Source organism: Acetobacter fabarum (assembly GCF_011516925.1).
Lineage (GTDB): Bacteria > Pseudomonadota > Alphaproteobacteria > Acetobacterales > Acetobacteraceae > Acetobacter > Acetobacter fabarum.
Map to the genome: position 1 here is coordinate 455,649 of NZ_WOTG01000002.1, position 114,455 is coordinate 570,103.

Sequence of the window (114,455 nt, forward strand, 5' to 3'; positions counted from 1 at the left end):
GGACCCCATCCATGCCGTGGGGAATGGCCAGCAGCAGGTTGCCCGGTTTGTGTATGACCTGTCTGGCCCGCAGCCACAGGTGGAGGCTTCCGCCCGCTCGGTTTTCCTGCCTCTGGCGGTTGTACAGGCATGGATGCAGGTTGCGCCGGACATGCAGGGCACGGTCCAGCTTGTGGGTGCGCTCTCTGCGCAGGGTGATACGGCGGCTGCGCGCAGTAGTTCCCTTGCAGGGCATCTGGGTGCGTCCGTGGTGGACGGGAGCGTGGGCGGCGGGCTGATACGCCGTTTGCTGGGGCCGCAGGTGCCGGTCAAGGGGCAGATGCCTGTGCGCTGTTTTGGCGTGCATACACAGTTTGCCAACGGCGTGGCCCATATTGATCAGGTCGGGCTGGAAAGCGCCTTTTTGCACCTGCGCGGGCAGGGAACGGTTACTCTGGATACGCATGAGCTCAACATGGAGCTGGCACCGCAGGTGCTGCTGGGTGGGGCTTCGGCGTCGTCCTCCCTGCGTGTCACGGGGCCATGGAATAACCCGCAGGTGAGCATGGCTGCCGCGCAGGATGGGCGCGTTGGCATTACCATTGGTGGGGAAGGGGAGGAGGCTACCTCCTGCGCGCCACTTCTGGCGACTGCGCGTGAAGGAGCCGATGGTCCAAGCCCGACCGTGGTGACAAAAAAAGCCAGCAAGGAGGAAAAGATCATGAACATGCTGCATGGTCTGGGGCTGTTCCGGTGAGCGCGAACGCAACGGGTCTGCCCGGGCGTACCCCGGCAGGGCGCAAACGGTTCTGGAAGCAGGTCCAGCTTGTCCCGCATGATGGGGGATTTGCTGTTCATCTGGACGGGCGCAGCGTACGTCTACCGGGTAAAACGGTCTTGTGTGTGCCATCCCGCGCGCTGGCCGAGGCACTGGTGGCCGAATGGCAGGCTGCCGGGCAAACCGCAGAGGGGTATTTTACCCCCGATGACCTGCCATTAACCGGCATTGCAGGCTCCATGCTTGAGCGCATTCCGCAGGCGCGGGACGGGGTAGTGCAAAGCCTTCTGGCTTATGCCAACAGCGACCTGATCTGTTACCGCGACGGCGCGGGCGGCAAGCTGGCGCAACAGCAGGCAACCCTGTGGGACCCGTGGCTGGCATGGCTTGATAAAACCTACGGTGCAACCTTCCGGACCACACTCGGGGTTATGCCTATCTGCCAGTCCGATCAGGCCTTGCAGGCGCTTGGTGCGGTTATGGAGAGCATGACAGACGCGCAGCTTGCCGTGCTGGGGGTAGCCGTTCCGGCACTGGGGAGTCTGGTGCTGGGGCTGGCCTTGCTTGGTGGCGCGCCGGTGGAGGAGCTGGTTGCCTGCGCTACGGTGGATGAGCGTCAGCAGATGGCGGTCTGGGGGCAGGATACAGAAGTTACGGACCGCATTGCCCGTATGCAGATGGAGCTGGAAACAGCCGCCCGGTTTGAAGCGTTAATGCATCAGGCCTGAGCGCTGGCTGCCCATGCTCCGCTAAGGCAGGGTGTGGGGTGTTTGCGCACGGGGCGTTTTGGTGTTTTTGTGGTCACTGTCAAACAGTGGCATCTGTTTTTGCAGGGGAGTATTTCAGGTCATGAAGATCAGCAACGGTGTCTTGGCTGCGGCAATGGTCGCGGGGCTTTCTCTCTCTGGTCTGTCGGCGCATGCGGCGGGGCCGGGTGGCTGGGGTGGTGGCATGGGTGTTGGCTCCACCTTTGGCGGTCCGGGCGGTAATGCGCTGGACGGGCTGGACCTGACCCGCAAGCAGCGCAACCAGATCACAACCATCCTCAAGGAAGCGCATGATCAGGATCAGGCGCAGGACACGCAGGAAGAGTTTGAAAACCTGCACGAGCAGATACAGGACCTGCTGAGTGTGCCCGGCCCGCTGGATCAGAACCAGATTGCGCAGGTACAGCAGAAAATGGCAGCCCTGCGTGCAGAGCGCGAGGCACGGCACCTCCAGACCGCCAGCCGGATTCATGACGTGCTGACGCCTGAGCAACTGACCCAGATGCGTGAGCGGCAGCGCAAGATCCATGACCTGCTGAGCCAGCTGAATGCCTTGCAGCATCCCGCCCAGCAGATTTCTTCCGATAACCAGAAGAAGTAAAAACCAGAAGTTCCTTGACTCAGGGCCCGGTCGTACCGTAAGCCCTGCAACAAATCAGGACCGCCACTCCGCGAGTGTTCGCGCAGTGGCGCGTCTCGTTATGGGGTGTGTTGCACTTGTTCGAAGCTCTTTCAGGCAAGCTTTCCGGGGTTTTTGATGGTCTCGCCAAACGTGGCGCGCTGTCTGAAGCCGATGTGATGGAGGCCATGCGCGAAGTCCGTCTGGCCATGCTGGATGCGGACGTCGCGCTGCCCGTTGTTAAGGACTTTGTTAACAAGGTTAAGGAACGCGCGGTTGGGCAGGAGGTGCTGGAAAGCATTTCTCCCGGTCAGGCCGTTGCAAAAATTGTTAACGATGCGCTGATCGACGCGCTCGGCGGTGCAGGTGTTGCCCCCCTTAACCTGAATGCCACCCCACCCGTGCCGGTGCTTATGGTCGGGCTTCAGGGTTCGGGTAAAACCACCACATCGGGCAAGCTGGCCCTGCGCCTTGCTGCGCGCGAGCGTAAAAAAGTGCTGCTGGCCTCGCTCGATACGCAGCGCCCGGCCGCCCAGTTGCAGTTGGCCCAGCTTGCCCAGCAGGCTGGTGTAACGTCCCTGCCCATTATTGCGGGGCAGACGCCAGTTGGGATTGCCCAGCGCGCGCTCGAAGTTGGGCGCAAGGAAGGGTATGACGTCGTTATCCTCGATACGGCGGGTCGTCTGTCCATTGACGAAGCGCTGATGGAGGAAGTCCGCCAGATCAGGGACGTAACACACCCGGCGGAAACGCTGCTGGTTGTGGACGCCATGACCGGGCAGGACGCGGTCAATACCGCCAAGGCGTTTAACGAGGCCGTGGGTGTGACCGGTGTTGTCATGACCCGTATGGATGGTGATGCGCGCGGTGGTGCGGCCCTGTCCATGAAGGCCATTACCGGCGCGCCCATCAAGCTGACAGGCTCGGGCGAAAAGCTGGACGCGCTGGATGAGTTCCATCCCGAGCGTGTGGCAGGCCGTATTCTGGGCCTGGGTGATATTGCCGGTCTTGTGGAAAAAGCAGCGGATACGCTGGACCACGAGGAAGGTGAGCGTCTGGCCCAGCGCATGATGGCTGGCAAGTTTGATCTGGATGACTATGCATCCCAGATCCGCCAGATCAACAAGCTTGGTTCCATTTCCGGTATTCTGGGAATGTTGCCGGGTATGGGTAAGGTCAAGGAAGCGCTGGGGGACAAGGACCTTGATACGTCCGTCCTTAAAAAGCACCTTGCCATTATCGGTTCCATGACCCGGGGCGAACGTCGTGCGCCGGGGATTATCAAGGCCTCGCGCAAAAAACGGATTGCCGCAGGGTCTGGAACAACAGTTCAGGACGTCAACAAGCTGCTCAAGCAGTTCGACATGATGTCCACCATGATGAAGCGTTTTAACAAACTGGGCGTGAAAGGTCTCATGCGCCAGGGAATGTCTGCGCTCATGCCTAAGGGAATGGGTGGAGGCCCGCCGGGTGGTCCTGGCGGTTCTCCCTTCCGCTGATGCGGCCTGTTTCTGCCTAAGTTTTCCGGGTTTTGTTTTTCGGTCTGGAGTATTCCGAATGAGTGTTAAAATTCGTCTTGCCCGCGCTGGTGCCAAGAAGCGTCCTTACTACCACATCGTTGTGGCAGACAGCCGCAGCCCGCGTGATGGCCGCTTTATTGAAAAAGTGGGTGCCTACAACCCGATGCTGCCTTCCGACCACGCTGAACGCGTGCGTCTGGTAAACGAACGCATCACGCACTGGCTTTCCCAGGGTGCGCAGCCGACCGATCGTGTTGCCCGCTTCCTGGGTAACGCCGGCCTGATCGCCAAGCCGAGCTTTAACGAGCAGCCCAAGCAGTCTGCTCCGAAGAAGAAGGCACAGGAACGTGCAGCCGCTGCCGCCAAAGCAGCAGAAGCCGCAGCCTGAGCTAAGCCGAGCCAGCTATGCAGCCTGACCTGATCCTTGTTGGTGTTGTGGGTAAACCGCATGGAGTGCGCGGCCTTGTGCGCGTGCATTCCTATGCGGCGGATGCCGCAACGCTGGAGGATTATGCGGTTCTGCAGGATGCGCAGGGGCGTAAATGGTCCTTGCGCTGGTGCGGTGCGGATAGCGTTGCCGAGCTTAAAGACGCAGATGGCAAGCCACTGGCGGATCGGACTGCGGCACAGGCGCTGGTGAATACCCGCCTGTATGTGCCGCGCTCCTGCCTGCCGGAGCCAGAGGAAGAAGAATTCTACCATGCTGACCTGATCGGCATGGAAGCGTTTGAAAAAGGTCTTTCTCTGGGGCGCGTCCTCATGGTTCACGATTACGGTGCCGGTGCCAGCCTTGAACTGGGTGATGGCTCGCTTGTTCCCTTTACCAAGGCCTGTGTGCCTGAGGTCAAGCTGGATGAGCGTACCATAACCATTGTTCGTCCCGACGAAGTTTCGGGGGAAGAAGGGCGTGGTGTTGGCAAGCGGCAGGCGGGGGCGCCAGCATGAGCTGGCAGGCCACCGTTGTAACACTCTTCCCGGAAATGTTTCCGGGGCCTTTGGGGCAGTCCCTTGCAGGGCGTGCGCTGGAGAACGGGGTGTGGTCCTGCCGTACCGAAGACCTGCGTGAGCATGGTCTTGGTCGCCATCGTGCTGTTGATGATACGCCGTTTGGTGGTGGCGCAGGCATGGTTATCCGCCCGGACGTGGCCGATGCGGCACTTGCCGCAACGCAGGCTGACGCCAATATTCCGTGTGTGTATCTTACGCCACGGGGGCGTCCGCTTACACAGGCGGATGTACGGCGTTACGCGGCAGGTCCAGGCGTTATGCTGCTGTGTGGCCGGTTTGAAGGGGTGGACGAGCGCTTTTTGCAGGCAAGGGGTGTCGAGCAGGTTTCCATCGGGGATTATGTTCTCTCGGGTGGGGAAACTGCAGCTCTGGTTCTGCTGGATGCGTGTGTTCGTCTGCTCCCCGGTGTAATGGGGAGTGAACAGAGCGGTGTGGAGGAAAGTTTTTCCGACGGGCTGCTCGAATACCCACATTATACCCGCCCGGCTGTATGGGATGGGCATGAGGTACCCGAGGTTCTGCTTTCGGGTAACCATGCTGCAATAGCGCAGTGGCGGCAGGCTAAGGCTGAAGAGACAACGCGGGAAAGAAGGCCGGATCTGTGGTCTGCCTGGCTGGCTCGCAAGAATGAAAACAGGACTGCAGCTGTGGGCGGGGCCGCACAGGCAGACCTTAGGGGTTTGAGAAGGATACCGACATGAACATTATCCAGCAGTACGAAGCTGCCGAAATTGAACGTCTGACCGCTGCGCGCGCAGTGCCCGTATTTGATGCCGGTGACACCGTGCGTGTTTCCGTGCAGGTCAAGGAAGGCGAGCGCGTTCGTCTTCAGGCGTTTGAAGGCGTTGTGATCGCCCGTTCCAACAAGGGCCTGAACAGCAACTTCACCGTGCGCAAGATCTCCAACGGTGAAGGCGTGGAACGTGTGTTCCCGCTGTATGCTCCGACTGTGGCCGAAATCAAGGTCGTGCGTCGTGGTAAGGTGCGTCGCGCAAAGCTGTATTACCTGCGTGGCCGTAGCGGCAAGTCTGCACGTATTGCAGAACGCCCGCGTGAAGTTGTTGCTCCGGCAGCAGCAGGCTAAAAGCCACAAGGCTTTTGGGCACGACGCCAGACATGGCTTGTGTGAACCCGACTGGCCTGTGGCCAGTCGGGTCTTTGTGATAAAACAGGGTGTGTGCAGCGCTCATTCAAGGCTGTTCACACGGATATAAAGGTAAGGAGGATGCGCATGGCTGCGCGTACGTTGTTCGACAAGATCTGGGATGATCATGTCGTGGAAACCCTTCCGGACGGCACCTCCATTCTTTATATCGACCGCCACCTCGTCCATGAGGTGACCAGTCCGCAGGCGTTCGAAGGCCTGCGTCTGGCCGGGCGCAAGCTGCGCCACCCGGAAAGAACCGTGGCTGTTGTGGACCATAACGTGCCCACATCCGACCGGAGCCAGCCGATCGAGGAAGCGGACAGCCGCAACCAGATTGAAACGCTCGAACGCAACGTCAAGGAATTTGGCGTTCCCTATTTTCCGCTTCTGTCTGCCAATCAGGGGATTGTGCATGTGGTTGGGCCGGAACAGGGGATTTCCCTGCCGGGCATGACCATTGTGTGCGGTGATTCGCATACCTCCACGCATGGAGCACTTGGCTCGCTGGCGTTTGGTATTGGCACGTCCGAAGTTGAACATGTCATGGCCACGCAGACCATTCTGCAACGCCCTGCCAAAAACATGCGTGTCAATGTGGAAGGGACCCCCGGAGCGGGTGTTTCCGCCAAGGACATCATGCTGGCCATTATCGGGCATATCGGCACCGCCGGTGGCACGGGGCATGTGATCGAATTTGCCGGGTCCGCCATTCGTGGGCTGGACATGGCTGGCCGCATGACCATCTGCAACATGGCGATCGAGGCCGGTGCCCGCGCAGGGCTTGTTGCCCCGGATGAGACCACGTTCGAGTACGTGCGCAACCGCCCGTTTGCCCCCAAGGGTGAAGGGTTTGAGCAGGCCGTTGCCTACTGGAAAACCCTTGCGTCGGACGACGGTGCGCATTTTGACCGCGAAGTAACCCTGCGCGCTGAGGACATTGGCCCGACCCTGACATGGGGCACAAGCCCCGAAACAGTTCTGGCCATTACCGATACCGTGCCCGACCCGGCACAGGAAACCGACGAGGCCGTAAAAGCCCAGTTGCAGCGCATGCTGGATTATATGGGCCTTGAAGCCGGGCAGAAAATTGCTGGTACCCCGGTGGATGTGGTCTTTATTGGCTCATGCACCAACAGCCGGATTGAAGACCTGCGTATGGCTGCTCAGGTTGCCGCCGGGCGTAAGGTTGCTCCGGGCGTGCGCGCCATGATTGTTCCCGGTTCGGGCAACGTCAAACGGCAGGCTGAGGAAGAAGGTCTGGACCGTATTTTTCTGGATGCCGGTTTTGAATGGCGTGAGGCCGGGTGCTCCATGTGCCTTGGCATGAACCCCGACCGCCTGACCCCCGGCCAGCGTTGCGCATCCACCTCCAACCGTAATTTTGAAGGGCGGCAGGGGCCGGGTGGGCGCACACATCTGCTTTCTCCCGCCATGGCTGCTGCTGCTGCGGTCACGGGCTGCCTGACTGATGTGAGGGAACTGGCATAATGGAAAAGTTCGTCACGCTGTCCGCCATTGCAGCGGCTCTGCCGCAGGCCAATATTGATACGGACAAGATTATTCCGGCGCGGTTTTTGAAAACCACTCAGCGTACCGGCCTTGGCAAGCACGCGTTTGATGCCATGCGCTACCTGCCCGATGGTGCCGAAAACCCGGATTTTGTGCTCAATCAGCAGCCCTGGCGCAAAGCCGAAATCCTGATCACGTATGACAATCTGGGTTGTGGTTCCTCGCGCGAGCATGCGCCGTGGGCTTTGCTGGATTTTGGTATCCGCTGCGTTATTGCGCCCTCTTTTGCCGATATTTTCTTCAACAACTGCTTCAAGAACGGCATTCTGCCCATCCGCCTCCCGCGTGAGGTGTGTGATGAGCTGATGGGGGACGCACAGATGGGCAGCAATGCCCGCCTGACGGTGGACCTGCCGCGTCAGGTTGTTATTCGCCCCAATGGGGAAGAAGTCCCGTTCGAGATTGATGCCTTCCGCAAGCATCTCCTGCTCGAAGGGCTGGATGACATCGGCCAGACTCTCAAGCACGAAGCAACAATTACAACATACGAAAAACGGCAGGACCGGGATAAATCCTGGCTGCCCACCATTCATTTTGACTGAACAGATCCCTACGGAGCACCGCGATGACAGACCCCAAGCAGCCCGTTAAACTTCTTGTCCTGCCCGGAGATGGGATCGGCCCCGAAGTTGTGCGCGAAGTCGGCCGGATTATTGCATGGCTGGAAAAAAAGCGCGGCCTGACATTTGAACTGACCGAAGACCTTGTGGGTGGTGCCTCTCTGGCGGAATACGGCGTGCCGATCCGTGATGAGGTGATCGAGAAGGCCTGGGCCGCCGATGCTGTTCTGTTCGGCTCGGTGGGGGACCCCAAATGGGGGCATGTCAGCTTTGACAAGCGGCCGGAAGTGGCCATTCTCAAGTTGCGGCAGGAACTGGGGCTGTTTGCCAACCTGCGTCCCGCCAAGGTGTTTGATGCGCTGGTCGATAGCAGTACGCTCAAGCCCGATGTCGTGCGTGGTCTGGATATCATGATCGTGCGTGAAACAGTGGGCGGCATTTATTTTGGTGACCCGCGCGGGATCGAAACCCTGCCCGATGGCTCCAAGCGCGGCATTAACACCGAGGTTTACACCACATCGGAAATCCAGCGCGTGGCACGCGTTGCGTTCGATCTGGCCCGCAAGCGCGATAACCGCGTGTGCTCGGTGGAAAAATGCAACGTGATGGAAAGCGGCCTGCTGTGGAAAGAGGTCGTGACCGATGTGCACGCCCGCGAGTTCCCCGATGTGACGCTGTCGCACATGCTGGCCGACAATTGCGCCATGCAGCTGGTGCGCAACCCGCGTCAGTTTGACGTGCTGGTAACCGGCAACCTGTTTGGCGATATTCTGTCCGACCTCGCCTCCATGCTGACAGGTAGCCTTGGCATGCTGCCATCTGCCACGCTGGGGGCGGAACAGGCCGATGGTCGTCGCCCGGCGCTGTATGAGCCCATCCATGGTAGCGCGCCTGACATTGCAGGGCAGGGTATTGCCAACCCGATTGCCCAGATTCTCTCGTTTGCCATGCTGCTGCGGTATTCGCTCAACCTCCAGACCGAAGCAGATATGATCGAGCAGGCGGTTTCCAACGTTCTGGCCAGTGGTCTGCGTACGGCGGATATTATGGCCGAAGGCATGGCCCGCGTTGGTACGTCCGTTATGGGCGAAGCCATTGTGCGCGAACTGGACAAGCTCCAGAACAGCTAAAGCTGGAGCATACGCTCACAAAAAAGCCGCCCACAGTATTGTGGGCGGCTTTTTTGTTTGTAGCTTCAAGCAGGCTCTGGCTTGCATCCGGGCAAACAAAAAGGCCGGAGCCCGTGGGGGCAACCGACCTTTAATGCCTGCAAAACAGGAGGAGGCTGGCTTAGAAGCCTTCGCGTTCCAGACGCTTCCGTTCCATTTTGCGTGCGCGACGTACGGCTTCTGCCGCTTCACGCGCTTTGCGTTCGGACGGCTTTTCAAAGTGCCGACGCAGTTTCATTTCACGGAAGATGCCTTCGCGCTGCATTTTTTTCTTGAGCGCTTTAAGAGCCTGATCGACATTGTTGTCACGGACTAGAACGTGCACTTGGTCACTAACCCCTGTTCAAAAAAATCCGGCAAACCGGTTTTTGGGAAGCCATTATGGAAGGAGATCTGCGTTACCCTTCCGGGCTGCCGATTCCACTGTTGGCGGTCTCTATAACACGGCCTTAAGACAAGATACAATTCGTTCTTGCGTATCAGACCCGCACTTCCGTGTGTTTTATTGTGGATGTGCAAAAAAACAGGACAACAAAAAGCATGTCGGTTCTTGCTATTGCCCGTATGGGCCACCCGGTTCTGCTGCAACGCGCGGTTGAGGTGGAAGATATCAGTGCTCCCCAGATCAGGGAACTGCTGCAGAATATGCGAGAAACCATGACCGAAAGTGGCGGTGTGGGTCTGGCGGCACCGCAGGTGCATGTACCGCTCCGGCTGTTCCTGTATTCGGTACCCCCAACGCGCAGCGAAGGGGAGGATGACCCGCCACGCCCGGTACAGGCCCTGATTAACCCGGTTATCGAACCGGATGGGCCGGATATGATGCCGCGGCTTGAAGGATGCCTGTCCATTCCCGGCTTCAGGGGGGAGGTGCCGCGTTACCGCCGTGTGCGCTATAGTGGTTGGGACGAGCACGGCGCGCGGGTGGAGGGCATAGCCTCGGGCTTTTGCGCCAATGTCATGCAGCATGAAATGGATCATCTGGACGGAATCCTCTATCCCATGCGTATGAAGGATATGGCCCGCTTTGGTTTTGAGGCGGAAATCACACGGTATGGGATACAGGCATGAGCATGCTGCCGGGAAAAATGGAACAGGCCTTGTCTTTGGCGGTGGCAACACTGGCTGCGGGCGTTATGCCCGCCCCCATGGAGCGGGATGCGGACCGGGATGCCGCCTTGCGCAAGCTGGCATCCGTTGCCGGGGAGCGCGGGTGGAGCATGGCCACACTCAGATCCGTGGCAGGGGCCGATGCAGACCTGCTTTTTCCCGCAGGGGTGGTGGAAATGGTGGAAGCTTGGTCCGACCTGTGTGACCGCGCCATGGTGGACGCCATGCAGGACACGCAGGAACCCCGGCTGAGCCAGCGGGTGCGTCAGGCTATTCTGCTACGTCTGCCGCCCGATGAGCAGCGCCGCACGGCTGCCCTGCGGGGGATGCGTGTCTTTTTATCCTGCGGGGGGCAAAAGGCTTTCCGCCGCGCATGGCTGCGCACGGTTAATGCCATATGGCAGGCTGCGCAGGACGATGCGACAGGCCTGACCTATGTGAGCAAACGGCTGACTCTGGGCGGGCTGTATGCCTCGGTCTTTCTGTTCTGGCTGAGCCGTGGGCAGGATGAAGCAGCATTCGAAGCGTTTGTAGACAGGCGTCTGGCCGATGTGCTGCGCATAGGCCGCTTTAAGGCCCGCTTTGGCGTACAGGCAGGCACCCCGGCACCAGCCGCAGGGTAAACACACGCATGGTCATGCCACCTCCCCATGAGCGCGCAGGCTCAGACCTGCTCTTTTTGCGTGAAGAAAGTTTAAGACTGGCACAGACTCTCATGTTTTTGGCCGCGCGGGACATGGCCGAGGCTGTGGCCCCCGTGCTGGAGGAGGATGGGCTGGGTCGCGCGCATTACCGTGTGCTGCAGGTGCTGGCGTTTAGTCCGGGTATTCCTGTTAGCCGGTTGCAGGACATTCTGGGTGTGACCAAGCAAAGCCTTGGCCGCACACTGCACGAGCTGGATGCGCGGGCATACCTGCAAAGCAAAGTCGGGCGGCAGGACAGGCGGCAGAAACTGCTGTTTTTAAGCCCGACTGGCAAAGCTGCTGAGGCCCGTCTGTTTGCCGTTATCCGGCAAAGGCTGGTTGCCGCCTACCGCGAGGCCGGGGGCGCTGCGGTGGAAGGTTTCCGCCGTGTTATCAATGGTATGCTGTCCGAGCATAGTCGTGCCTTGCTGAGCGAAGAGAGCGCAGGGCGAAGGGAAGGGCGTTAACATGTCTGAGCAGATAACAACAGCCGAAGGAGACGTGGCCGCCCACGTAATGGTGGTGGATGACGACCCGCGCCTGCGCCGTCTGTTGCAGCGTTACCTGTTTGAGCATGGGTTCCGCGTGAGTGTTGCCGCCAATGCGACCGAGGCACGGCACACGCTGGAAGGTATCCAGCCCGATGCGCTAGTGCTGGACGTGACCATGCCGGGGGAGAACGGGCTGGAATTAACCCGGTCCCTGCGAGATGCCGGGCAGGACTTGCCCATTCTGCTCCTGACCGCGCGCGGGGAGCCGGAGGACCGTATTACCGGCCTGGAAGCGGGAGCAGATGATTACCTGGGGAAACCTTTTGAACCGCGCGAGCTTTTGTTGCGGCTCAAGGCGCATCTCCGCCGGCATCAGCCCCCACCGCCAACAGACAACCTGCGGATTGTCCGACTGGGGGATAAGGAGTTCGATCCGGTCAGGCTTCTGCTCAGCGGGCCGGATGGCAATATCCACCTGACCGGGGGGGAGGCGGCCCTGCTGTGCGTTCTGGCCCGCAGACCCAATGAAACCTTCACGCGCGAGGACATCGCCAAGGCCATGGACATGACCGAAATTGGCGAGCGCGCGGTTGACGTGCAGGTAACACGCCTGCGTCGTTGCATAGAACCAGACCCGCGTGAGCCGCGCTTTTTGCATACGGTGCGCGGGCGCGGATATGTGCTTAAGCCGGGTTTATAGAGCGTATGATGGGCCGCAAGGGATTCCGCCTTTTCCCACGTGGGGGGTGGCCCGCGCTCAAGGTGGAAAAATCGGTCAGGCGCATGTTGCCGCGCTCCCTGCTGGGGCGTTCTTTGCTGATTGTTCTGTTCCCGCTGCTGATCACGCAGGGAATCGCGCTTGAACTTTATTACGGCAATTTTCTCAAGGTGGTATCCCGGCGGTTGACCGGGTCGGTCACGGCGGAAATTGTTTTGTCCCTTAACGCGCTGGAACGGCTTAAAAACCCGGCGGACAAGGAATGGTTTGTTGCGCAGGCGCGTGAGCAGCTCCAGCTCATAGAAATCTGGCGACCGGGGGAAAAACTCTCCCGCGTGGGGTCCACCCATGTTCTGGGCCCTATGGATGATGACCTTGTGCATGCGCTGCGGGAGGCCATTGATTACCCGTTCTTTGTCAAATGGCGGCATTTCCATCATGCTGTGCGTATTTACATCCAGCTTCCCGATGGCGTGCTGGAAATAGATACCCCGCGCAAACGGCTGGATATGGGGCAGATCTGGCTGTTTGTGGCATGGACCGTGGGCAGCACGTTTTTGCTGTTCATTATTGCGGGGCTGTTCATGCGCAATCAGGTGCGCGCCATCCGGCAACTGGCTCAGGCGGCGGAGCAGTTTGGCATGGGGCGCGATATTGGCCCTATTCGCCCCGCAGGCGCGCAGGAGGTGCGTAAGGCTGCCGTGGCCTTTAACCGCATGCAGGACAGGATAACCCGCTTTGTGGCGCAGCGTACGGGCGTTCTGGCCGGGGTTTCGCACGATCTGCGTACCCCACTGACCCGCCTGCGGCTGTCTCTGGCCATGATGCCGCGTGAAGGCAGCATATGCGCCAAGGCCATGACCGAAGATATTGATGAAATGATCGGCGACATTGCCGAAATGGAACACATGATCGACAGCTACCTTTCCTTTGCGCGGGGGGAAGGGTCGGAGAGTGTCCAGCAGGTCGAGATGCTGCCGTTTCTGGAGGATGTGGTGGCCGCTGCAAGGCGGGCAAGTGTGCATATTCGTGCACTTGTGGTGGAGCCGGGGTTGCGTGCGCATATGCGCCCCGATGCCATGCGCCGTGCCTTAGGTAACCTGTTTGATAACGCCCGCAGGCACGACGCAAGCGTGGTGCTGAGTGCGCGCCGCGTAGGCGGTGGGGTGAGTATTCTGGTGGATGATGACGGGCCGGGTATTCCGCCAGACCGCCGTGCCCAGGTGCTACGTGCGTTCGAGAGCGGGCAGGATGGTGGCACCGGGCTGGGCCTGACCATCGCGCGTGATATTATTCGTGCACATGGGGGGGAAATGGCGCTGGAACAGGCGCCAGAAGGCGGGCTGCGCGTCCGGCTGTATCTACCAAACTAGCAACGCGCTGCCGGGAAAAGGTATTTTACAGCGAGTTACCCGAACCGAAGTGACCGGGGCCGGAGCTGTTGTTGAACATTCCGCCCTGTCCGCCCGCAGCGCCTGAGCCCATCATGTTCTGCATGGGGTTATAACGGCCTACATTGCCCAGAATCTGCTGGAGTGCGTTAATCTTGGTGCCCGGCGTTGGCGTGATCTCGTTGATCATGGCCACGTGTTTGGCGTCCTTGATGTTGAGCGTGCGCATGCTTTCCAGCGTGCCTGCGCTGTTGAACTTGAGCACAACAAGGTCCTGCTTCATCACACCGGGGAAATCCATGGGCACCAGATGGGTGGTCATGGAAATGTAGATCCAGATATTATCGTCAAACGCGCCCTTGGTGGTGGGGGAGCCCATCAGGTCAATGGCGTCTGCGCGGGTGCTGGTGCCGGGTTCAAGCTGGCTGTATTCTTCAGGCTCAAGCAGGGAGCCTCTGGGCGTGGGGGTGGGGCCAAAAGCCTGACAGCCGGACAGCACAAGAACCGTGGCGAGTGCCCCACAGGCACTTTTAAGGCGCGATGTCTTGTTCTTGCGTGGCGGCGTCATCTGGTCAGGGTGTCCCAAGCGTAAGATTGTGATCCATGATCGTCATCCAACTGGCAACGGCCATGTCTGTCCGATGCCCCAACACTCGCGGGGCGTCAATTGCTGAATGGCAAAAAGAGCACGCTTTATGCGGCTCAGGCCCGGACATTACTCCATAAAGTTCCGCTTGTGTGGTAGATTGTTCAGGCGGTGGTCAGAAAGCTTTGTCCCGAGCGCATCCCGCCTGCTTGTTTCAGCGTTACTTCAGGAGACTTCCATGACCGAAAAGCCAGAATTCTATCGCCCTCTGGCCGTGCGCCGAATCGGAATGCTGGGAACGGATATGACCGTGGAAGCCACGCCGGATGAGTGTAAAAAAGTGGCCCGGCGTCTGGGCCTGCAGGATGTGGCCCTGCTGCGCTGCCGTTACCGGCTCAAGGATGACGGGCGCGGTGTTGTGACGGCCGAAGGCGCGCTGGCTGTCCGTTTTACGCAGACCTGTGTTGTGAGCATGGAGGCGTTTGAGGATATGATGGCGGGATCGTTCGTTGTCCGCTTTGTTCCGGCCAGCCAGTTTGTGGAAGGCGACGCGCCGGATATGGACGCGATTGATGAAATTCCGTATGAGGGGCAGGACGTTGATCTGGGCGAGGCTGTTGTTGAACAGTTTGCTCTGGATCTGGAGCCTTATCCGCATGCGCCGGATGTTGTTCTCCCTCCCGGCCTGATCATGGATGAGGATGAGGCTGAACAACACGGTCTTGAGGAAGAGCCTGAGAAAAAGGCCAGTCCTTTTGCTGGTCTGGCTCGCTGGCGGGGCGGAAACGCGTAATTGCCCAAGTGTGGGTGTGGGGTTTTCTTGTAGGATTGCTTGCGAAAACGCTTGCTGTCTGCTAGAGGCCGCGGCTCAGTGCTGGTGATAAACCTGTTTTGGCGTCTGGCTGCGTTAACGCGTGACCGGGCGTGTTGTTCTAACCATTTTTATGAGAAGGGGCTGGGCTTATGGCTGTACCCAAAAAGAAAACCTCGCCTTCACGTCGTGGCATGCGTCGCAGCCATGAAGCTCTGCGTGCAGAAGCTCATGCTGAATGCTCCAACTGTGGCGAACTGAAGCGTCCTCACAATGTCTGCAGTCACTGCGGTCATTACGACGGCCGTGAAGTGATTGCCGCAGGCAAGGCACTCAAGGTCGCCGTTCGCGCCTGATTTTTCAGGCGTGAAAACGCGTGCTGCATCCGTAGCACGCGGGGTAATGGGGGTAAGGCATCTGCGGCATGGCAGAGAAGCAGGCATGAGCAAGACCGAGATTCCAGAAAGTTTTCCTTCCGACCCTAACGAGGTGTTCAACCTCGCCGTGGACGGAATGGGGGGCGATGGGGCTCCAGAAGTGGTTGTTGCCGGGCTTGCCATTGCTGCCGAACGGCACCGCAATATCAAGGTGCTGCTGATCGGGGATGAGGCGCGCCTGCTGCCTTTGCTGGCGAAGTATCCCAAGGCTGCGTCCATATGCACGGTGTGGCATACGGATGTGTCTGTTTCTATGGACATGAAGCCAACATCCGCTTTGCGGATGCGTCAGTCCTCCATGCGGCTTGCCATGGACGCCGTAGCCAGTGGACGTGCCCAGGGGGTTGTGTCCGCCGGGAACAGTGGTGCCATGCTGGCTCTGGCCAAGATTGTGGTCAAAACCCTGCCGGGTATTTCCCGCCCGGCCATGGCGGCCATCAGTCCCACCATCAAAGGCGACGTGGTCATGCTTGACCTTGGCGCCAACGTTGCGTGCGACTGGCGTAATCTGGTCGAGTTCGCCGTTATGGGCGAAGCCTTTGCCAAATCTGTTCTGGGGTTGCCCGCACCAACCATTGGCCTGCTCAATATTGGCGCGGAAGAACTCAAAGGGGACGAAAAACTGCGCGTAGCGGCTGAAACCCTGCGTGAGAGTCCTCTGGCTGCCCAGTTCCACGGTTTTGTGGAAGGGCATGATATTACCGCGGGCACCACGGATGTGGTTGTAACTGACGGGTTTACCGGAAATGTTGCGCTTAAAACCGGCGAAGGTGTGCTTAAAATGGCCACCACCCTTTTGCGCCGTGTTTTCCAGCGTGGGATCATCTCCCGCCTTGGCTACCTGCTTGTTCGCCCCGGTCTGGAGCGGATGAAGGAGTGGCTGGACCCACGCCGTTATAATGGCGCTGTTTTTGTGGGCCTGAACGGTGTGGTGGTAAAATCCCATGGCGGCACAGATGCCGAGGGCTTTGCCGCCGCAGTCGATGTGGCCATGGATATGGTCACGCATGGTTTTAACGAAAGCATTCGTGAGCGTCTTTCTCATATGGGGGCGTTGTTAATGCGCCCGCAGACGGAGGAGGAATGTGAACCAGCCCTCCCGGTGACCTGAGTAAACGGGACGAATGTGTTGCGCGTGTAAGCCTTTGAGCTGCCTGCGCTGGCGGATAATGAAAGAACGGTCATGGCGAAACGTTCGCTTCTGGTAGGTTTTGGTGGATTTCTGCCAGAAAGAGTTGTCACGAACGAAGAGCTGGCAACCCGGCTTGCGACATCGGATGACTGGATCAGAACCCGCACCGGTATTACCCGCCGCCATATTGCTGGCCCCGATGACAGCGCAACCAGCATGGGGGCGGAAGCCGCACGCAGGGCGCTGGATTATGCGGGCCTGAGCGCTGATGATATTGATGTTGTTCTGGTCGCAACATCCACCCCTGATCAGGCTTTTCCCGCAACGGCAGTTCGGATTCAGGCTGCTTTGGGCATGACCCACGGGTTTGGCTTTGACGTTGCAGCAGCCTGTTCCGGTTTTATTTTTGCTCTGGCAACAGCGGATTCCTTTATCCGTTCCGGGCAGGTGCGTAATGCCCTGGTGATCGGGAGCGAGGTTTATTCCCGTATTGTGGACTGGGAAGACCGCGGTACATGCGTCCTGTTCGGGGATGGTGCCGGGGCTGTTGTCTTGTCTGCATCAGAGAGCGAATCCGATGCACGCGGTATTCTGTCCACCCATCTGCATTCCGATGGCACAACAGGCGACCTGCTGTATGTGGATGGCGCCGTGGGGCAGCCCGATAAAACCGGACATTTGAAAATGAGCGGGCGTGACGTGTTCCGCCATGCCGTGGCCAAGTTGTCGTCTTCTGTGGATGAAGCGCTGGAAGCCGAAGGGCTGACCTACGCGGATGTGGACTGGCTTGTGCCGCATCAGGCCAATATCCGGATTATTGAAGGTGTGGCCAAAAAGCTTGCACTTCCGGCTGATCGCGTAGTTGTGACCGTTGACCGGCACGCCAATACCTCTGCCGCTTCCATTCCTCTGGCACTGGATGAAGCCGTGCGGGATGGCCGGATTCAAAAAGGTGAACTGGTGCTGATGGAAGCACTGGGCGGCGGGCTGACATGGGGTTCGGTGCTGGTCCGTCTGTGATCGGGTGATAACAGACAAGTGACATCATTGTGAATGAATTGACGCGCCGCACAGGCGTGTTACCTTTCTGCGCATGGAAACTGTCACACGTGCATCTTTGATAGAGCAGATCTATCAGCAGGTAGGGTTGTCTCGTAAAGAGTCGTCTGTGCTCCTAGAAGATGTTCTGGAGACAGTCATGCAGGCGCTCGAACGAGGCGAAAGTGTCAAAATCAGCGGTTTTGGCACGTTCTCAGTCCGAAAAAAGGGGCAGCGCTGCGGGCGTAACCCCAAAACCGGGGAGGAAGTGCCTATTCTTCCCCGCTCCGTTCTGGTGTTCCGTTCCAGCCAGTTGCTGAGGGCGGAAGTCAACCATGAGGAGGCAGAGCCGGGAGTCGATTATGACGATTGATGGCACATTCCCCCACAATGACGCCGCGCCTGACGTGTCTGATGCCGATATGGATGTGTCGGAGTCGGGTTCTTTCGAAAAAGGCCCTCACGCTTTCCGCACAATTAGTGAAGTGGCGGATGAGCTGCATGTGCCCCAGCATACCCTGCGGTTGTGGGAGACTCAGTTCCATCAGGTCCGTCCCTTAAAAAGAGGTGGTGGGCGGCGGTATTACAGGCCGGAAGATGTGCTCCTCCTCGCCCGTATTGCGGACCTGCTCTATAATCAGGGTTATACTGTAAAAGGTGTGCAGCGCCTGTTGCAGGAAGGGGACGCATTACAGACAACCGCCCCCCAGTCCGTGGAAACTGTAAGGCCAGACGAAAACAGCGTGGCGGAAGCCGCGCTGGCGGAAGACGCTCAAACACAGGATGCACCATTGGTTGCAGACTACCAGCAGGTAGAAGCCGTTGTGGCCGAACTGCCCGCAGCGGTAGAGGCAGGGCTGGAACAGGCATTGGTGCAGGTTATGGGGCAAAACGTACGCCTGCGCTCGGATCTGGCCGATGTTCTGGTGGAGCTGGAAGCCATCCGGCGCAAGATTTTGGTCTGATTGAAAAAAAGATAAAAATAACGAGTAGAGTGGGTTGTGCTCTTCGCAAGGTATTGCTAAACACCACTCACACTTAACGGGCAGTAGCGCAGTCTGGTAGCGCATCAGTCTGGGGGACTGGGGGTCGTGGGTTCGAATCCCGCCTGCCCGATATTTTTTCCAAATGAAATTGCTAAATAACCCCACCCTCGGGGGGAAATGCAAAAGTCTTTTCAGACTTCTGCATTGTTTCCGTATGCCCAGCGCTGCCAGATCAGGTTGAGTGCGGCCATTGCGGCAGGCCCAATAAACAGGCCGATCAGCCCCCACATTTCTGCTCCACCCAGAATACCAAGCAGCACCCACAGGAAGGGGAGCTTTGTTGTGCCGCCAATCAGGGTCGGGCGTACAAAGTGGTCAGCCACAAAAATAACCGTGGCCCCAATGCAGAATGTGACAATGGCCGCTACCGACGCGCCTGAAACCAGAATCAGGAGCGAAACCAACCCAATTGCGATCATGGCGCAAAAAGGGATCATGGCTGCTACGGCAGTAATAACCCCAAACAGGGCGGGGTGTGGTGCATGGGCAAAAAGATAGACAAGCCCCATGAGCAGGCCTTCACCAATCCCCACCAGAACAAGCCCCTGCACGGAACCATGGATGGAGGCAACAATCTGGCGTGCAATGCTTTCCCCCCTGCGGCCGAAAGCCCGGCAGGATGCAACGCGGCACTGACGAATGACGGAAACCCCGTCCTTGTACAGAAAAAACAGGGTGAGAATGGAAAAGCAGAACAGTGTGCCCCTGTGTGCTATCTGGCTGCCAAGGGCACGTGTGACCATGACCCCCTTATTGTCCAGAGCACCCAGCAGGCCGGAAACATCGCGCGGGTTGGACAGGTGCGTTTCCCACAGATGCGCAATGCTTGCGGCGCCTACGGGTAATTGCTGGATAACATCAGGCACGGGAACGCCAAATTTACGGGCATGATCCAGCCATTCCAGCGCACTCTGGGCTTCTCCTATGGCTTCAAGCGTGATCAGTGTCAGCGGGATAACAAAGAGCAGCGCCATAACAACCGTAAACAGTAATGGTAACAGCGTGCCACGCGCCGCATTGGGCCACATACGGCATGCACGGCTGTAAAGGGGCCATGTGGCAATGGCAAACACGCCGCCCCAGGCCAGGGCGGGTAGAAAACCTTGTATGGTGTAAAGGGCTACGGCCACAATAAAGAGCGCAAGCAGACTGCGTGCCATTTCCTGTCCCCGCTTGGAGCGCTGGCTGGCCTTGATAAGGCCGCAACGCTGGTGAGCAGGCACTAACGAAGATGGAGGCGTATTGGGCATGCGCGAGGTGTCTTTCCAAAAGTTCTGCTTAATACAGGGCGCTCTTTCCGTGCTGTACACAGCATACTGTGTTGTGGGTGAATAATACAGCGCGCGAGGGGGCACGGAGTATGCACACAGCCCGGAATGGGGCGCATTGGCAGTATCTTTTTCTGAATTTATCTCTAGTGTTCCGCTGCCTGCCTGCACATTGAAGCGGATACCCCATGCTCAGAAATTTTCTGACGGTTGGTGGCTGGACCATGCTCAGCCGCATTCTTGGATTGATACGCGACCAGCTTCTGGCGGCCTTTATGGGGGCCGGGCCGTTACAGGATGCTTATCAGGTTGCGTTTCGCCTGCCCAACATGTTTCGCCGTCTGTTTGGGGAGGGTGCGTTTAATGCCGCCTTCGTGCCCATGTTCTCGAAAGTTATGGTGCAGGATGGGCGGGACGAAGCACGCCTGTTCGCCCGCCGTGCGCTTGGGGTTATGTTGGCATGGCTGGTGTTTTTGTGCGTGCTGGGCGAAGTGTTCATGCCGCAGGTGCTGCGCGTGATAGCGCCGGGTTTCCTGCAAAATGGGGACCGTTATGATCTGGCGGTCAGCCTGAGCCGCATTACCTTTCCCTATCTGGTCATGATTTGCGCTGCAGCATTGCTGGCTGGGGTGCTGAATGGCCTGCACCGCTTTGGTGTGGCGTCTGCTGCCTATCTGGCGTTCAACGTGGTGGGTATTCTGGCTATTGTTGGGGCTTCTCCCTTTTTCCCCAGTGTTGCCTATGCTGCGGCATGGGGGGTTACCGCCTCTGGCGTGGTGCAGTTGGGCTTGCTGGCATGGGCGTGCGAAAAAGCCGAGTTCGGGCTTATGCCGCTATGGCCTCAGTTAACGCCGCGCATCCGTCTTTTGCTGCGCCGCATGGTGCCGGGCCTGATTGGGAGCGGCGTTGGCCAGATCAATTTAACGGTGGATACCATTATTGGCACCCTGCTGCCCGCAGGCAGTGTGTCGCTCATGTATTTTGCAGACCGGATCAACCAGTTGCCGCTTGGTGTGCTGGGGGCAGCCGCCGGAACAACGCTACTGCCCGTGCTCACGAGGCATCTGAGTGCCGGGGATATACAGGGCGCGCACACGGCCCAGAACCGTTCTATTGAATATGTCGTGCTGCTGACCCTGCCTGCCGTTGCCGGGTTGCTGGTTCTGGCTGGCCCGATCATGATTGTGCTGTTCGGGCATGGCTCTTTTACCGAGCATGATGCGCTGTTATCCGCCCAGTCCTTACGGGCTTACGCGGTGGGGCTACCCGCTTTTATTCTGGTTAAAGTTCTCTCCCCTGCATTTTTTGCACGGGGCGATACCCGCACCCCCGTTTACGTTGGGGTTGGGGTGCTTGTACTCAATTTTATTCTCAACCTGCTGTTTATGAAGCCTCTGGCGCATATGGGGCCGCCGCTGGCCAGTAGCGTGACCGCCTGCGTGAATGTTGCTTTTCTGGTAGTGCTGCTGCTGCGTAAAAACGCGTTGCTCGTATACGGTTCAACCTTATCCCATATGGGGCGGGTTGGTGTTGCGGCCCTGCTTATGGGGCTGGGCCTGCTGGGGCTTGAAAGTTTTGTCTCTCTGCCCGCAATTTTTGTGACCCGGGCACTCTGGCTGGTTGGTATGGTTGTGGGGGGCGCTGTGTTTTATGCCGCGCTCCTGCATGCTCTTGGTGTGGTTAACCTGTCCGATGTGGTTGTGCGCATACGGGGGCGGCTGCGGCGCAAGATGGGGTAAGCAGGGGAGTGGCGCATGCCAGAGGTTGTTCTTGCGCATCAGGTCGATTTTGCAACTTGGCGGAAGGCGAGCAGCCATTTTGTGCGTGCTGGAGTGTTGCCGGAATCCATATTCTGGCAGGTAGCTCAGGCAGGGCAGGGGGCTGCGTGGTCTGCCGAGCCTGCGCAAAACCCACCAGAGCCCCCGCAAGGCCTTAACCTGTCCCGCCGTTTTGTGGGTGTGCTGGCCCAAGCATTGCAGGCGCATGATCCCGAACGGTTTACAATACTTTACCGTATTGTTTATCGCCTTGCGTATGCCGGACTGGCATTAACAGATACGACTGACCCGGACCTGCTGTGGCTCCGGCAGGCCTTGGCGGCTGTCAGGGCAGATACGCTGCATTTTCGTGAAGTTTTTTCCGCGTTTACGGCGCAGGGAACGAGTGACGTACTGCATTGCACGCCAGAGCATTATATTCTGGAAGCCAACTCCCATTACTGCATGGAGCGGAATGTAAGGCCGTGGCGGGTTGTAGCCCCGTACCGGCGGATGGAATGGGCCGGAGGCATACGCTTTGCTGCGGGAACAGATACGCAGGCGGATGATGCCGCAGTGCAATGGCAGGCCGATGGTACAGGCATCTGGCAGGGGTATGGCCTGAGCGTTTTGCCCCCGCAGCGTAAGGATGTGGAAGAAGCTTCCAACCTTGCCATGCTGGCAGCCCGTGCAATGGATTGCCGCGCCTGTGCGCTATGGCAGCCTGCTTCCCGCACGGTTTTTGGCGAAGGACCAGAGCATGCCCCCATTATGTTTGTGGGGGAACAGCCGGGGGATCAGGAGGACCTGCAGGGACGGCCTTTTGTGGGGCCAGCGGGCCAGCTTCTGGACCGCGCCTTGCAGGATGCCGGGTTGCACCGTGATCAGATTTACGTGACCAACGCCGTCAAACATTTCCATTTCACGTGGAACGGTACCCGCCGCCTGCATCATAAGCCCGAAGCCGAGCATGTAGCTGCCTGCCATGAGTGGCTGAATGCGGAGCGCCGGCTTGTTCGCCCGGCATTGCTGGTAATGTTGGGGGCAACGGCCGCGCAGAGCGTGCTGCAACAACCCGTTACAATTTCCCGCACCCGTTCACGCCTGTTCCCGCTGGAAGATCAGACACAGGGGCTGGTAACGGTTCACCCGTCCTATCTGCTACGGTTGCGTGATGAGGACAGCAAACAGCGCGAATATGCTCATTTTGTAGAAGATTTGCGACTGGCGGCCGACTATATGAGGCAGCACAGGAACGCAGAAGAAGGATAAAAAGGGGAGGGGTTAACCCGCATCCGCTTTATTCAGGCGTTGGTGAAGCTCTTTGCCTGTTTTGAAAAAAGGAACCAGCTTTTTGCTGACCTTGACCTGTTCCCCGGTCTTGGGGTTGCGGCCCAGGCGTGGCTCCCTTTCCTTGACGGAAAAAGCGCCAAACCCACGCAGCTCAACGCGGTTGCCTGCTGCCAGGCTGCTTGTAATGCCACCAAAAACCGTATTCACCAGCAGCGTAGCCTCTCTAAGCTGTAGGTGCGGGTTTTTCTCTATAAGAATGGCAATAAGTTCAGACCGCGTCATTGAGCCCCCTGCCGAATAGGGTAGAGAATTAAGGTCTGACTGAATCTGTGCCAGACAGATGCAAGCATTCCGTTCTCTATGGCTGAGCGTCAAGATAAAAAATGCGTGACGGCCAGGGCACAGGGCCAGACCGCCGTAGCATTCGGGATTATCTTAGGCGGTTGCTGCCTTTTTACCGCGCTTTGCACGGCCAGACGTATCGTCTTCATCACCAGCAGCGTGGATTTTGCGGCCAAGGCCGATTTCCCGTGCCAGCGTGGAACGACGTTCTGCATAGTTGGGGGCAACCATGGGGTAGTCCGCAGGCAGGTTCCAACGTTCACGGTACTGCTCGGGGGACATGCCATATGCGCTCTGAAGATGACGCTTGAGCATCTTCAGCTTTTTGCCGTCTTCGAGGCAAACGATATAGTCGGGGAAGACCGAGCGTTTGACAGGAACGGCTGGCTGCAGTTTTTCCGGTTCGCTCTGCGGCTGGTCAGCCGTTTTGAGAGCCTGAAAAACGTCCTTGATCAAAACCGGAATGACAGCAGGGTCCGTCGGGTTGTTGGAGACGTGTGCAGACACGATCTCGGATACAAGATCTAGGAGAGGCGAATAGTTCTGGATCTCACTCATGACAGGCCTAATTAAAAATTCAGTGTGAATAATAAGAACCATACTCAATTATTTAATCGTTGTGAACTACCAATATACAAAAAAGCAAAAATAAGGCCCGTCTGGTATAAAATGTTGGAATGTCCGATTGATTTTTTTAGTATTTGAAGGAATTCGTATAAATTATTCGTAATATTTTGTTTAATAATACTCAATGATTATACAGGTGTGCAGAGCGGCTTTGTCCTGTGCTCGGGTTCTGGTGGTTGTCTTGGTATTTTATGAAGTTTGATTGATAATATTATAATATTTCTGATAACGACCGCATTCGCAGGATGAGCGGACGGTAGAAAAGACAGTATTCCTATTTAGTATTGTCCTCTTGAGAATAAGGACTGCGTTTTTGGAATATCTGCAACGCTTTATAGGCGCGGTTGATTTTGGAACAAAAAAATCCCGGCTTTCCGTATGGAGGAAAGGCCGGGATTTTTAAAAACCGCGTATTCAGTCTTAACGAATACCGAGTTCGCTCATCAGAAAATCACGGAACACGGCAACACGCTTGGAACTGCGCAATTCCTCAGGATAGACAAAATAGGCGTCCACCGTTGGGGTCGTAATTTCCGGCAGGATCTGCACCAGATCAGGGAACTTGCTTGCGGCATAAGACGGAATGGACCCAATGCCCAGCCCGGCGGCAATGGCAGAGGCCATGGCGGCCATGCTGTTGACCTCCAGCCGCGCAGGACGAGCGTGGCTGCTGACCTGCCCGGCTTCGGCCAGCCAGTTGATATGGGCAACCGGGGGGTGGTGCTCACCGAACAGAACCAGCTGGTGGTTTTTAATGTCTTCCAGGCTGGAAGGCATGCCGTGGCGTTCAATATACTGTGGTGCGGCAAAAATGGGCAGGTTGAAGTCCGCCAGATGTCGCTGGATCAGATCCGGCTGGCGGGGGGCGTGCATTCGTACGGCCACATCCGCTTCACGCATGCCAAGGTCCAGATCGTTATCTTCCAGAATAAGGCAGATATCAATTTCGGGGTTGGCTTCCATAAACTTATGGAGTCGTGGCATAAGCCAGCAGTTACCAAAGCCTGTTGTGGTTGTAACCCGTAGGCGGCCTGCGGCTTTTTCCTTGCTCTCTGTCAGCAAGGTCTGTGTCATCTCCAGCTTGGAGAACACCTCCCGCACTGTTTTATGCAAGGTTTCCCCTTGCTCAGTCAGGATCAATCCACGCGCATGGCGGTGGAATAGGGGTACCTGAAGAACATCTTCCAGAGCAGAAATCTGTCTGGATACGGCAGACTGGCTTAGGTTAAGCACATCCCCCGCGTGGGTAAAGGAACCGGCTTCCGCTACGGCATGGAAAACCCGGAGTTTGTCCCAGTCCACGCACGCCTCCTGCTAAATTGACTGAAATTACAAAAGCACAATACCATGCTTTCAAAGTTACTACGTGCAGTAATTACTGCACGTGGTCAAGGTATGGGCAGCGTTACGTTTTGGGCAGTTCTGCCAAATACCGTTCCGCGTCCAGCGCCGCCATGCAGCCGGTGCCTGCGGCTGTAACAGCCTGACGGTATATTTTGTCCTGTACATCGCCCGCGGCAAATATACCGGGGACAGATGTGCGGGTCGTTCCGGGGGTGGTCTGAATATACCCTTCGGTATCGAGCGCGAGCTGGCCCTTGAAAATCCCGGTGGTGGGGGCATGGCCAATGGCAATGAACAGGCCATCAATTTCCAGCGTGGTTTCGCTCTGGTTCTTCAGGTTGCGCAGGCGCACAGCACTGACCACTTCTGGCGTTCCGGTGGAGAGAATATCTTCCACCTCGCTATCCCAGATGACCGAAATCTTGGGGTGGCTGAACAGCCGGTCCTGCAGGATTTTTTCAGCCCGCAGGGAGTCGCGGCGGTGGATCAGGGTCACGTGGGCTGCGTGGTGGGTCAGGTACAGCGCTTCTTCCACTGCGGTATTGCCACCACCAACCACAGCCACCTTTTTACCCCGGTAGAAAAAGCCATCGCAGGTGGCGCAGGCGGAAACACCACCGCCTTGCAGGCGTTTTTCGCTCGGCAGGCCAAGCCAGCGTGCCTGAGCACCTGTCGCAACAATAATGGCCTTGGCATTATAGATGGTGCCGGAATCCCCAACCAGCCGGAAGGGGGAACCCGTGCTGAAGTCCACCTCTGTAATAATGTCGTATTCAATGCGGGTGCCAACATTCAGGGCCTGCTCGGCCATCTGTTCCATCAGCCACGGGCCCTGCACGGCTTTGGCAAAGCCGGGGTAGTTTTCTACATCCGTTGTAATGGTCAGCTGCCCGCCGGGTTGCAGGCCAGCCACCAGAACGGGGGAGAGGTTGGCGCGGGCAGCGTAAATGGCCGCCGTGTAGCCTGCGGGGCCTGCGCCAATAACAAGCAGGTCGGTTGTGATGGTCTCAGTCATGCCAGAAGAGTTCCCCAAAGCAAGAAGTGCGGGTGCAGTTGTGCCGCGCAAGCATGGTCCAAAATGTGTTGGACAAAAGGATATGACGGGTGACTTGGCGTTGAGCAAGTGTTGAGAGATCAGTTTGCGGCATGGCGGGGAGCGTGGCATATACTCCCCACTCTTCATGGGAGTGGCATCTTGCACAGGATAGGTCGGATAAGGTGACGGATCTGGACGCTGTTGATCTTCGTATCGTAGCTGAATTGCAGGATGACGGTCGCATGACCAATGTCGAACTGGCGCGGCGTGTTGGTATTTCCGCTCCTCCCTGCCTCCGTCGTGTTCGGCGGCTGGAGGAGGAAGGCGTTATCCGTGGTTATCACGCCCAGCCGGATGCAACGGCCCTTGGCTGGCCAATCATCTTTTTTGCGCTGATCGGCCTGGATAGCCAGAAAGAAACCGTGCTCTCCGCCTTTGAACGCCAGCTTGCCGAATGGCCAGAAGTGCGTGAATGCCACATGATTCGCGGTGGGGGGGATTTTCTGGTCCGCCTGATCGCGCGTGACGCAGCACATGAAAATGCACTGACCCGGCAGTTGACCGAAGCCGCACACGTTATTCGGGTGCAGACATTGCAGACCATCCGCACCAGTCTGGAACGCAAGGGTGTGCCATTGCCCGGCCCGCGGGAAGGAACTGCGGAGTAATGCCAGCCACGGATGCGCCCGAGGGCGGTATGGCAGGTGGTCCCCAAATCAGCATTATTGTACCGTGTTATAATGAAGCCGCCAACGTGGCACCCCTTGTTGCCATGCTGGAATCCGTTATGGCCGGCCGCCGTTGGGAAGTGATTTTTGTCGATGACAATTCACCCGATGGCACAACAGCAACAATATGCACGCAGGCAAGGCACAAAAACTATGTGCGTGGCATCTGCCGTATTGGCCGCAGGGGGCTTTCCTCCGCGGTGATAGAAGGGGTTCTGTCCTCTTCCGCGCAGGTTGTCGCCATCATGGATGGTGACCTGCAGCATGATGAAAGCCGCCTGATCGCCCTGATAGACGCTGTATCCACGGGTGCGTGCGATATTGCCGTTGGCAGCCGCCATGTGGAAGGCGGTAGCAATGCGGGGCTTGCCAATGCGTGGCGGCATGCCTTGTCGGATAGCGGAATATGGCTGGCGCAGCGGTTTTTGCCGGTCAGGCTGACAGACCCCATGAGCGGCTTTTTTGCCTTGCGCCGGGATACGTTTGTGGCCATTGCGCCGTACCTGTCGGGGGCCGGGTTTAAAATCCTGCTTGATCTGCTGCTTTCATCCAAAAAGCCACTTACTGTGCGTGAGATAGATTGTGGCTTCAAACCCCGTGTGGCGGGGGAGAGTAAGCTGGATGCTCTGGTTATGCTCCAGTTTGCCGCTCTTCTGGTCGAAAAAGTCTCACGCGGGTTGGTGCCTTTGCGCTTTGTGGCCTTCTGCGCCGTGGGGCTGGCGGGGATTGTCGCCAATCTGGGGGTTATGCATCTGGTCTGGCTGTGCGGAGTGCATTTTTCCACCGCGCAGGCCATTGGTACCGTTGCCGCCATGGTTGTGAATTTTTCGCTGGATAATAACTTCACCTATCGGGACCGGCGTCTGCACGGCAGGCGCTGTGTGTGGGGGCTGGTCCTGTTTATGCTGGTCTGTTCCGTAGGAGCGCTGGCCGATGTGGGTGTGGCACATCTGATGTATGCGCAAAGCTACAGGGTGAATGAGGCCAGTCTGGCTGGGGCCGTGCTGGCCGTAGTCTGGAATTATGCCATGTCCTCCACAATTGTCTGGAGAACCCGGTAATCTTGCGCGGCGGTCTGGCACAGTACGGATACTGGGCGTGGGGGCTGGGTCTTGTTACCGTTTTGCGCCTTGTGCTGGCCGCGTACATCCCGCTTGCACCGGATGAGGCTTATTACCGCATATGGGCGCTGGCCCCAGCCGGGGGGTACCTGGACCACCCACCCATGGTGGCCGTTTGGGCGCGTGTGGGCATGTTCCTTGTAGGCGACACTCCCTTGGGTGTGCGCCTTATGGGGCCACTTTCCGCCTGTTTGGGCACGGTGCTGGTTGTTCAGGCCGCGTCCTGCTGGTTGCGCACCCAGCTTGCGCCGGAGCAGGCCCGCACGGGGGCTATTCGTGCAGGTGTTTTGCTGAATGGTACTCTGGGCATCGGGCTTGGCACTCTGGTCATGACCCCGGATACCCCTTTGCTTCTGTGCGTAGCGCTGATGCTCTGGGGTTTGGTGCATGCCTGTTTAGGGCGGCAGAACTGGATGTGGCTGGTTGTAGGGCTGGCAGCCGGGCTGGGGTTTGAGAGTAAATACACCATGCTGCTCCCGCTGGGCGGGCTTGTCGTGTGGCTGCTTGCTACCAAAGCGGGCAGGGCATGGCTGCGTACGCCGTGGCCGTTTGTGGGCGCGTGCGTGGCCGCTGTCTGCGTTGTTCCGGTAGTCTGGTGGAATGCGCAGCATGGCTGGGTCAGCTTTTTCAAGCAGGGCGGACGGCTGGGGGACTGGAACCCGACACGTGCGCTTGGCTTTATGGGCGAGTTGCTGGGCGGGCAGGTTGGGCTGGCAAGCCCACTGGTTTTTCTGTTTTTTGCAGGTGGTGTCTGGTTGCTCTGGCGACGGCGGGATAGTTTTTCCGTATTGCTGCTGTGCATGATCATGCTGCCCGTGGCCGTGTTTGTGCAGCATGCACTGGGTGCGCGGGTGCAGGCTAACTGGCCAGTCATGCTGTACCCTGCCTTGGCGCTTGCTGCTGCATGGGTGCTATGGCCGTGGTGGAAGGTGGCAGGTTTTCTGGGGCTGGGGCTTACGGGTATCGTTTGTGTGCAGGCGGCATTTATGCCACTACGCCTGTCTCCTCATCTGGATGTCACCTTGCGGCAGGTTGGGGGGTGGCCCGCTTTTGCGCGTGCTGTCTCGGCGCAGGTGCCGCAGGAGTTCCCGCTTGTTGCGGATGAATATGGTCTGGCGTCCGAGCTGGCATTTTATGCGCCGGAGCGGGTGGTTGCCGGGGTTGAACCGCGCTGGGCGCTATTTGCGCTCCCCCGGCCAGCATGTGGGGCGCAGGCCTACCTTGTTCTCAGCCACCGGCGGCAAGGGCCACCAGATACCCGTTTTTTTGAGGTGCTGGACGTATTACCAGAGCAGGTGCGCGCGCGCCGGGGTGTGGTGGCGGATATGTATTCCATCTTCCATGTAAGGCTGCGCTGTGCGGTGCCGGGTCTTATGCGTGATGCCGCTTTGCTTTCTGGCGGTGCGCGCTAGCAGGCGGCGTTTGCGTGTTGATGTGAAAAAAGGCAGGATGGCAGGCAATCGCTTCGCCAGCAGAAACAGGAACCCGAGTTTATGGCTTCTCCACGGCTTGTGGCGGTCCAGATGGACCCACTTGAGCATGTTAATATTGATGGGGATTCAACCTTTGCCCTGATGCTCGAAGCTCAGGCACGCGGGCATAGCCTGTTTGTGTACGAAGTGGGGTCCATGGCTCTGGATGAAGGTGTGCACGAAGCGCGTGGCGCAACCCGTACCGATGTCACGGCTCTAATGCGCCCAGTTACCGTGCGGCGGGAAAAAGGGCGGCACGCCACGTTTGGTGATGCCGAACGCCGCTCGCTGCGTACGATGGATGTGGTGCTCATGCGCCAGGACCCACCGTTTGACATGGCTTATATTACCGCCACGCATATGCTGGACCATATCCACGGCGTTGGTCCCGACCGCGCACTCGTGGTCAATGACCCGCGCTGGGTGCGTGACAGCCCGGAAAAACTGCTGGTCACGCATTTTCCCGAGCTGATGCCACCAACACTGGTGACATGGGACATCGAGCAGATTCGGGCATTTCGCGCCAAATGGAAGGACATAATTGTCAAACCCCTGTTTGGTAACGGCGGGAGTGGCGTTTTCCGGATTAAAGCGGATGACCAGAACCTGAACGCCCTGCTGGAAATGCACTTTGCCCGCTCGCGCGAACCTCTCATGATCCAGCGGTACGAACCCGCCGTAACCGCAGGGGACAAACGCATTATTCTGGTGGATGGTCAGCCGATTGGTGCGATCAACCGCGTGCCATCGGGGGATGACCACCGCTCCAACATGCATGTGGGGGGCGTGGCCTGCAAAGTGGAACTGAGTGCCCGTGATCGCGAGATTTGTGAGGCAATCGGACCGTTTCTTAAAGAACATGGCCTGATTTTTGTAGGCATTGATGTTATTGGGCAGTATCTGACGGAAATCAATGTGACATCCCCCACCGGTTTGCAGGAGCTGGAACGGTTTGATGGCACGAATGGTGCCGCCAGCATATGGGATTGTATTGAACGTAAGTTGTCTGTCCAATAAAAGCAGTCAGACCCTGTTGGGCGGTATCATGCCGGGCTGCCACACAAGGGTACTTTTGTGGTGTGTGCTGCAAGCAGGAAGGAAGAGAGTATAGTGGCTCTTGAAGAAATGTCCGCCAGCGGGCAGAGAGAGAACATGAGTGACGTTCTCCAAGAATACCCCTCCAGCGGAGGGGAAAGCCCCGTACCCCCTCCCTCGCGTTCTGCGCTTGATGCGGAGGCCGTCAAACAGGCCTATCGGCGTTGGGCCAATGTCTATGATCTGGGATTCGGCGGTATTTCGCGTTTCGGTCGCCTCAAGGCGGTCAATACGATCAATGCCCTGCCCGGCAAGGATGTGCTGGAAGTGGGTGTGGGGACCGGGCTTGCGCTCCCGCATTACAACCGCAGCAAGGTCATTACCGGCATCGACCTTTCAACCGACATGCTGGCCAAAGCGCGCGAACGCGTCAAACGCGATAACCTGAGCAATGTGACGGCCCTGCTGGAAATGGATGCAGAGGACACCACGTTCGAAGACAACTCGTTTGATGCAGCCGTTGCCATGTTTGTTGCATCCGTTGTGCCGCACCCGCGCAAGCTGCTGTGCGAGCTCAAGCGTGTTGTCCGTCCGGGCGGGCATATCCTGTTCATCAACCATTTTCTGGCCCCCGGTGGTATCCGCGGCGCAGTGGAACACGCTATGGCGCGCGCCTCCCACTCGCTTGGCTGGCACCCCGATTTTGCCATGGAATCGCTTCTCCCGCAGGCAGACATCGCGCGGGCGACTATTCAGCCAGTGCGGCCTTTTGGCCTTTTCACGCTGGTTACTCTGGAAAATCTGCCGGATTAATAAACATGTGCGCTCCAGTTTTGGCTGGGGCGCTAGACATGCGTGGCTTGGCAGAACGCTTTTGTGCCATAAAACACTAGAATATGGTCGTTTTTTGTCTAGCGGGTTTACTGTTCTCCATTACGGGCCTGCACAGAATATGGAACATGGAGCATGATCTCCGCTCACAGCCTGTCTCACCAGTATTCGGCTCCGGTGGGTAAAACTGCCAGCCAACGGCAGGATGCCGCCGCTGGAACAGCGTATCTGCTGCTTGCTGCTTCTGCCGCTCTTGTTGGGGGCGGTGTTTCCGTTCTGGCAGGTATGGGCATGTTGCCTGCAACGGGGCTGTGGGGCAGGCTTGCACAGGCCCATCCGGCCCTGATGCTCCTGTATGTTGTTGTTCCCGCACTGGTCAGTGGTTTTGGCACGCTCTGGCTGCCTCGTGCCCTTGGGCGGGGGAGCATGCTGCTGGGGCGGCTTAATCTGGCAGCCGTTGGTGTGTTTGCCCTGGCTGCGGTGCTGACCTGCACTCTGCCCGATGCACGTATTGCCCATATTCTGTGGTCACTGGGCGCGCTTATGTCCGCCATGGTCCTGTTGAGCACTATTTTTGACAGCTGCGCAGATAGTCTGGAGCAGACGTCTTTCTCCCCCTTCGTGTGGGGGGAAATGCTGTCTGCTGCCGTGCTGTTGCTGAGTGTTCCGGTTTTTGCGGCTTCTACGCTGCGGACATGGCTGTGGCCTGCGACCAACCCTGTGATCGGCGCTGAGTATTTTGCAGCCCCCATCGGGTTGATTGTCCTGCTGGCCGGGTTCGGGATCGTGTTTGAAATGGCCGCCCGCATCGGGCAGGTTAAAACACGCCCTGTTGCCTACATTATGGCGGCTACTGCGGCTTCGGGCGTTGTGGCATGGGCCAAAAGCAGTCTGGCGCATGGAGCCGATAGCCAGACGGCGCAAATGGTTGGCAACAGCCTGCTGGCGTTATGCTCCCTCTCCGCCGTGTGCCTTGCCGGTCTGTGGCTTGCGGGTACCTGGAAGGCACGGGTTTCATTGCGTACGCCGCTGCTGTGGGGCATGGGTTTTCTGGCTGTTGTGGCCGGTGGCTGGGTTGTCCAGCTTGTGCAGGGCACAGGCTTGCACCCGGCCTTGCAGCTTGGCGCGCTTTATGCCGTTTGCGGTGGTTTTTACCTCTGGCGGGGTGAGGCCTGTGGGTTCTGGTACCCACAAAAGCTGGCTCGCCTGCACTTTGTATTAACGGCGGCGGCAACGCTTTGCCTGTTTGTTTCTGGCATGCAGGTGCTGGGTTGTGCTCTGTTTGGCATGGCCGCACTGGTGTTTGTGCTGGCAGCAGTGATCAGCTTCCAGCGTGATATTCCAATGGTTACGGGTCATGCAAATGTGGCAGCCAGCGCTGCCGGAGGGTCTGCCCTATGAGCGAAGCCAGTCTTTCCCAGCCGCAGGCCAGACGGCCACGTTTTAAAACGGAGCAGGTTGGTACGCAGGCGCGTGACTGGCTGGCTCTGCTCAAGCCCCGGGTTATTTCACTGGTCGTGTTTACGGGTGCTGCGGGGATGTTCATGGCACCCGGGCACCTTGACCCGTTTGTGGGGCTGGTTACCATATTCTGCATCTGTCTGGCCTCGGGCGCTGCCGGGGCCATTAACATGTGGTACGACCGGGATATTGACGCGGTCATGCAGCGGACCATTACACGGCCAGTACCTTCAGGGCGTATTCCCCAGAACGAGGCTCTGGCTTACGGGGTAGGCCTTTCCTGCCTGTCCGTCTGCCTTATGTGGATTGCAACCAACACACTGGCTGCCGCTATTCTGGCGTTTTCCATCTTCTTCTATTCCGTTATTTACACCATGTGGCTCAAGCGCTCCACGCCGCAGAACATTGTTATTGGTGGGGCAGCGGGTGCCTTCCCCCCCATGATCGGCTGGGCGGCTGCTACGGGCCACATGGCACTTATGCCGGTGGTCATGTTCGGTATTGTGTTCTTCTGGACACCGCCGCATTTCTGGTCTTTGGCGCTCTACGCCTGCAAGGATTACGGGCGTGCGGGTATTCCCATGCTGCCGGTTGTGCGTGGCATGCGTCATACACGGTGGCAGATATTCTCCTACACACTGGTGCTGCTCGCTGTTTCGCTTATCCCGTCCTTTGTGGGGCAGAGCGGGCTGATCTACACGGTGACTGCCGTGGTGCTGGGGCTTGGGTTTGTTGCCTGTGCTGTGCGTGTACTTCTGGAACCGCAAGACGAAAACGGCGTCAGCCAGAAGGGGGATAAGGCTGCGCGGATCTCGTTCCGGTTTTCTCTGGCTTATCTGTTCTTTCTGTTCTGTGGCCTTCTTGGTGACCACTTCTTTCAGATATGGATGCACTCAGCATGACCACTCTCCCAATGGACCAGACCCCAGAACAGCTTGAACGGCAGAAGCGGCAGAGCCAGCGGGTACGGAGCATGCTTGTGTTCATGCTTGTTCTGGCTGGCATTATGTTTGGGCTGACATTGTTCCACCCGTAATGCCATGTCCGGTATGGGCCATTACCGGTACTTTTTGCAGTGAACGCATATAAAAACCCCGCCCTCCATAACGGAAGGCGGGGTTTTCTATTGCAGCTACAGTCTGGCCCGAGGTTTAGCGGGCCTGCTGAATAGCCGAAAGCAGCCAGCGCCCCCCGCGGGAAGGACGGACAAATGTCCAGACCTCGGTAATGGTTACGGGGGTGGTGGAACTGCCATCAATCACCTGACCGGTGGCGTTGGTTGTCAGGTCGATCAGGCTGTAACGCATGGCTACACTTGCGTAGTCCATGTTGTTCTCACGCCATGCTTCGGCCAGATCCCCCTGAAGGAAGCGCACATCCGAGACAACGTTGCGGGCACCCTGACTGGCCAGAGTTGCCAGCTGCTCATTGAAGTAGGAGACCATTTCCGGTGTGGCCATCTGCTGCATGGCCGGAATGTTCTGCTGGTTCCACGCACTCTGAATATCCATCAGCGTTTGCTGGAAAGACTGGTAATCCGCCGTGGTAATCTGCACGGGTGCCCCTCCTGCGGATGGCGCGGGGGAGGCAGGTGCTGCACCGGGCATACCGCGGGGGGAGGACATGCCAAACCCGTGAGTGCCCTGGCTGGAACGCCCGAACCGGCGGATCAGCCACAGGACGAGCATAACCACCAGCCCGATCTGGACCAGAAGCCCCAGAAAGCTGAAGAAGCCGTGCATCCCGCCCATAAAGCCATGGCCGCTCAACATACCAAACAGCCCGGCCCCCAGAAAACCACCGGCCAGACCGGTCAGGAATGGGTGGCGGTTGGGGTAGCCCATGGGGCGGGCAAAGGGAGCACCCATTTGCGGTGCGCCATAGCCGGGGGTGGGCGCAGTGCGCGGCGTAATGGAGCGGTCCATGGGAGCAGTGCTGTACGGCGTTGTGCGCGTAACAGGGGGCGCGCTCCATGTGCGGCTACCACGGCTCCCCATGGACCCACCCTGACCGGGCCGTGCATCGGCCTGTATGGCCAAGGGTCCGGCCAGCAGGCTGGCAGCCAGCAATGCATGAAGGGTCGATCGCAGCAGACGTGATTTCACGGGTTTTTGGTCTCCGGCTAACAGTTATGCCCCGGCAGTATTCAGGACATCTGTGCGTAATGTGGGAGCGTCGGTGCCAAAACGGAATACCAGATCATCCGCTAATGTGATGGAAGCAAAAATTTCCAGCAGATTCCCCGCAAGAGTAAAGCCCGCTACGGGCTCGGCTATCTGGCCATCACGGATCATGAAGCCCGAGGCGCCACGGCTGTAATCCCCGGTCAGCCCGTTAATGGAGGAGCCCATCATTTCCGTAATGTACAGCCCTTCCCGAATGTCGGCCATCAGGGCTGAGGGGGAAAGATGGCCGGGTTCAAAGAACAGGTTGCTTGCCGAGGGACCGGGCGGGCTGGCCGTGCCGCGGGCTGCGCGGGCATTGCTTTGCAGGCCAAGCTGGCGCGCGCTCCGGCTGTCCAGCACCCAGGTTTGCAAAACGCCACCCTGTACGAGCGAGAGCGGGGCGACGGCCATGCCTTCTCCGTCAAACGGGCGGGAGCGCAGGCCTTTTATGCGGGTCGGGTCATCGGTAATGCCAACCGAGTTGGCAAAAATGGCCTGCCCCATTTTGTCTTTAAGGAAGGATGTACCACGGGCAATGGCGGTGCCCGTAATGGCCCCCACAAAATGCCCCAGAAAGCTGCCAGCAACCCGTGGATCAAACACAACAGGGTAGCGCCCTGTTTTGGGGCGGCTCGGGTTCAGGCGTGCAACTGCTTTATGCCCGGCATTGCGGCCAAGTTCTGCCGCGTTCTTCAGGTCGTGCAGCCAGACTGTGCCGTGGTAGTCGTAATCACGCTGCATGCCATCCCCCGCACCTGCCAGAACACAGACGGAGTTGGAATGGCTGGTGCGGCTGTAAGTGCCCGCAAACCCGGCGGAGGTTGCCAGAGTAATGTCGGTGCGCCCCCAGGACGCACTGCTACCAGCGCTGTTGGTCACGCCTTTTATGGCCAGTGCAGCTTCTTCCCCCGCCTGAGCGCGTGCGAGCAGGGCGGCTGTATCGGGCTCGGCCGGGTCTGCCAGTTCCAGAGCATTGGTCTGGAATGTGCCTTGCATGGCGTTGGGCGCAAGGCCTGCGTACTGGTCGTCAGGGAGCACGCGGGCCATGGCCAGAGCCTGCTCGACCAGCGCGCCAAACTTGGCCCGGTCCGGAGTTGTGGTGGAGACAATGGCGTTTTTGTTGCCAACAAAAACCCTCAACCCCAGATCGGTTGTTTCCGAGCGTTCCAGTTCTTCTGTCACGCCATTGCGCACACCAGCGCCTACAGCGGTACTGCTGACAAAAACGGCATCGGCGGCATCCGCACCACTGGTGCGGGCAAGCTTAACCAGATTGGCAATAAGGTCGAGGGGCTGTTGCGTCATGCTGCCAGTGTCTCCTTGATGCTTTGCAGGGAAGGAATGTGGCCGATGGGGCCAAGGGCTGCAAGTGTTGGCGTTCCGGCAAAAATGCGGGCTGCCGCACGGCAGATGTCCTCCCGCGTGACGGCCTCGATCTTGGCGACGGTTTCATGCGTGGGGATGACGCGGCCAAAAATCTGGAGTTGCCGTGCAATCTGCTCGCACCGGCTGCCCGTGCTTTCGAGCGACATGAGCAGGGAGGATTTAAGCTGTGCGCGGGCACGCACCAGTTCGTCCATGCTCACTTCCAGCTGGACCTTGCGGAGCTCTTCCAGTGTTACGGGAATAAGCTCTGCGCATTCCTTTTCCCCCGTGCCGGCATAAATGCCAAACACGCCGCCGCCTTCAAACGGGGCGTTAAAGGAATAGACCGAGTACACCAGCCCGCGTTTTTCCCGGATTTCCTGAAAAAGACGTGAGGACATGCCCCCACCCAGCAGGGTGGAAAGCAGCAGGACTGCGTAATAGTCGGGGTCATGGTACCCGGTGGAGGGGAAGCCAAGCACAATATGCGCCTGATCCAGCTCCTTGATCTGGCGGAACTCGCCCCCGGCGTAGTGTGCGGCCTCCATGGCTGGGGCCTTGGTGGTGGGCAGGTGGGCAAAATGCTGCTCAACCTGCGCAACAACAGCCTGATGCTCCAGATTGCCAGCGGCGGCCACAATCATGTTCGCAGGGTTGTAGTGCGTGCGCATATACGAGGTAAGCGTATCGCGCTGCATGCCTTTGATCAGCGCCTCGGTGCCCAGGATGGGGCGTCCCATGGGCTGGTTGGGAAAAGCGGTTTCCTGAAAATGGTCAAAAACAACGTCATCCGGCGTATCGTTCGCCTGACCGATTTCTTGCAAGATCACGCCCCGCTCGCGTTCAAGCTCGGCGGCATCAAACGTGGAGTGGGTGAGAATATCGCCAATAATGTCGATCCCCAGCCCAAGATTTTCCTTGAGAAGCTTGACGTAAAAAACCGTCTGCTCGCGGGCGGTATAGGCGTTGATATGCCCGCCCACATTTTCAATCTCTTCGGCAATGCGCAGGGCAGAGCGGCTGGTTGTGCCTTTGAAGGCCATGTGTTCCAGAAAATGGGATACGCCATTTTCCGCCGCGGTTTCGTTCCGGGTGCCAGCGGAAATATAGGCTCCGAAGGAAACGGTTTCCACACGGTCCATGCGTTCGGTCACAACGGTCAGGCCGGAGGGCAGGCGGGTGAGCTGGATGGGGTCTGTCATTCTTGTCCTGAAAAACAGCAGGGCTGCCGCGTGGGCAGCCCTGCAAAGGGGGAGGGTGTGTTGTACTTAGCCTGCGTTGGAAAGAACCGCCGCGCGGACTGCATCCTTGATCGCGCCTTCGGTCGCGGGGACCGTGCGGTAACGTTCCTCCCGCTCGAACAGGTCCGCCAGATGCACGGGGAGCGCGGGGTGAATACCCGTTGCGGCCACCATGGCGTCGGGGAACTTGGCCGGGTGTGCCGTGGCTTCGGCCACCATGGGAATACCCGGCTGGCGGAAGCGGCGGCCAGCGGCAATACCAATGGCGGAGTGCGGGTCGGCCATATAACTGGACCGTTGGTGCAGGGTGCGGATCTCGGCCTCGGTCTGGGCATCATCCAGCGCCAGACCAGAGAACAGGGTGCGGGCGTTCTCCCAGACTTCGGCCGGTACGTCCATATGCCCCGTGCTGCGGAAGCCGGTCATGATCCGGGCGCAGGCCGGTGCATCCCGCCCGAGCAGTTCAAACAGCAGGCGTTCGAAGTTGGAAGAAACCTGAATGTCCATGGAGGGGGAGAGGCTGGGCACCACCCCTTTGATGGTCATGTCATTGGCGTTGAGGAAGCGGGTTAGAATGTCGTTACGGTTGGAGCCGACACAAAGCTGGCGGATGGGCAGGCCCATCTTGCGCGCAGCCCATGCTGCCAGAATATTGCCAAAGTTGCCCGTGGGCACGGCAAAGGAGACTTCACGCTCCGGCGCGCCCAGAGCAAGTGCGGCATGCACATAGTACGGGATTTGCGCGGCAATACGCGCCCAGTTGATGGAATTGACGGCAGAAAGGTGCATCTCCCGGCGGAAGGGAATATCCGCAAACAGGCTTTTTACCAGATCCTGACAATCATCAAACGTGCCTTCAACCGCAAGGTTGGTCACGTTGGGTTCACGCACGGTGGTCATCTGCCTGCGCTGCACTTCCGATGTGCGGCCCTTGGGGTGCAGGATGATCACGGACAGGCGCTTGCGGCCCCGGCAGGCTTCAATGGCAGCGGAGCCCGTATCCCCCGAGGTGGCGCCGACAATGGTGACGTGCTCGTTACGCTGGGTCAGAACATGCTCAAAAAGCTGGCCAAGCACCTGCATGGCCATGTCCTTGAAGGCAAGGGTCGGGCCGTGGAACAGTTCCTGCACGAACAGCCCGTCCTCCACCTGTGTCAGCGGCACAATGGCAGGGTGGTCAAAACCGGCATAGGCTTTGGCGCACAGGGTTTTGAGCGTGTCTTCGTCAATATCGGAGCCGGTAAAACGGGCCAGAATACGGGCGGCCAGCTCCGGGTAGGGTAGGGCACGCATGGCCTGCCACTCGGCTAGCGAGAATTCGGGCCATGTCTGTGGCAGATACAGCCCGCCATCTTCGGCAAGGCCACTCAGCAGGACATCGGAAAAAGAAAGAACGGGAGCATTCCCGCGTGTGGAAATGTAGCGCATGAGGGCGTTTATATCCTGAATGACGGATGCCGCGAAGTGGCTTGTACGATAATTTCGGCAGTGCCTAGCCCGGCGGGGGTGTTGTGGGCAGGGTCAGCTCGTAAATGGTGATCGGCCATGTAATGGTAGCCGAGGGCGCGCCAAAAGCCGTGCTGTGGTTGAGCTGGCTGGCGGAAACATACAGGTGCCCGTGCCCGTCCAGCCCCGGTGTGGTGGGCCATTGCAGGCGCGGGTCGGTTATCAGCCTGCGTGGCACTCGCCCGGTGGTGTAGCTGAGAATACTCGATGTTGTGATGTCGGCCCAGTAAAGCGTGCCGTCATTATCAATGGTCATGCCGCCGAGCGATGGGGTTTTGAACCACTGTGTCACGCTTTCTTCAAACGCGGCGGGGGTTATGTCGGGGTCGGTAAAAATGGCGGTGGACACGCGGGAGAGGTATTGCCCCGGAGCCTGCAGCACAATCCACGTGCCATCGGGGCTGACTGCAACCATGCTGGCATCCACGGCTGCGTAACGGCCTGTGTTGTCCCGCACCGGGCCGGTGGGCGTTACAATCGGGCGGCTGGCAATAAGGTCGGGGTGGTGGTCCAGAAAGCGCCGGGCTGTGGCGGTGGCAATGTCAATGACCAGCAGGCCCGCAACGCCTGAATCGGGCACGTAAGCCGTAGTGCCATGCACGGCAATGCCCGACAGAATGCTCCCCGGCCGCAAGGCGCTGGCCTGTACGGGTACCGTGCGGAGTACGGTATTGGTGCCAGGGTCAATTTCCACCAGTTTGGGGGGGGCTACGGGCGGGTTCTTGCGGTTTGTCACGCCGCTGTCGAGCACCCATATGTGGCCATCCGCGGTTCTGGTCAGCCCGCCAAGGGCTACAAACCGGGTTTGTGCATCCCCTTCGGGCGCGTTCCATGCAGCATTGGGCCATGCGGCCAGTTGCCCGTTTGTGTCCCGCACAAAAAGCTGCGGGCCGGTGTTGCCAACCCATGCCGGGGCTTCCAGCAGCATGCGCCCGTCAGGCAGGGGGAGCACTGCATCCCATATCTGGCTGCTGGACTGCATGAAGGGCTGGAGCGCACTGGCAGGCAGTTCCGCAACCTTGGGCATGTGCAGCGCCCATGCCGGGGCACTGGCCAGCGGGAGAGCAAACAACGCTGCCAGCAGGCCAAAAGTCGCGCGGCGATTGGGGGCGTAAGAGCGGGGGATAAGAACAGTCATGCGCGCGGGCACCCGGTTGGTGGAGAGTCAGGCATAAAAACGTGGGCAGGAGTTTCCGCCCCACAGGCGGGCCTTGCAAACGCCTTGTGTGCAGGGCCGGTTTGTTGTGGGTGTGGTGCGCTGCGCTGCCTTTTACGCATCGGGTGCGCGCTCAAGGTAACGGCGGCGGATATGGGTCAGGTAGGCCGTGGCGTCCAGCGGTTTGCCGGTGGCATCCTGTATGATCCGGGGCATGCTGGCACTGCGCGCGCGGCCATGAACATTCTGGCGCAGCCATGCCAGCAGGGGGGCAAAATCCCCTTGACCAATGGCGGGCAGAATGGCCGGGTTGGCTTTGCAGGCCGCGTTGCGCAACTGGGCTGCGGTCATGGCACCAAGGGCATAGCAGGGGAAGTAGCCGAACAGCCCCGCAGGCCAGTGAATATCCTGCAAACAGCCGCGCCGGTCATCTGGCACGCGCAGGCCCAGCAGGGCGTGCAGGCGGTCATTAAAGGCTCCAGGCAGGTCGGCCAGTGCCAGATCGCCCGAGATCAGGGCTTTTTCCAGCTCGTAGCGGACCAGAATATGGGCGGGGTATGTGACCTCATCCGCATCCACCCGAATAAAGCCGGGTTCAACATGCGTCAGGTGCCGGTGCAGGCTGGCTGCGTCCCATCCGGGGGTGTTGTCCGCCACGCCAAAACTGTTGCGCACCTGCGGAGCCAGCCAGTTTGCAAAGGTGAGGGAACGGCAGAACTGCATTTCCATCAGCAGGGACTGGCTTTCATGCAGGGTCATGCCGCCGGACTGGCCCACAGGCTGGCTGGCCCATTCGGCCGGGAGCCCCATTTCATACAGGGCATGGCCTGTTTCGTGCAGCACACCCATCATGGCGGGAATAAAATCCGCCTCCACGTAGCGGGTGGTCAGGCGTACGTCGTGGGTCGCACCACCGCAGAACGGGTGCGCGCTTACGTCCAGCCTGCCGCGTGTTATGTCAAACCCCATATGGTGCATCAGGCGGCGGCCCAGAGCTTCCTGCCGTGCAATGGAGAATGGACCTGCGGGGGGCTGAAGGGCTGGCAGGCTGGCCTGCTGTTCCAGCACGGAGCCGATCAGTTCAGGCAGTTCTGCGGCCAGAGACGTAAAAACAGGGTCAATGTCCGCCTGCCGTGTGCCGGGGTCAAAACTGTCGAGCAGGGCATCGTAGTCAGTCAGCCCCATGGCCTCGCCCGTGGCTACGGCGGTTGCACGGGTCAGGCGCAGCACTTCTGCCAGATGCGGCTCAAGGCTTTTAAAGTCACTTTCCTCACGCGCGGTACGCCATGCCATTTCGCACCGTGCCGTAGCCTGTGCGCTGGCTTCCACCAGTTCGCCCGGCAGGGCGGTGGCCTGAGTGTGCTGCCTGCGCATCTGCTCCAGATTGGCAGCGCGCCACGGATCATCCCCCGCATCGGCCTCGGCCAGCAGGTCCGCCATAACCGGAGCGGTCAGGATTTCGTGGCGCAGCCCTTCCAGCATGGCCAGATTATCCGCCCGGCGCTCGGCAGCGCCCGATGGCATCATAACTTCCTTGTCCCACCCCAAAATACCAAGGGCATCATTGAGGGAGGAAAGGCGCGCAAAGTGGCGTTCGAGGGAAAGATAGGCTTTGTTCATGCAGGGGATGCTACAGCATCATGCCCGCAAACAAAATGTGTCTGATCGGGCATATCCACCTTTCAGGCCGGGTTTGGCTGCAAAATTAAAGGGGCAGACCGCGTGAACGGGAAAAAAACGGATCAGGACCCTCCGCTGGCGCCGGCGGATATGGCGCTGGCCTGTCTGGCGCGGGGGGATGCCGAGCAGGCCGAATCCCTTTTGCGCGCGCATTTGCGCCTTAACCCAGCGGATGCACAGGGCTGGCACGCCATGGCCTGTATTGCCCGTGCCGGGGGGAATGCAGCGGCCGCAGTAGCCCTTGCGGGCAAGGCGGTGGAGCAGGCGGGGGAGCCGTTTTTTTATATCACACTGGGCTTGGCCCTGCTGGAACTGGGGCATGTGGAGCAGGCGCGGGCGGCGGCCAATGTGGCCGTGCTTGCAACCCCCGCAGACCCCCGCGCGCATGACGCCATGGGCCAGATACTGGAAAAGGCAGGCCGCCTGCCCGAGGCCGAGCAGGCCTTGAAAAAAGCACGCACCCTGCGCCCGCTGGAACCGGCGCGGCACATGGCGCTGGCGGCCTTTCTGGCCCGGCATGGGCGGGTGGAGGAGGCAATCAGCCTGTCCGCCCGGGCACTAAGGCTGGCGGGGGAGGATGTTGCCGCCCATAACCTGCATGCCATGCTGCTTGAGCGTGCCGGGCGCATGGGGGAGGCGGAACCGTATTTCCGGCATGTGGCGCAGGCCATGCCGGATAACCCGCAGGCTCTGGCAAACCACGGGGCAGCCCTGTTTGCCATACGGGATTATGGGGGGGCGGAGCAGGCCCTGCGCCTGTCAGCCGCACTGGTCCCGGATGTAGCGGAAACCCTGACAAATCTGGGGCTTGTGCTTATGGCGCAGTGCCGGTTGCGCAGTGCCGGGCAAGCGCTGGAAGCCGCCTACAGGCAGCGCCCGGATGATGCCCGGCTAGCACTTAATTATGGCACGGTGCTGATGGACCTTGGCCATACACAAACCGCGCGGGACCTGTTTACACAGGCCATGCAACGGGCCACCACGCTACAGGACCGGGCGCGTGCAACGCTGGACCTTGCCGGCCTTTGTCTGTCTGTCGGGGAGTTTGCGCAGGGGTGGGCTCTGTTTGAAGCACGCCGGGACCTGCTGGCACCCCCACATTGTGTAGCCAGCATGGCGCAGTGGGATGGGCGCGCCACAACAGGTGCCGTGCTGCTCTATGCCGAGCAGGGGCTGGGCGATGCCTTGCAGTTCCTGCGGTATGTGGGGCTGGCGGCCCAAAGGGCACGGGTTAGCCTGCTGGTGCCCCAGAGTATGCACGCGCTTGTGCGTTGCCTGCTCCCCCAATGGGGTGGGCGTGTGCAGCTTTGCCTGCCGGAACAGGCAAGCCAGGCGGAGGCATGTTGCAGCCTGTTAAGCCTGCCCCAAAGGCTTGGGGTGGCAAGCCCTTTTGCCTGGCAGCCTGACCTTGCATGTTTTGCAGGGCCAGTTACGCCATGTGTGGGGGAGGGGTTGCGGGTGGGGCTGTGCTGGTCGGGTAACCCCAGCTACCAGTTTGACCGCAGGCGCTCGCTTGCTCCGGCCCTGCTGGGCGGGCTGTCTGCTGTAAAAGGCGTGGGTTTTCAGGCTTTGCAGCCCTGTTCGCGGCTGGAGGATGTGCCGCTACCACTCAGCCCCCTGCCAGCGGGGGATCTGCTGGCCACGGCCCGGCTTATAACCGGGCTGGATGTGGTGGTGAGTGTGGACACCATGATTGTTCATCTGGCGGGGTTGCTGGGCAAACCCACCCTGTTGCTGAACCGGTATGCAGGGGACTGGCGCTGGGCTGCGGCCTCTACCCTTCCTGCAGGGGGCATGGTCTCCCCCGGTGCGCTGGAGCGCAGCGTGTGGTACCCTTCGGTCCGGATTGTCCGGCAGCCTGCCCCGGAGGGGGATGTTCCCAGTTGGCACCACCCGCTTGCAACGGCCGCACACTGGCTGGAGCAGGCAGTGCTATGCAAAGAGCAGGGCGGTTGCTCCCACGAATTGTAGCTTTATGATGCAGGCATGACACGTATCTCTCCTGATGGCGCTACGCCAGCCATGGCGCAGTGGTTTACGCTCAAGGCGGAAAATCCCGAAGCCCTTCTGTTCTTCCGCATGGGCGATTTTTACGAACTGTTTTTTGATGACGCCACGGCCGCCGCCGCCGCGCTGGATATTGCCCTGACCGCCCGTGGCAACCATGGGGGCGAGCCCATAGCCATGTGTGGCGTGCCCGTGGCTGCGGCCCCGGCCTATCTGTCTCGTTTAATCCGCCGGGGGTTCCGGGTTGCGGTGGCTGAACAGACGGAGGTGCCGCGCAAGGGGCGCCCCGCCAGCAAGGGGCCGCTGGCACGTGGCATTGTGCGGGTGGTAACGCCCGGAACGCTCACGGAGGATGAACTGCTGGAGCCCGGCCGCTCCAACCTGCTGCTCGCACTGGTCTGCCCCGCTGGGGCAGATAAAGGCAAACGCCGCAAGGATGCCCCGGCCGAAGGTGCAGGCCCGCTTGGCGCTGCGTGGATTGACGTATCCACCGGCCTGTTTGAGACAGCAAGCCTGCCCGCCACGGCCTTGCCCGCCCTGCTGGGGCGTTTGGACCCGGCGGAAATTCTGGCCAGTGCCGCCGTGGAACTGGGCGATTATGAAGCCCGGCGTGCGCCCGAGGCCACATTGCCCGCCCCCGGCAGTGCCCGCCAGCGCCTTGCTGCGGCCTTTGATGTGGCGAGCATTGAAGCCTTTGGCACTTTTTCGGACGAGGAGAGCGTGGCGGCTGCCATGGCGGTGGACTATGTGCGCCGCTCGCAGGCCGGCAAACTGCCACGGCTGGCTCACCCCATTGCACAAAGCCAGAATGGCGTGCTGGGTATAGACCCGGCCACCCGCGCCAGCTTGGATATTTTGCGCGCGCGCGATGGCGGGGTAGAACATACCCTGTTTACAGCCATTAACCGCACGGTCAGCGCTGCCGGGGCGCGCATGCTGGCGGAATGGCTGGCCTCCCCGCTGACGGAGGTAACAGCTATTGCCGCCCGGCAGGAGGGCTGGTGGTGGCTCAAGGACCACGCCGCCCGTTGTGCAGCACTGCGCGATGCGCTGAAAAAAGCGCCCGATATTGCCCGTGCGCTGGGCAGGCTCTCGCTCGGGCGGGGGCTCCCGCGTGATATGGCCGGCATACGCGATGGGCTGCATGCCGCGCGTGAGGCTGCCCGTATTCTGGCAGGGCCAGACGGAGGGGATGCCGCCCAGCTCCCCACGGTTCTGGCCCATGCCATGGGCTGGCTGGGTGCGGCCCGTGCGCTGGAGGCCGAGTTGCACACGGCACTGGCGGAGGAACTGCCCGCCCGGCTTGATGATGGTGGCGTGATTGCCGCAGGCTATGATGGGGAACTGGATGAACACCGCGCCCTGCGCGATAACTCGCGCCGCCTGATTGCCGCCTTGCAGGCGGAGTACGCAACCCGGTTTGGGGTTTCCAACCTTAAGATCCGCCATCACGCCCAGCTTGGCTACGTTATGGAAGTGCCTGTGGGGGCCAGTGCGCGGCTCAAGGATAATCCCGACCTTATTCTGCGGCAGGGCACGGCCAGTACGGCCCGCTTTGCCACGGAGGAGCTGGCCAGCCTGAACGTGCGCATTACCGAAGCGGCAGAAAAAGCCGCCCAGCGCGAAAAGCAGGTGTTTGCGGAGCTAACGGCCAAGGTGCTGGCCGAGCGGGAGCTGCCCGAACTGGCTCAGGCACTGGCGGTGCTGGATGTGTTGCAGTCCTGTGCGGCACTGGCCACGGGTGGAACATGGTGCAGGCCCGACGTGCGTGAGGATACGGCGTTTGACCTGCAAGGCTGCCGCCACCCTGTGGTGGAGGCGGCCCTGCCACGGGGGGCGCGTTTTACCCCCAATGGCTGCGTACTGGCCCCAGAGCGGCGCGTCATGCTGCTGACCGGGCCGAACATGGCCGGTAAGTCCACCTTTTTGCGGCAGACGGCGCTGGCGGTCATTCTGGCACAAGGGGGCTTTCCCGTGGCGGCGGATTCCGCACGCATCGGGGTGGTGGACCAGCTGTTCTCGCGCGTTGGCGCATCGGATGATCTGGCGCGCGGGCGCTCCACTTTTATGGTGGAAATGACCGAAACAGCCGCCATTCTCAATCAGGCGGGGCCGCGCTCGCTTGTGGTGGTGGATGAGATCGGGCGGGGGACCGCAACGCTGGACGGGCTGGCCATTGCATGGTCGGTGCTGGAGGCCCTGCATTCAACGGTGCGCTGTCGTGCAATTTTTGCAACCCACTTCCACGAACTCTCGCGGCTGGTCGATACGTTGCCTCGTTTGTGCCTGCATACAATGGCAGTGCGGGAGTGGCGCGGGCAGATCGTTTTTTTGCACGAAGTGCTTGCAGGATCAGCAAAAAAAAGCTGGGGTGTGCATGTGGCGCGGCTGGCTGGCGTGCCCGTGAGCGTGGTGGAGCGAGCCGGCCGCCTGCTGCGTGAACTTGAGCGTGCTGAAAATACCATACCCGAACCATTACCGCTTTTTGACACACAGAAGACATTACCCCCACCATGCGAAAATACGTTAAAGAAACGATTGATGGAGATTGACCCGGACAGTCTGACCCCAAGGGCCGCGCTGGATATGCTGTACGACCTGCGCAGGCTGGCCGGGCAGGATACAGACACATCTGCTGCCGGCTGATCCCCTCCAACCCCCGACCGTTCCCAGGAGCTGAACCCGTAACCCTATGCCCACCTCTTCCGCACAGGCTGCCGCCGGGCAGCAAACCGACATGTCCGTTCTGGCGACCCTGACGCCAGAAGCCCTTGCCGCATGCCTGACGCGGGAGTTGAGGGACGCCACACCAGATGATGCCGCCATCCCCCCAAGGGATGAGGCCGTGGCTATTTTCCGGCGGCATCTGGGGCGTTATCAGGCGGATGTTCGCAAACGGTTTGAGCAGTATGAACTCAAGGGGGCGGCAGCCGCCAAAACCCTTGCGACCTTTGCCGACGTTATGCTGCGCGCCATTGTGGACTTGGCCGTGCGGGCGACCACAGTGGACGAACCACCTGCCATGGGGGGGCGGTCGGGGTTTGCCGTGGCAGCAACAGGCGGGTACGGGCGCGGGCTGCTGGCACCGTTCAGTGATATTGACCTGCTGTTCCTGATCGCGCAGGGCGCGGGTGAGCGTGCTCACCCCGTAGTGGAATATGTGCTGTATTTTCTGTGGGATCTGGGGGTCAAGGTTGGCCACGCCACCCGCACGATAGATGAATGTATTGCCGAGGCATCCAAGGATACCACGGTCCGTACCGCCCTGCTGGACGCACGCCTGCTGGATGGGGATACAGCCCTGTTTGCCATGTTCGAGGCCCGCTACATCCTCTCCTGCGTGGAGGCGGGGGCTGCGGGCTTTATTCATGACAAACGGCGCGAGCGGCTGGAACGGCACCGCAAGTTTGGGGATAGCCCCTATCTGGTCGAACCCAACATAAAGGAAGGCCGGGGCGGGCTGCGGGACCTGCAGACCCTGTACTGGATGTGCCGCAACACCTTTGGCACCCGCCATGTGCGTGACCTGCTGGCCCCGGAATTTATATGGATGGGCCTGCTGACCGAGCAGGAAGCCGCCCGTGCCCGCCGGTCGTGGGATTTCCTGTGGACCGTGCGCCTGCACCTGCATTACGTGGCCGGGCGGGCGGAAGAACGCCTGACCTTTGACATGCAGCCCGTTATTGGCGCGCGTATGGGCTACACCCGCCACGGCCGCCAGAACGGGGTGGAGCGGTTTATGCGCCACTACTTCCTGACCGCACGGGAAGTCATGCGTCTGACCCATGTACTCGAACCCGCCGTACTGCGGCAGGCGCAGGGCCCGGTGGCCAATGCCGCCAAACCGGACGAAGCCATGCGTGAGGCAGGCTTTACCCTGCTGGATGGGCAGATCCTGCCCGATCGGGGCGTGTCCTTTGATCAGGACCCCATTAAAATGATGCAGATTCTGGACTGGGCGCGCCTGCGCCGCCGTCCACTGCACCCGCTGGCGCGGCACCAGCTTATCCGGTGGGAGCGCCGGGCCATTACCCTGCGGGACAACCCCGAGGCCGCGCGCATCTTCCTCGACCTGTTGTGTGGAGACACGGCAGAGGAGGAGCAGCGCCCGCGCAGGCGTGGGGCGGCCCTGCCGCCACCAGCTCCTACGGAGGAGAACTCACCGGTTTATTCCGCCGCGTATGGCAGCCATCCGCCATCGGGCCATTCCTACTGGCTCCATATCCTGAACGAGACCGGGATTTTTGGCCGCCTTATTCCCGACTGGGCCCGTATTGTCGGGCAGATGCAGTTTGACACCTACCATGTGTTCACGGTGGATGAGCATACGGTAGAAGCTATTCGTATTCTGGACGAAGTGGCCGCCGGGCGCATGGCGGACGAAATTCCCATTGCATATGAGCTGATCAAGGGCCTGCATTCGCGCCGCGCGCTGTATATGGCCGTGCTCCTGCATGACGTGGCCAAGGGGCGTGGCGGGGATCATTCGGAAATCGGGGCTGAAATTGCCGCCGAACTCTGCCCCCGTCTTGGCATGTCGGGGGAGGAGACGGAAACAGTCTCATGGCTGGTTCTGCACCACCTCCTGCTCAGCCATACCGCCTTCCAGCGTGATATTGACGACCCCAAAACCATTCTGGACGTTGCAGATATTGTGCAGTCCCCCGAGCGGTTGCGTCTGCTGCTGTTGCTGACCATTGTGGACATGCGTGCGGTAAGCTCGCGCGTGTGGAACGCGTGGAAGGCAACCTTGCTGCGGGAGCTGTACCTGCGTGTGGCGGAAGTTCTGGCTGGTGGCCTTTCCACCACCGAGCGCGACGTGCGCGTGCGCCACGCCAAGGATGTAACAGCCGAAATTCTGGGTGAAGAAGGTGTGCCCCAGCGTGACATCGAGCACTTTCTGGGGCTGGGTTATGCAGGGTACTGGCTGTCGTTTGATTACGAGACCCACAGCCGCCATGCCCGCCTGATCCGTGATGCCGATGCGCGTAGTGCCCCCCTTACGGTGGAGGTTCTGCCCCTGCCAGCGCGGGGTGTGACCGAGGTTACCGTCTATACGGTGGACGTACCGGGCCTGTTTTCCAAGATTGCAGGGGCGCTGGCGTTGGCCGGGGCCTCCATTGTGGATGCGCGCATCCATACCATGACCCACGGCATGGCGCTCGATACGTTCTGGATTCAGGACACATCAGGCCAGGCGTATGAAGAAACACACCGTCTGGCGCGCCTGACATCCCTGATCGAGCAGGGGTTGAGCGGGCAGCTTGATATTGGGGCCGAAATTGCACGGGCAGGCTTTGGCCATATGCCGCTGCGCATGCGGGCCATCCATGTGCCCCCACGGGTGGTGGTGGATAATGGCGTGTCCAACACTTACACGGTTATCGAGGTTAACGGTCGCGACCGCCCCGGCCTGCTGCATGACGTTACCGCAGCCATGAGCCGGGAGAACCTCCAGATCGCCTCTGCCCATATTACCACCTACGGCGTGCGGGCGGTGGACGTGTTTTACGTCAAGGACCTGTTCGGCCTGAAGATTACGGACAAGAAGCGGCTGGAGGAAATCCGTGAACGTCTGCTGGCAGGGTTGAAGGAGGCGGAGGCCGAGGCATCCGCCTGTGCTAACGCCCGCTACTCAGCCTGAAGTTACGCTCTGGCCCGGGCTGACAGGTGATAGCCCTTTGTCCAGCCCGGCACGCAGTTCCATGCCCTGCGGGCTGGTAGGGTTAATCAGCCCGGTGCGCAGGAACAGGTCGATCAGCACCAGATTGACGTTGAACTTGAACTCATCCGTATCCCGCACAATGCGGTAAGCCTCGCTCAGCGGGATCAGGGCAAAGCTTTCTACCTCGCCATCGGCGGCGGTTGGCTCAAAGCTTTCGGGTAGGTACAGGTCATAGCAGTATAAAATATCACGCCGCAGCCCTTCGGGGCGGTTCAGGGCATAGACCAGCCGCCCGGCCTGCACGGCCTGCTCCGCCAGTGGGCCGGGTATGCTGGCTTCTTCTGCGGCTTCCTTGATCAGTGCCTCACGCGGGGTGTGGCCTGCGGGCATGCCGCCTGCCACCAGATGGTCCAGTTTGGAAGGGTCCAGCCGTTTGTCGGCTGCCCGCCGCCCGGTCCACAGGTGCAACCCATCTGCCTTGCGGACAAGGCCGTTCATATGCACACCCGTTGCCACAAACCCGAACAGGGGCAGTGCTCCGCGGTCTATGCGGCCTACAACGGGCTGGTCAATGTCGGGATAAACATCAAACAGTTCGTGGTGGGATTTGTAAAATCCTTCTCTGGCAAGCTCTTCCCCCAGTGCTTCAAGCCCCTTGGGGTGGGGAATGTTAAAGCCTTTGTCTGGCGTGCCAAAGCCAGCCTGCTCCATACGGGTGAACAATTCGGGCGCCAGCCAGCCAGAAGGCGTGCCGCCAAGGGCAAGGGGGGCGCGCCCACCCGGAAGAGTAGCCGTGTTGCAGTCCGTCAGATGGCGGAGGAACGGGTTGGCATGGGAAGGCATAAGGGCAAAGGTCCTGTTCTTGCTGTGCCAGACACGAATGCTGTTATCGGGGCATAAAACGGGCATGGCAAGGTGGCAGGGGGTTGCAAAAACTGCCTGACGTGCCACATCCGGGGGCATGTCCCCCCGTAGAGCAGTGTCTGGCCCACTCAATAGGCCGGTTTCCTATACTTTTGCCCGTTTGTTGCCTTATCTGTGGCCGCAGGAGAACAAGGCCCTACGCTGGCGTATGGCGCTGGTGCTGGTTGTTCTTGTGGCCGGAGAGCTGGCTACGCTGTCTGTGCCCATTGTGTATAGCAAGGTGGTGGACAGGTTTGTGCACCCCAACAGTCTGGCCATGGCACCGGCACTGCTTATCCTGTGCTACGGGCTGGTGCGCCTTGTGTCCGGCGCGTTGACCAACCTGCGGGATTCCCTGTTCGCCCCCGTGCGCTTCCGTGTGGCACGGCAGGCGGCCTATCGCAGCTTTGCGCATATGCATAAGCTTTCCCTGCGCTTCCATCTGGACAGGCGCACAGGGGGTGTTACGCGCGCCATAGAGCGTGGCACGGAGGCGGTGGAAACGCTTTTGCGCATGCTCATGTCCCTCTCGCCCACCATTTTGCAGGCCTTGCTGGTGATGGGGGTGATCTGGCGGCTGTTCAACTGGACCTATGTGCTCATGATCGCGCTCATGATCACGGCCTATATTGTGTTTACGGTCCGCTTCACCTCGTGGCGGCTGGGTATCCGCCGCCGTATGAACGACACCAACACCGAGGCATCTGGTCGGGCGCTGGACAGCCTGCTCAATTACGAAACCGTAAAATATTTTGGCAACGAGGAGCATGAGGCCCGGCGGTACGACAACGCACAGGCCCGCTACGAAAAAGCGGCCATGAAAACCCAGTACTCGCTAGGGGTGCTCAACTTCGGTCAGGCTGCCATTATTGCCATATCCCTTGCCGCAATCATGCTGCTGGGCGGGCATGATGTGGAGGTGGGGCGTATTACGGTGGGTGAGTTTGTTATGGTCAACACCTACCTGCTCCAGCTTTACGGCCCGCTTAATTTTCTGGGTTCCGTGTATTCGGGTATCCGCACCGCTCTGGTTGATCTGGAACATATGCTCAGCCTGACGGAAGAGGTGGTGGAAGTGGCAGACCCGGCCAGTCCGCTCCCCATTGCCACGCGTCTGGCGGACTCTGCCCCAGCGCAGGTGGCGTTCCGTGATGTGCACTTTGGCTACCGCCCCGAGCGGGAGATCCTGCACGGCGTCAGTTTTGATGTGCAGCCGGGGCACAAGGTGGCCATTGTGGGGAGCACGGGGGCAGGTAAATCCACCATAAGCCGCCTGCTGTTCCGTTTTTACGATACATGGTCCGGCGCGGTCCTGGTGGATGGGTATGACGTGCGCTCATACCGTCAGGCGGACCTGCGTGCGGCCATAGGCGTTGTCCCGCAGGATACCGTGCTGTTCAATGACAGCATAGGTTACAACATCGCCTACGGGCGTCTGGGGGCTACGCCTGAACAGGTGGAGGAAGCCGCCCGACTGGCCCAGATACATGATTTTATCATGACCCTGCCCGAAGGGTACGAAACACAGGTGGGCGAGCGTGGCCTCAAGCTCTCCGGTGGGGAAAAACAGCGCGTGGCCATAGCCCGCACGATTTTGAAAGACCCACGCGTTCTTGTGCTTGACGAGGCCACCAGCGCGTTGGACACACATACGGAAAAAGAAATTCAGGCAGCGCTTAAAACCGTTTCCGCCCACCGGACAACCCTTGTGATCGCTCACCGGCTCTCCACTATTGTGGATGCGGACGAAATTCTGGTCATGGGGCAGGGGCTGGTTGTGGAGCGTGGCACGCATGCGCAGTTGCTGGCGGCACAGGGCCAGTACGCAGCCATGTGGGCTGCACAGGCCACGGGGGAGGGCTGACCTGCTGATTGTTGCCATCCCGCCGAATCCGGCAGATGCTGCACAGAACGTAAGGAGTAAAAACATGGCGGATAACCACGCACACGCCACGACTGGGGCGGAAAATGCAGCACATGCCGGGCAGCGCCCCGAAGTGCCCGAAGACCTTGCTCGCTGCGCAATGGTGATCGAACACGCCATTGACCATTTGCGGAATGAGAAGTTCCCGCCACTGGCTGTGGCCTCGGCATTGCTTGGCGGATCGCTGGGTGTGATGGCCCGCAGCATGGACAAGGAAACCATCCTGCGTATTCTCGACTCTGCCGCGCAAAGCGTGCGTTTGGGTGATGTTCACGCCTCCGTTCTGGCCGATGGTGGTGAGGAAAGCGAGAAAGCCTGAGCTTCAACCCTTGACTGAGGGCGACGGCTAATGTCATAAGCCGCGCCAATCCTGAATGTGGTCGCCGGGCGTTTGTCTCGGCCCTCTAGTTCCTTTTTTGTTTAAGACAAGGATGAGACAATGTCCCGTCGTTGCCAGATCACCGGCAAAGGCGTGCTGACCGGAAACAACGTCAGTCATGCCAACAACAAATCCCGTCGTCGCTTTCTGCCCAACCTGCAGGAAGCTTCCCTGACGTCCGAAATTCTGGGCTCCGCCGTTCGCATGCGCGTTAGCGCACGTGGCCTGCGCACCATTGAACACAATGGTGGTCTGGATTCCTTCCTGCTGAGCACGCCTAACCGCAAGCTCCCCACGGAAGCACAGGTCATCAAGCGTCGCGTTCTGCGCGTGCAGGCCAAGAAGCAGGCTGCCGCAGGCGTCTGATTCAGGGCTTTGTCTATTCCGTAGGAACCGGGGTCTGCCACATTAGGTGACAGAACCCGGTTTCTGCGGTTCAGGCGCCTGCCACTCCTTGTCAGGCGCTTTTGTCTATCGGCCGGTGTCCGGCAGCCAGCTTTCTGAAAGCAATAATTTTCAGGGGGCGTTCAAGGCGTTCGGCGGCCACAGGCGCGAAGGTTTGTTCCTGTCGCGCCTTACCTGTTTTCTGGAGGTTTTCGTGTCCGCCACAACTGATCTGTCCAAGATCCGTAATATCGGTATCACCGCGCACATTGACGCGGGTAAGACAACCACGACCGAACGCATTCTGTACTACACCGGCGTGTCCCACAAGATTGGTGAAGTGCACGAAGGTAACACCACCACAGACTACATGGCCCAGGAACGTGAGCGTGGTATTACCATCACCTCCGCCGCCGTGACCTGTGACTGGAAAGATCACCGGATCAACATCATCGACACCCCCGGACACATCGACTTCAACATCGAAGTGAACCGCTCGCTGCGCGTGCTCGATGGTGCCGTGTTCATCATCGAAGGTGTTGCCGGTGTTCAGCCGCAGTCTGAAACCAACTGGCGTCTGGCTGACCGTTACAACGTTCCGCGCATCATCTTCATCAACAAGCTCGACCGTACCGGCGCAGACTTCTACCGTGCATTCGACACGCTGAAGGAAAAGCTGGACATCGTTGCTATCCCCCTTCAGCTGCCCATCGGTGCGGAAGACCAGTTCCTCGGCGTTGTCGATCTGGTGGAAATGAAGGCCATCATCTGGGAAGGTGGTGAACTGGGTGCGAAGTTCCACGACGAAGAAATTCCTGCCGACCTGAAGGAAAAGGCTGCCGAAGCACGCCAGAACCTGCTGGACACGGCCTTGGCTGTTGATGAAACCGCCATGGAAGAATACTTCGAAAAGGGCGACGTTTCCGTTGAAACCCTGAAGCGCTGCATCAAAAAAGGCGCCATTTCGGGTGAATTCCGTCCGGTTCTGTGTGGTACGGCCTTCAAGAACAAGGGCGTGCAGCCCCTGCTCGACGGGATTGTTGACTACCTGCCCGCTCCTAACGACGTTGAAGGCATTCGTTGCGCTCCGCCGGAAGGTGAAGAAGAAAACGAAAGCGCACAGCCCATCCTGCCGGTTGACCCCGATGGCAAGTTTGCTGGTCTGGCGTTCAAGATCATCAACGACAAATACGGCACGCTGACCTTCGTGCGCGTCTACCGTGGCGTTCTCAAGACCGGTGATACCGTTCTGAACACCACCAAGGGCCACAAGGAACGTATTGGCCGCATCTATCAGATGCACGCTGACAAGCGCGTGGAACTGAGCGAAGTGCACGCTGGTGATATTGCTGCGTTCGTGGGTCTGAAAGACTCCCAGACGGGTGACACGCTGGCCGATCCTTCCGATCCGGTTGTTCTGGAACGTATGTCCTTCCCGGTTCCGGTTATCGACATCTCCGTTGAGCCGAAAACCAAGGACGCAGTGGAAAAGATGACACTGGCCCTGCAGAAGCTGGCTGGTGAAGATCCCTCCCTGCACCTCAAGACCGATCAGGAAACGGGCCAGATCATTCTGTCCGGCATGGGCGAGTTGCATCTGGACATCATCATCGACCGTCTGCGTCGTGAATATGGTGTGGATGCAAACGTGGGTGCGCCGCAGGTTGCATACCGCGAAACCATCTCCAAGCCGCACACGGAAACCTACACCCACAAGAAGCAGTCTGGTGGTTCGGGTCAGTTCGCAGAAGTGAAGATTTCCTTCGAGCCGGTTGAACGGAACGAAGGCATCTCGTTCGAGAACAAGGTTGTTGGTGGTACCGTGCCGAAGGAATACATTCCTGCGGTGGAAAAAGGTATCCGCATGCAGTCTTCCACAGGTGTTCTGGCTGGATTCCCCACGGTTGACTTCAAGTTCACCCTGCTTGACGGCAAATACCATGACGTTGACTCGTCTGCGCTGGCGTTTGAAATCGCTGCAAAGGCCTGCTTCCGTGAAGGTATGAAGAACGCCGGTCCGGTTATTCTGGAACCGATCATGGACGTGGAAATAACCACTCCGAACGATCACGTTGGTGACGTGGTGGGCGATCTTAACCGCCGCCGTGGTATGATCCAGAGCCAGGAAACCTCGGGCTCCACGGTTATGGTTCGTGCACATGTGCCGCTGAAGGAAATGTTCGGTTACATTTCTCACCTGCGTTCCATGACCAAGGGCCGTGCGTCCTTCACCATGCAGTTCCATCACTATGATCCGGTGCCCCGTAACGTGGCAGACGAAATCATGGCGCAGTCCCGCTAAGTTTTTCATCCTTCGGGTTGGAAAAACAACAAGGCCGCCTCCCTTCGGGGAGGCGGCTTTTTTGTTGCGTGCGCATCGGGACAGCACAAAGCCATACGCCGGGTTGAGTTCTGTATTTTGGAAGATGAAAAAGGGAAGGGAGCGCTGGCTCCAGTTCCCATTGTAGCAGCATCGGAGTGCCGCATGCTCCTCCCGGAGGAGGAGGTAGTCTGTGTGTTGGTCAGGCTCTGTGGCGGCAAACGGTGGTGCGCTTGCCGCCCGGATAGGAGCTGTTAGCCAAACTCACCAATATCATGCATGAGCGCTACGCTGATCTCGCGCAGGAGATCGAACATCTGGCCCATGGGGGTAAAGATGTCGCGGTGTTCGCGCACGTAAATGCCTTCTTCACGCGGGCCACGTGGCTCGTGGAAATCCAGATCGGACGGTCCGGTGCCTGTGGGGAAGATGAACTTCATTTCCTTCAGAACCGTAGGAATATCCAGACACAGGATATGCTGCATCATCATCTCGTGGTTGAAGCCACCACGCGGCATGAAGAAGGGGATGCGGCACGCCAGCAGCCAGATGCGCTCGATCAGCATGATCCGTATGGCATGGAGCAGACGAATGCGTGGCTCCGTGCGCGGGGCATGCTGCCATGCTTCACGCAGGGCCAGATGATCGGCCTGAATGCGGCGGAACATGGTATGCAGTTCCGCAGAGAGGTTCAGGCCTTCCAGCCCCCCCATAAGGGCCAGAAAAGCTTTCTGCCGTTTGGGAGATGTTTCCTCTGTTGCGCGGTCCAGCCAGAAGCCGGGGTCCAGCATACACACAACGCTCTTGAGCACCTTGTCATCCGAGCAGGCAAGGGCATGGCGGGCAAAGTCCAGCGCGCGGTGGAAGCGGGGGCTGGAGGTGTTGAGTGTTTCAAATGTTTCGGGGTGGCGCTGGGCGGCTGCCCCCAACCCCTGCAAGGTATTGGCGCACCAGCCAAGCTGCTGGAGAATGGCGTTGTTGGGGATGGCCCGCAACTGGCTGGGGTGCGTGATCCGGCTGCGGGTTGCTGCCTCCGCACTTTGCCGTGCGGGTGGGCGGGAGCCGGTGCGGTCAATCAGGGATGGGCCAAAAGCCCCCAGCAGGGCCGCGTAGCCGGGGTCAGCGACCAGCCCTTTCATGTTGTCGATCACGCTGGAGAAGAAGTCGGCCGAAAAGTCCGGATGGTCGTAAATGGGGTCACTTTTCTGCTGATCGCTCAGGAACAGGTTTTCCGCAATGGTTGCCATGGTGGCGGTGGCCAGTTCCGGGCTGCCGAACAGCAGGTAGCCATCCCCGCCCTGAAAAGCGGTTTCCTCGCGACAGTGGATGTTCGAGCTTTCAAAGCGCTTCCGCACATGGGCGGGGGAGAGGTAGTCCAGCCGGTCTGCCATGCGGAAGGGGTGCGCGCCACGGCCTATGCTTTCGCCGTGCGTGTCAAAGAATACGACTTCAACATCGCTCAGGTCCCAGCGTACCAGCAGGTCATGGATGTGTAGCCGCAGCCGTTCGATCTGGTAGGAAGCCGCAAGCTGGCCAATATAACGCCCGGAATCCGAATAGCCGAACTGGAAGCATATCCGCCCGACGCGGCGCACGTAATCGCGCCATGTGGGGGAGCGGAGCGCTTCCTCCACAATGTGTTCGCCTTTGACCAGAGCATCTTCTGTTTCAAACAGCGGCGAAATTTCAATACGGTCGGCAACTCCAAAATAGGTTGCAATCCAAAGGGCCGTCAGCAGGGTGTAACCGGTTTCGGTCTCGGCAATCAGGAAGCGGACGGGAGTATCGGAATCCACGTATTTGACAATCTGGGCGATTGTCATCATCAGCCGCCCGGCCGATGAGGGGTCGCTGAGCAGAGCGCCAAAGTCCACCGGTACGGGGGTTACGCTGTCCAGCGCATCGTTCACACGGTTGAGCAGGGCGCGGCGCTGGGCCGGGTTGGTCGGGTCGTCCAGCAGGTTCAGCTTCTGGCGGACAAAGTTATGGATCTGGCTGGCGTTCAGCCGGACATGGGTGTGTGCCAGCCCAAGGCCGTGGGCCATAAACCCGGCCCGTGCCACCGCAAGGGGGAGCTGGGCGGAAGGGGGAGCATTTTCAATAGCGGTCTGCAACAGCGCGTTCAGGTCGGATGCGCAGGTCAGTGCCGTTGTGCGGCCATTTACCAGCAGTTCGGCAAAACGGGCTACTGCCTGCCCATCCGTTGCACCGTTAGGGACTGCGCTAATCTGGGCTTTAACGCAGTCTATGGCTTTTTGGAGTGTCTCTGTCAGTTCGGGGGCCAGAACGCCCTCGTGGGTAATCTGGCGTTCGAGCCGCATGAGCTGGAACAGCTTCATGCGCAGGCGCAGGCGCAGGGTGTCCCACCAGCCTATGTCCGTGCGGCCATCCGTATCGTAGCCTACCCAGCTTGTGGCAATGACCGGGCGGGGGGAAAGGGTGGTCCACTCCTGCGGCCAGGTGTTTTTGGCGGTTGTGAGCAGGGCGGCGTTAAGCTGGTCTATGGCATCCCGCGCACGGGTAATGGCCTGCACGGCCAGCGTAAACTCTTCCTCCAGCGTTGGGTGAACGCTGCGGCGGTGGGTTGCAAAAAACGGTGCGGTTTCGGGCGGAATATCGTGCGAGGCACTCTGGGCCAGTGCTTCGTACACCGGGTTGCTCAGGGCAAAGGTCGGGTGAGCCGTAAACACAGCGGCAAAACGGATGGAGGAAACAAGCTGGCTATACGCCGCAAAGGAGGGCGTGGGCAGGCTGGTACAAAGCTGCTCGGCAACATGGCGCAGCTTGTCCTGTGCGGTATCAAGCGTGGCACCGCCCACATAGCGGTGCAGGTGGCGTGAGCGGTTTAGAAAAGCCTGATCGCGCAGGGTGCGCACCAGCTGGGTGACATCCTCAAACGTGATTGTCCCACTTTCCAGTGCATCACTGAGCCGCAGGGCCGTGCCCATAACGGGGTTGGTGCCTTCCGCCGGAGTGCCGGTAGAGGACATGTTGGCAATGGAGGCGAGCACGCTCCCGATGCGAGGGGGAAGGGTAGAAAAATCCGTGGTCATGGCGCGCTCTATATCCTTGCGGATTGAATCGGAAAAGAAACAAAACGTTCGGGCAACAATTTATTCGCCAGCTTTTCATGTCTGCTTTCTGTGCGCAACCGCCTCACGCACACTTGGGGTGGCGGTGGGGGAGTGCTATTCATGGTTCCATGACAGTGCATACCGACACGGAAGCAGACATTGCCGCCCGGCAGACACTCCGGCGATACCAGAATGCAGCCACAGGGCTGCTGGTTGCCATGGGGGGGATGACTGCTCTGGGCTATGCCGCCCCGGCTGCGGGCTGGGTAAAGGATGGTTTTTTTCTGGAAATGTTCCGCGCCGGTGCGCGGGCCGGTGTGGTCGGGGGGGTGGCCGACTGGTTTGCTGTTGTGGCCCTGTTCCGCCACCCGTTGGGGCTGCCTATTCCGCACACCGCCATTCTGCCCGCGCAAAAAGACCGTCTTGCCCGCGCCCTTGGGCGGTTTGTGGCCAGTCAGGTGTTTACCGCCAAGGAGGTCGAGCGTGTGCTGGCCAAGGTGGATGTGCCCGGCTTTATTGCCAATCTGCTGGAAGACCCCGCAACACAGGATGCGGTGGTAGGGGCCATGGCGCGCTCCATGCCGCAACTGCTGGACCGGCTGGAAGATGGCAGGGCCAGCAACGCCATAGGCCGGATTATGCCGGGCCTGCTGGGTGGGAGCGACCTGTCCCCCGTTATTGCCAAGGCGTTGCGCAGCCTGGTTGATGATGACCGGCATCAGGAGGTGCTCTCCTACTTCCTCAGTCAGCTCAAGGACGGGCTGAAGGCCAAGGAAGGCGCTCTGCGCGACATGATTGAAGACCGCGTGCGGGAGCAGGGGGGGCGTATTCTGGGCTGGGCCATTGGGGGTTCGATTGCCACCAAGGTGCTGAGTGCCGCCGCACAGGAACTGGACCGAATCGATCCGGAAAATTCCAGCCTGCGCGAAGGCTTTACAAGCTGGGTGAGACTCCAGATCGACCGGATAGAAACAGACCCAGAGCGTGGGCGGGAGTTTACGCAGGCCGTGACCTCCGTGCTGTCGCACGAAAGTGTTGTGGGCTGGTGGGGGGACATCTGGCTACGCTTCCGCCGCATGGTGGAGGCCGATGTGGAGGACCCGCAGGGGCGCATTGCCTGCCTGCTGCGCGATGCACTGGCGCGTATGGCCGGCCAGTTGCGGAATGACGAGGTATTGCGCCAGCGCATTGTGGAGCGTGTGGACAGCACAATTGGCAAGGCCCTGCCGTTTGTGCGCGACCAGATGGCCGAGTTTATTGCCCGCGTTGTATCGGGCTGGAACGCGGTGGAAATTGCAGAAAAGCTGGAGCTGCGTGTGGGCAAGGACCTCCAGTTCATTCGTTTTAACGGCACACTGGTCGGGTTTGCGGTGGGGGCGATGCTGTTTGCCATTCTCCGGCTGACATTCGGGATTAACGCGCAGTAAGTCCTGTTTTGTGTCTGACGGTTCAGGGCGAGGCAAAAGTTAGCCGCATGGCACTTGAGCGGATATGGAAAGGCTTGTGTCGCAGGGATAGGCGTAAGCTTGGATAAAGGCAGTTCTGCGGGGAACCGCAGATCACATATGCGTTGAAAGGCTGGAGTGGGCTGCCTGTAACAGGACGTTTTGGGTTGACGTTGGCAACGCTTGTCGCCATGTATCCGAAACAGGACCATTCAGGTCTTTAATTAGGTGAAAGCCGGATTATGCTGAAACTTTCCCGTCTGGCGGACTATGCGATCGTCATACTTGTTAAACTGGGGGAACAGGACGGTGTGGTGACATCCCCAGCCCTTGCCGCCATTACGGGTGTGCCTGAACCCACGGTTGCCAAGGTGCTCAAGGTTTTGTCAGCCCATGGTTTTGTGCTCTCCCAGCGTGGCGCAAAAGGTGGTTATCGTCTGGCCCGGTCCCTGGCGGATATGTCTGTTGCCAGTGTGATTGCCGCAGTTGATGGCCAGATCGCCCTGACCGCCTGTGTTGGCGGGCGTGAGTGCGATACCGGTCTGTCCTGCGGTTTGTGTGGTAGCTGGGACGTTATCAACACGGCAATACGCTCAACACTGGAGGGAATCTCGCTGGAAAGCATGCGCCCCAAGGAGGCATGCTCCACGGTTCTCTCCCAGATCAACAAGCTCAACGCGACCCACACAGTACGGGAAGGGGCCTGAACAATGCCAGCAGTGACACAAACGCGCGAAGCCGTAGAGAAGCTGGGCCAGTCCACGTACAAATGGGGCTTTGAAACCGACATAGAAATGGACATGGCTCCCAAAGGGCTGAATGAGGACATTATCCGTCTGATTTCCAGCCGTAAGGAAGAGCCGGAATGGATGCTGGAATGGCGTCTGGCCGCCTATAAAACATGGCAGGCCATGGAAGAGCCCAAATGGGCCAAGGTCGCTTTCCCTCCCATTGATTATCAGGATGCGCATTATTACGCGGCACCGCGTAAAAAGCCCGGCCCCAAGTCTTTGGACGAGGTGGACCCCGAGCTGCTGCGTACATACGAAAAGCTGGGTATTCCCCTGCACGAGCAGGCTCTGCTGGCCGGGGTGGAAGTACCCGAGGGCGAGCGCATGCCCGTGGCTGTGGATGCGGTGTTTGACAGTGTTTCCGTTGCCACCACCTTCCGCAAGACGCTGGAGGAAGCGGGGGTCATTTTCTGCCCGATCTCCGAGGCGGTCAAGGAACACCCTGATCTGGTGCGTAAGTATCTGGGTACGGTGGTGCCTGCGGGGGACAACTTCTTTTCCGCCCTCAATTCCGCCGTGTTTACGGATGGTTCATTTGTGTACGTGCCCAAGGGGGTACGCTGCCCCATGGAGCTGTCCACCTACTTCCGGATCAATGCCAAAAACACCGGGCAGTTTGAGCGGACACTGATTGTGGTGGAGGAGGGGGCTTCCGTTTCCTATCTTGAGGGCTGCACGGCCCCCATGCGTGATGAAAACCAGCTCCATGCCGCTGTGGTGGAACTGGTGGCCATGGATGATGCCTCCATCAAATATTCCACGGTGCAGAACTGGTATCCCGGCGATGAAAACGGGCGTGGCGGGATTTATAACTTTGTGACCAAGCGCGGCGCATGCCGTGGGGCACGTTCCAAAATATCCTGGACGCAGGTGGAAACCGGCTCGGCCATTACGTGGAAGTATCCCTCCTGCATTCTGCAGGGGGAAGGCTCGGTTGGCGAGTTCTACTCCGTGGCGGTCACCAATAACCACCAGCAGGCCGACACCGGCACCAAGATGATCCACCTTGGCCGCAACACGCGCTCCACCATTATTGCCAAGACCATTAGTGCCGGCCGTTCGGACAGCACGTATCGTGGTCTGGTGCGGGTGCAGCCCAAGGCTTCTGGTGCGCGCAACTTTACCCAGTGCGACAGCCTGCTGATTGGTGACCAGTGCGGGGCGCATACCGTGCCGTATATTGAAAGCCGCAACATGAATGCGCGCATCGAGCACGAAGCAACAACATCCAAGATTTCAGAAGACCAACTGTTTTACTGCCGCCAGCGTGGCCTGTCCGAGGAAGACGCCGTCGGCCTGATCGTAAACGGTTTCTGCCGTGACGTTCTGAAGGAACTGCCCATGGAATTTGCCGTGGAAGCGCAAAAACTGTTGCAGATCAGCCTTGAAGGCAGCGTGGGTTAAGGGAGAGCAGAGTATGAGCCAGTTTTTGGAAATTTCCGGCCTGTGCGCGCAGATTGATGCGGATGGGCAGAAAAAGCAGATTTTGCGTGGTGTGGACCTGAGCATCCCGCCGGGTGAAGTGCATGTGATCATGGGGCCAAACGGTTCGGGCAAATCCACGCTCTCCTACGTTCTGGCCGGGCGGGAGGAGTACGAGGTAACAGCCGGTACCGCCACCTTCCACGGGCAGGATCTGCTGGCCATGGAGCCGGAAGAGCGCGCTGCGGCGGGCCTGTTTCTGGCGTTCCAGTCCCCTATCGAGCTGCCCGGCGTTAACAATGCCAACTTCCTGCGCACCGCGGTTAATGCCGTGCGGCGCGCCCGCGGGCAGGACGAACTGGATGCCGTGGCGTTCCTGAAGATGGCGCGCGAGGCCGCCAAAGCCCTTTCCATGGCGCCGGACATGCTCAAGCGTAATGTGAATGTCGGCTTTTCGGGTGGTGAGAAAAAACGCAACGAAGTGTTGCAGATGACCCTGCTCCAGCCAACCTTTGCCATTCTGGATGAAACAGATAGCGGGCTGGACGTGGATGCCCTGCGCATTGTGGCAGAAGGTGTGAACCGCCTGCGCGCGCCTACCTTCTCGGCGCTGGTTATTACCCATCATCAGAAGCTGCTGGATTATCTGGTGCCAGACCGTATTCACGTTATGGCCCGTGGGCGGATCATCCTGTCCGGTGGGCCGGAACTGGCCCGTCAGATTGACCAGGAAGGCTACACCAAGTTTCTGGCGGAGGTGGCGTGAACGCACTCAGCAAAGATATGTCTGGCCCGTTAGCGCTCTTTGCAAACAGGCTGAACACCCTTGCCGGGGCAGAGCGGCAGTCTGCCGCCGGGGCTCTGGCCAGAACAGGCCTGCCCGACCGTAAGGTAGAGGCATGGCACTACACAACCCTGCGCGCTTTGGGCAAGCAGGACTATGCCGCTCCCCCCATGCAGGTGGAGGCCAGCACGGTCCGCTCCCTGCTGGACGGGGTCTTGCAGGCCCACTCCGCCATGGCAGCCCTGCCACGGGTGGTGTTTGTCAATGGTCGGCATGCGCCCGCCTTCAGTGCGCTGCCTGATGATGTTGATCTGTCCTTTTTTGCGGACGATCCCCAGTTTGGTCAGCAGGCCGCTCCCGACCGGGACCCGCTGGTAGCCCTGAACACCGCATTGGCGGAGGATGGTCTGGTACTGCGTGTACCCGCGGGGGTGGATGCGGGGCATGTCATGCTTATCTCCCTTGGCGTTGCAGGGGCGGACCCGCTTTCTTTCCACCCACGGCACACGGTTGTGGTGGAAAAGGAAGCCCATCTGCGGCTGATCTGCGTGCAGGCGGGGCAGGGTGCGTATTTCCATAACCCGGTTACGGATATTCAGGTCGAAGATGGCGCAACGCTGGAACACCTGACCTTGCAGACCGAAGGCGCGCAGGCTGTCAGCCTTGGCACCCTGTATGCCCATGTTGGCCAGCAGAGCGTGTATGACAGCTTTGTGCTGGGGCTTGGTGGCCAGCTTGTGCGGCACGAGGTACATGCCCGTCTGGCGGCAACCCGTGGTGTTGTGCATGTGAATGGCGCACAGCGTCTGGCCGGGCAGCAGGTGGGGGATATTACCAGCGTTATTACCCACGCGGCATCGGACTGCACATCGCGCCAGACGGTACGCAATGTGCTGGATGGCCATGCGCGCGGTGTTTTTCAGGGCAAGGTGCTGGTCGAGCGCATCGCCCAGAAGACCGATGGCTACCAGATGAATCAGGCTCTGCTGCTCTCCCCCGAAGCGGAAATAGACGCCAAGCCTGAACTCGAAATCTATGCTGATGATGTGCGGTGCAGCCACGGTGCGACTGTTGGTGCACTGGATGATGACCAGCTTTTTTATCTGCGCAGCCGTGGCATTCCCGAGCAGGAAGCCCGCCAGATGCTGATTGATGCTTTTCTGGACGAGGCCATTGCTCTTGTGGAAGACGCAACGGCACAGACCTTCTGCCGTGCGGTTATGGCAGCGCGGTTTGCAGGTAAGGGAGAAAGCGCATGAGCACGCATACCCCCACAACCCACGCGCACGCACAGCTGGACGTGCAGGCCATTCGCCAGCAGTTCCCCATTCTGGGGGAAAAGGTGCATGACCGCCCGCTGGTTTTTCTCGATAGTGCGGCTTCGGCCCAAAAGCCCAATGCGGTGATCGATAGCATGGCCAGCACCATGCGGCACCAATATGCGAACATCCACCGTGGCCTGCACTGGATGAGCGAACGCACGACCGAGGCGTATGAAGGTGTGCGTGATCTGGTGGCCGACTTCCTCAATGCGCCCTCGCGCGAGGAAATCGTGTTTACCCGCAACAGCACCGAAGCCATCAATCTGGTGGCTCATTCCTTTGGTGCGCTGCTTAAACCCGGTCAGGCGGTTCTGATCTCCCAGATGGAGCATCACGCCAACCTTGTGCCCTGGCAGATGCTCCGTGACCGGGCCGGTATTGACCTGCGCGTTGCTCCGATCACCGATGACGGTGATCTGGATATGGACGCGTACAAGGCCCTGCTGGCAGATGGCAAGGTTGCCCTTGTGTCCATTACCCACATGTCCAATGTGCTGGGCACCATAACGCCAGCAAAGCAGATAGCGGACATAGCCCATGCCGCTGGTGCGCTGGTGCTGTTTGATGGCAGCCAGTCCGTTGTGCACCACAAAACGGATGTGCAGGAACTGGGGGCGGATTTTTACACCTTTACCGGCCACAAGCTGTACGGGCCTACCGGCATTGGTGTTCTGTGGGCGCGGCGTGACCTGCTGGAGCAGATGCCGCCGTTCCTTGGTGGGGGGGATATGATCTCCACCGTCACGTTTGAACGTTCCACATGGGCCAATATTCCCCACAAATTTGAGGCGGGAACCCCGGCAATTGTGGAAACCATTGGTCTGGGCGCTGCCATAGACTGGGTGAGCAAGATCGGGTTTGACGCCATTGCCGCGCACGAGGCGGAACTGACCGCCCATGCCCTCACGCGGCTTGCGACTGTACCGGGCCTGAGCATTGTGGGGCGTCCGCGTGTGCGGGGTGGGGTGGTATCCTTCACCATGGCTGATGTGCACCCGCACGATATTGCCACCCTGCTGGACCGCAACGGCATTGCCATACGGGCCGGGCACCATTGCGCCGAACCGCTGATGCGCCGTCTGGACCTGAGTGCCACGGCCCGCGCCAGCTTTGGGATTTACACCCAGAAGGAAGAAATAGACGTGCTGGCGGATACACTGGTGCGGATACGGGACTTTTTTGTGTGAACACCACCACCGCAGAGCGTGACGCCCTGTATGACAGGCTGATTGTGGAGCGTGCCCGCGCTCCCCTTTACGCCGGTCGGCTGAGCGCGCCAGACGTGCAGGGTGATGGCCGTAACCCGCTATGCGGGGACAAAACACATCTGGATATTGCGCTTGACGGGCACCATATTCAGGACATCAGGCACAACACGCGGGGGTGCGCCATTTGTGCTGCCGCTGCGGACCTTATGGCCGAGCATGTGCGTGGGAACACCGTTGCTCAGGCACTTGCGGTGTCAGACCGTTTCAGGGCCATGCTGGTAGGCTCGCCATCGCTTCCGGTGGTGGAGGCCCAGCCAGCCCCTTTGGGCGCGCTGGAGGTTTTTGCTCCATTGCAGTCCCATAAAGCAAGAATACGCTGCGCAGAACTGCCTTGGATTGCGCTGAAGGAGGCTTTTTCTCATGTCGATGGTTGAAGAAGGCGTTCAGGCGCAAACACAAGCATCTGCTCCGCCGCAGGATATGCCGGTGGAAACTGTTCTGCACGCGGAGCATGATCAGGCCGCAGGCGCTACCGCAAAGGTGGAAGGCTGGACCCCTGATGGTGATGCCGCTCCCCAGGAGGGGGAGAGTAAAGTCACAGGCCCGGCATCCGAAGATGCCGTGATCGAAGCCATAGCCACGGTGCATGACCCGGAAATCCCGGTGAATATTTACGAGCTGGGGCTGATCTACGCCATTGACCTGTATGACGACGGGCGCGTGCGTATTGAAATGACACTGACTGCCCCCAACTGCCCCAGCGCACAGGAACTGCCCATTCAGGTCAAGGATGCGGTGGAAAAAGTGCCCGGCGTTAAATCAGCCGAAGTGGAAGTTGTATGGGATCCGCCATGGGATATGTCGCGTATGAGCGATGAGGCCCGGCTGGCCCTGAATATGTTCTAACGGAAAGGATGGAGTGTTATGTCCCAAACAGCGACCATTTCATCAACCAAAAGGGAACTTCCCCCTCTTATGCGGCTGACGGATACAGCCGCCACACGCCTGCGGCACCTGTACGCCACGGCGCATGCGGGTGAGCTGCTGCGTATTTCCGTTTCTACCAAAGGCTGCTCAGGCAAAGCCTATGACATGGAGTTTGTGACGCAGAGCGGGGAAGGGGACGAAGTTGTTAAAGACCACGGCCTGACCCTGCTGGTGGACCGCAAGGCCACCCTCTTCCTGATCGGTACACAGATGGATTACCGTGAAACCGATCTGGAGGAAGGGTTTGTGTTCATCAACCCTAATGAGAAAGGGCGTTGCGGCTGCGGCGAGAGCTTTCACGTTTAAAGCGGCACACGGCTTCGGTTTCGGGCGACCACAGGAACTGGTCAATGACCGAGACCGTCTCCAGCCTGTAACCGGCCTGTGCCAGCAGGCTTGCATCGTTGCTTAACGCGGCGGGGTTGCAGCTCACGTAAATCACGTAGTCTGGCTTGCCCAGAGCAATCTGGCGCATTTGCAGCTTTGCCCCCGCATGGGGTGGGTCCAGCACAACCACATCTGCCTTGCCTAAATCCTTGCCCATAATGGGTTGGCGGTTCAGGTCACGGCAGACAGGGGTAACGCGGGATTTGCCAACACTTTTAAGGGCCGCCAGAGCGGGTTCATACCCTTCGTAAGCCTGGACCTGGCACCGGTCCCCCAAAGGCAGGCTCAGCGTGCCGCACCCGGCATAGAGCTCAATCAGGCTGGCGCGCTTGCCAAGGCGTGCGGGTAAGGCGTCCAGCACAGCCTGCTGGATGGCGGTTTCGCTCTGGGCCGTTGCCTGCAAAAAAGCGCCGGGAGGGGGTGTAAGCTGGTGCCCGGCAATGGTCTGGTAAACAGGCGCACGCTGCACCGCAGTTTCATACGGGGTTGCAGCCTTCAGGCGCTGCCAGCTTATGCGTGGAATACCCAGTTCTTCCGCTAGCGCCGTCAGGCGTTGCCGGTCCGTGGCAATGAGCGGAGAATCGGTGCTGAGCAGAATATCCAGCCCCGAATCCAGCAGATTGATGTGCAGGTCAGCCGTTTTGTGCACAGCATTCAGGGTGCGCAGGGTGGTGCGTAATGCTGGCAGGCTGGACACAATTGCCGGGTGCAGCACTGCGCAACTGGTCATGTCTGTTACGTCCTGGCTGCCTTTGGCGTGCAGGCCAATGACAATACCCTGTTCCGTCCGGCGCACGGCCAGATCAGCCCTGCGGCGGCTGTTAGGCGGCACCTGAAAGCTGGTTATGTCCTGCGGGATGTCAAACCCGGCTTTTTCCAGTGCATGGCTTACCAGCCCGGTCTTCCACGCCAGAAGGGAGGGCTGGTCCATATACTGCAAGGTGCAGCCGCCACAACGCTCAAATAGCGGGCAGGGCGGGGTCGTTCTATGGGGGGAGGGTGTGACAATCTCAACCAGCTGGCCGCGCCCATTAGGCTGGATGCGGATGCGGACCTGCTCACCGGGGAGCGTCCCTGCAACAAAGACGGTATGTCCGTCAGGGAGCCGTGCGGCACCATCTCCCTGAGTTGCAAGATGGGAGATGGTGACTTCCTGTATGTCGGACACTAATTTTCCTTGGGTCAGGATGCCACGTCAGAGACGTGGGCGGTATCCTGCACTGTTTCTGCTTCAAGCACACCCGGTGTGGCCGGGCGTGAAGAATTGCGGCGTGGGAGCAGCATGAAGGCGGGCGTCTGGTCACCAAAGCCTGCAAATTCGCCTGCGGGTGCGGGCGGAATTTCATCACGCTGGTTGCGCCCACCTTTATGGGGCTGGGGCTTATTGGCAACAGGCTGAGCGGCCTGCTGCTGGGCAGGGCGCTGCTGTTCACGCTCACGGTTGGGCTCCCGGTCGCGCTCGCGGGTTGCTTCACGCGTGCGGTTGGGTTCACGCTCCCGCTGTGGGGCCGGTTTGTCCTTGCGGTTTTGCCCGCCACGGGACTGGCTGCCGCCGCGTGGGCGTTTTTCTTCCGACCATTCCAGTTGCTGCACGCCTTCTATGGAAAGGCGGGGAATGGGTTTGCCGGTCAGTTGTTCAATGGCTTCGGCCAGCGTCTTGTCATACGGCGTGGCAATGCTGAAGGCATGCCCTTCGCGCCCGGCGCGGCCAGTGCGGCCAATGCGGTGGACGTAGTCTTCCGCATGGAACGGCAGATCAAAGTTGAACACATGGGACAGGCCGCCAATATCAATGCCACGGGCGGCTACGTCCGAGCAGACCAGTACCTTGAGTTCGTTGTTCTTGAATTTTTCCAGAGTGGAAAAACGCACGGACTGGGGCAGGTCCCCGTGCAGGGCACCCACTGAAAAGCCGTGCTTCGTCAAGGATTTGGTGAGAACATCCACATCGCGCTTGCGGTTGCAGAACACAATGGCATTCTGGAGTTCCGGGTCCTTGAGCAGCAGACGCAGTGTTTCGCGCTTGCTGAATTCATCAACAATGACCAGCCCGGTTGTAATGGTTGTTGCCACGGAAGACTGGCGTGCAACCGTGATTTCCTTGGGGGAATGCAGGAACGCATCCGCCAGTTTGCGAATGGGCGGCGCCATTGTTGCCGAGAAGAACAGCGTCTGGCGGGAAGGGGGCAGCAGGCTGACAATTTTTTCAATGTCAGGAATGAACCCCATATCCAGCATCCGGTCTGCTTCATCAATGACCAGAATTTTGGTGTGGTTCAGCAGCAGGCCGCCGCGTTCAAACAGGTCGAGCAGACGGCCGGGGGTTGCTATCAGCACGTCCACGCCGCGGTTGAGCACTTCCTTCTGGTCAGCCATGCTCTCACCACCAATCAGCAGGGCATGGTTGAGCTTGAGGTGCTTGCCGTATTCCACAAAGTTTTCCGCGACCTGCAAGGCCAGCTCACGCGTGGGCTCCAGAATGAGCGAACGCGGCATGCGGGCACGAGCGCGGGAGTCGCTCAGGATTTCCAGCATGGGCAGCGTAAAGGATGCCGTTTTGCCGGTGCCGGTCTGGGCAACGCCCAGCACGTCGCGCGCCATGAGCACGGCGGGAATGGCCTGTGCCTGAATGGGGGTGGGGTGCTTGTACCCCATCTCGTCAATGGCCTCCAGAATGGGCTTGGAAAGCTCAAGGTCGGCAAAGGTTAGCGTTGGTTCTTCCGCAACGGGTTCCGCAGTTGCCGGTGTGGCAGGCTCAACCGGGGCGGGAGCAGCTTCTGGCGTAGGGGCAGCCGGCACCTGCAGTTCCACGGCAACGGGGGCTTCCACCTTTGTTGCAGGGGCAGATTTGGTGGCGGTGGCTGCCTTTGTGCGCCGTCTGGCCGGAGCGCGTGGTTTTTTGGGAGCCTCTTCGGCTACGGCGTCTGTGGTTGCGCCTTCATCTGCGGCTGCGTCCGCTACAGGCTTGGCAGCCGATTCGGCTTTGGCTGTACGGCGGCGGGGTGCACGCTTTTTGGGAGCGGGTTTTTCCTCAGCGGGAGCATCTGCATCGGCTGCGGGAGATGTGTTTTCCACCTCGGTATCCTGCACATCCAATGCGGTTGAACTGGCGGAAACCGCCGCCTTTTTCCGGCTGCGAGTTGTCGTCTTGCGGGGGCGGGCGGTTGTTTTGGCTGTCAATATGCTCTCGGAACTTAGGTCTGTCGTTGCTCAGCTTGCTGGTGGCTTTGTGCATGTCCGGCAAAGACTGTTTGCCAGTTATTCCATGGTATTACAAAGCCACTCAGGCGCTAGTTCCGATAAAGGTCTTTGGGCTTAAAATCAAGTTTTTGGCTGGGATACTTGCTATCTTCACACAAAAGGATGGCCAAGGCTGGCTGCCAGCACGGTAATGATTCCCAGAGCCACAATAACCAGCACCTGCTTGCGTACCGAGTCGAAACCCGATGCCTGCGGGCGGATGGCCCGGCGCAGCTTCTGGTAGGTGCCCATGTACATCCGTACAAACAGTGCCGCCATGATCAGGCCCAGCAGTTGCATGACGTTGGTTGTCCACGGTGCGTTGGCAAACCCGCCTTCGTGCAGCACCAGCAGCCAGCCGGTAATCAGCGTTGTGGGAATAGCGTGTGTCAGCCCCTTAAAAAAACGGGCCATGGTCTGCAGGTGCACGGAGTTGCGCTGTGTCTGGTCCAGAAGGCTCAGGCTGGGGCGCAGCACAACAGCCGCATAAGCGCCACCACCAATCCACATGATGATGCTGATGAGGTGGAGAGCGAGAACAAGGCTCCAGAGGATGGAATGTGGCATGGTGTCTCCGTGTTGGCACGGTTGGGGGTAGGGATGGGCGCGAAGGCTGTTATGCGCAGCATCATGCCCGGTGCGTATCTGCCTGCCTGATTGCCAAGGGGACGGGGCGGGTGCAAGGGGCTATTATGCCTGACAGTAGTCACACACACTGTGCGGAGCCAAGCATGCAACCTGCTTATCCTTCTTCCCTCAGCCTTTATACCCCTTTGCAAATGGGGGCGGTGGACCGGCAGAGTGCAGCCCATGTGCCTGTTGCCACGCTTATGGATAACGCAGGCCGGGCCGTTGCGCGCGCCATCCGCCGGTACGAGCGGCCTGCGCGCGTGCTCGTGTTGTGCGGGCCGGGGAATAATGGGGGTGATGGGTACGTAGCCGCCCGGTATCTGGCAGGTATGGGCTGGCCGGTTGCCGTGGCGGAACTGGCTCCCCCTCGGGCGGATACGGATGCAGGGCGCGCCAGTGCTGCCTATGAAGGGCCGCGTGTTCCTTTTGCTCCGGCGGAAGCTGCGCGGGCTGAACTGGTGGTGGATGCCGTATTTGGTGCAGGGCTAAGCCGTGATGTGGGTGGCCTAGTGGCCGAAACACTGGCCGCAGCCCGCCGGATTGTGGCGGTGGACACGCCTTCGGGGGTGGATGGAGCCACAGGGCAGGTGCGCGGTTATGCGCCGCAGGCTGCCATGACTGTTACGTTCTGCCGGTTCAAACCCGGCCATCTGCTTTACCCGGCGCGGGGGCTGCTTGGGCGTCTGGTTCTGGCGGATATTGGTGTGCCCGACACTGTGCTGGCGGCTGTGCCTGCTAACACGTGGCACAACAGCCCCGGATTGTGGGTGCTGCCCGTGCTGGGTGGGGAGAGCAATAAATACACCCGAGGTGTGGTGAGTATTTGTGCCGGGCAATCCATGCCCGGTGCCGCGCGGCTGTGTGCCTCTGGTGCGCGCTCCGTGGGGGCGGGGCTTGTGCGCGTGGCGGCTGGGGCTGGGGCTCCGGCATACCGTCTGGGGCAGCCGGGCCTGATTGTGGATGATGTCCCGCTGGCACAATTGCTGGAGGACAAGCGCAGGCATGTATGGGTCTGCGGTCCGGGGTTGGCAGAGGCGGAGGTGGAGGCAGCCCTGCCCATGCTGCTGGACTCGGGGCGGAGTGTGCTGGCTGATGCTGGCGCACTAAGTGCCTGCGCCGGGCAGCCGGAAAAACTGCGCGGTGTTTCCGTGATTACTCCCCATACGGGCGAATTTGCGCGGGTGTTCGGCCCTGTGGGGGATAACCCGCCCGAGCAGGTGCGGGAGGCCGCCCGACAGATTAATGCTGTGGTCGTGCTCAAGGGGGCTTCCACCATGATCGCGGCCCCCGATGGGCGGCTGGCAATTAACACGCATGCTACGGCAGCATTGGGTACGGCAGGGTCCGGGGATACGCTCTCGGGCGTGATTGCGGCCTTGCTGGCGGCAGGTATGCCTGCGTGGCAGGCGGCGTGTGCGGGTGTCTGGCTCCATGGGGAGGCCGGTTTGCAGGCCGGTCCGTGGCCTGTGGCGGAGGATCTGGACCGCTATCTGGGGCTTGCCCGGCAGAAGGCGGAGCAGGCGCAGGGGCACTAGCATGTGCAAAATCCGTTTCGGTGTCTTGCCGTGCCCGGCACTTTGAGCTAAGTCCACGCATCTTGCCGACGGTGAGTATATTGAGTGTGCGCGGGCGTGGTGGAATTGGTAGACACGCCAGATTTAGGTTCTGGTGACGCAAGTTGTGGGGGTTCAAGTCCCTCCGCCCGTACCAATAAATTTTCATGCTCCCGTCCGCAGTCCGCCGCCGCCTTTTGGCGTTAGTGCAGCGGGTGACTGATTTTTTGTACCGAGAGGAAGGCCTGGCCGATGCAGGTTACCGAGACCCTTTCTGAAGGGCTGAAGCGTGGTTTCACAGTTACAGTTCCGGCCGCGGAACTTGAGGCTAAGCGTGATGCGCGCCTTAAGGAAGTTGCTGGCAATCTGAACCTGCCGGGCTTCCGTCCGGGCAAGGTGCCTGTCTCTCTGGCACGCCAGCGTTATGGCGATGCCATCTGGGGCGAAGTGCTTGAACAGGCCGTGAGCGATGCCATTCGCACCGTGTTTGAAGAGCGTGGCCTGCGCCCCGCTGGCCAGCCCAAGGTTGATCTGGTTTCCGGCCAGGAAGACAAGGGCGCGGATCTGGAATTCAAGGTGGAAAGCGAAATCCTGCCAGAAATTGCTGTGCCGGATCTTTCCGACCTCGCGCTGACCCGCCTGAAAACCCCGGTTTCTGACGAAGCGATCAACAAGGTGCTCGAAGATATTGCCAAGCGTGGCCGTACCTTTGAAGTGATCGAGGAAGTGCGTCCCGCAGGCAAGGGCGATGTTGTCGCCATTGACTTTGTTGGTAAGCAGGACGGCGTTGCCTTTGATGGCGGTACCGCTCAGGACGTGAATGTTGAGATCGGTGGCGAAGGCTTTATTCCGGGCTTTGCCGAACAGATCGAAGGCATGAAGCCGGGTGAAGAAAAAGTCATTACCGTGACTTTCCCCGCTGATTACGGCGCAGAAGAGCTGGCAGGCAAGGAAGCAACCTTTGACATCAAGGTGAACCAGCTCAAAAAAGCTGTGGACGCCCCGGTGGACGAAGAGCTGGCCAAGAACATGGGCTTTGAAAGCCTTGAACAGCTCAAGGATCTGGTGCGCAAGCAGATCGAAGGCGAATACGACCAGATGTCCCGCCTGCGTATCAAGCGTGACCTGCTCGATATCCTTTCCAGCAAGGCAGATTTTGCTGCCCCTGAAGGTATGGTGGAAGCCGAGTTCCAGCAGATCTGGAATCGGGTGGAAGCCGACCGCAAGGCTGGTCAGCTTGATGACGAAGACAAGGACAAGGACGAAGACACTCTTCGCGCTGACTACCGCAAAATTGCGGAACGTCGCGTGCGGCTGGGTCTGCTCCTTGCTGAAATCGGCCGCAAGAACGGTATTTCCGTCAGTGCGGAAGAACTTGGGCGGGCTGTGCGGGCAGAAGCCATGCGCTACTCCGGTCAGGAAAAAGAGGTCTTTGAATTCTTCCAGAAGAATCCGCAGGCCGCTGAATCCCTGCGCGGACCGATTTTTGAAAACAAGGTTGTCGATTACCTGATTGAGCTCGCCAAGGTCACGGACAAGGACGTGAGTCTGGAAGAACTATCAGATATTCCCCCAGCTAATATCTGATAAAACGGCTCTGTCCCGCCAGTGTGAACTGGCGGGACATTCTTTTTGGGGCTGTTTTTCGTTTCTGGGGTGGCATATTGCCACTTTATCTCTATCTTGAATCAGTGTGCCTGACCCTGGTTCTGTCCATGGCAGAGGCAGGGAGGGGCGTTTAAGTTTTTTGTACGGGAATGAGTGGTATGAGGGATCGTGATCCCGTTGAGATCTTCAGCAATGCACTGGTGCCGATGGTGGTCGAACAGACCTCTCGCGGTGAACGGGCTTTTGATATCTATTCCCGCCTTTTGCAGGAACGGATCATCTTCCTGACCGGGCCTGTCTATGATCAGGTTGCTTCGCTTATTTCCGCGCAGCTTCTGTATCTGGAAAGTGTGAACCCGACCAAGGAAATCTCCTTTTACATCAACAGCCCCGGTGGTGTTGTGTCGGCCGGTCTGGCTATTTACGACACCATGCAATACATCCGCAGCCCCGTAAGCACGGTGTGCATCGGTCAGGCGGCCTCCATGGGCTCCCTGCTGCTGGCTGGCGGTGAAAAAGGGCGCAGGTTTGCGCTGCCTAACGCGCGCGTCATGGTGCATCAGCCTTCTGGCGGTGCACAGGGGCAGGCGAGCGATATTGAAATTCAGGCCAAGGAAATTCTGATTATCCGGCAGCGCCTGAACGAAATCTACCGTGAACATACTGGCCGCACGCTGGAAGAAATCGAGCAGAAGCTTGAGCGTGATAGCTACATGTCCGCAGCCGAAGCCCAGTCTTTTGGTATTGTGGATGAAGTGATCAGCCACCACAAAGCGGCCGAAGCAGGTAAAAAGGATAAAGGTCATCCTTAATCTGGCATACTTTAAGCCTCCTGTTACAATAAGGGGGTCGTCTGTTCCTGGGCATGCAGAAAAGGCCCAGGGCTTGGCTCCGGGTTCCGTGGAGTCCGGAGTGATCGGGGGAGTGGGCTGATGAGTACAAAGTCCGGAGAGTCCAAGAACACGCTGTATTGCTCGTTCTGTGGCAAATCACAGCATGAAGTGCGCAAGCTTATTGCTGGCCCCACCGTGTTTATCTGCGATGAATGCGTTGAACTCTGCATGGATATCATCCGTGAAGAGAACAAGACCTTGCAGGTCAAGTCGCGCGAGGGTGTTCCTACCCCCAAGGAAATCTGCAAGGTTCTGGATGACTACGTTATTGGTCAGATGCAGGCTAAAAAGGTGCTCTCCGTAGCGGTGCATAACCACTACAAGCGCCTGTCGCAGGTGACCAAGGCAGGCGATGTGGAAATTGCCAAGTCCAATATCCTGCTCATCGGGCCTACGGGTTCGGGTAAAACACTGCTGGCCCAGACTCTGGCGCGTATTCTGGACGTGCCCTTTACAATGGCTGATGCCACAACCCTGACAGAAGCCGGGTATGTGGGGGAAGATGTCGAGAACATCATCCTCAAGCTGTTGCAGGCATCCGATTACAATGTGGAACGCGCCCAGCGCGGGATTGTCTATATTGACGAAATCGACAAGATTTCCAAAAAATCGGATAACCCCTCCATCACGCGTGACGTGAGTGGGGAAGGTGTGCAGCAGGCTCTGCTCAAGCTGATGGAAGGCACTGTTGCCTCTGTTCCCCCGCAGGGAGGTCGCAAGCATCCGCAGCAGGAATTCCTGCAGGTGGATACGACCAACATGCTCTTTATCTGCGGTGGGGCTTTTGCCGGGCTGGACAAGATTATCTCTGCACGTGGCAAGGGCACGGGCATTGGCTTTGGGGCTGATGTACGTTCGCTCGATGACCGCCGGATGGGGGAAATCCTGCACGACGTTGAGCCTGAAGATCTGATGAAGTTTGGCCTTATCCCCGAATTTATCGGGCGTCTGCCTGTTCTGGCAACGCTGGGTGATCTGGACGAGGCCGCACTGATCAAGATTCTGACCGAGCCTAAAAACGCTTTGGTCAAACAGTACCAGCGCCTCTTCCAGATGGAAGATGTCCAGTTGTCCTTTACGGATGATGCGCTCAAGGCCATTGCGGACCGCGCCATTGTTCGCAAGACCGGGGCCCGTGGGTTGCGTTCCATTCTGGAGAGCATCCTCATGGCGACCATGTTTGACCTGCCGGGGCTTGATACGGTCGAGGAGGTGGTTGTCAACCGCGAGGTGGCGGATGGCAAGGCCAGCCCGGTCTATGTTTACGGCAAGAAGAAAGACGTGCCAGCAGAGCAATCCGCCTGAGGCAGGTTAGAGTTTTAGCGTAAGCAGCACGAGCGGGTCACCTGTTCGTGCTGTTCTTGCCTCTGCCCTATTGTTCCGGGTTGTGGGCATAACAACATAAGAGAAACACGGGGGTGTTCCCTTTCGGGGGTACCTTCTTCAGTGCAGGGGTATGCCGCTTGGCGGGTGCCCGGCACCGATCGTCCTTATCGGGAGGTCATGACGATGGCTGATAACGAAAAACCGGCACCACGGCGTAGGCGCAAGAGCGATCAGGCAGTTTCGGCCGTGCCCGAACAGTCTGTTCCTGCGGTTGATGCAACTGTCGTGGAAGCCCATACCAAGAATACCCACGTGGCTGTTCTGCCGCTGCGCGATATTGTGGTTTTCCCCCACATGATTGTTCCGCTGTTTGTCGGGCGGGAAAAATCTGTACGGGCTCTGGACTCGGTTACAAAAGACGACCGGCACATTCTGCTGGTAGCCCAGAAAGACGCAGCACAGGACGACCCCACGCCTGACGATATTTATCGGGTTGGCACGCTGTCCACCATTCTGCAGTTGCTCAAGCTGCCCGATGGTACGGTTAAGGTGCTGGTTGAAGGGGTTCGCCGTGTGCGCGTTAAGGCGCTGCATGAGGTGAATGGCCACTTCGAAGCCGATATTGAGGAAATGCCAGCCGAGGCGGCTATTGGGCCGGAAGCCGAGGCTCTGGGCCGCTCCATCGTGTCGCAGTTTGAGCAGTATATGAAGCTCAACAAGAAAATTGCGTCCGAGGTTCTGGTCTCGCTTAACCAGATCAATGATCTGTCCAAGCTTGCAGATACGGTGACGAGTCACCTCTCGCTCAAGATTTCCGAAAAGCAGGAAATTCTGGAGGCCCCCACCGTGCAGGGGCAGCTGGAAAAGGTTTTCGGCCACATTGAAGCAGAAATAGATGTGCTTCAGGTGGAAAAGAAAATCCGCAACCGTGTCAAACGCCAGATGGAAAAGACACAGCGCGAGTACTATCTGAACGAGCAGCTCAAAGCCATTCAGAAAGAACTTGGCGAAGGTGAGGACGGCAAGGACGAAACGGCCGAAATTGAAGAGCGGATCGCCAAGACCAAGCTCTCCAAGGAAGCGCGCGAAAAAGCTCTGAGCGAGCTGAAGAAGCTGCGCGGCATGAGCATGATGTCCGCCGAGTCCGGGGTTGTGCGGAACTACCTCGACTGGATTTTGAGCATTCCGTGGAAAAAGCGGACCAAAGTGCGTCATGATCTGGTTGAAGCAGAGGAGGTTCTGGACGCCGATCATTACGGGCTGGAAAAAGTCAAGGAACGCATTCTGGAGTATCTGGCGGTTCAGAGCCGCTCGCAAAAGCTCAAAGGGCCGATTCTGTGCCTTGTCGGGCCTCCGGGTGTGGGCAAGACCTCCCTCGCACGTTCCATCGCCAAGGCAACGGGGCGGCATTATGTACGCATGTCCCTGGGTGGCGTGCGGGATGAAGCCGAAATTCGTGGGCACCGCCGCACCTATATCGGTTCCATGCCCGGCAAGATCATTCAGGGCATGAAAAAGGCGAAGGTATCCAACCCGCTCTTCCTGCTTGATGAAATTGACAAGCTGGGATCCGACTGGCGGGGTGATCCGGCATCGGCTCTGCTGGAAGTGCTGGACCCTGAGCAGAACGGCACGTTCGCTGACCATTATCTGGAGGTCGATTACGACCTGTCCGATGTCATGTTCGTGACAACGGCCAACAGTCTGGATATGCCCCAGCCGCTGCTGGACCGCATGGAGGTCATTCGCCTCTCCGGTTACACGGAGGATGAAAAGGTCGAGATCGCCAAGCGCCACCTTATTAACAAGCAGATCGAGGCGCATAACCTTAAGCCGGGTGAATGGTCGATCAATGAGGACGCTCTGCGTGACGTTATCCGGTATTACACGCGTGAGGCCGGTGTGCGTAATCTTGAGCGTGAACTGGCCAAGCTTGCCCGTAAGGCGGTGAAGGAGATTGTGACCGGTAAGGCCAAAAAGGTCGCGGTTACGGCGCGTAATCTGGAAAAATACGCAGGCGTTCAGCGCTTCCGCTACGGTGAGACCGAAGCGGAGGACATGGTCGGTGTTGTGACCGGGCTGGCCTGGACCGAAGTGGGCGGGGAAATCCTGACCATTGAGAGCGTTATGGTGCCGGGCAAAGGTGGCATTGTTGAAACCGGCAAGCTGGGCGACGTCATGAAGGAGAGCATCTCTGCTGCGTTCTCTTTTGTGCGGAGTCGGGCGGCCAGTTTTGGAATCGTGCCAACAATCTTCGACAAGCGCAGCTTCCATGTGCATGTGCCTGAAGGTGCGACTCCTAAGGACGGTCCTTCTGCAGGGGTTGCCATGGTGACATCTCTGGTAAGTGTTCTGACCGGTATTCCCGTCTGTCGTGACGTTGCCATGACGGGTGAAATAACGCTCAGGGGGCGTGTTCTGGCGATTGGGGGGCTGAAGGAAAAGCTTCTGGCGGCTGTTCGTTCAGGTATTCGCACGGTGTTTATTCCGCAGGAAAACGAGAAGGATCTGGCGGAAATTCCTGACAGCGTGAAGAAGAATCTGGAAATTGTACCCGTTTCGCATGTGGACGAAGTTTTGGCCCGTGCACTGGTCAGCCAGCCTCAGCCGATTCACTGGGAAGAGGTGCCCGAAACAGTGCCCGCCAACGGTGCACAGGCAGTTGCTTCGGTGCTGCCGCATTAACCAAAATGCATGAGAAGCCCGAAGTTTGCGTTTGCTTGGTTGACGTAGGAAAAAACGGCTTCATAGTGCGTTCAGGCAGCGGAGAGGCGGACGAAACCCGCCCGCCGCTCCTATGAATTGAAAGAAAGTGAAAGGCGTAAGATGGAGAAGCCGCTTAACAAGCAGGAGCTCGTCTCAGCAGTAGCAGAGGCCGTTGACCTGCCGAAGGCTAAGGCCGGAGAAGTGGTCGACGCCGTATTCGGTGCGATTGAAAAAGCTCTGTCCACAAAGCAGGAAGTACGTCTGGTGGGCTTTGGCACGTTTGTGACCGCAACCCGCAAGGCTGCCAAAGGCCGTAACCCCCGTACCGGCGAGGAAATTGATATTCCGGCTTCTACCTCTGTCCGCTTCAAGCCGGGCAAGGCACTGAAGGACGCCGTTAGCAAATAATCCTCCTTCGGATTTTATTTCAGACCGGCCGGCAATTTCTTTGAAAAAAGGGGTTGCCGGCCGTTTTGTTTTATGACACATAGGGCGCGGGCGATTAGCTTAGCGGTAGAGCATCTCGTTTACACCGAGAGGGTCGGCGGTTCGATCCCGTCATCGCCCACCATTCCCAACATTGTGTGTTGTGGAGCAGAATAATTTATTCTGCTAATGGCTTCCTCCTCCGGGCAGGGAGCCTTTTTTTTCGCCAATCCATTTTATTCACAACAAAGTGGCCGCGACCATACGCGTTCGTGCATGGCCGTCTGCATTTTGCGGGTCTAGGGTGACTGCATCAAACGGCTTATTACAAGCCTTTCATGCGTGCGGGAATTTTCCATGCAGTCTGTTCTAGGCGATTATGCCCCGGTTCTGATTTTTGGTTGCGTATCGGTTGTTATCGCGGCCGCAATGCTCGGTATGGCTCTGTTGAGCGGGCACCAAAAACCATATCCTGAGAAGCTCACGGCGTATGAGTGCGGGTTTGGCCCTTTTGATGATGCCCGGCGCCGCTTTGACGTGCGGTTTTACCTGGTGGCCATTCTGTTCATTATTTTCGATCTGGAGGTCGCGTTTCTGTTCCCCTGGGCTATCAGCCTGGGGCGGATCGGGCTGTTCGGCTTTTTGTCCATGCTTGGCTTTTTGGCCGTGCTGGGGATCGGCTTTTTGTATGAATGGCGCAAAGGCGCGCTGGACTGGGATTGAGAGAGGACGCCAGCATGACCACACATCACGACGAAAACGCCATTATGTGGAACAGGGAGGCTCTGCCGCCGGGGCCTGAGCAGGATGCGGTGGTGCGCGGCATTACCGGCGTTCTGGCTGAAAAGGGCTTTGTGGTTGCAAGCCTGGATAAGCTGGTCAACTGGGGGCGCACGGGTAGCCTGTGGCCCATGTCCTTCGGGCTGGCATGCTGCGCGGTGGAGATGATCCACGCGTATATGCCGCGTTATGACCTGGACCGTATGGGTATTATTCCACGCGGGTCGCCCCGTCAGTCTGATGTGATGATTGTGGCAGGGACACTCACCAACAAGATGGCCCCGGTATTGCGCCGCCTGTACGAGCAGATGGCCGAGCCGCGCTGGGTTATTTCCATGGGGTCATGCGCCAATGGTGGGGGGTATTACCATTACTCCTACTCAGTTGTGCGTGGGTGTGACCGCATTGTTCCCGTGGATGTGTATGTGCCGGGCTGCCCGCCAACGGCCGAAGCGCTCATTTACGGCATTATGCTGCTCCAGAAAAAAATTCGGCGGACAGGGACAATTCTCCGTGGCTGATATTTCAGTAAATCCAAGGCAGGCCCGGCTGGAAGGACAGTTGTCCTCTCTGGCATTTACGTTCCTTGCCTCCCAGCCCCATGTGTCTTACGCGGCGGTAGAGAAGGGCGAACTGGTGGTGCACACAACGCGTGAGCATCTGGTGCCGTTCCTTACCCTTTTGCGTGATGACCCGCGTTACAGGTTCGAACAGTTGATGGACCTGTGCGGTGTGGATTTTCCTGCGCGTGCCCAGCGGTTCGAGGTGGTCTATAACCTGCTGTCGGTTACCTATAACCGCCGGATCAGGGTTGTGGTCTGCACGGATGAATACGCGGCAGTGCCATCGGTGCATCATCTCTGGCCATGTGCGACATGGTGGGAGCGTGAGTGCTATGACCTGTTTGGCGTGCTGTTCTCCGGCCAGCCCGACCTGCGCCGTATTCTGACCGATAACGGGTTTGAGGGGCATCCGCTTCGCAAGGACTTCCCACTGACCGGGTATGAAGAGGTCCGTTATGACGCGGAGCGCAGGCAGGTTGTTAAAGAGCCTGTTTCGTTAACGCAGGATTTCCGTGATTTCGATTTTGTTTCTCCGTGGGAAGGTATGCTGACCTTACCGGGAGATGAAAAAGCGCACGAAGTCCGGCAGGGTATGAAGAGGTCCTCCTGATGACAAAACAGGATAACACCGAATCTCTCACGTTTGCGCAGACGATCCTGCGCGAAGATATTCCTCAAAGCCTTTTGCCAGATGAAAAAGCTTTGGAAATTGAGAAGAAGGTTGTCGAAATTGACTCCCATGCTCTCAATTTTGGCCCCCAGCATCCGTCTGCACATGGTGTGTTGCGTCTGGTGCTGGAAATGGAAGGGGAGCTTGTTGCCCGCGCCGTGCCGCATATCGGCCTTTTGCACCGTGGCACGGAAAAGCTGATTGAATACAAGACGTATCAAAAAGCCCTGCCGTATTTTGACCGTCTGGATTACGTCTCCCCCATGTGCGAGGAGCAGGCGTTTGCTCTGGCCACGGAAAAACTGCTGGGTATTGATATTCCAGAACGCGCCAAGTGGCTGCGCGTCATGTTTGCGGAAATTACCCGTATTTTAAACCATATTCTCAATCTGACTGCTATGGGTCTGGACTGCGGTGCGGTAACCCCGGCTTTGTGGGGATATGAAGAGCGCGAGAAACTTCTGGAGTTTTACGAAGCCGCGTCCGGCGCGCGCTTCCATGCCAATTACTTCCGTCCCGGTGGTGTTGCGCGGGATATTTCGGCAAGTCTGGAAGACCGGATTGGGGTGTGGGCCAAGGAATTTCCCGCCTGGATTGATGAGCTGGAAGGCCTGCTGACCGAAAACCGGATATGGAAACAGCGCACGGTTGGTATTGGCGTTTTTACAACCGAGCAGGCTCTGGCCTGGGGGTTTAGTGGTCCGTGCCTGCGTGCATCTGGCGTGCCGTGGGACCTCAGGCGCAACCAGCCTTATGATAACTACCATAAGGTGGATTTTAATGTGCCCGTGACCCGGCAGGGTGATTCGTACGACCGCTATCTGGTGCGCGTTGCCGAGATGCGTGAAAGCGTCAAAATTATCGAGCAATGCCTGAGCCAGATGCAGCCGGGTGACATTAAAATACAGGACCCCAAGTTCAGCCCGCCCCCCAGAGCGGACATGAAGCGCTCCATGGAGGCCCTGATCCATCACTTCAAGCTGTTCAGCGAAGGCTACCATGTGCCTGCAGGCTCCACCTACACGGCGGTGGAAAGCCCCAAAGGGGAGTTTGGGGTCTATCTGGTGGCTGATGGCAGCAACCGGCCGTATCGGTGCAAAATCCGGCCAACGGGTTTTGCGCATCTGCAGGCCATAGATGAACTCTCACGCCGCGGTATGCTGGCTGACATGGTGGCCATTATCGGGTCGCTTGATCTTGTGTTTGGGGAAGTTGATCGATGAGCACAGCCTGGACACCGGCAGAACAGCCGGACAGCTTTGTATTCGATTCTGCATCGGAGGCGGAAATTGCTGGTGTTCTCAGCAAGTATCCGGAGGAGCGCAAGGCAAGCGCTGTTATGCCCCTGCTCTATATTGCGCAGCGGCAGATGGGGCGGGTAACCGGGAGCGCCTGGGTGCCCGTGGTGGCCATGGATGTTATTGCCCAGCGTCTGGGTATGGCGGCCATGCGGGTTTACGAAGTGGCGTCTTTTTACACCATGTTCAACACGCGTCCCATCGGGCGTTACCATTTACAGGTCTGCACCACCACACCGTGCTGGCTGCGTGGTTCTGATGATGTGGTGGAAGCCTGCCAGAAAGCGACAGGCATCCAGCATTTTGGAGAAACCAGTGCAGATGGCCTGTTTACCATGACAGAAGTGGAATGCCTTGGTGCCTGCGCCAACGCGCCAATTCTGCAGGTTGATGATGATTTTTATGAAGATATGAACGCCGAACGCACGGCGCAGGTCATAGCCGAGTTGCGGGCAGGGCGCAGGCCCACGCCCGGCCCCATGATCGACCGTAATGTTTCGGCCCCCGAGGGTGGTCGCAAAACGTTGCTATCATCCTCCACGGCGGATCAGGAATAGGAGAGACGGCCATGCTGGCTGACAAGGACCGGATCTTCACCAATCTTTACGGGCAGAATGACTGGCGGCTGGAGGCAGCCCGCAAGCGGGGTGACTGGGCTAACACGGCAGATATTCTTGCCAAGGGCCGGGACGTCATTATTGCGGAAATGAAGGCCTCTGGCCTGCGTGGCCGCGGTGGGGCGGGTTTTCCTACCGGGTTAAAATGGTCTTTCATGCCCAAGCAGTCCGACGGGCGGCCGCATTATCTGGTTATCAATGGAGATGAATCCGAACCCGGCACCTGCAAGGACCGGGAGGTTATGCGCCATGAGCCGCATAAGCTGATAGAAAGTGCTCTGATCGCATCTTTTGCGATGGGGGCGCATGCGTCCTACATTTACATCCGTGGGGAGTTCTGCCGCGAGGCCGAGCGTCTGCAGGCTGCTATTGATGAAGCCTATGCCGCAGGGCTGCTTGGCAAAAATGCAGCAGGCAGCGGCTGGGATTTTGATTTCCGTATCCACAGAGGGGCAGGTGCCTATATCTGTGGTGAAGAAACCGCCTTGCTGGAAAGTCTGGAAGGTAAAAAAGGCCAGCCCCGCATGAAGCCGCCATTCCCCGCAGGGGTAGGACTTTATGGTTGCCCGACCACAGTCAATAATGTGGAAAGTATTGCGGTTACGTCCACCATCATGCGGCGTGGGGCAGCCTGGTTTGCCGGGCTTGGACGCCCGAATAACGCGGGTTCCAAGCTCATGGCTATTTCCGGCCACGTCAATACACCTTGCGTGTTTGAGGAAGAGCTGGGTGTGCCGCTCAAGGACATCATAGAAAAGCACGGCGGTGGTGTGCGTGGAGGGTGGGATAACCTTCTGGCGGTTATTCCCGGTGGCTGTTCTGTGCCGCTGCTGCCCAAATCGGTCTGTGAAACCGTTCTGATGGATTACGACAGCCTGCGTGCCGAGCGTTCCGGCCTTGGTACGGCCTGCATGATTGTTATGGACAAATCGACCGATATTATAAAAGCCATTGCAAGGTTCTCAAAGTTTTTCAAACACGAGAGTTGTGGTCAGTGCACCCCCTGCCGCGAAGGCACGGGCTGGATGATGCGCATGATGGACCGGATGGTGCAGGGGCGTGCGGATATTGAAGAAATTGATCTGCTTGAACAGGTCACGCGGCAGGTTGAAGGGCATACGATCTGTGCGCTCGGTGATGCCGCAGCATGGCCCATACAGGGGCTGATCCGGCATTTTCGTCCGGAAATGGAGGAACGGATCCGCCAGTACAAAGCCGCATATGGCAGTACCGGGCTGGTGCAGGTTCCCGCCGGTGGCGTTCCGGCAGCAGTGGAGTAACGGCAATGGTCAGGGTAATTGTTGATGGTACGCCAGTAGATGTACCTCCCGGTTCCAGCGCGTTGCAGGCCTGTGAGGCCGCAGGCAAGGAAATCCCGCGGTTCTGCTACCACGAGCGCCTGTCTGTTGCGGGTAACTGCCGTATGTGTCTGGTGGAAGTGGCGCGAGCGCCCAAACCCGTTGCTTCTTGCGGGTTCCCCGTTGCGGATGGCATGCAGATTTTTACGGACACCGAAGTGGTGCGCCGTGCCCGCCGGGCCGTTATGGAATTTCTGCTGATCAACCACCCGCTTGACTGCCCGATCTGTGATCAGGGTGGGGAGTGTGATCTACAGGATCAGGCTTACGGTTATGGCTCTGGTGTTTCGCGCTACAAGGAAGACAAGCGCGCCGTAACGGACAAGGATCTGGGGCCGCTGGTTAAAACGGTTATGACCCGTTGCATCCAGTGCACGCGGTGTGTGCGCTTTAGCACCGAAGTGGCCGGTACCCCCGAACTAGGTCTGGTCTCACGCGGGGAAAATGCCGAAATCACCACATATGTGGAAAAAGCCCTGACCTCCGAACTCTCGGGTAACCTGATTGATGTCTGCCCGGTTGGGGCGCTCACAGCCAAGCCTTCGGCTTTTCATGCCCGCTCATGGGAATACAAGAAGACTGACAGTATTGATGTCATGGATGCGCTGGGCACCAATATTCAGGTGCAGGCCCGTGGCGGAGAAGTCATGCGGATTGTCCCGCGTGTGAATGATGATGTGAACGAAGAATGGCTGTCTGATAAAGGTCGTTTTTCCATCGATGGTCTCAAGCGTAAACGGCTGGACAGGCCTTGGGTGCGGGTTCATGGAAAAATTTCTTCTGTTTCATGGAAAGATGCACTCATAGCCCTTGCGCGCCGGTTTGATGGCGTGCCGGGTGACAGGATTGGCGCCATAGCTGGTGATCTGTGTGATGCGGAAAGCCTGTGTGCCATAAAGGACCTTTTGCAGAGCCTTGGCTCTTCCAATCTGGATTGCAGGCAGGATGGTGCCTGGTACGATACCAGCGCGCGTGCGGGCTACCTGTTTAACAGTGACATCAGTGGGATAGATCAGGCCGATGCATTGTTGCTTGTCGGCACCATGCCCCGGCATGAAGCCCCGGTGCTGAATGCGCGTATTCGCAAACGCTTTGTAGATGCTGGCCGGGGTGGTTTTCCCATTGGCATGATCGGCACGCCCTCGGCGGACATGACATATGACGTGACCGTTCTGGGGAATGGGCCGGATGTGCTGGCGGATATTCTAAGCGGGAAGAATGCGTTTGCCGAAGTTCTGCAAAACGCCAAAAACCCCATGATTATTGTCGGCCACTCTGCCCTGACCCGGCGTGATGCCCCCGCAATCTATGCCGCCTGCCGCGAACTGGCTCATGCCTGTGGTGCTGTAACGCCTGAATGGCAGGGGCTGAACATTCTGCACACGGCGGCGTCCCGCGTTGGGGCGCTGGATCTTGGGTTCCTGCCCGGCCCGCATGGGTGCGATGCGGCCAGCATGCTCCGTGGTGGGGTAGAAATTTTGTGGCTGTTGGGTGCGGATGATGTGCAGCTTGATCGCATCCCGCCGGAAACATTTGTCGTGTATCTGGGCCACCATGGGGACGCCGCCGCACAACGGGCGGATATTATACTCCCCGGCGCAGCCTATACCGAAAAACCGGGCACATATGTGAACACGGCAGGGCGGGTGCAACGTGCTTTCCGCGCCGTGTTCGCTCCGGGGGAAGCGCGGGAAGACTGGCGGATTATTCGGGCTTTTTCCGAAGTGCTGGGCCACACCCTGCCTTACGACACGCTGGAACAGTTGCGGGCGCATATGGCGCAGGTCAACCCGGTTTTTGCCATGAACGGTGGCAGTGTGCAGCGTCTGGCGGGCACAACGGGCGGACAGGCCGCGCCAGCCAGCGGGCAGGCGGGTGAACTTATGCCAGCTCCGTTCCGCCCTGTTATTCAGGATTATTACCAGACCAACGTCATAAGCCGCGCCAGCCAGACCATGGCTGAATGTTCAAAGGTTTATGGCGTGGCGCCTGCGGTTGCAGCGGAGTAAGGGCAATGGCACATTTTTTCTACCAAACCCTTGTGGGCCAGATCCTGCTGATGCTGCTGGAAACACTGGCGGTACTGGTGCCGTTGCTGATTGGTGTTGCCTACCTTACGCTGATGGAGCGCAAGGTTATGGCCGCCATGCAGCGCCGCCGGGGGCCAAACGTGAACGGTGCCTTTGGTCTGTTGCAGGCCTTTGCCGATGCGATCAAGATGATTGTGAAGGAAACGGTTATTCCCGCAGGGGCCAACCGTGTGCTGTTCCTGTTTGCACCTTTCCTGACCTTTTCGCTCGCCATGGCTGCCTGGGCGGTTATTCCGACAGGGAACGGGCTGGCGGTTGCCAACATCAATGTGGGTATCCTTTACCTGCTCGCCATGTCCTCCCTTGGGGTTTACGGCATGCTTATTGCGGGGTGGGCCTCCAATTCGCGCTATGCGTTTCTGGGGGGCTTACGCTCTGCCGCGCAGATGGTTTCTTACGAGGTGTCCATCGGGCTGGTGATTGTGTCTGTCCTGCTGGCGGTGGGGAGCCTGAACCTGAACGATATTGTGCTGGCGCAACGGCATATCTGGTTCTGCGTGCCCATGTTCCCCATGTTTATCGTGTTCTTTATTTCTGCTCTGGCGGAAACCAACCGAGCCCCGTTCGACCTGCCCGAAGGGGAGAGTGAACTGGTTGCGGGCTTTTTTGTGGAATATTCGTCGCTCGCCTTTGGCCTGTTCTTTCTGGGCGAATACGCGAACATGATCCTCATGTCTTCCATGGTCAGTATTCTGTTCCTTGGTGGCTGGCTGCCGCCTCTGGGCATTGCACCGCTGACATGGGTACCCGGTCCGCTCTGGCTGATTTTTAAAATCCTGTTCTGCCTGTTTGTCTTTATCTGGGTACGCGCCACGTTCCCGCGCTATCGCTACGACCAGCTTATGCGGCTGGGGTGGAAGGTGTTCCTGCCTTTCTCGCTGCTGTGGATGATCGGCACGGCCGGGTTCCTTATGGCAACAGGCCTGCTGCCTCACATGGGAGGGGTAAATTCATGAGCGCTCTTGGCACCACATTGCGGTCTTTTCTGCTCAAGGAACTGGCCGCGGGCATGGTCTCCACCTTCCGTATGATGTTCCAGCCCAAAGTCACGCTGAACTACCCGTACGAAAAAGGGCCTCTGTCCCACCGTTTCCGGGGGGAGCATGCCTTGCGGCGCTACCCCAATGGGGAGGAGCGCTGCATTGCCTGCAAACTGTGCGAAGCCACATGCCCGGCAGAGGCCATTACCATTGAAGCCGAACAGCGTGACGATGGCTCCCGCCGGACCACGCGCTACGACATTGACATGACAAAATGCATCTACTGCGGCCTGTGCGAAGAAGCCTGCCCGGTGGATGCGATTGTTGAAGGCCCGAACTATGAGTTCGCCACGGAAACCCGTGAAGAGCTGATGTACGACAAGGGCAAGCTGTTAGCGAATGGGGACCGCTGGGAATCCCTGCTCGCACGGAGGCTGGAACTCGATGCACCGTATCGTTGAGCAGATGCAGACCACGCCAGGGCAGGAGGTTGGCCAATGATGGCACAGCTCGTTTTTTACGTTTTTGCGGCGGTATTGCTGCTTTCGGCCTCCATGGTCATCAGCGCACGCAACCCGGTTCATGCGGTTTTGTTCCTGATCCTCGGCTTTTTTAACGCGGCGGGGCTGTTTCTGGTCGCTGGTGCCGAGTTTCTGGCCATGCTGCTGGTCATTGTTTACGTGGGGGCGGTGGCGGTTCTCTTCCTGTTTGTGGTGATGATGCTGGACATAGATTTCAGCCGCCTACGTGAAGGGTTCCAGCGTTATGCCCCTCTGGGGCTGTGCATTGGGGGTGTGCTGCTGGCCGAACTGGTCATGGCCTTCAGTAACTGGCGCATGGCCCCTGCGGGTGTGGTCGCACCTTTGGCCGTGCAGCCGGGGCTAACCAATACTGCGGCCTTGGGCACGGTTATTTACACGCATTATGTGCTGCTGTTTCAGGCCTGCGGGCTGGTTCTGCTGGTCGCCATGATTGGCGCCATTGTGCTGACCCTGCGTGAGACGGCTACAGGCCGCCGCCAGAATATTGGCCGCCAGCATGCACGCACACGTGAAGAAACGCTGGAGCTTGTTAATCTGCCACTTGGCGAAAACGTGTTTGAGCAGGGAGGTTTCCTGCGGCCCAAAGGCTCCTATTACGAAATTGCGGTTCCCGGCTCCTATGGCGCGGGTGAGCCGGAAAAGACGGAAACTGAGGAGAAAGGCGCATGAATACGGCAATCGCGTCTGTAGGGCTGGGGCCTTACCTGTTTGTCAGTGCGGCCCTTCTGGTTCTGGGGGTGTTCGGGATTTTTCTGAACCGCAAGAACATTATTGTTCTGCTCATGTCCATGGAACTGATCCTGCTTTCCGCAAACCTCAATCTGGTTGCGTTTTCCTCGGCTCATGGGGACCTGTCGGGGCAGGTCATGGTGCTGTTCGTGCTGACCATTGCTGCGGCCGAAGCCGCCATTGGTCTGGCTATTGTTACGGTTTACTTCCGTAACCGCGGCTCCATCCAGGTCGAAGACGTGACGATGATGAAGGGATGAGCAGCGTTATGCAAACAGAACTCACTCTGTTTTCCGTTGCCGTGCTAACGCCTCTGGCGGGGGCGGTTGTGGCGGGCCTTGGTGGCCGCTTTATGGGGGATACTCTCGCCAAGGTTGTAACCATTGCCTGTATGGCGGTTGCTGCCCTGTGTAGTGTGGGTGCGCTGTGTGCGGCATGGCTTGGGGGTTTCCCCCACGCTGCTGTTCCGCTGGCGCAGTGGGTGCATGCCGGGGGCTTTGATGCAACATGGACCTTACGGTTTGACACACTCTCCGTGACCATGACCGCCATGGTGCTTGTGGTGTCGCTGCTCGTGCATTGCTACAGCATTGGCTACATGAGCCATGAGAGCATGCCGACCTACCGGTTTTTCTCCTACCTTTCGCTCTTCACCTTTGCCATGCTCATGCTGGTCTCTTCCAATGACCTGATCCAGCTTTTCTTTGGCTGGGAAGGTGTAGGCTTGGCCAGTTACCTGCTGATTGGCTACTGGTATGACCGCCCGGCCGCTACGGCTGCGGCTATCAAAGCCTTTGTGGTCAACCGTGTGGCGGATCTGTTTTTTATTGTTGGCATTGGCCTGATTTACGTTCTGTTCCACTCGGTGCAGTACGATACCATTTTTGCTGCCGTGCCTGCGGTGCTCAACACCCCTTACACGCTCTGTGGTGTTTCCTTCCGTATGCTGGAAGTCATCTGCTTCCTGCTGTTTGTCGGGGCTATGGGCAAGTCGGCCCAGTTGTTCCTGCACACATGGTTGCCCGACGCCATGGAAGGCCCCACACCTGTTTCCGCCCTTATTCATGCGGCTACCATGGTTACGGCGGGTGTGTTCCTTATGGCGCGTATGTCGCCATTGCTTGAGTTTGCGCCGGGTACACGCACCTTTGTTATTCTGATCGGGGCAACAACCTGCTTTTTTGCCGCAACCGTTGGCATGGTGCAGCCTGACATTAAGCGGACTATTGCCTATTCTACCTGCTCGCAGCTTGGCTACATGTTTGCAGCCGTTGGGGTGGGGGCGTATCAGGCGGCGGTATTCCACCTGACCACACATGCGTTTTTTAAAGCACTGCTGTTCCTTGCCGCTGGTTCGGTCATTCATGCCATGCATGATGAGCAGAACATGTTCCGTATGGGCGGCCTGTGGAAAAAACTGCCCGTGACCTACGTGGTCATGTGGCTGGGCAGTCTGGCGCTGGCCGGGGTTTATCCGTTTGCCGGGTATTGGTCCAAGGATGCCATTCTCAACGCGCTCTGGGCGTCCGATGCCTCTTACAGCCATTACGCATGGGCCATGGGTAGCATTACTGCGTTCCTGACCGCGTTTTATAGCTGGCGGCTCCTGTTTCTGGTCTTTCATGGCAAACCGCATGATGAGCATGCCCGTGATCATGCGCATGAAAGTCCGGCGGTTATGAGCGTGCCGCTGCTGGTGCTGTCCATTGGTGCGGTTGTGGCCGGTGTGACGCTGGCACCGTTCTATATTGGCGCGCATCAGAGTGCGTTCTGGAACGGGGCGATTGTGAACGCGCCTGCCAACCACATTATGGAGGCGTTCGAGCACGTGCCTGCGCTTATTGCGCTGCTCCCCAGCCTTGCAGGGCTTGCGGGTATTGCGCTGGCGTTTGTGCTGTATGTGAGCGCACCGCATGTGCCGGCCACACTGGCCCGGAGCTTTGGGCCGATTTACCGGTTCCTGCTCAACAAATGGTATTTTGACGAACTGTACGACAGGATTTTCGTGCGCCCATATGCCGCACTGGCCCGTGTGCTGTGGAAAGGTGCGGATGAAGGGGTCGTGGAAGGTCTGCCGCTTGATATCGTGCGTGCCACACGGGATGGCGCGTTGCAGGCGGCCCGGCTCCAGAGCGGTTCCATCGCCATTTATGCCTTTACCATGCTGGCAGGACTTGTGGTGCTGCTGACAGTTGCGCTGTGCGGGTGATTTAGCATGACCAACGCCATTCCGACCCAATCCTCTTCCTATCCTCTGCGGAGTGCGCAGCGATGAGTGTGACAGTGTTCAACTGGACCGTAGCCCTGCCTGAAATTGTGCTTGCCCTGTCGGGTATTGTCATTCTGGTGGCCGGGGTGCTCCAGCGGAAAGGGGAAGGGTTTTTCCCCGCCGCCATACTCAGTCTGCCAGCCTTTCTGGTCTGTGGTTTTCTGGTTGTGCTGTCTCCTTCGGGGGCGGGGTATGCCGGAACCTTTGTGAATGATGGCTTTGCCCGGTTCATGAAGGTGCTCATTCTGGCCGGTGGTTTTGTGGCCGTGGCGCTGAGCGTAAGTTACCGCACTGCCGACCGGCGGCCCCTGCCGTTTGAAACCCCGGTGCTCATGCTGTTTTCCACGCTGGGGGCCATGCTTATGGCATCCTCAGCCAATTTGATGACACTGTTTGTCGGGCTGGAACTCTCCTCCCTGTCCATTTACATCCTGTGTGCTCTGGAACGGGATAATGTTCTCTCGTCCGAAGCAGGGATGAAGTATTTTATCCTCGGTTCTCTGGCGTCGGGCCTGCTGCTGTATGGCATCTCGCTCGTGTATGGGTATGCGGGCACCATGGAATATGCCGGACTGGTGGATGCGGTCCGGGCCGCAGCCATGCCTCCCATGGGGCTGGTCGTGGGGATTGTCTTTATCGTTGTCGGCCTGTGCTTCAAGCTCTCTGCCGTGCCGTTCCATATGTGGACGCCCGATGTGTATCAGGGTGCGCCAACACCCGTTACGGCATATATGGCTGGGGCCCCTAAATTTGCAGCCTTTGCCCTGTTCCTGCGTGTTATGGCCGGGCCGTTTGGCTCTGTTGCTCCCCGCTGGCAGATACTAGTGGAAGCGGTCTCTGTCCTGTCCATGGTTTACGGGGCTTTTGCGGCTATTCCGCAGACCAATATCAAGCGGCTCATGGCTTATTCCTCCATCGGGCACATGGGCTATGCCATGATGGGGCTGGCGGCGGCCTCCACAGCCGGTACGCAGGCCACGCTTATTTATCTGGCCGCCTATTTTGTTATGAATGCTGGTGTTTTTGCAGGCATTACGGCCATGCGCCGCAACGGGCGGGAAGTAAACTCCATTGCGGATCTGGCGGGCCTTGGGCGCTCGGACCCGGCTATGGCGCTTGCTCTGGCCGTGTTCATGTTCAGCATGGTCGGCGCGCCACCTCTGGCTGGCTTTTTTGGCAAGTTCATGGTTTTTGCAGCAGCGTGGCAATCCGGCCTTTACGTGCTGGTGTGCATTGGCGCATTGTCCAGCATTGTCGGAGCCTATTATTATCTGCGGGTTGTAAAAGTTATGTATTTTGATGCGCCAGCCCATGCGCTGGACCGCCCCGCACCCAGCCTTCTGTTTGTTTCGGGCGGGATGGGTGTTGCAACTGTTGTTTTTGCTGTTGTGCTTGGGCCAATCATGTCTGTGGCGCATCAGGCCGCACTTGCTCTGGCTGGATGAGCGGGCAGGGTAATTTCTGGCGGCTCACCTGTTTTGATGAGCTGCCATCGACCTCCGATTATTGCCTGAACGCCTGCCGTTCGGGCGACCCTGTAGCCGGGCTTGCAGTTTTGGCCCGGCGGCAGACCAAAGGCCGGGGTAGCCGCGGCCGTACATGGCTGGATGGTGGGCAGGGGCTTGCACTCAGTGTTGTGCTGGACGGCACGCAGGCCGGGCCGGAAGCGCTGGGAGGCTGGCCTTTTGTGGCGTCCCTCGGGTTTTATGATGGGCTTTTGCGTGCGCAGCCCGCGGCCCGGCCCCACCTCATGATCAAATGGCCGAACGATATTCTGCTGGATGGGCGCAAGATGGGGGGTATCCTCATCGAGCGGGAGGGGCCTTACGTTCTTGTCGGCCTTGGAGCCAATCTGGTCTCGGCTCCTGACCCGGATGTGCTGGAGCGCACGGTGGCCTGTCTTGCACAATGTGGCTCTGTCCCGGATGTGGAAGCTGTGGCCCGGTATGTGCTGGACGGGCTTACATTCTGGTCTGAGCAATGGCGGCAAAAAGGCTTTGCCAGCATTCGCGCAGCCTGGCTGGAAAGGGCGCATCCTGTGGGGACCCCCCTTGTCGTTCAGGGCGGGACTACTTATGAGAAGGGGCTCTTTGCAGGCTTGGCACCAGATGGCCGCCTGCTGCTGGACACGGAAGGTGGCATGAAGACAATCGCAACAGGGGATATTCTGCTTATGGAAAAGGGCGCATAGGAGTGCTACTTGTCATTGATGCAGGGAATACCAATGTTGTGTTTGCTGTACACGACGGCGAAAAATGGCGTGGTGTATGGCGGATTACCATGCAGCCCCAGCGGACTTCGGATGAATATGGGGTGTGGCTGCAAGCGCTGCTGAAAACGCAGGGTCTGACCTCTGATGATATTGAAGGGGCTGTTATAGGCACGGTGGTGCCTGCGGCCCTTTACCATTTGCGTACTTTATGCCGCCAGTGGTTTGCTGTAGAGCCACTGCTGGCCTCCGCCCGGCTGGACTGGGGGTTTGCCATCAAGATGGATAACCCGGATGAAGTCGGGGTGGACCGTCTGCTCAATGGTCTGGCCGCTCATTACACCTATGGTGGCCCGTTGACGGTTATAGATTTTGGCACAGCCACCACGTTTGATGTGGTGGATCAGGAGGGAAGTTACTGCGGCGGTGTTATTGCGCCCGGCATCAATCTGTCGGTCGAGGCATTGCATCAGGCTGCGGCAAGGCTCCCCCGTATTGGTATTGGTCGCCCCGTAGGGGAGTCCGCTATTGGGCGGAATACAGTTGCAGCCATGCGCTCAGGCGTGTTCTGGGGGTATGTAGGGTTGATCGAGGGGATCGTTGAGAGGATCCGCCGTGAAGTGGGGCCTTCCATGAAGGTGCTCGCAACAGGCGGTCTGGCTCCGCTCTTCTCGGAGGGGACAACGGTCTTTGACCATGTGGATTCAATGCTGACCCTTAACGGGTTGCGCTTGCTGGCGGGGCGAAACCCCCTGCCGAAACTGACAGTAGAACGAGATTTTTTGGCTGAAGGATAATCGGATAATATGACTGAACAGAACGGCGATCTGGCCTTTCTGCCCTTGGGCGGAACGGGTGAGATCGGCATGAACCTCAACCTGTATCGTCAGGGCGATACATGGTTGGCGATTGATTGCGGCATTGGCTTTAGCGGGAACGATACCCCCGAAGCAGAAATTCTGGTGCCCGACCCCGCCTTTATTGTCGAGCGGCGGAACCAGTTGGCCGGGCTGGTTATTACCCATGCGCACGAAGACCATATTGGTGCCGTGGCGCATGTGTGGCCCATGCTGCAATGCCCCATTTACGTTACGCCGTTTGCAAGTGCCGTACTGCGCCGCAAGCTGGCCGAAGCCCGCCTGATGGATGTGCCGATCCGCGTGATCATGCCCGGTGCGCGCTTTAATGTGGGCCCGTTTGATATTGAGTTCGTGCCGGTTACGCATTCCGTGCCCGAAGCCCAGTCCATGGTCCTGCGTACTCCGGCAGGGATTGTGGTTCACACAGGCGACTGGAAGTTTGACCCCGAACCGCTGGTTGGCCCCGCAACAGACCTGAACCGCCTTGCCGAAATTGGTGAGGAGGGCGTTCTTGCACTGGTGTGCGACAGCACGAACGTGATGAAGCCCGGCCCTTCGCGCTCCGAGTCCGAAGTGCGCGTGAGCATGACCGAACTGGTGGCAAGCCTTAAGGGGCGCATTGCCGTGACCTGCTTTGCCTCCAACGTGGCGCGGGTGGAAACCATTGCCATGGCCGCACAGGCCGCTGGCCGCACGGTTGTGCTGGTCGGGCGTTCGCTGCGTAACCTGGATACGGCTGCGCGTGAGTGTGGTTATTTGTCTGGTGTTCTGCCGTTCCTGAGTGAGCAGGACGTGAACGATGTGCCTGATGACCAGCTGCTCATGATCATCACGGGCAGCCAGGGCGAGCCGCGCTCGGCTCTGTCGCGTATTTCCATGGACGTGCATCCCAATATTTCCCTCGGGGAAGGGGATACGGTCATTTATTCCAGCCGCATGATTCCGGGTAATGAGCGGGCGATCATGGCGGTGCAGGATAATCTGGCAAAGCGTGGCGTTAAGGTTATTACCGACCGTGAACACTTTGTGCATGTTTCGGGCCATGCCACGGGTGGTGACGTGCAGAAGATGTACGAACTGCTCAAGCCCCAGCATGTGGTGCCGGTGCATGGCGAATGGCGGCACCTGACCGCACAGGCCGCTCTGGCGCAGGAAATGGGTATTGCTCCCATTCTGCTGGAGGACGGGGATATTCTACGTCTTTCCCCGGGTAAGCTGGAAGTGGTGGATACCGCCCCCACAGGCCGCCTCGCGCTGGACGGCAACCGCCTGCTGCCCATGAATGGTGGCGTGCTGGCAGCCCGCCGCAAAATGCTGTTTAACGGCATTGTCATTGGCAGTTTTGCTGTGGATGACGAAGGCTTTGTTATTGGCGACCCCAAGGTGAGCGCGCCCGGCCTGCTGGACCCGGATGATCTGGAAAGTGTGCGTGTGCGCGAGGAATTCGCCAACGCGCTGGACGTAATCCCCGATGAACTGCGCAACGAGGATGGAGCCTTCCGCGAGGCCGCCAAAACCGCCCTGCGCCGCGCTCTTGGCCGCAAGCTGCAAAAGCGCCCGCTGGTGGATGTGCACGTGCTGCGCGTATAAGGCGTTTTAGATACCGACGAACAAGAAAGCCCGGTCCTGCCGGGTTTTCTTTCGTTCAGGGCTGTTTTACAGCTTGATAACAGATAACACAGGCATGCCTCTCCTTTTGCCGGAGGTACGCCCCATACAAGGCTGAATGCACATGCGTCTTTCGCGCAGCTTTCTTCCCACCCTCAAGGAAAATCCGGCAGAGGCGCAGATCGTCTCTCACAGGCTCATGCTGCGCGCGGGGCTGATCCGCCAGACGGCTTCGGGCATTTATGCCTGGCTGCCAGCCGGGCTTAAGGTGCTGCGCAACATCAGCCAGATTGTGCGTGAAGAGCAGGACCGGGTGGATGCGCAGGAAGTGCTTATGCCTACCTTGCAGTCCGCAGACCTGTGGCGCCGCTCCGGCCGTTACGATGCGTACGGGCCGGAAATGCTGCGTATTCAGGACCGCCACAAGCGCGAACTGCTGTACGGGCCAACCAATGAGGAAATGGTGACAGACCTGTTCGGTCAGTCAGTAAAATCCTATAAGGACCTGCCGCAGGTTCTGTACCACATTCAGTGGAAATTCCGCGATGAAATGCGTCCTCGCTTTGGCGTGATGCGTGGCCGCGAATTTCTGATGAAGGACGCCTACAGCTTTGATGTGGATTACGCATCTGCCGTAGCCACCTACCGGCGCATGATGCTGGCTTACCTGCGCACCTTCCAGCGTCTGGGTGTGCGGGCTGTTCCCATGCGGGCCGATACAGGGCCAATCGGTGGGGAACTGAGCCACGAATTCCTTATTCTCGCCCCAACGGGGGAAAGTGGGGTGTTCTATGATGCCGCACTGGAAGATCAGGACTGGCTGGACGAACCCGTGGACACCAGCAGCCCCGAAGCGCTGGAAGCCTTCTTCAACCGTGTGACTACGCCTTATGCCGCCACGGATGAAATGCATGATACTGCAGCATGGGACGCAGTGCCCGACGCCCAGAAGCGTGAAGGCCGCGGTGTTGAGGTCGGTCATATTTTCTACTTTGGTACCAAATACACGGAATCCATGGGGGTGAGTGTTAGTGGTGCCGATGGTGCGCAGTTCTTCCCCGAAATGGGGTCCTACGGCATTGGGGTCTCCCGCCTTGCCGGGGCTATTATTGAAGCCTGCCACGATGAAAACGGCATTATCTGGCCCGATTCCGTAGCTCCTTTCCGCGCTGCTATCCTGAACCTGAAGTCCGGTGATGCGCTGTGTGATGAGGTGTGCGAGCAGATTTACGCAAAAGCGCCAGAAGCATTCCTGTATGATGACCGGTCCGAACGGGCTGGCGTAAAATTTGCCGATGCCGATCTGATGGGTCATCCGTGGCAGATCGTGGTTGGTCCCCGTAGCGCCAAGGAAGGCCGGGTGGAACTCAAGCGCCGCGCCACAGGGGAACGGCAGGAGCTGAGCGTGGATGAAGCGCTGGCTCTGGTTCTGGCGGGCTGAGCACCATGTTCGGTCCCTTCGAGCGTGCGGTAGCTGGCCGTTATCTCCGCGCGCGGCGTGGGGAGCGGTTTGTTTCCATCATCGCCATATTTTCTCTGGTTGGTATTGCGCTGGGTGTTGCAACGCTGATCATTGTCATGGCGGTGATGAACGGTTTTCAGGCCGATCTTATGGGCCGTATTCTGGGCCTGAACGGGGACCTGAGCATTTATGGCGCAGGGCGTACCATCTCCCAATATGAAGATGTGGCGCAGGAAGTCCGCTCTGTTCCTGATGTGCTGAGTGCCACACCCATTATAGAAGGGCAGGTGCTGCTCAGTGCCGGGTCTTACAGTGCCGGTGGTGTGGTGCACGGCATTACGGCACAGGGCCTGCACGACCTTACGGCGGTCAGTTCCTCCCTTGTCGCGGGGTCTCTGGACCAGTTTGGTCAGGGGGATGACTCCATTGTGGTTGGTGTAACCATGGCCGAGCGGGCAGGGCTGTCTATTGGTTCGCGCCTGACGCTGGTTTCGCCCGAAGGGGCGGCCACTGCTTTTGGCACGGTACCGCGTGTGCGCTCATACCGTGTGAGCGCGATTTTTGACGCCGGGGTGAATGACTATAATTCCAGCGTTGTGTTCCTGCCTATGCACGCCGCTCAGGTATATTTCCAGATGCCAGGCAAGGTGACGCAGATTCAGGTCGCCACAAAGGATGCGCAGCATGTGCGCCCGGTTACTATGGCCATTGTCAGGGCTGTGGATGACCCGGGTTTGCGGGTGCTGGACTGGACAACGGCCAATAACGCATTGTTCGGGGCCGTGCAGGTGGAACAGAACGTAATGTTCCTGATCCTGACCCTGATTATTGTTGTGGCGGCGTTCAATGTCATTTCCTCCCTGATCATGATGGTCAAGGACAAAACGGCCGACATTGCCGTGCTGCGCACCATTGGGGCCAGTCGTGGCGCCATTATGCGTATTTTTTTGATGTGTGGGGCATCGGTGGGTGTTACCGGCACGGTGGCGGGGACGGCACTGGGCATTGTGTTCTGCATGAATATCGAGCGTATCAGGCAGTTGTTGCAAAGCCTGACGGGCACAAACCTGTTTAACCCGGAGGTGTATTACCTTGAACACCTGCCAGCCAAGCTGGATTGGGGGCAGGTTGGCGAGGTAATTGGCATGGCGCTCCTGCTTTCGCTTCTGGCAACATTGTATCCAGCCTGGCGCGCAGCCAGAACAGACCCGGTCGAGGCGCTACGTCATGAATGATACTGCGGTGCTCCGCCTGAACGGCGTTCAAAAAACCTATCGCAGTGGGGAGCATGACGTGCTGCCCATTTTGCAGGGGGCGGATTTTACCCTCAATGCGGGGGAAATCGTGGCGCTGGTTGCGCCATCGGGCACGGGTAAGTCCACGCTTTTGCATCTGGCAGGTCTGCTGGATACGCCAGATGCGGGGGACATTATTATTCGTGGTCAATCGACCAGCACCATGGCCGATGCCGGGCGCACAGCCCTGCGGCGGGATGAAATCGGGTTTGTGTACCAGTTCCACCACCTGCTGGGGGAATTTACCGCGCGGGAAAATGTGGTTCTGCCGCAAATGATCGCAGGTGTGCCCAAGCGGGTAGCCCGGAAGGAAGCTGAGCGCCTGCTGGAGATGTTTGGCCTTGCCCACAGGGTGGACCATCTGCCGGGCAAGCTTTCTGGTGGGGAGCAGCAGCGTGTGGCTATTGCGCGCGCGCTGGCTAATGCCCCCTCCCTGCTGCTGGCGGATGAACCTACTGGCAACCTGGACGTGCATACGGCAGACGCGGTGTTTACCGAACTGCTGGAAGCCGTGCGCAAGCGCGGTCTGGCCGCACTGGTTGCAACCCATAATGAGGAACTTCTGCCGCGCATGGACCGGGTTGTAACCCTGCGCGATGGCAAGCTTGTTACGCGTTAGAAGGCACACGGCATAAGGCGGCATTCCTTAGCACTAGGGGGAATGCCGCTTTTTTTTATGTTCGCTGGGGTTATACCGCGGGTAGCAAAGCCCGTTCGACCGCATTGCGCACGCGGGCGGAGGTGGGTGGCGTTATGGAAGAAAACCATGCAACCGGCTGGCCGTTACGCCCGATCAGGTATTTGAAGAAATTCCATCTGGGGCGTGCCAGAAAGCCCAGCTCTGCATCCAGCCATTTAAACAGCGGTATGGCGTTCTGGCCTTTGACAACGCTGCGGGCTGCCATGGGGAAAGCAACGCCGTAGTTCTTCTGGCAGAATGTTGCGATGTCTTCCGATGTGCCGGGCTCCTGCTGACCAAAGTCATTGCTGGGAACGCCAATAACCACCAGCCCGGCTTTGTGGAACTGTGTCCATAAAGCCTGCAATCCCTCATATTGTGGGGTAAACCCACATTTGGAGGCGGTGTTCACGATCAGGATGGGTTGGCCCCTGTAGGCACTCAGATCAATGCTGCTGCCATCGAGTGCGGGTAGGGTAAAATCGTATATGCTTGTTGCCAAGGTGCTGCCCTTTTGCTGCTTTTGTGGCAGGTAAGGCATCCTGTGTAGCGCACCACAAGAGAAGGAGCGAGATGTTATGCTGTCTGCAAGTAGTGGGTGGAAGCCTGCTGCCCTGTTCCGGGTTCTTGTGCCAGACTTCCACCACATCTTGTGCGCGGCAAGATCGTGTTCTGCTTTTTGTTGTTCATTATGTTGAACTCGATCCCGTATGTGGAATATGAAGATATGAGCCTCTCCTGTCAACATGGAAAATAAGAATAACATGTCCAAATCGCAGGATACGGTTCCCGCTCTACGCAGGGCCGTTCGTATACTTGATATGGTCAAGGATGCCGCCAAACCGCCTTTGGCGGCAGATGTAGCCCGTCAGCTCGATTTGCCGCGCAGCACGGCCCATGGTCTGCTGGCGGTTATGCAGGAGCTGGGCCTGCTGGAAAAAACAGTCACGCAGGGGTACCGGCTGGGAACACGTCTGCTTGATTGGGCCGGCGACGTTACGGAAAAGCGGGATCTGGTGAGTGAGTTCTACCACGTGCTGGAGACTCGCACGGATCTGGAGGCCTTTACCGTTACCCTCACCATGCTGGAGGGGGCGGAGGTTGTGTATGTGGCCTGCCGTAACAGCGCGACCGTGCTGGGGGCGTCCTTCAGGGTAGGGATGCGCCTGCCTGCCATATTTACGGCCACAGGTAATGCCATGCTGGCGGGTATGGATGATGCCTCCTTCCGGGAATGGCTGGCCCTGCACCCTGTTACAACCTGGCCCCAGCCTCTGACGCCTAATGGCATATGCTCGGTTACAACGCTGGTGCGCGAAATTGCCGAAATCAAGGATCGTGGATATGCGGTGGATGACGAGCAGGTGCATGACGGGCTGTGGTGCTTTGGCGCGGCTGTCAAAGACCATTCAGGGTGTGCACTGGCCGGAATCGGGATCAGCCTGCCGCAGGCGGAGCTGGGGCGGTACAGCGTTGCGCGTCTGGGGGGTGTTGCATCCCGTCTGGCAGAGGCGGTTTCCTTCCGGCTTGGTTATCGCGCAGGATAAGGTTTTGCCTGCGGGCGGAATGGAACAGAACATGCGTCTTGCTGCTATGCGGGCTGGAATAATGAACCGGAAAAACACATGCCGCCGCCATATGCGCGGCATTGCCATGGGCCTGCTCCTTGGCATGCTGCCGTTGGCCTTTTACCCCGCTGTGCAGCAGGCCCGTGCGGAAGGGGGGCTCATGCAGACCTCTGCGCGGTATCTGATCAATGTGCATGGCCTGCATGTGTTAACAGCCAATGTCGGGTACAGGCTGGGGATCAATGCCTATAGCGGCATTGCGCAGGTTCAGACTGCAGGTTTTTTTGGTCTGTTCGTACAGACCGATATGCGTATGCAGGGCTCTGGTCAGTTTTTGGCCAGCGGGCAGCCTGAACCCGCGCAGTATGACAGCGCAGGCACCTATAATCATGAGCAGAGCCACCTGCACATGACGTATCAGGCTGGTGTGCCGCAGATTACGGTGCAGGAGCCTCCCATAGGCACCCGGGAAAAGGTAACCCCCGAAGAACGGGCTGGCGCGCAGGATATTGTTGCCCTGCTGGTTGGGCTGGTGCACCAGATGCAAACCCATAATCGTTGTGATGAAGCCCCCCAGAAGCTGTTTGATGGCTTGCGCCTGAGCGTGCTGAGCCTGCGCAATACGGGGGTGGAGCGCCCACCCTCCAGCGCATCCCATGCGTGGGGGAGCGAGTCCGTGACCTGCAATTTTGTTTTGCAGCAGGTTAAGGGATTTACGGCCAATGGGCAGTTCAGCAAACTCAGGCAGCCGCAGATCGGCCGGGTCTGGTTTGAGAATATTCCCAACATAGGTATGTCGGTTGTCAGGCTGGAAGTGGAGCACCCCAAAATGGGGCATGTTGTCATGCGGCTGGACGAAACACCCAAGCAAACGCCCTGAACCGCAAAAGCAAGGGCTGGCTCCCTGATAATAAAGGAGCCAGCTTTTGAGGTATGGTTATTCCACCGTTACCGATTTTGCCAGATTACGCGGCTGGTCAACATCCGTGCCCTTGAGCACGGCAACCTCGTACGCCAGCATCTGCACCGGAATGGTTTGCAGGATCGGTGCGACAAAATCATGCACACGCGGGAGCACCACAATCTGTTCGGCAATGGCGGAAACGCGGTCTGCTCCCTGTGTGTCGGTAAAGACCAGCAGGCGGCCGCCACGGGCTTTTGCTTCCTGCAGGTTGGACAGGGTTTTGTCGAACAGTGGTGTGGAGGGCACACTGGCAACAATGGGTACGGTGCGGTCAATCAGGGAAATGGGGCCGTGCTTCATTTCCCCCGCCGCATAGGCTTCGGCATGGATGTAGGAAATTTCTTTCAGCTTGAGCGCGCCTTCCATGGCTACGGGGAACATGCTGCCCCGGCCGAGGTAGAGGACGTCTCGCGCTTCGGCCACAATGGCCGCCATTTGCCGAATGGCATTCCCCTGGTTGAACACTTCCGCCGCACGGCTTGGTAGGTCCATGAGTGCGGCGACCAGCTCTTCTTCCCCCATGGGGTCTAGCGTGCCGCGGGCACGGGCGGTGGCAATAGTCAGGCAGGCCAGTACGGTCAGCTGCGCAGTAAAGGCTTTGGTGGAGGCGACCGAAATTTCCGGGCCTGCCACGGTTCCCAGCATCACATCGCTCTCACGCGCCATGGTGCTGTGTTCCACATTAAGAACAGAGAGAATATGGATGGCCTTTTCACGCAGGCTGCGCAGGGCTGCCAGTGTGTCTGCCGTCTCCCCGGACTGGGAGATCAGCAGGCCAAGGGAGCCTGCGCTCAGCGGCGGGTCGCGGTAGCGCATCTCGCTCGCCACATCAATATCAACCGGCAGGCGGGCAATTTCTTCCAGCCAGTAGCGGCCAACCATTCCGGCGTAAAAAGCCGAGCCACAGGCGGTTATGACCGCACGGGGCACGGTGGCAAGGTCAAACGGCAGGTCTGGCAGCACAACCTTGCGCGTTGCCGGGTCGATCATGCGCTGGAGGGTCTGCCCGATAACCAGCGGGTGTTCGTGCAGTTCCTTTTCCATGTAATGGCGGTAGCCATCCTTGCCAATGGAGCCTGCGGTCAGGGCGGTAATCTGCACCGGGCGCTCAAGGGGCGTGCCATCAAAGGTCATGAACTCGGCACCCTGCGGGGTGATCACCACGCAGTCGCCATTTTCCATATAGGTGATGCGGCGGGTCAGGGGAGCCAGTGCGAGGGAATCCGAACCAAGGAACAGTTCATCATCCCCAAAACCCACGGCGAGGGGTGCGTTGTTGCACGCCCCGATCATGAGCCCTTCATGGCCTGCAAAAATCATGGCAACGGCGTATGCGCCATCCAGACGTTTGAGCGCTTTAAGGGCTGCCTCCTTGGGGGGCAGGCCCTGTTGCAGGTGGTAGTCCACCAGCAGGGCAATGCTTTCGCTGTCGGTTTCGGTTTCAAACACCTGCCCGGCGGCTTCAAGCTCCTGGCGCAGGGTTTCAAAGTTTTCAATAATGCCGTTATGCACAATGGCCACGCGGGCTGTGCCGTGTGGGTGCGCATTGCAGGTGGTGGGGGCACCGTGGGTGGCCCAGCGGGTGTGGCCAATGCCGGTTTTGCCCGCAAGGGGTTCCTGCTCCAGCAGTTTGGCCAGATTATCCAGCTTGCCAGCCGCCCGGCGGCGCTCTACGCGCCCATCTACCAGAGTGGCAATGCCTGCGGAATCATACCCACGGTACTCCAGCCTGCGCAGGCCTTCGAGCACAATGGGGGTTGCATGGCGTAACCCGACAACGCCGCATATTCCGCACATCAGCCGTTTTCCTTTTTTGCCTTCAGGGCATCTTTGAACAGTTTGCCGCGTTCCGGTTTGGTGGTCTGGCGCGCACGCCCCAGAGCCAGCGCATCCTGCGGCACATTGTTTGTAATGGTACTGCCTGCTGCGATCAGGGCGTTATCACCGATCTCGACAGGGGCAACCAGTACGGAGTTGGAGCCGACAAACGTATTTTTGCCGATGGATGTGGTGTGTTTGAACACCCCATCATAGTTGCACACAATGGTCCCGGCCCCAATGTTGGAGTGCGCGCCAACCTGTGCATTTCCTATATAGGACAGATGGTTGACTTTAACACCCGCACCCAGCTCGGCACTTTTGAGTTCAACAAAATTGCCAACCCGCGCGCTGGCACCAATTGTGGTTTCTGGCCGCAGGCGGGCATATGGGCCAATCACTGCGCCAGAATGTACCTCGCACCCTTCAAGGTGGCTGAAGGCGCGAATAACAGCACCTTCATGCACAACAACGCCGGGGCCAAAGACAACATTGGGCTCAACCAGCACATCGGCGGCCAGTTGGGTGTCTGTTGCCAAAAAGACTGTCTCGGGGGCAACCAGCGTTACCCCGTTGTCCATGGCGTTCTGGCGGAGGCGCTTTTGCAGGGCGGCTTCGGCCTGAGCCAACTCGCTGCGGGAGTTCACACCACGTAGTTCATCCTCTGCGGCCTCAACCGCACGGACCTGCGCATGCTCGGCCACAGCCAGGTCCACCACATCGGTCAGGTAGAACTCACCTTTGGCGTTGTCATTGCCCACGGCTTCCAGCCAGCGGCGGAAGTCTGCGGCATCGGCACAGAGAACACCTGCGTTGCACAGGTCTATGGCGCGTTCCTCGGGGGTTGCATCCGACCATTCCACAATGCGTTCCACATTGCCGGCGTGGGTCACCACACGGCCGTAGCGGGCTGGGTCTGCCGGGCGCATGGCCAGCAGGGCCAGACCCACATCGGGTTTACGCCGCTCCTCCAGCAGGGCGGTCAAGGTCTGGGCAGAAATAAGCGGGTTATCTGCGTACAGGACTGCCACATCGCCATCACCAAACCACTGTGCTGCCTGCAGGGCCGCATGGGCCGTGCCAAGCCGCTCATGCTGGATGACCACGGGGTAAGGGGCAGCAACTTCCGCCACATCTGCCATTTCCGGCCCGATGACCACAACCAGACGATCAAAGACCTCGGCTGCGTTGCGTAGCAGGTGGGCCAGCATGGGGCCGCCCGCAAGGTGCTGCAGGGCTTTGGGGCGGGAGGATTTCATGCGGGTGCCTAGCCCTGCGGCCAGAAGAACCGCTGTGGCAGGACGGAATGCGGGATCAGACGTCATAAATGATGCGGTAAGCCAAGCTCCGGCGTGTGTCAAACGTCTCGCTTATGGAAAAACTCCATGCCAATATCATAAAAGTTTTCTAATATTTACGAGGCGGAGGAACGGAATGTCTGCTTTGCGTCTGGCCGTGTTCGATATGGACGGCACTTTGCTGGATTCCTTGCCGGATCTGGCGGAATGCTGCCGCGAAATTCTGGCCCAATGTGGCTTGCCATTGCTGTCCGATACACAGGTGCGCGGCATGATAGGCAATGGCGTGCAGGCACTGGTGGAGCGGGCCCTGCACGCCAGCGTGGAGCAAAAAGCAAAAGAAAGCGGGACCGCTCCAGCCATACCATTTTCCACGGAGGAGGCGGTCAGCCGTTTTATGGCGGCTTACACACCCCGTGCCACCCGGTTGTCCCGCCTGTTCCCCGGTACGGAGGAGGCTTTGCACCGCCTGCGGGCACAAGGGTGGCTGCTTGCAGTCTGCACGAACAAGCCGGAAAAAGCGGCACGCCGTATTCTTGCGGATTTTGAGCTGACCTCCGTTTTCGCTGCCGTGGGCGGTGGGGATAGCTTTGCTGCCCGCAAGCCGGATGCGCGGCACCTGCTGGGCACGATTGCGCAGGCCGGAGGGAGTGCGGCAAGCAGTGTGATGGTGGGGGATATGCCGCCGGATTATCTGGCGGCCGAAGGGGCGGATTGCCCCTTTGTATTTGCAGGCTGGGGGTACGGTGCACCCGAACTTGCCAGCAGGGCCAAGGCTTCTGCCCCCTGCATGCAGGACATTCCGGCCCTGCTGGAACAGCTTATGCCAGCCTGAAGGTACGAGCCGGGGCTGTTCCAGCACCCGGCCGGGTTGGGTTAATGCCCGTATTGCGCCTTTAACACCGGTGCAAGTTGCTGGGCGAGAAGGATGTCGGCTTCCTTGTCCACATCCACCGCCGCGCGCCCATCTGATAGGGGAACCAGCTCGGCCTGTGCGCTGGTAAGGGCATAAATGCGGGCATACAGGGCCTGCGTGGATAGCCGCCCTGTTACTGCGCGAAGCAGAACGCCCAAGCCCAGAGTCCATGCGACCCGCAGCGGGTGTTTGCGGTTTTTTTCCACACTGCGCCACAGATCGGCTACCCGGGCCGAAACAGAGGTTTTGAAGTAAAACAGATTGCAGCCGGAAAAAACCATGTCCGTCAGGCGGATATAGGTGCGCTTGGTCTGGGGTACACTTTGCTGGATGCTGCTCTGGGTGGCAACGCCAACGGCAATATCGGTTTTATCGGCAGCAGTGCGGAGCAGTTCCTCCACCCATTCAGGCTGGAGCAGGGCATTGTCTGCTGTGGTCACCAGCAGCGGGGTGCCAAAATGTGCAAGACTGTCCAGCACGCTGGCACTTGGCCCTTCGGGGCGGGATGCCACAACCTGCACATCGTCTGGTAAAATCCCGGCCAGAATAGCCGGGTCTTCCAGACAGACGACAATACGGGTAACGGCGGGCACGGCCTGCAGGGCGTGAACCACCCGCACAACCATTGGAACCCCATCAATGGGCAGAAGTGCCTTGTGCGAGACACCACCTGCAACCGCAACGGGGTCCGGCTTGCCGGGGCGTGTTCCGGCAAGCACCAGAGCGGTAATGGCGGGAGCCGTGCTCATGCCGCGCGTTTCTGGTCCGGGCGTGCGCCATCGGGCCGGTCGCGCGGGGGAGCGCCGGTCAGTTCCATAACCCAAGGGTAGCGCGAGGCCTGTTCAACATCATACCCCAAATTGAACACGGTCGGGCTGCGCGGGCGTGCTTTGGCATCCACGTAGTAGGAGCCCAGAACCCGGTCCACCACAAAGCTGGTAATGCCAAAATTACCATCTTCATCATGGAAGTGGTGCAGCACATGGCGGGCTTTCATGCGCTGGATCCATGCTGAACGGGGTTTGTAGTTCAGGTGCTGGATGCAGTGGAAAAACTCGTAAATGCAGGTAATGGCAATGCCTGTGCCCAAAGCCGCGGCTGCCGTGGCAACGCCACCGATCAGGTAGCCAATGGGCAGGGTGATTACGGCAATGGTGGGCAGGGTTGTAACCGGCGCGCCAAACAGAACATCCAGCAGGTGTGGGTCCTGATGGTGGTCAAAATGGATGCGCTTCCACAGTCCGGCGGTCCATTTGTTTTTATAAAGCAGGTGCCCGTGCAGAACGTAGCGGTGCAGCATGTACCACACTATGGGGTAGACAAACACCACGGCCAGTATGGCGCTGAGTGTTTTTGGCCAGCCTGCAAAAAAATGGGCAGAGACAAACGCACTGGCAAGGGCAAGGGCAAAGTACAGCAGAATGGTTGGATACGTCAGATAGGCGATCCACAGCTGCCGGAGATCCATTTTACCCAGGTCAAAACTGCGACCAGTCTTGAGGGAGGGGTTGTTCAGAGTTCCGCTCATCGTGTTTCGTTCCTCAGGAGCACAGTCAGTGCCCCCAATGTAAAGATGATCAACGTGGGAACTGTTGCAACCGGAGGCGGGAGCAGACCGGCATTACCCATAGCCCGCAGCAGTCCCTGTACAACAATAAACAGCAGCCCAGCGCCCAGACACCATACTGGCAACCAACTGCGTGTCCCCGTTCGTGGAGGGATATAGATTACTGGCATTGCGATCAACAGCAGAACCAGCAGAGACGCCGGGCGAAGGAACCGCTCGATCAGCCCCGCCCGGAGGAAACCCGGGCTGGAATCCGAGGCAAGCTGCCCGCGTAGCATGCCAATAATGGTTGCGGTGGACAGCGGCGCATTGCCCGAAGACAGGCGAATAAAATCCCGCGGCGCCAGAGTCGTGTGCCATGGCATGTCGGCCTGATGTTTCAGACGGTCCACCTTCTGGTCCCTGAGGTCCACGTCCAGCCCTTCCACGTTGTAAAGGGTCCAGCCGTGTGCGCCGGTGTAATGGGCCGTTTGTGCGTGCAGGGTTTTGTTCAGCATCCGGTTGGCATCGCGCATGTACACGTCAACCGTGCCCAGTATGTTGCCACCGTCGGCCACGTGGCCAATATGGGTCAGGCTGGAGCCTTCATGGAACCAGAAGGAATGCCCATCCTCGGGGGTGGGGTCGGTGCGATTCCACCATGCGGCCAGAGCCTGCTCGGAGCGGGGGGTTACCTGATCATCTAACACAATGCCTGCCAGCCCGATCAGTAACGTTGCGGGCACCAGATATTTGTATAACCCGAGCGTGGATAAGCCTGCTGCACGAAGAATGGCTATTTCGCTGGCAAGGGTCATTTGCGTCAGCATAAGCAGCGCGCCAATGAGCGTGCTGAGCGGGAGCGCGCCAGACAGCAGGAAGGGTAGGCGCATGCAGGCGTAATTGAAAATCCCCAGAATACCCAGATGCCGCTGCAGAATGGGGGTTGTCTGTTCCAGCAGTGCCAGAATTTCCAGCAGGCTGACCAGCACGCAACTGCAGAACACCACGCGAAAAAGCAGTGCCCCGGACAGGTAGCGCAGCAGAACATAACGCGGGTTGGGTGAAGGCTTGCTCATATGCGGTTTTCTTTATGCCTGCCGGGTTCTGGCTGGCTGTGCCCAGCGGGCACGCCAGAGGAGGAATGTGCCCGAGCGGTAAAGGAGCAACGCCACGCACAGAACGATAAACACAAGTGCTGGTGCCCATATGACCAGTACAGAGAGCTGCCGGGTTGCAACCATGCTGTGCCCGAACTGCAGGATATGGTCGAAACCGATCATGAGGATAAAGGCAATGGGCAGGCCCGCATTATTGCGCTGGCGCTTGCGGGCCATGGCCAGTGCGGTTGCAAGGAGCGGAATAAAGGGAATGGTCAGGCTGCGGGCAAGGCGGAAGTGCAGCTCCGACCACATATGCGGCCGCGAGATACTGCCGTCCTGGCGAACAATCTTGCTGATCAGTTCGGGGGATGTGAGCTCGCGCTCATCGTCCCCACGTTCGCGGAAGGGCGTGGTCTGGGAGGCATGGGTCAGGTAGCGGGTGGAGTGCTGGAATGTTGTCAGGCTGGGAGGTTTGTCACCCGAGTCCGAGACAATGATGCCATCCTCCAGATCCAGTTGCACGGTGCTGCCATCCGAGGCGATGCGGATGTGGCCCTTGCGGGCGGTAATGTTCCGTTCCTGATGGTCTGACGTATCGTGAATAAAGACGTTTTTCAGCTCAGACCCACTTTGGGTTACGTCCTCGGCAACAAGGGTGAGGTCGGAGGAGGGGCGGGCAAACATGCGTGGTTGCAGGCGCGGGGACCAGCCGGTGTGGCTGGCAAAATAGAACGCGGCCCGGAAGTCATACCGTGCATGGGGCTGGATAAACCCGTAAAGCAGGAAGGAAATAACACCCAGCACCAGCCCCAGATGGATATAGGGCCGCGTGATTCGCAAAAGGGAGAGGCCGCTGCTGTTGGCGGCGTCAATTTCCTCATTCTGGCTCATGCGGCGCATGACGGCAAAAACCGACACGCAAAGAGCGGCCGGTATGGCCAGCCCCAGATAATGGGGGAGCAGGGTGGTCAGCAGCTCAACAAACGTGCGTAGATTGTTGTTGCCTTCCGCCAGCAGGTTAAACAGAACCAGCAAACGCTCAAGCAGAAGCGCCGTCATGACCACGGCCAGAGCAATGGTAAATGGCGGAATAACCTGATTGATCAGGTAACGATCAAGCGTTGTGGGCCGGAACCGCTGGAAAAAGCGGCGGATGGCGGGCGCGTTCAGCATGAAAAATGTCATACTGCGGTTTTTGGTAAATGGCGATGCCGTGAGTAAACTCTGCCTGCCTCACTGTCGTGCATAAAACCATCCGTACCAAGTGCCCTGCGTTGCACGGTAATATCCCATGTGGTGGGCTGGGCGGTAATGGTTATTTGGTTCCAGCCAGCGGCTTTCTGGGGGCTGCTGGCAATATGGGATGCAGACGTCGTGCCAATTACAGGAATGGAGGTGCCCGGAATGGTGCAGGCCGTGGCACGGTGGGAGTGCCCATGCAACACCAGTTCCGCGCCTTCGCGGCGCAGGATGTCCTGTAGCATGTGCAGGTCCGTCAGGCCCTTGCGGTTCTGGACCAGATGGGCGACCGGCGGGTGATGGAGCAGCACAACGCGGCATAACCCGGACTCGCCGAGTGTTCTGAGTGTCTTGCCCAAAAGTTCCAGTTGCTGGTCCCCCGTTCTGCCTGTTGCCATGAAGGGGAGGGAGGGCACTGCCGTATTTACCCCGATCAGGGCGACATGGTTCTGAACAAGAACAGAGGGAGCCTTGCTGTTCTCCCCCATATGGAGCCACGGTGCCCACAGGGCGCGTTTTTCCTGATTTTTTTCCCGCACCAGAGCCTCATGGTTGCCCGGCACAAGCAGCGTGGGGGGGAGGTTCTGCTCCTTTAACCAGCGTTCCGCCGCACGGAATTCGGACAGGAGGCCAAGATTGGTCATATCCCCTGTAATGGCGACCAGCGTGGGGTGTGCCTGCTCAATGTCCTGCATGACCTGCAACAGGGGGGCCGGAGCATGCAGGTGCCTGCGGCGGTAAAACCAGCTCAACAGGCTTAATACGCGTTTAAAACGCCATTCCCGCCAGGTGGGTAGGCCCGCCAGAGGCAGGTGCGGGTCGGAAAAATGGGCAAGAAGAACGCTGGCCAAGAAAATTAGGTCTCCAGTCGGGGGCGTTGCCAGCGTACAGTATGTGACAAGCGCGCTCTGGCTCTTTATACCACTGAGCCGAGCCGGGGCAAAAGCACCGACCTGTAACTTGTGCATTATAGAGTACGTGAGTGCCCGATCATCTAGCCCTTATTTATAATCCGTTCAGCCGTAAAAACCTGAAGAACGGCCCGGACTATCTCCAGAGTATCCAGGCGTTGCCCAATGTCCTGTTTTACGCACCAGATACACACGCCGCATTGCAGGGTGTTGTGGAGGATCTGCGTACGCGTAGCCTCTCCTGCATTGTGGTGGATGGCGGGGATGGTACGGTTGGCAAGGTGCTGAGCGTTCTGCATGCCTCTGGCTGGCCGCCGGAGGAGTGGCCACCTGTTGCGGTTATTCCATCGGGCAATACCAACCTGATTGCGGCGGATGTGGGGTACGGCAAACGCGGAGCGGAGGCGTTGCGTTGCCTGCAAACCGAACTACGGTCCGGGCAGGCCATGCGTAAGGTCAAGCAGCGCCATCCGCTGGTTGTGCTGCGCACGGGGTACGAGGGGGCTGCGGTCCTCGGCTTTTTTGGGGGTATGGGGGCTTTTGGCAGGGGCATAAGCATTGCCCACCAGCCTGCGGTGCTCAAACGTTATGCGCACGACATGGCGGTTATAGCGACTTTTGTCATGACAGTTATGCAGCTTTTGCTTCCTCGCCAGCGGGATGGTTGGCTGGCAGGGGCCGCAGCCCAGCTGACATACGATGGCAAAGCCAGTAGCGTGAACAACCATTTTATGGTGCTTTGCACGGCGTTGAACACCCTGCCCTATGGTGTCTGGCCGTTCTGGCGTGCCGGTGGTGCGCCGTGCAATGGCATGCATTATCTGGACGTGGCGGCATATCCGCCGTCTCTCATGCGGGCTGTGTGGACCTTGCTGCGTGGCAAGGCTCCGGAGTGGCTACGCCGCTCATCTGCTTACCAGAGTGGTGCCGTGCAAACCCTTCAGATGCAGACAAACGAAAATTTTGTGCTGGATGGCGAGATTCTGGAGCCGGGCGACAAGACGGATTTTACCATTCAGGCAGGCCCGCCCGTTTCCTTCCTTTATGCGTAATGGCTGACACACATGGCTAATACCGAGCAGACAACCCGCAGGCAGGCCGTTGGCCAGATCACACATATGCTGGCGCAGGAGCTGGCTCTTCCCGTCGCTCCGGAAGTGACCCGGTTTGTGGAGCAGATGCTGGGTCATGTGAGACCTCTGGGCGTTCTGTTTTATGGGTCGGGGCTGCGTGCTGGTATTGATGAAGACACGCTGCTCGATTTCTACATTATTGTCAGCCGGCAGTCAGACTGGCCGCGCTCCGCTCTGGCCTGCATGGCCAATGCGGTATTGCCACCCAATGTGGAGTATCAGGAACTCAGGGTGGCAGGCCGTGCCATGCGCGCCAAAATTGCCATTCTTACCCTGGCACAACTGCATGAGCTGACCGGATTTTCCACGTTGAATACCACGGTCTGGGCGCGGTTCTCCCAGCCTGTCAGGCTGGTCTGGAGTAACAACGCACAGGCTGCGCAGGCCATTACCCACTGCATTGTGCGCGCCAATGTAACGGCAGCAAAATGGGCGGCCCTTCTTGGTCCACTCAAGGCTCCATACAGAGCATTCTGGGATGCTCTGTATGCCAGTACCTACAAAGCAGAATTGCGTGTTGAAAACGGGCAGCGGAGCAGCAGTCTGGTTGATGCCAATCTGGAGCGGTATGAGCATAGTCTCCTCCCGTGCTGGCAGGCTGCGGGCATTCCGTTTGAAGCTGAGGGGGGGGAGGTTTTGCCCTTGCTCACTGCTGAACAGAAAAACAAGGCCCAGTGCCAATGGCGGCTCAGGGCGCGGTTGGGGCGTCCGCTGAACATCCTGCGTCTGATCAAGGCGGTTTATACATTTAAAGGAAGTGCCCGCTACGCCGCGTGGAAAGTTCGGCGGCATAGCGGAATAAACATTCCCCTTAGCCCATTTGCGGAAAAACATCCGCTACTGGCTGCTCCACCAGTGCTGTGGAAGCTCTGGCGGCAAGGGGCCTTTAGGCAGGGTGCGTAATGTTACGCGGCTTCTGGCTGGAGCGGTACACCACATTCCACGGCAGCCTGACCAAAAATGGCAAGGGCCTGGTCAATCTGTGCCGCTGTATGCGTTGCCATAACGGAGCAGCGCAGCAGCGGGCGTGAATCCGGCGTTGCCGGAGGCAGGCTGAGATTGACGTAAACTCCAAGTTCAAGCAGTCGGTTCCACATGGGAATGGCCTGCTCAACCGTTTCCAGCGTTACGGCAATAACCGGGCTGACCCGCTTGCTGGCGTTAAGGCCAAGCTTGGTAAAGCCCGCATGCAGTTGAGCGGCATTGTCCATAAGCTGGCGGCGTAGCTCTGGCTGGGCAATCATGTCCTCAAGGGCTGCCCCTGTTGCTGCAATCACTTCCGGGGGGAGTGAGGCAGTAAACATGTAAGGGCGGCAGTTCAGGCGCACGAGTTCCAGCTCAGGGTGGTCAGATACGCAGTAACCGCCAACCGTGCCCAGACTTTTGGAAAAAGTGCCAACAATAAAGTCAACATCTGCTTCCACGCCTTCGGCTTCAGCCGCACCGCGTCCATGCTCGCCCAACACCCCAAAGGAGTGGGCTTCGTCCACCATAAGGTATGCGCCGGTTTCACGCTTGACGGCGGCAAACTCGGCCATAGGGGCCACGTTGCCGGTCATGGAGTAAATGCCCTCCACAACAATCAGCTTGGCGCTATTGGGCGCATCCAGCCGCTTGAGGCGCTTGTACAGATCGTCCGGGCTGTTATGGCGGAAGCGGATAACCTGCGCTGCACTCAGGCGGCTGCCATCATAGATACTGGCATGGCTGTCGGCATCCAGAATCAGATAATCGTCTTTTCCAGCCAGAGCGGAGATCATGCCAAGGTTGGCCTGATACCCGGTGGAGAACACCATGGCGTCCCGCCGTTTGAAAAAGTCGGCTATCTTGCGTTCCAGGTGGCGATGGAGCGACTGTGTTCCATTGGCAATGCGGGAGCCGGTTGTGCCAACACCGCAGGTTTCTGCTGCTGCCTGCGCGGCCTTGATGGCGCGCTCGGACTGGCTGAGACCCAGATAGTTGTTGGTGCCAAAGAGCAGGGTTTCACGCCCCTCTATAATCCCAACAGTGGAGGAAACCGGCTTTTCAATGACAACGGCAAACGGATTGCGCCCGCCAGCCGCGACAACAGAGCCCAGAGCGCCCGCAAGGCCCTCGAATTTGGAAAACAGTGACGTCATCCACGCTTACCCTTTGTTCTTCAGGTCAACAATGCAGGCGGCCAGATCATTGATCGTGCGAATATCCGCCAGTTTGTCGAGCGGAACAGAGACGTCCAGACTATCTTCCACTTCCATGACAAAGTTCATGACTGCGAGAGAGTCAAATGCCAGATCTTCCATGATCTTGCAGTTGCCGTCGATGTCGCGCGGGACTTTGGGATTGGCAAGAAGCTTTTGGATGATCAGCGCGGAAACGCTTTCAACGGTTTCGCTCATGTCGGGTCCTTCATCCTTTATGGCATTTATATCAAGCCGAGCTTCCGCCCGCTGTGGCCGCCTTATGAGAGAAAAAACCAGATTTGACTAGCCTCTCACTCACAGGCGACTTTTCTCCCGTGCTTCAGGCGACTTCGGGCTGCTGGGCAAAAGCGCCGTTCACATACATTGTGCGGGCTTTGGCGCGGGTCAGCTTGCCAG

Annotated in this window: 106 protein-coding genes, 3 tRNA genes and 1 pseudogene (2 of these 110 cut by a window edge); 81 read left to right on the plus strand and 29 right to left on the minus strand. The window is 58.9% G+C overall.

The window, feature by feature from the left end:
- The 11 genes from GOB83_RS05095 to leuB form a co-directional block, all read left to right on the plus strand.
- Positions 1-736 carry the 3' portion of an AsmA family protein gene (locus GOB83_RS05095; protein ID WP_165925490.1) on the plus strand. Its footprint begins 1,415 nt before the window's first position, so the window shows 736 of its 2,151 coding nt (coding positions 1,416-2,151); its start codon lies off the left edge, out of view; it ends in the stop codon at positions 734-736.
- The gene (locus GOB83_RS05100; RefSeq protein WP_165925414.1) at positions 733-1,485 is read left to right on the plus strand and encodes an ATP12 family protein; all 753 of its coding nucleotides are present in this window, start codon (positions 733-735) and stop codon (positions 1,483-1,485) included. The genes GOB83_RS05095 and GOB83_RS05100 overlap by 4 nt, the downstream gene beginning before the upstream one ends.
- Positions 1,486-1,606: 121 nt before the next feature.
- Complete coding sequence (locus tag GOB83_RS05105) at positions 1,607-2,125, plus strand: Spy/CpxP family protein refolding chaperone (RefSeq protein ID WP_095349385.1); 519 nt, start codon at positions 1,607-1,609, stop codon at positions 2,123-2,125.
- A 116-nt stretch (positions 2,126-2,241) separates the two neighbouring features.
- A complete protein-coding gene (ffh, locus tag GOB83_RS05110; protein ID WP_165925415.1) occupies positions 2,242-3,642 on the plus strand; it encodes a signal recognition particle protein in 1,401 nt (466 codons plus the stop codon).
- Positions 3,643-3,700: 58 nt separating this feature from the next.
- Positions 3,701-4,051 carry a 30S ribosomal protein S16 gene (gene rpsP / locus GOB83_RS05115; protein ID WP_048852797.1) on the plus strand — a complete coding sequence of 117 codons (351 nt, stop codon included), beginning with the start codon at positions 3,701-3,703 and terminating at the stop codon, positions 4,049-4,051.
- Between the two features lie 17 nt (positions 4,052-4,068).
- Complete coding sequence (gene rimM, locus GOB83_RS05120; RefSeq protein WP_086645481.1) at positions 4,069-4,608, plus strand: ribosome maturation factor RimM; 540 nt, start codon at positions 4,069-4,071, stop codon at positions 4,606-4,608.
- Positions 4,605-5,372 (plus strand): tRNA (guanosine(37)-N1)-methyltransferase TrmD, encoded by a 768-nt coding sequence (gene trmD / locus GOB83_RS05125; protein ID WP_086645480.1) that lies wholly within the window; start codon positions 4,605-4,607, stop codon positions 5,370-5,372. The genes rimM and trmD overlap by 4 nt, the downstream gene beginning before the upstream one ends.
- Positions 5,369-5,755: a 50S ribosomal protein L19 gene (gene rplS, locus GOB83_RS05130; protein WP_086645479.1), complete on the plus strand. Its 387-nt coding sequence runs from the start codon at positions 5,369-5,371 to the stop codon at positions 5,753-5,755. The genes trmD and rplS overlap by 4 nt, the downstream gene beginning before the upstream one ends.
- Positions 5,756-5,902: 147 nt before the next feature.
- Entirely contained in the window at positions 5,903-7,306 is a 1,404-nt protein-coding gene (gene leuC / locus GOB83_RS05135) for a 3-isopropylmalate dehydratase large subunit (protein WP_086645676.1), read from the plus strand.
- Positions 7,306-7,929, plus strand: a complete 624-nt coding sequence (gene leuD, locus GOB83_RS05140; RefSeq protein ID WP_165925416.1) for a 3-isopropylmalate dehydratase small subunit — start codon at positions 7,306-7,308, stop codon at positions 7,927-7,929. The genes leuC and leuD overlap by 1 nt, the downstream gene beginning before the upstream one ends.
- A gap of 23 nt (positions 7,930-7,952) precedes the next feature.
- Positions 7,953-9,077 (plus strand): 3-isopropylmalate dehydrogenase, encoded by a 1,125-nt coding sequence (leuB, locus tag GOB83_RS05145; RefSeq protein ID WP_086645477.1) that lies wholly within the window; start codon positions 7,953-7,955, stop codon positions 9,075-9,077.
- Between the two features lie 160 nt (positions 9,078-9,237).
- On the opposite strand, the gene rpsU is transcribed toward leuB, so the two are convergent.
- Positions 9,238-9,441 carry a 30S ribosomal protein S21 gene (gene rpsU, locus GOB83_RS05150; protein ID WP_003623949.1) on the minus strand — a complete coding sequence of 68 codons (204 nt, stop codon included), beginning with the start codon at positions 9,439-9,441 and terminating at the stop codon, positions 9,238-9,240.
- 215 nt (positions 9,442-9,656) lie between these two features.
- Between rpsU and def the strand changes: the two genes are divergently transcribed.
- The 5 genes from def to GOB83_RS05175 are packed head-to-tail and all read left to right on the plus strand — an operon-like array spanning position 9,657 to position 13,491.
- Positions 9,657-10,187 carry a peptide deformylase gene (gene def / locus GOB83_RS05155; RefSeq protein ID WP_165925417.1) on the plus strand — a complete coding sequence of 177 codons (531 nt, stop codon included), beginning with the start codon at positions 9,657-9,659 and terminating at the stop codon, positions 10,185-10,187.
- Entirely contained in the window at positions 10,184-10,849 is a 666-nt protein-coding gene (locus tag GOB83_RS05160) for a ubiquinone biosynthesis protein COQ9 (protein ID WP_165925418.1), read from the plus strand. Before def ends, GOB83_RS05160 begins: the two co-directional genes overlap by 4 nt.
- Before the next feature lie 14 nt (positions 10,850-10,863).
- Positions 10,864-11,376, plus strand: a complete 513-nt coding sequence (locus GOB83_RS05165) for a MarR family winged helix-turn-helix transcriptional regulator (protein WP_165925491.1) — start codon at positions 10,864-10,866, stop codon at positions 11,374-11,376.
- Between the two features lies 1 nt (position 11,377).
- Complete coding sequence (locus tag GOB83_RS05170; protein ID WP_086645475.1) at positions 11,378-12,100, plus strand: response regulator; 723 nt, start codon at positions 11,378-11,380, stop codon at positions 12,098-12,100.
- A gap of 8 nt (positions 12,101-12,108) precedes the next feature.
- The gene (locus GOB83_RS05175; RefSeq protein ID WP_086645673.1) at positions 12,109-13,491 is read left to right on the plus strand and encodes an ATP-binding protein; all 1,383 of its coding nucleotides are present in this window, start codon (positions 12,109-12,111) and stop codon (positions 13,489-13,491) included.
- 25 nt (positions 13,492-13,516) lie between these two features.
- Here the strand turns inward: GOB83_RS05175 and GOB83_RS05180 are convergent, their stop codons facing one another.
- The gene (locus GOB83_RS05180) at positions 13,517-14,077 is read right to left on the minus strand and encodes an outer membrane protein assembly factor BamE (RefSeq protein WP_086645474.1); all 561 of its coding nucleotides are present in this window, start codon (positions 14,075-14,077) and stop codon (positions 13,517-13,519) included.
- A 256-nt stretch (positions 14,078-14,333) separates the two neighbouring features.
- On the opposite strand from GOB83_RS05180, the gene GOB83_RS05185 reads away from it, so the two are divergent.
- The 7 genes and pseudogenes from GOB83_RS05185 (at position 14,334) to GOB83_RS05215 (ending at position 18,629) form a co-directional block, all read left to right on the plus strand.
- The gene (locus GOB83_RS05185; RefSeq protein ID WP_086645473.1) at positions 14,334-14,888 is read left to right on the plus strand and encodes a DUF177 domain-containing protein; all 555 of its coding nucleotides are present in this window, start codon (positions 14,334-14,336) and stop codon (positions 14,886-14,888) included.
- Positions 14,889-15,058: 170 nt separating this feature from the next.
- Positions 15,059-15,262: a 50S ribosomal protein L32 gene (gene rpmF / locus GOB83_RS05190; RefSeq protein WP_048852785.1), complete on the plus strand. Its 204-nt coding sequence runs from the start codon at positions 15,059-15,061 to the stop codon at positions 15,260-15,262.
- Positions 15,263-15,347: 85 nt separating this feature from the next.
- Complete coding sequence (gene plsX, locus GOB83_RS05195; RefSeq protein ID WP_086645672.1) at positions 15,348-16,454, plus strand: phosphate acyltransferase PlsX; 1,107 nt, start codon at positions 15,348-15,350, stop codon at positions 16,452-16,454.
- Positions 16,455-16,526: 72 nt separating this feature from the next.
- Entirely contained in the window at positions 16,527-17,495 is a 969-nt protein-coding gene (locus GOB83_RS05200; RefSeq protein WP_086645472.1) for a beta-ketoacyl-ACP synthase III, read from the plus strand.
- 67 nt (positions 17,496-17,562) lie between these two features.
- Positions 17,563-17,886 (plus strand): integration host factor subunit alpha, encoded by a 324-nt coding sequence (locus GOB83_RS05205; protein ID WP_255375207.1) that lies wholly within the window; start codon positions 17,563-17,565, stop codon positions 17,884-17,886.
- Between the two features lie 70 nt (positions 17,887-17,956).
- A pseudogene (locus GOB83_RS15360) lies at positions 17,957-18,196 on the plus strand (MerR family transcriptional regulator); the annotation flags it as partial.
- 359 nt (positions 18,197-18,555) lie between these two features.
- A tRNA-Pro gene (locus tag GOB83_RS05215) sits at positions 18,556-18,629 on the plus strand.
- A gap of 61 nt (positions 18,630-18,690) precedes the next feature.
- Here the strand turns inward: GOB83_RS05215 and GOB83_RS05220 are convergent.
- A complete protein-coding gene (locus GOB83_RS05220; RefSeq protein WP_086645470.1) occupies positions 18,691-19,809 on the minus strand; it encodes an AI-2E family transporter in 1,119 nt (372 codons plus the stop codon).
- Between the two features lie 206 nt (positions 19,810-20,015).
- Between GOB83_RS05220 and murJ the strand changes: the two genes are divergently transcribed.
- Positions 20,016-21,566 carry a murein biosynthesis integral membrane protein MurJ gene (murJ, locus tag GOB83_RS05225; RefSeq protein ID WP_086645469.1) on the plus strand — a complete coding sequence of 517 codons (1,551 nt, stop codon included), beginning with the start codon at positions 20,016-20,018 and terminating at the stop codon, positions 21,564-21,566.
- A 15-nt stretch (positions 21,567-21,581) separates the two neighbouring features.
- Positions 21,582-22,856: a UdgX family uracil-DNA binding protein gene (locus GOB83_RS05230; RefSeq protein WP_165925419.1), complete on the plus strand. Its 1,275-nt coding sequence runs from the start codon at positions 21,582-21,584 to the stop codon at positions 22,854-22,856.
- A 12-nt stretch (positions 22,857-22,868) separates the two neighbouring features.
- On the opposite strand, the gene GOB83_RS05235 is transcribed toward GOB83_RS05230, so the two are convergent.
- The 4 genes from GOB83_RS05235 to trxB all read right to left on the minus strand — a co-directional run bounded on the left by GOB83_RS05235 (position 22,869) and on the right by trxB (position 26,205).
- Complete coding sequence (locus GOB83_RS05235; RefSeq protein WP_086645467.1) at positions 22,869-23,159, minus strand: integration host factor subunit beta; 291 nt, start codon at positions 23,157-23,159, stop codon at positions 22,869-22,871.
- A 153-nt stretch (positions 23,160-23,312) separates the two neighbouring features.
- Entirely contained in the window at positions 23,313-23,777 is a 465-nt protein-coding gene (locus GOB83_RS05240) for a MucR family transcriptional regulator (RefSeq protein ID WP_086645466.1), read from the minus strand.
- Between the two features lie 489 nt (positions 23,778-24,266).
- Positions 24,267-25,148 carry a LysR family transcriptional regulator gene (locus GOB83_RS05245; RefSeq protein ID WP_095349392.1) on the minus strand — a complete coding sequence of 294 codons (882 nt, stop codon included), beginning with the start codon at positions 25,146-25,148 and terminating at the stop codon, positions 24,267-24,269.
- Between the two features lie 103 nt (positions 25,149-25,251).
- The gene (trxB, locus tag GOB83_RS05250; RefSeq protein ID WP_165925420.1) at positions 25,252-26,205 is read right to left on the minus strand and encodes a thioredoxin-disulfide reductase; all 954 of its coding nucleotides are present in this window, start codon (positions 26,203-26,205) and stop codon (positions 25,252-25,254) included.
- 263 nt (positions 26,206-26,468) lie between these two features.
- On the opposite strand from trxB, the gene GOB83_RS05255 reads away from it, so the two are divergent.
- The 8 genes from GOB83_RS05255 to GOB83_RS05290 all read left to right on the plus strand — a co-directional run bounded on the left by GOB83_RS05255 (position 26,469) and on the right by GOB83_RS05290 (position 33,910).
- Complete coding sequence (locus GOB83_RS05255; protein ID WP_233129058.1) at positions 26,469-26,894, plus strand: Lrp/AsnC family transcriptional regulator; 426 nt, start codon at positions 26,469-26,471, stop codon at positions 26,892-26,894.
- Complete coding sequence (locus GOB83_RS05260; protein WP_165925421.1) at positions 26,894-28,015, plus strand: glycosyltransferase; 1,122 nt, start codon at positions 26,894-26,896, stop codon at positions 28,013-28,015. Before GOB83_RS05255 ends, GOB83_RS05260 begins: the two co-directional genes overlap by 1 nt.
- Before the next feature lie 2 nt (positions 28,016-28,017).
- Positions 28,018-29,487 carry an ArnT family glycosyltransferase gene (locus tag GOB83_RS05265; protein ID WP_194301285.1) on the plus strand — a complete coding sequence of 490 codons (1,470 nt, stop codon included), beginning with the start codon at positions 28,018-28,020 and terminating at the stop codon, positions 29,485-29,487.
- An 81-nt stretch (positions 29,488-29,568) separates the two neighbouring features.
- Positions 29,569-30,564 carry a glutathione synthase gene (gene gshB, locus GOB83_RS05270; protein WP_165925422.1) on the plus strand — a complete coding sequence of 332 codons (996 nt, stop codon included), beginning with the start codon at positions 29,569-29,571 and terminating at the stop codon, positions 30,562-30,564.
- A 135-nt stretch (positions 30,565-30,699) separates the two neighbouring features.
- Positions 30,700-31,395: a class I SAM-dependent methyltransferase gene (locus tag GOB83_RS05275; RefSeq protein WP_086645670.1), complete on the plus strand. Its 696-nt coding sequence runs from the start codon at positions 30,700-30,702 to the stop codon at positions 31,393-31,395.
- A gap of 153 nt (positions 31,396-31,548) precedes the next feature.
- On the plus strand, positions 31,549-32,814 hold the full coding sequence (locus tag GOB83_RS05280; RefSeq protein WP_165925423.1) for a heme-copper oxidase family protein: 1,266 nt from the start codon (positions 31,549-31,551) through the stop codon (positions 32,812-32,814).
- Positions 32,811-33,776: a heme o synthase gene (locus GOB83_RS05285; RefSeq protein ID WP_086645458.1), complete on the plus strand. Its 966-nt coding sequence runs from the start codon at positions 32,811-32,813 to the stop codon at positions 33,774-33,776. The genes GOB83_RS05280 and GOB83_RS05285 overlap by 4 nt, the downstream gene beginning before the upstream one ends.
- Positions 33,773-33,910, plus strand: a complete 138-nt coding sequence (locus tag GOB83_RS05290) for a hypothetical protein (protein WP_165925424.1) — start codon at positions 33,773-33,775, stop codon at positions 33,908-33,910. The genes GOB83_RS05285 and GOB83_RS05290 overlap by 4 nt, the downstream gene beginning before the upstream one ends.
- Before the next feature lie 115 nt (positions 33,911-34,025).
- Here the strand turns inward: GOB83_RS05290 and GOB83_RS05295 are convergent, their stop codons facing one another.
- From GOB83_RS05295 to GOB83_RS05320, 6 genes are all read right to left on the minus strand, one after another.
- Positions 34,026-34,979: a Tim44 domain-containing protein gene (locus GOB83_RS05295; RefSeq protein ID WP_165925425.1), complete on the minus strand. Its 954-nt coding sequence runs from the start codon at positions 34,977-34,979 to the stop codon at positions 34,026-34,028.
- Positions 34,980-35,003: 24 nt separating this feature from the next.
- Complete coding sequence (locus tag GOB83_RS05300; RefSeq protein ID WP_165925426.1) at positions 35,004-36,344, minus strand: TldD/PmbA family protein; 1,341 nt, start codon at positions 36,342-36,344, stop codon at positions 35,004-35,006.
- Positions 36,341-37,606 (minus strand): M16 family metallopeptidase, encoded by a 1,266-nt coding sequence (locus GOB83_RS05305; protein ID WP_165925427.1) that lies wholly within the window; start codon positions 37,604-37,606, stop codon positions 36,341-36,343. The genes GOB83_RS05300 and GOB83_RS05305 overlap by 4 nt, the downstream gene beginning before the upstream one ends.
- A 66-nt stretch (positions 37,607-37,672) precedes the next feature.
- The gene (thrC, locus tag GOB83_RS05310; RefSeq protein WP_086645454.1) at positions 37,673-39,073 is read right to left on the minus strand and encodes a threonine synthase; all 1,401 of its coding nucleotides are present in this window, start codon (positions 39,071-39,073) and stop codon (positions 37,673-37,675) included.
- A 64-nt stretch (positions 39,074-39,137) separates the two neighbouring features.
- The gene (locus tag GOB83_RS05315) at positions 39,138-40,289 is read right to left on the minus strand and encodes an L-dopachrome tautomerase-related protein (RefSeq protein ID WP_165925428.1); all 1,152 of its coding nucleotides are present in this window, start codon (positions 40,287-40,289) and stop codon (positions 39,138-39,140) included.
- Between the two features lie 132 nt (positions 40,290-40,421).
- Positions 40,422-41,927: a carboxypeptidase M32 gene (locus GOB83_RS05320; RefSeq protein ID WP_165925429.1), complete on the minus strand. Its 1,506-nt coding sequence runs from the start codon at positions 41,925-41,927 to the stop codon at positions 40,422-40,424.
- Positions 41,928-42,029: 102 nt separating this feature from the next.
- Between GOB83_RS05320 and GOB83_RS05325 the strand changes: the two genes are divergently transcribed.
- From GOB83_RS05325 to GOB83_RS05335, 3 genes are read left to right on the plus strand one after another with little or no spacing between them, the layout of a single operon-like run.
- Positions 42,030-43,958, plus strand: a complete 1,929-nt coding sequence (locus GOB83_RS05325; protein ID WP_264802515.1) for a tetratricopeptide repeat protein — start codon at positions 42,030-42,032, stop codon at positions 43,956-43,958.
- A gap of 15 nt (positions 43,959-43,973) precedes the next feature.
- A complete protein-coding gene (mutS, locus tag GOB83_RS05330; protein ID WP_165925430.1) occupies positions 43,974-46,640 on the plus strand; it encodes a DNA mismatch repair protein MutS in 2,667 nt (888 codons plus the stop codon).
- Positions 46,641-46,686: 46 nt separating this feature from the next.
- Complete coding sequence (locus tag GOB83_RS05335; RefSeq protein ID WP_086645450.1) at positions 46,687-49,638, plus strand: [protein-PII] uridylyltransferase; 2,952 nt, start codon at positions 46,687-46,689, stop codon at positions 49,636-49,638.
- On the opposite strand, the gene GOB83_RS05340 is transcribed toward GOB83_RS05335, so the two are convergent.
- On the minus strand, positions 49,630-50,502 hold the full coding sequence (locus GOB83_RS05340; protein ID WP_165925495.1) for an NUDIX hydrolase: 873 nt from the start codon (positions 50,500-50,502) through the stop codon (positions 49,630-49,632). The genes GOB83_RS05335 and GOB83_RS05340 overlap by 9 nt on opposite strands.
- Positions 50,503-50,683: 181 nt before the next feature.
- On the opposite strand from GOB83_RS05340, the gene GOB83_RS05345 reads away from it, so the two are divergent.
- From GOB83_RS05345 to fusA, 4 genes are all read left to right on the plus strand, one after another.
- The gene (locus GOB83_RS05345; RefSeq protein ID WP_194301304.1) at positions 50,684-52,426 is read left to right on the plus strand and encodes an ABCB family ABC transporter ATP-binding protein/permease; all 1,743 of its coding nucleotides are present in this window, start codon (positions 50,684-50,686) and stop codon (positions 52,424-52,426) included.
- A 64-nt stretch (positions 52,427-52,490) separates the two neighbouring features.
- A complete protein-coding gene (locus GOB83_RS05350) occupies positions 52,491-52,805 on the plus strand; it encodes a hypothetical protein (RefSeq protein ID WP_165925432.1) in 315 nt (104 codons plus the stop codon).
- 120 nt (positions 52,806-52,925) lie between these two features.
- Entirely contained in the window at positions 52,926-53,231 is a 306-nt protein-coding gene (gene rpmB, locus GOB83_RS05355; RefSeq protein WP_086645448.1) for a 50S ribosomal protein L28, read from the plus strand.
- Positions 53,232-53,463: 232 nt separating this feature from the next.
- Positions 53,464-55,551 carry an elongation factor G gene (fusA, locus tag GOB83_RS05360; RefSeq protein ID WP_086645666.1) on the plus strand — a complete coding sequence of 696 codons (2,088 nt, stop codon included), beginning with the start codon at positions 53,464-53,466 and terminating at the stop codon, positions 55,549-55,551.
- Positions 55,552-55,823: 272 nt separating this feature from the next.
- Here fusA and GOB83_RS05365 read toward each other — a convergent pair whose 3' ends face one another.
- On the minus strand, positions 55,824-58,622 hold the full coding sequence (locus tag GOB83_RS05365; RefSeq protein WP_165925433.1) for a phosphoenolpyruvate carboxylase: 2,799 nt from the start codon (positions 58,620-58,622) through the stop codon (positions 55,824-55,826).
- Between the two features lie 77 nt (positions 58,623-58,699).
- Here GOB83_RS05365 and GOB83_RS05370 point away from each other — a divergent pair, with 77 nt between their 5' ends.
- The 9 genes from GOB83_RS05370 to GOB83_RS05410 all read left to right on the plus strand — a co-directional run bounded on the left by GOB83_RS05370 (position 58,700) and on the right by GOB83_RS05410 (position 66,908).
- A complete protein-coding gene (locus GOB83_RS05370) occupies positions 58,700-60,070 on the plus strand; it encodes a DUF445 domain-containing protein (RefSeq protein ID WP_373321592.1) in 1,371 nt (456 codons plus the stop codon).
- 260 nt (positions 60,071-60,330) lie between these two features.
- Positions 60,331-60,795, plus strand: coding sequence for an SUF system Fe-S cluster assembly regulator (locus GOB83_RS05375; RefSeq protein WP_086645445.1), 465 nt, complete (start codon positions 60,331-60,333; stop codon positions 60,793-60,795).
- A 3-nt stretch (positions 60,796-60,798) separates the two neighbouring features.
- On the plus strand, positions 60,799-62,283 hold the full coding sequence (sufB, locus tag GOB83_RS05380; RefSeq protein ID WP_086645444.1) for a Fe-S cluster assembly protein SufB: 1,485 nt from the start codon (positions 60,799-60,801) through the stop codon (positions 62,281-62,283).
- 13 nt (positions 62,284-62,296) lie between these two features.
- Complete coding sequence (sufC, locus tag GOB83_RS05385) at positions 62,297-63,067, plus strand: Fe-S cluster assembly ATPase SufC (protein WP_086645443.1); 771 nt, start codon at positions 62,297-62,299, stop codon at positions 63,065-63,067.
- A gap of 17 nt (positions 63,068-63,084) precedes the next feature.
- Positions 63,085-64,344 (plus strand): Fe-S cluster assembly protein SufD, encoded by a 1,260-nt coding sequence (gene sufD, locus GOB83_RS05390; RefSeq protein WP_194301306.1) that lies wholly within the window; start codon positions 63,085-63,087, stop codon positions 64,342-64,344.
- The gene (locus tag GOB83_RS05395; RefSeq protein ID WP_165925436.1) at positions 64,341-65,594 is read left to right on the plus strand and encodes an aminotransferase class V-fold PLP-dependent enzyme; all 1,254 of its coding nucleotides are present in this window, start codon (positions 64,341-64,343) and stop codon (positions 65,592-65,594) included. Before sufD ends, GOB83_RS05395 begins: the two co-directional genes overlap by 4 nt.
- A complete protein-coding gene (sufU, locus tag GOB83_RS05400) occupies positions 65,591-66,049 on the plus strand; it encodes a Fe-S cluster assembly sulfur transfer protein SufU (protein ID WP_086645440.1) in 459 nt (152 codons plus the stop codon). The genes GOB83_RS05395 and sufU overlap by 4 nt, the downstream gene beginning before the upstream one ends.
- A 46-nt stretch (positions 66,050-66,095) precedes the next feature.
- Entirely contained in the window at positions 66,096-66,521 is a 426-nt protein-coding gene (locus GOB83_RS05405; RefSeq protein WP_086645665.1) for an SUF system Fe-S cluster assembly protein, read from the plus strand.
- 18 nt (positions 66,522-66,539) lie between these two features.
- Positions 66,540-66,908: a HesB/IscA family protein gene (locus tag GOB83_RS05410; RefSeq protein WP_086645439.1), complete on the plus strand. Its 369-nt coding sequence runs from the start codon at positions 66,540-66,542 to the stop codon at positions 66,906-66,908.
- Here the strand turns inward: GOB83_RS05410 and rlmD are convergent.
- The 3 genes from rlmD to GOB83_RS05425 form a co-directional block, all read right to left on the minus strand.
- The gene (gene rlmD / locus GOB83_RS05415; protein ID WP_165925437.1) at positions 66,862-68,157 is read right to left on the minus strand and encodes a 23S rRNA (uracil(1939)-C(5))-methyltransferase RlmD; all 1,296 of its coding nucleotides are present in this window, start codon (positions 68,155-68,157) and stop codon (positions 66,862-66,864) included. The two genes, GOB83_RS05410 and rlmD, sit on opposite strands and share 47 nt — an antisense overlap.
- Before the next feature lie 14 nt (positions 68,158-68,171).
- Positions 68,172-70,169, minus strand: coding sequence for a DEAD/DEAH box helicase (locus tag GOB83_RS05420; RefSeq protein ID WP_165925438.1), 1,998 nt, complete (start codon positions 70,167-70,169; stop codon positions 68,172-68,174).
- A gap of 171 nt (positions 70,170-70,340) precedes the next feature.
- Positions 70,341-70,796, minus strand: coding sequence for a hypothetical protein (locus GOB83_RS05425; RefSeq protein ID WP_086645436.1), 456 nt, complete (start codon positions 70,794-70,796; stop codon positions 70,341-70,343).
- A gap of 164 nt (positions 70,797-70,960) precedes the next feature.
- On the opposite strand from GOB83_RS05425, the gene GOB83_RS05430 reads away from it, so the two are divergent.
- From GOB83_RS05430 to GOB83_RS05560, 27 genes are all read left to right on the plus strand, one after another.
- Positions 70,961-72,394: an NAD(P)H-hydrate dehydratase gene (locus GOB83_RS05430; protein ID WP_165925439.1), complete on the plus strand. Its 1,434-nt coding sequence runs from the start codon at positions 70,961-70,963 to the stop codon at positions 72,392-72,394.
- A gap of 90 nt (positions 72,395-72,484) precedes the next feature.
- Positions 72,485-72,569, plus strand: a tRNA-Leu gene (locus tag GOB83_RS05435).
- Positions 72,570-72,664: 95 nt separating this feature from the next.
- Positions 72,665-73,999, plus strand: coding sequence for a trigger factor (tig, locus tag GOB83_RS05440; RefSeq protein ID WP_086645434.1), 1,335 nt, complete (start codon positions 72,665-72,667; stop codon positions 73,997-73,999).
- Between the two features lie 170 nt (positions 74,000-74,169).
- Positions 74,170-74,832, plus strand: coding sequence for an ATP-dependent Clp protease proteolytic subunit (locus tag GOB83_RS05445; protein WP_179290119.1), 663 nt, complete (start codon positions 74,170-74,172; stop codon positions 74,830-74,832).
- Between the two features lie 120 nt (positions 74,833-74,952).
- Positions 74,953-76,218: an ATP-dependent Clp protease ATP-binding subunit ClpX gene (gene clpX / locus GOB83_RS05450; protein WP_086645432.1), complete on the plus strand. Its 1,266-nt coding sequence runs from the start codon at positions 74,953-74,955 to the stop codon at positions 76,216-76,218.
- 204 nt (positions 76,219-76,422) lie between these two features.
- Positions 76,423-78,924, plus strand: a complete 2,502-nt coding sequence (lon, locus tag GOB83_RS05455) for an endopeptidase La (protein WP_165925440.1) — start codon at positions 76,423-76,425, stop codon at positions 78,922-78,924.
- A gap of 141 nt (positions 78,925-79,065) precedes the next feature.
- Entirely contained in the window at positions 79,066-79,353 is a 288-nt protein-coding gene (locus GOB83_RS05460) for an HU family DNA-binding protein (RefSeq protein ID WP_086637932.1), read from the plus strand.
- Between the two features lie 88 nt (positions 79,354-79,441).
- Positions 79,442-79,516: transfer RNA gene (locus GOB83_RS05465), tRNA-Val, on the plus strand.
- A gap of 212 nt (positions 79,517-79,728) precedes the next feature.
- Positions 79,729-80,094, plus strand: coding sequence for an NADH-quinone oxidoreductase subunit A (locus tag GOB83_RS05470; protein ID WP_059024086.1), 366 nt, complete (start codon positions 79,729-79,731; stop codon positions 80,092-80,094).
- A 14-nt stretch (positions 80,095-80,108) separates the two neighbouring features.
- Positions 80,109-80,672 (plus strand): NuoB/complex I 20 kDa subunit family protein, encoded by a 564-nt coding sequence (locus GOB83_RS05475; protein WP_025826157.1) that lies wholly within the window; start codon positions 80,109-80,111, stop codon positions 80,670-80,672.
- On the plus strand, positions 80,665-81,324 hold the full coding sequence (locus tag GOB83_RS05480) for an NADH-quinone oxidoreductase subunit C (RefSeq protein ID WP_086645430.1): 660 nt from the start codon (positions 80,665-80,667) through the stop codon (positions 81,322-81,324). The genes GOB83_RS05475 and GOB83_RS05480 overlap by 8 nt, the downstream gene beginning before the upstream one ends.
- Positions 81,324-82,607, plus strand: a complete 1,284-nt coding sequence (locus tag GOB83_RS05485) for an NADH-quinone oxidoreductase subunit D (RefSeq protein ID WP_165925441.1) — start codon at positions 81,324-81,326, stop codon at positions 82,605-82,607. The genes GOB83_RS05480 and GOB83_RS05485 overlap by 1 nt, the downstream gene beginning before the upstream one ends.
- The gene (locus GOB83_RS05490) at positions 82,604-83,239 is read left to right on the plus strand and encodes a complex I 24 kDa subunit family protein (RefSeq protein ID WP_086645428.1); all 636 of its coding nucleotides are present in this window, start codon (positions 82,604-82,606) and stop codon (positions 83,237-83,239) included. Before GOB83_RS05485 ends, GOB83_RS05490 begins: the two co-directional genes overlap by 4 nt.
- 11 nt (positions 83,240-83,250) lie before the next feature.
- Positions 83,251-84,579, plus strand: coding sequence for an NADH-quinone oxidoreductase subunit NuoF (gene nuoF / locus GOB83_RS05495; protein ID WP_165925442.1), 1,329 nt, complete (start codon positions 83,251-83,253; stop codon positions 84,577-84,579).
- A gap of 5 nt (positions 84,580-84,584) precedes the next feature.
- Complete coding sequence (gene nuoG, locus GOB83_RS05500; protein ID WP_165925443.1) at positions 84,585-86,666, plus strand: NADH-quinone oxidoreductase subunit NuoG; 2,082 nt, start codon at positions 84,585-84,587, stop codon at positions 86,664-86,666.
- A gap of 5 nt (positions 86,667-86,671) precedes the next feature.
- Complete coding sequence (gene nuoH, locus GOB83_RS05505; RefSeq protein WP_086645425.1) at positions 86,672-87,703, plus strand: NADH-quinone oxidoreductase subunit NuoH; 1,032 nt, start codon at positions 86,672-86,674, stop codon at positions 87,701-87,703.
- Positions 87,700-88,188, plus strand: a complete 489-nt coding sequence (gene nuoI, locus GOB83_RS05510) for an NADH-quinone oxidoreductase subunit NuoI (RefSeq protein WP_095349420.1) — start codon at positions 87,700-87,702, stop codon at positions 88,186-88,188. Before nuoH ends, nuoI begins: the two co-directional genes overlap by 4 nt.
- Positions 88,189-88,224: 36 nt before the next feature.
- Complete coding sequence (locus tag GOB83_RS05515) at positions 88,225-88,938, plus strand: NADH-quinone oxidoreductase subunit J (RefSeq protein ID WP_086645423.1); 714 nt, start codon at positions 88,225-88,227, stop codon at positions 88,936-88,938.
- On the plus strand, positions 88,935-89,258 hold the full coding sequence (gene nuoK, locus GOB83_RS05520; RefSeq protein WP_179290120.1) for an NADH-quinone oxidoreductase subunit NuoK: 324 nt from the start codon (positions 88,935-88,937) through the stop codon (positions 89,256-89,258). Before GOB83_RS05515 ends, nuoK begins: the two co-directional genes overlap by 4 nt.
- 8 nt (positions 89,259-89,266) lie before the next feature.
- Positions 89,267-91,207: an NADH-quinone oxidoreductase subunit L gene (gene nuoL, locus GOB83_RS05525; protein WP_165925444.1), complete on the plus strand. Its 1,941-nt coding sequence runs from the start codon at positions 89,267-89,269 to the stop codon at positions 91,205-91,207.
- A gap of 62 nt (positions 91,208-91,269) precedes the next feature.
- The gene (gene nuoN / locus GOB83_RS05530) at positions 91,270-92,712 is read left to right on the plus strand and encodes an NADH-quinone oxidoreductase subunit NuoN (RefSeq protein WP_165925445.1); all 1,443 of its coding nucleotides are present in this window, start codon (positions 91,270-91,272) and stop codon (positions 92,710-92,712) included.
- Positions 92,709-93,458: a biotin--[acetyl-CoA-carboxylase] ligase gene (locus tag GOB83_RS05535; RefSeq protein ID WP_086645421.1), complete on the plus strand. Its 750-nt coding sequence runs from the start codon at positions 92,709-92,711 to the stop codon at positions 93,456-93,458. Before nuoN ends, GOB83_RS05535 begins: the two co-directional genes overlap by 4 nt.
- Positions 93,459-93,460: 2 nt before the next feature.
- Positions 93,461-94,273 carry a type III pantothenate kinase gene (locus GOB83_RS05540; protein WP_086645420.1) on the plus strand — a complete coding sequence of 271 codons (813 nt, stop codon included), beginning with the start codon at positions 93,461-93,463 and terminating at the stop codon, positions 94,271-94,273.
- Positions 94,274-94,282: 9 nt separating this feature from the next.
- Entirely contained in the window at positions 94,283-95,926 is a 1,644-nt protein-coding gene (locus GOB83_RS05545; protein ID WP_095349424.1) for a ribonuclease J, read from the plus strand.
- A gap of 142 nt (positions 95,927-96,068) precedes the next feature.
- The gene (gene proS / locus GOB83_RS05550) at positions 96,069-97,385 is read left to right on the plus strand and encodes a proline--tRNA ligase (protein ID WP_086645663.1); all 1,317 of its coding nucleotides are present in this window, start codon (positions 96,069-96,071) and stop codon (positions 97,383-97,385) included.
- Between the two features lie 5 nt (positions 97,386-97,390).
- A complete protein-coding gene (locus tag GOB83_RS05555; protein ID WP_086645418.1) occupies positions 97,391-98,641 on the plus strand; it encodes a lipoprotein-releasing ABC transporter permease subunit in 1,251 nt (416 codons plus the stop codon).
- A complete protein-coding gene (locus GOB83_RS05560; RefSeq protein WP_165925446.1) occupies positions 98,634-99,320 on the plus strand; it encodes an ABC transporter ATP-binding protein in 687 nt (228 codons plus the stop codon). The genes GOB83_RS05555 and GOB83_RS05560 overlap by 8 nt, the downstream gene beginning before the upstream one ends.
- A gap of 70 nt (positions 99,321-99,390) precedes the next feature.
- Here GOB83_RS05560 and GOB83_RS05565 read toward each other — a convergent pair whose 3' ends face one another.
- Positions 99,391-99,921: a glutathione peroxidase gene (locus GOB83_RS05565; protein ID WP_165925447.1), complete on the minus strand. Its 531-nt coding sequence runs from the start codon at positions 99,919-99,921 to the stop codon at positions 99,391-99,393.
- A 223-nt stretch (positions 99,922-100,144) separates the two neighbouring features.
- Between GOB83_RS05565 and GOB83_RS05570 the strand changes: the two genes are divergently transcribed.
- Both GOB83_RS05570 and GOB83_RS05575 read left to right on the plus strand, forming a co-directional pair.
- A complete protein-coding gene (locus GOB83_RS05570) occupies positions 100,145-100,927 on the plus strand; it encodes an IclR family transcriptional regulator (RefSeq protein ID WP_165925448.1) in 783 nt (260 codons plus the stop codon).
- 61 nt (positions 100,928-100,988) lie between these two features.
- Positions 100,989-101,828: a DUF3108 domain-containing protein gene (locus tag GOB83_RS05575; RefSeq protein WP_165925449.1), complete on the plus strand. Its 840-nt coding sequence runs from the start codon at positions 100,989-100,991 to the stop codon at positions 101,826-101,828.
- Positions 101,829-101,885: 57 nt separating this feature from the next.
- Here GOB83_RS05575 and glmS read toward each other — a convergent pair whose 3' ends face one another.
- Both glmS and glmU read right to left on the minus strand, forming a co-directional pair.
- Positions 101,886-103,709 carry a glutamine--fructose-6-phosphate transaminase (isomerizing) gene (gene glmS, locus GOB83_RS05580; RefSeq protein ID WP_165925450.1) on the minus strand — a complete coding sequence of 608 codons (1,824 nt, stop codon included), beginning with the start codon at positions 103,707-103,709 and terminating at the stop codon, positions 101,886-101,888.
- Positions 103,709-105,055, minus strand: coding sequence for a bifunctional UDP-N-acetylglucosamine diphosphorylase/glucosamine-1-phosphate N-acetyltransferase GlmU (gene glmU / locus GOB83_RS05585; protein ID WP_165925451.1), 1,347 nt, complete (start codon positions 105,053-105,055; stop codon positions 103,709-103,711). Before glmU ends, glmS begins: the two co-directional genes overlap by 1 nt.
- Positions 105,056-105,164: 109 nt before the next feature.
- Between glmU and GOB83_RS05590 the strand changes: the two genes are divergently transcribed.
- Positions 105,165-105,863: an HAD hydrolase-like protein gene (locus tag GOB83_RS05590; protein WP_165925452.1), complete on the plus strand. Its 699-nt coding sequence runs from the start codon at positions 105,165-105,167 to the stop codon at positions 105,861-105,863.
- A gap of 41 nt (positions 105,864-105,904) precedes the next feature.
- On the opposite strand, the gene GOB83_RS05595 is transcribed toward GOB83_RS05590, so the two are convergent.
- From GOB83_RS05595 to GOB83_RS05615, 5 genes are read right to left on the minus strand one after another with little or no spacing between them, the layout of a single operon-like run.
- Positions 105,905-106,693 (minus strand): nucleotidyltransferase family protein, encoded by a 789-nt coding sequence (locus tag GOB83_RS05595; protein ID WP_165925453.1) that lies wholly within the window; start codon positions 106,691-106,693, stop codon positions 105,905-105,907.
- On the minus strand, positions 106,690-107,472 hold the full coding sequence (locus GOB83_RS05600; RefSeq protein WP_165925454.1) for a sterol desaturase family protein: 783 nt from the start codon (positions 107,470-107,472) through the stop codon (positions 106,690-106,692). Before GOB83_RS05600 ends, GOB83_RS05595 begins: the two co-directional genes overlap by 4 nt.
- Complete coding sequence (locus tag GOB83_RS05605; protein WP_165925455.1) at positions 107,469-108,569, minus strand: LptF/LptG family permease; 1,101 nt, start codon at positions 108,567-108,569, stop codon at positions 107,469-107,471. Before GOB83_RS05605 ends, GOB83_RS05600 begins: the two co-directional genes overlap by 4 nt.
- A 12-nt stretch (positions 108,570-108,581) precedes the next feature.
- A complete protein-coding gene (locus GOB83_RS05610) occupies positions 108,582-109,778 on the minus strand; it encodes an LptF/LptG family permease (RefSeq protein WP_086645408.1) in 1,197 nt (398 codons plus the stop codon).
- Complete coding sequence (locus GOB83_RS05615) at positions 109,775-110,683, minus strand: metallophosphoesterase family protein (RefSeq protein ID WP_242005736.1); 909 nt, start codon at positions 110,681-110,683, stop codon at positions 109,775-109,777. Before GOB83_RS05615 ends, GOB83_RS05610 begins: the two co-directional genes overlap by 4 nt.
- A gap of 131 nt (positions 110,684-110,814) precedes the next feature.
- Here GOB83_RS05615 and GOB83_RS05620 point away from each other — a divergent pair, with 131 nt between their 5' ends.
- Both GOB83_RS05620 and GOB83_RS05625 read left to right on the plus strand, forming a co-directional pair.
- The gene (locus tag GOB83_RS05620; protein ID WP_165925457.1) at positions 110,815-111,795 is read left to right on the plus strand and encodes a diacylglycerol/lipid kinase family protein; all 981 of its coding nucleotides are present in this window, start codon (positions 110,815-110,817) and stop codon (positions 111,793-111,795) included.
- A gap of 12 nt (positions 111,796-111,807) precedes the next feature.
- Positions 111,808-112,779 carry a hypothetical protein gene (locus GOB83_RS05625; protein ID WP_373321591.1) on the plus strand — a complete coding sequence of 324 codons (972 nt, stop codon included), beginning with the start codon at positions 111,808-111,810 and terminating at the stop codon, positions 112,777-112,779.
- Between the two features lie 2 nt (positions 112,780-112,781).
- Here GOB83_RS05625 and spt read toward each other — a convergent pair whose 3' ends face one another.
- From spt to GOB83_RS05640, 3 genes are all read right to left on the minus strand, one after another.
- Positions 112,782-113,996 carry a serine palmitoyltransferase gene (spt, locus tag GOB83_RS05630; RefSeq protein WP_086645405.1) on the minus strand — a complete coding sequence of 405 codons (1,215 nt, stop codon included), beginning with the start codon at positions 113,994-113,996 and terminating at the stop codon, positions 112,782-112,784.
- A gap of 6 nt (positions 113,997-114,002) precedes the next feature.
- On the minus strand, positions 114,003-114,254 hold the full coding sequence (locus tag GOB83_RS05635) for an acyl carrier protein (protein ID WP_025826198.1): 252 nt from the start codon (positions 114,252-114,254) through the stop codon (positions 114,003-114,005).
- A gap of 124 nt (positions 114,255-114,378) precedes the next feature.
- Positions 114,379-114,455, minus strand: the 3' end of a protein-coding gene (locus tag GOB83_RS05640; protein ID WP_165925458.1) for a fatty acyl-AMP ligase. It continues 1,690 nt past the right edge of the window; the window shows 77 of its 1,767 coding nt (coding positions 1,691-1,767); its start codon lies beyond the right edge, outside the window; it ends in the stop codon at positions 114,379-114,381.

Bases quoted from the DNA above. Each gene is read 5' to 3' on its own strand.
- GOB83_RS05545 (WP_095349424.1), top strand. From the start codon at position 94,283: ATGACTGAACAGAACGGCGATCTGGCCTTTCTGCCCTTGGGCGGAACG.
- nuoK (WP_179290120.1), top strand. From the start codon at position 88,935: ATGAATACGGCAATCGCGTCTGTAGGGCTGGGGCCTTACCTGTTTGTC.
- rpmB (WP_086645448.1), top strand. From the start codon at position 52,926: ATGTCCCGTCGTTGCCAGATCACCGGCAAAGGCGTGCTGACCGGAAAC.
- GOB83_RS05340 (WP_165925495.1), bottom strand. From the start codon at position 50,502: ATGCCTTCCCATGCCAACCCGTTCCTCCGCCATCTGACGGACTGCAAC.
- GOB83_RS05555 (WP_086645418.1), top strand. From the start codon at position 97,391: ATGTTCGGTCCCTTCGAGCGTGCGGTAGCTGGCCGTTATCTCCGCGCG.
- GOB83_RS05375 (WP_086645445.1), top strand. From the start codon at position 60,331: ATGCTGAAACTTTCCCGTCTGGCGGACTATGCGATCGTCATACTTGTT.
- GOB83_RS05160 (WP_165925418.1), top strand. From the start codon at position 10,184: ATGAGCATGCTGCCGGGAAAAATGGAACAGGCCTTGTCTTTGGCGGTG.
- nuoG (WP_165925443.1), top strand. From the start codon at position 84,585: ATGGTCAGGGTAATTGTTGATGGTACGCCAGTAGATGTACCTCCCGGT.
- GOB83_RS05240 (WP_086645466.1), bottom strand. From the start codon at position 23,777: ATGAGTGAGATCCAGAACTATTCGCCTCTCCTAGATCTTGTATCCGAG.
- GOB83_RS05635 (WP_025826198.1), bottom strand. From the start codon at position 114,254: ATGAGCGAAACCGTTGAAAGCGTTTCCGCGCTGATCATCCAAAAGCTT.
- thrC (WP_086645454.1), bottom strand. From the start codon at position 39,073: ATGCGCTACATTTCCACACGCGGGAATGCTCCCGTTCTTTCTTTTTCC.
- glmU (WP_165925451.1), bottom strand. From the start codon at position 105,055: ATGACGTCTGATCCCGCATTCCGTCCTGCCACAGCGGTTCTTCTGGCC.
- GOB83_RS05350 (WP_165925432.1), top strand. From the start codon at position 52,491: ATGGCGGATAACCACGCACACGCCACGACTGGGGCGGAAAATGCAGCA.
- sufB (WP_086645444.1), top strand. From the start codon at position 60,799: ATGCCAGCAGTGACACAAACGCGCGAAGCCGTAGAGAAGCTGGGCCAG.
- GOB83_RS05445 (WP_179290119.1), top strand. From the start codon at position 74,170: ATGAGTGGTATGAGGGATCGTGATCCCGTTGAGATCTTCAGCAATGCA.
- GOB83_RS05185 (WP_086645473.1), top strand. From the start codon at position 14,334: ATGACCGAAAAGCCAGAATTCTATCGCCCTCTGGCCGTGCGCCGAATC.
- GOB83_RS05315 (WP_165925428.1), bottom strand. From the start codon at position 40,289: ATGACTGTTCTTATCCCCCGCTCTTACGCCCCCAATCGCCGCGCGACT.
- leuC (WP_086645676.1), top strand. From the start codon at position 5,903: ATGGCTGCGCGTACGTTGTTCGACAAGATCTGGGATGATCATGTCGTG.
- GOB83_RS05280 (WP_165925423.1), top strand. From the start codon at position 31,549: ATGATCTCCGCTCACAGCCTGTCTCACCAGTATTCGGCTCCGGTGGGT.
- GOB83_RS05570 (WP_165925448.1), top strand. From the start codon at position 100,145: ATGTCCAAATCGCAGGATACGGTTCCCGCTCTACGCAGGGCCGTTCGT.
- rimM (WP_086645481.1), top strand. From the start codon at position 4,069: ATGCAGCCTGACCTGATCCTTGTTGGTGTTGTGGGTAAACCGCATGGA.
- sufC (WP_086645443.1), top strand. From the start codon at position 62,297: ATGAGCCAGTTTTTGGAAATTTCCGGCCTGTGCGCGCAGATTGATGCG.
- GOB83_RS05105 (WP_095349385.1), top strand. From the start codon at position 1,607: ATGAAGATCAGCAACGGTGTCTTGGCTGCGGCAATGGTCGCGGGGCTT.
- GOB83_RS05320 (WP_165925429.1), bottom strand. From the start codon at position 41,927: ATGAACAAAGCCTATCTTTCCCTCGAACGCCACTTTGCGCGCCTTTCC.
- rpsP (WP_048852797.1), top strand. From the start codon at position 3,701: ATGAGTGTTAAAATTCGTCTTGCCCGCGCTGGTGCCAAGAAGCGTCCT.
- nuoH (WP_086645425.1), top strand. From the start codon at position 86,672: ATGGCACATTTTTTCTACCAAACCCTTGTGGGCCAGATCCTGCTGATG.
- lon (WP_165925440.1), top strand. From the start codon at position 76,423: ATGGCTGATAACGAAAAACCGGCACCACGGCGTAGGCGCAAGAGCGAT.
- nuoL (WP_165925444.1), top strand. From the start codon at position 89,267: ATGCAAACAGAACTCACTCTGTTTTCCGTTGCCGTGCTAACGCCTCTG.
- GOB83_RS05285 (WP_086645458.1), top strand. From the start codon at position 32,811: ATGAGCGAAGCCAGTCTTTCCCAGCCGCAGGCCAGACGGCCACGTTTT.
- GOB83_RS05370 (WP_373321592.1), top strand. From the start codon at position 58,700: ATGTCTGCTTTCTGTGCGCAACCGCCTCACGCACACTTGGGGTGGCGG.
- GOB83_RS05460 (WP_086637932.1), top strand. From the start codon at position 79,066: ATGGAGAAGCCGCTTAACAAGCAGGAGCTCGTCTCAGCAGTAGCAGAG.
- nuoF (WP_165925442.1), top strand. From the start codon at position 83,251: ATGCTGGCTGACAAGGACCGGATCTTCACCAATCTTTACGGGCAGAAT.
- mutS (WP_165925430.1), top strand. From the start codon at position 43,974: ATGACACGTATCTCTCCTGATGGCGCTACGCCAGCCATGGCGCAGTGG.
- GOB83_RS05475 (WP_025826157.1), top strand. From the start codon at position 80,109: ATGACCACACATCACGACGAAAACGCCATTATGTGGAACAGGGAGGCT.
- GOB83_RS05165 (WP_165925491.1), top strand. From the start codon at position 10,864: ATGCCACCTCCCCATGAGCGCGCAGGCTCAGACCTGCTCTTTTTGCGT.
- rpmF (WP_048852785.1), top strand. From the start codon at position 15,059: ATGGCTGTACCCAAAAAGAAAACCTCGCCTTCACGTCGTGGCATGCGT.
- trmD (WP_086645480.1), top strand. From the start codon at position 4,605: ATGAGCTGGCAGGCCACCGTTGTAACACTCTTCCCGGAAATGTTTCCG.
- trxB (WP_165925420.1), bottom strand. From the start codon at position 26,205: ATGACTGAGACCATCACAACCGACCTGCTTGTTATTGGCGCAGGCCCC.
- GOB83_RS05395 (WP_165925436.1), top strand. From the start codon at position 64,341: ATGAGCACGCATACCCCCACAACCCACGCGCACGCACAGCTGGACGTG.
- GOB83_RS05305 (WP_165925427.1), bottom strand. From the start codon at position 37,606: ATGACAGACCCCATCCAGCTCACCCGCCTGCCCTCCGGCCTGACCGTT.
- GOB83_RS05470 (WP_059024086.1), top strand. From the start codon at position 79,729: ATGCAGTCTGTTCTAGGCGATTATGCCCCGGTTCTGATTTTTGGTTGC.
- GOB83_RS05605 (WP_165925455.1), bottom strand. From the start codon at position 108,569: ATGAGCAAGCCTTCACCCAACCCGCGTTATGTTCTGCTGCGCTACCTG.
- glmS (WP_165925450.1), bottom strand. From the start codon at position 103,709: ATGTGCGGAATATGCGGCGTTGTCGGGTTACGCCATGCAACCCCCATT.
- murJ (WP_086645469.1), top strand. From the start codon at position 20,016: ATGCTCAGAAATTTTCTGACGGTTGGTGGCTGGACCATGCTCAGCCGC.
- GOB83_RS05610 (WP_086645408.1), bottom strand. From the start codon at position 109,778: ATGACATTTTTCATGCTGAACGCGCCCGCCATCCGCCGCTTTTTCCAG.
- tig (WP_086645434.1), top strand. From the start codon at position 72,665: ATGCAGGTTACCGAGACCCTTTCTGAAGGGCTGAAGCGTGGTTTCACA.
- spt (WP_086645405.1), bottom strand. From the start codon at position 113,996: ATGACGTCACTGTTTTCCAAATTCGAGGGCCTTGCGGGCGCTCTGGGC.
- GOB83_RS05490 (WP_086645428.1), top strand. From the start codon at position 82,604: ATGAGCACAGCCTGGACACCGGCAGAACAGCCGGACAGCTTTGTATTC.
- GOB83_RS05595 (WP_165925453.1), bottom strand. From the start codon at position 106,693: ATGAGCACGGCTCCCGCCATTACCGCTCTGGTGCTTGCCGGAACACGC.
- GOB83_RS05625 (WP_373321591.1), top strand. From the start codon at position 111,808: ATGGCTAATACCGAGCAGACAACCCGCAGGCAGGCCGTTGGCCAGATC.
- GOB83_RS05410 (WP_086645439.1), top strand. From the start codon at position 66,540: ATGTCCCAAACAGCGACCATTTCATCAACCAAAAGGGAACTTCCCCCT.
- rplS (WP_086645479.1), top strand. From the start codon at position 5,369: ATGAACATTATCCAGCAGTACGAAGCTGCCGAAATTGAACGTCTGACC.
- proS (WP_086645663.1), top strand. From the start codon at position 96,069: ATGCGTCTTTCGCGCAGCTTTCTTCCCACCCTCAAGGAAAATCCGGCA.
- sufD (WP_194301306.1), top strand. From the start codon at position 63,085: ATGTCTGGCCCGTTAGCGCTCTTTGCAAACAGGCTGAACACCCTTGCC.
- GOB83_RS05600 (WP_165925454.1), bottom strand. From the start codon at position 107,472: ATGAGCGGAACTCTGAACAACCCCTCCCTCAAGACTGGTCGCAGTTTT.
- GOB83_RS05220 (WP_086645470.1), bottom strand. From the start codon at position 19,809: ATGCCCAATACGCCTCCATCTTCGTTAGTGCCTGCTCACCAGCGTTGC.
- GOB83_RS05535 (WP_086645421.1), top strand. From the start codon at position 92,709: ATGAGCGGGCAGGGTAATTTCTGGCGGCTCACCTGTTTTGATGAGCTG.
- GOB83_RS05300 (WP_165925426.1), bottom strand. From the start codon at position 36,344: ATGACGCAACAGCCCCTCGACCTTATTGCCAATCTGGTTAAGCTTGCC.
- GOB83_RS05200 (WP_086645472.1), top strand. From the start codon at position 16,527: ATGGCGAAACGTTCGCTTCTGGTAGGTTTTGGTGGATTTCTGCCAGAA.
- leuB (WP_086645477.1), top strand. From the start codon at position 7,953: ATGACAGACCCCAAGCAGCCCGTTAAACTTCTTGTCCTGCCCGGAGAT.
- GOB83_RS05425 (WP_086645436.1), bottom strand. From the start codon at position 70,796: ATGCCACATTCCATCCTCTGGAGCCTTGTTCTCGCTCTCCACCTCATC.
- nuoI (WP_095349420.1), top strand. From the start codon at position 87,700: ATGAGCGCTCTTGGCACCACATTGCGGTCTTTTCTGCTCAAGGAACTG.
- gshB (WP_165925422.1), top strand. From the start codon at position 29,569: ATGGCTTCTCCACGGCTTGTGGCGGTCCAGATGGACCCACTTGAGCAT.
- GOB83_RS05275 (WP_086645670.1), top strand. From the start codon at position 30,700: ATGAGTGACGTTCTCCAAGAATACCCCTCCAGCGGAGGGGAAAGCCCC.
- GOB83_RS05590 (WP_165925452.1), top strand. From the start codon at position 105,165: ATGTCTGCTTTGCGTCTGGCCGTGTTCGATATGGACGGCACTTTGCTG.
- GOB83_RS05430 (WP_165925439.1), top strand. From the start codon at position 70,961: ATGCAACCTGCTTATCCTTCTTCCCTCAGCCTTTATACCCCTTTGCAA.
- GOB83_RS05365 (WP_165925433.1), bottom strand. From the start codon at position 58,622: ATGACCACGGATTTTTCTACCCTTCCCCCTCGCATCGGGAGCGTGCTC.
- GOB83_RS05235 (WP_086645467.1), bottom strand. From the start codon at position 23,159: ATGACGCGGTCTGAACTTATTGCCATTCTTATAGAGAAAAACCCGCAC.
- nuoN (WP_165925445.1), top strand. From the start codon at position 91,270: ATGAGTGTGACAGTGTTCAACTGGACCGTAGCCCTGCCTGAAATTGTG.
- plsX (WP_086645672.1), top strand. From the start codon at position 15,348: ATGAGCAAGACCGAGATTCCAGAAAGTTTTCCTTCCGACCCTAACGAG.
- GOB83_RS05335 (WP_086645450.1), top strand. From the start codon at position 46,687: ATGCCCACCTCTTCCGCACAGGCTGCCGCCGGGCAGCAAACCGACATG.
- GOB83_RS05405 (WP_086645665.1), top strand. From the start codon at position 66,096: ATGCCGGTGGAAACTGTTCTGCACGCGGAGCATGATCAGGCCGCAGGC.
- GOB83_RS05565 (WP_165925447.1), bottom strand. From the start codon at position 99,921: ATGCCTTACCTGCCACAAAAGCAGCAAAAGGGCAGCACCTTGGCAACA.
- GOB83_RS05575 (WP_165925449.1), top strand. From the start codon at position 100,989: ATGAACCGGAAAAACACATGCCGCCGCCATATGCGCGGCATTGCCATG.
- def (WP_165925417.1), top strand. From the start codon at position 9,657: ATGTCGGTTCTTGCTATTGCCCGTATGGGCCACCCGGTTCTGCTGCAA.
- GOB83_RS05260 (WP_165925421.1), top strand. From the start codon at position 26,894: ATGCCAGCCACGGATGCGCCCGAGGGCGGTATGGCAGGTGGTCCCCAA.
- clpX (WP_086645432.1), top strand. From the start codon at position 74,953: ATGAGTACAAAGTCCGGAGAGTCCAAGAACACGCTGTATTGCTCGTTC.
- GOB83_RS05175 (WP_086645673.1), top strand. From the start codon at position 12,109: ATGGGCCGCAAGGGATTCCGCCTTTTCCCACGTGGGGGGTGGCCCGCG.
- GOB83_RS05230 (WP_165925419.1), top strand. From the start codon at position 21,582: ATGCCAGAGGTTGTTCTTGCGCATCAGGTCGATTTTGCAACTTGGCGG.
- GOB83_RS05180 (WP_086645474.1), bottom strand. From the start codon at position 14,077: ATGACGCCGCCACGCAAGAACAAGACATCGCGCCTTAAAAGTGCCTGT.
- GOB83_RS05255 (WP_233129058.1), top strand. From the start codon at position 26,469: ATGACCAATGTCGAACTGGCGCGGCGTGTTGGTATTTCCGCTCCTCCC.
- GOB83_RS05485 (WP_165925441.1), top strand. From the start codon at position 81,324: ATGACAAAACAGGATAACACCGAATCTCTCACGTTTGCGCAGACGATC.
- GOB83_RS05515 (WP_086645423.1), top strand. From the start codon at position 88,225: ATGATGGCACAGCTCGTTTTTTACGTTTTTGCGGCGGTATTGCTGCTT.
- GOB83_RS05560 (WP_165925446.1), top strand. From the start codon at position 98,634: ATGAATGATACTGCGGTGCTCCGCCTGAACGGCGTTCAAAAAACCTAT.
- GOB83_RS05290 (WP_165925424.1), top strand. From the start codon at position 33,773: ATGACCACTCTCCCAATGGACCAGACCCCAGAACAGCTTGAACGGCAG.
- leuD (WP_165925416.1), top strand. From the start codon at position 7,306: ATGGAAAAGTTCGTCACGCTGTCCGCCATTGCAGCGGCTCTGCCGCAG.
- GOB83_RS05170 (WP_086645475.1), top strand. From the start codon at position 11,378: ATGTCTGAGCAGATAACAACAGCCGAAGGAGACGTGGCCGCCCACGTA.